Annotated in this window: 88 protein-coding genes and 1 pseudogene (1 of these 89 only partly in view); 45 read left to right on the forward strand and 44 right to left on the reverse strand. The window is 70.4% G+C overall.

Annotation, left to right across the window (positions count from 1 at the left end; genetic code table 11):
• Positions 1-506: 506 nt before the first annotated feature.
• The 4 genes from GT755_RS18960 to GT755_RS18975 are packed head-to-tail and all read left to right on the forward strand — an operon-like array spanning position 507 to position 3,955.
• Positions 507-761, forward strand: a complete 255-nt coding sequence (locus GT755_RS18960; protein WP_161481001.1) for a hypothetical protein — start codon at positions 507-509, stop codon at positions 759-761.
• A 59-nt stretch (positions 762-820) separates the two neighbouring features.
• Positions 821-1,888 (forward strand): glycosyltransferase, encoded by a 1,068-nt coding sequence (locus GT755_RS18965; protein WP_161481002.1) that lies wholly within the window; start codon positions 821-823, stop codon positions 1,886-1,888.
• Positions 1,885-3,024: a glycosyltransferase family 4 protein gene (locus GT755_RS18970; RefSeq protein WP_161481003.1), complete on the forward strand. Its 1,140-nt coding sequence runs from the start codon at positions 1,885-1,887 to the stop codon at positions 3,022-3,024. Before GT755_RS18965 ends, GT755_RS18970 begins: the two co-directional genes overlap by 4 nt.
• Entirely contained in the window at positions 3,011-3,955 is a 945-nt protein-coding gene (locus tag GT755_RS18975) for a DNA polymerase domain-containing protein (protein ID WP_161481004.1), read from the forward strand. The genes GT755_RS18970 and GT755_RS18975 overlap by 14 nt, the downstream gene beginning before the upstream one ends.
• A gap of 2 nt (positions 3,956-3,957) precedes the next feature.
• Here GT755_RS18975 and GT755_RS18980 read toward each other — a convergent pair whose 3' ends face one another.
• Positions 3,958-5,244, reverse strand: a complete 1,287-nt coding sequence (locus GT755_RS18980) for a carotenoid oxygenase family protein (RefSeq protein ID WP_202610199.1) — start codon at positions 5,242-5,244, stop codon at positions 3,958-3,960.
• Positions 5,245-5,333: 89 nt separating this feature from the next.
• Here GT755_RS18980 and GT755_RS18985 point away from each other — a divergent pair, with 89 nt between their 5' ends.
• Positions 5,334-5,888 (forward strand): PadR family transcriptional regulator, encoded by a 555-nt coding sequence (locus tag GT755_RS18985; protein WP_161481006.1) that lies wholly within the window; start codon positions 5,334-5,336, stop codon positions 5,886-5,888.
• On the opposite strand, the gene GT755_RS18990 is transcribed toward GT755_RS18985, so the two are convergent.
• Together GT755_RS18990 and GT755_RS18995 are read right to left on the reverse strand one after the other, a co-directional pair.
• Entirely contained in the window at positions 5,889-7,022 is a 1,134-nt protein-coding gene (locus tag GT755_RS18990; protein ID WP_161481007.1) for a hypothetical protein, read from the reverse strand. It lies immediately after the preceding gene.
• A 1-nt stretch (position 7,023) separates the two neighbouring features.
• Entirely contained in the window at positions 7,024-7,512 is a 489-nt protein-coding gene (locus GT755_RS18995; RefSeq protein ID WP_161481008.1) for an NUDIX domain-containing protein, read from the reverse strand.
• 37 nt (positions 7,513-7,549) lie between these two features.
• Here GT755_RS18995 and GT755_RS19000 point away from each other — a divergent pair, with 37 nt between their 5' ends.
• The gene (locus tag GT755_RS19000) at positions 7,550-8,092 is read left to right on the forward strand and encodes a cadmium resistance transporter (protein WP_161481009.1); all 543 of its coding nucleotides are present in this window, start codon (positions 7,550-7,552) and stop codon (positions 8,090-8,092) included.
• Here GT755_RS19000 and GT755_RS19005 read toward each other — a convergent pair.
• From GT755_RS19005 to GT755_RS19065, 13 genes are all read right to left on the reverse strand, one after another.
• Positions 8,070-8,402 carry a YnfA family protein gene (locus tag GT755_RS19005; protein WP_161481010.1) on the reverse strand — a complete coding sequence of 111 codons (333 nt, stop codon included), beginning with the start codon at positions 8,400-8,402 and terminating at the stop codon, positions 8,070-8,072. The two genes, GT755_RS19000 and GT755_RS19005, sit on opposite strands and share 23 nt — an antisense overlap.
• 14 nt (positions 8,403-8,416) lie before the next feature.
• Positions 8,417-9,577, reverse strand: a complete 1,161-nt coding sequence (locus GT755_RS19010) for an NAD-dependent formate dehydrogenase (RefSeq protein WP_161481011.1) — start codon at positions 9,575-9,577, stop codon at positions 8,417-8,419.
• A gap of 101 nt (positions 9,578-9,678) precedes the next feature.
• Complete coding sequence (locus GT755_RS19015; protein ID WP_161481012.1) at positions 9,679-10,599, reverse strand: LysR family transcriptional regulator; 921 nt, start codon at positions 10,597-10,599, stop codon at positions 9,679-9,681.
• Between the two features lie 137 nt (positions 10,600-10,736).
• On the reverse strand, positions 10,737-12,212 hold the full coding sequence (gene araA / locus GT755_RS19020) for an L-arabinose isomerase (RefSeq protein WP_161481013.1): 1,476 nt from the start codon (positions 12,210-12,212) through the stop codon (positions 10,737-10,739).
• Entirely contained in the window at positions 12,209-12,856 is a 648-nt protein-coding gene (locus GT755_RS19025; RefSeq protein ID WP_161481014.1) for an L-ribulose-5-phosphate 4-epimerase, read from the reverse strand. The genes araA and GT755_RS19025 overlap by 4 nt, the downstream gene beginning before the upstream one ends.
• Positions 12,853-14,454: a ribulokinase gene (gene araB / locus GT755_RS19030; RefSeq protein WP_161481209.1), complete on the reverse strand. Its 1,602-nt coding sequence runs from the start codon at positions 14,452-14,454 to the stop codon at positions 12,853-12,855. The genes GT755_RS19025 and araB overlap by 4 nt, the downstream gene beginning before the upstream one ends.
• Before the next feature lie 7 nt (positions 14,455-14,461).
• Positions 14,462-15,457 carry a galactofuranose ABC transporter, permease protein YjfF gene (gene yjfF, locus GT755_RS19035; RefSeq protein ID WP_328794412.1) on the reverse strand — a complete coding sequence of 332 codons (996 nt, stop codon included), beginning with the start codon at positions 15,455-15,457 and terminating at the stop codon, positions 14,462-14,464.
• On the reverse strand, positions 15,454-16,485 hold the full coding sequence (locus GT755_RS19040; protein ID WP_051760580.1) for an ABC transporter permease: 1,032 nt from the start codon (positions 16,483-16,485) through the stop codon (positions 15,454-15,456). The genes yjfF and GT755_RS19040 overlap by 4 nt, the downstream gene beginning before the upstream one ends.
• Positions 16,482-17,981: a sugar ABC transporter ATP-binding protein gene (locus GT755_RS19045; RefSeq protein WP_161481015.1), complete on the reverse strand. Its 1,500-nt coding sequence runs from the start codon at positions 17,979-17,981 to the stop codon at positions 16,482-16,484. The genes GT755_RS19040 and GT755_RS19045 overlap by 4 nt, the downstream gene beginning before the upstream one ends.
• 74 nt (positions 17,982-18,055) lie before the next feature.
• Positions 18,056-19,048, reverse strand: a complete 993-nt coding sequence (locus GT755_RS19050; protein WP_202610200.1) for an ABC transporter substrate-binding protein — start codon at positions 19,046-19,048, stop codon at positions 18,056-18,058.
• 134 nt (positions 19,049-19,182) lie between these two features.
• Complete coding sequence (locus tag GT755_RS19055) at positions 19,183-20,376, reverse strand: MFS transporter (RefSeq protein ID WP_161481016.1); 1,194 nt, start codon at positions 20,374-20,376, stop codon at positions 19,183-19,185.
• Positions 20,377-20,514: 138 nt separating this feature from the next.
• Positions 20,515-22,593 (reverse strand): collagen-like domain-containing protein, encoded by a 2,079-nt coding sequence (locus GT755_RS41190; protein ID WP_328794413.1) that lies wholly within the window; start codon positions 22,591-22,593, stop codon positions 20,515-20,517.
• A gap of 128 nt (positions 22,594-22,721) precedes the next feature.
• The gene (locus GT755_RS19065; RefSeq protein ID WP_161481017.1) at positions 22,722-23,090 is read right to left on the reverse strand and encodes a hypothetical protein; all 369 of its coding nucleotides are present in this window, start codon (positions 23,088-23,090) and stop codon (positions 22,722-22,724) included.
• A 189-nt stretch (positions 23,091-23,279) separates the two neighbouring features.
• On the opposite strand from GT755_RS19065, the gene GT755_RS19070 reads away from it, so the two are divergent.
• Together GT755_RS19070 and GT755_RS19075 are read left to right on the forward strand one after the other, a co-directional pair.
• On the forward strand, positions 23,280-24,266 hold the full coding sequence (locus tag GT755_RS19070) for an aldo/keto reductase (protein WP_161481018.1): 987 nt from the start codon (positions 23,280-23,282) through the stop codon (positions 24,264-24,266).
• 13 nt (positions 24,267-24,279) lie between these two features.
• Positions 24,280-24,849: a dihydrofolate reductase family protein gene (locus GT755_RS19075; RefSeq protein ID WP_161481019.1), complete on the forward strand. Its 570-nt coding sequence runs from the start codon at positions 24,280-24,282 to the stop codon at positions 24,847-24,849.
• Here GT755_RS19075 and GT755_RS19080 read toward each other — a convergent pair.
• Both GT755_RS19080 and GT755_RS19085 read right to left on the reverse strand, forming a co-directional pair.
• Positions 24,822-26,213: an MFS transporter gene (locus GT755_RS19080; RefSeq protein WP_161481020.1), complete on the reverse strand. Its 1,392-nt coding sequence runs from the start codon at positions 26,211-26,213 to the stop codon at positions 24,822-24,824. The two genes, GT755_RS19075 and GT755_RS19080, sit on opposite strands and share 28 nt — an antisense overlap.
• 28 nt (positions 26,214-26,241) lie before the next feature.
• A complete protein-coding gene (locus GT755_RS19085; RefSeq protein WP_161481021.1) occupies positions 26,242-28,926 on the reverse strand; it encodes an aminotransferase in 2,685 nt (894 codons plus the stop codon).
• A 154-nt stretch (positions 28,927-29,080) separates the two neighbouring features.
• Between GT755_RS19085 and GT755_RS19090 the strand changes: the two genes are divergently transcribed.
• From GT755_RS19090 to GT755_RS19105, 4 genes are read left to right on the forward strand one after another with little or no spacing between them, the layout of a single operon-like run.
• Positions 29,081-41,878 (forward strand): Tc toxin subunit A-related protein, encoded by a 12,798-nt coding sequence (locus tag GT755_RS19090; protein WP_161481022.1) that lies wholly within the window; start codon positions 29,081-29,083, stop codon positions 41,876-41,878.
• A 12-nt stretch (positions 41,879-41,890) separates the two neighbouring features.
• Positions 41,891-43,555 (forward strand): hypothetical protein, encoded by a 1,665-nt coding sequence (locus GT755_RS19095; RefSeq protein ID WP_161481023.1) that lies wholly within the window; start codon positions 41,891-41,893, stop codon positions 43,553-43,555.
• Positions 43,552-44,772: a hypothetical protein gene (locus tag GT755_RS19100; RefSeq protein ID WP_161481024.1), complete on the forward strand. Its 1,221-nt coding sequence runs from the start codon at positions 43,552-43,554 to the stop codon at positions 44,770-44,772. Before GT755_RS19095 ends, GT755_RS19100 begins: the two co-directional genes overlap by 4 nt.
• A gap of 17 nt (positions 44,773-44,789) precedes the next feature.
• On the forward strand, positions 44,790-46,058 hold the full coding sequence (locus tag GT755_RS19105) for a hypothetical protein (protein ID WP_161481025.1): 1,269 nt from the start codon (positions 44,790-44,792) through the stop codon (positions 46,056-46,058).
• Here GT755_RS19105 and GT755_RS19110 read toward each other — a convergent pair.
• The 4 genes from GT755_RS19110 to GT755_RS41195 all read right to left on the reverse strand — a co-directional run bounded on the left by GT755_RS19110 (position 46,055) and on the right by GT755_RS41195 (position 52,409).
• The gene (locus tag GT755_RS19110) at positions 46,055-47,020 is read right to left on the reverse strand and encodes a hypothetical protein (protein WP_161481026.1); all 966 of its coding nucleotides are present in this window, start codon (positions 47,018-47,020) and stop codon (positions 46,055-46,057) included. The two genes, GT755_RS19105 and GT755_RS19110, sit on opposite strands and share 4 nt — an antisense overlap.
• A 22-nt stretch (positions 47,021-47,042) precedes the next feature.
• Positions 47,043-48,536, reverse strand: a complete 1,494-nt coding sequence (locus GT755_RS19115; RefSeq protein ID WP_161481027.1) for a hypothetical protein — start codon at positions 48,534-48,536, stop codon at positions 47,043-47,045.
• 114 nt (positions 48,537-48,650) lie between these two features.
• The gene (locus GT755_RS19120; protein WP_235966855.1) at positions 48,651-49,571 is read right to left on the reverse strand and encodes a collagen-like domain-containing protein; all 921 of its coding nucleotides are present in this window, start codon (positions 49,569-49,571) and stop codon (positions 48,651-48,653) included.
• 111 nt (positions 49,572-49,682) lie between these two features.
• On the reverse strand, positions 49,683-52,409 hold the full coding sequence (locus tag GT755_RS41195; RefSeq protein WP_161481028.1) for a DUF7824 domain-containing protein: 2,727 nt from the start codon (positions 52,407-52,409) through the stop codon (positions 49,683-49,685).
• A gap of 228 nt (positions 52,410-52,637) precedes the next feature.
• Here GT755_RS41195 and GT755_RS19130 point away from each other — a divergent pair, with 228 nt between their 5' ends.
• The gene (locus tag GT755_RS19130) at positions 52,638-53,489 is read left to right on the forward strand and encodes a DUF1707 SHOCT-like domain-containing protein (RefSeq protein ID WP_202610202.1); all 852 of its coding nucleotides are present in this window, start codon (positions 52,638-52,640) and stop codon (positions 53,487-53,489) included.
• Here GT755_RS19130 and GT755_RS19135 read toward each other — a convergent pair.
• Positions 53,477-53,752, reverse strand: coding sequence for an ArsR/SmtB family transcription factor (locus GT755_RS19135; RefSeq protein WP_161481029.1), 276 nt, complete (start codon positions 53,750-53,752; stop codon positions 53,477-53,479). The two genes, GT755_RS19130 and GT755_RS19135, sit on opposite strands and share 13 nt — an antisense overlap.
• 17 nt (positions 53,753-53,769) lie before the next feature.
• On the opposite strand from GT755_RS19135, the gene GT755_RS19140 reads away from it, so the two are divergent.
• Positions 53,770-54,336 (forward strand): carboxymuconolactone decarboxylase family protein, encoded by a 567-nt coding sequence (locus GT755_RS19140; protein ID WP_161481030.1) that lies wholly within the window; start codon positions 53,770-53,772, stop codon positions 54,334-54,336.
• Here the strand turns inward: GT755_RS19140 and GT755_RS19145 are convergent.
• Together GT755_RS19145 and GT755_RS19150 are read right to left on the reverse strand one after the other, a co-directional pair.
• On the reverse strand, positions 54,299-54,541 hold the full coding sequence (locus GT755_RS19145; protein ID WP_062349263.1) for a LuxR C-terminal-related transcriptional regulator: 243 nt from the start codon (positions 54,539-54,541) through the stop codon (positions 54,299-54,301). The genes GT755_RS19140 and GT755_RS19145 overlap by 38 nt on opposite strands.
• Positions 54,542-54,591: 50 nt before the next feature.
• On the reverse strand, positions 54,592-56,364 hold the full coding sequence (locus GT755_RS19150; protein ID WP_161481031.1) for a BTAD domain-containing putative transcriptional regulator: 1,773 nt from the start codon (positions 56,362-56,364) through the stop codon (positions 54,592-54,594).
• Positions 56,365-56,477: 113 nt separating this feature from the next.
• Between GT755_RS19150 and GT755_RS19155 the strand changes: the two genes are divergently transcribed.
• The 7 genes from GT755_RS19155 (at position 56,478) to GT755_RS41200 (ending at position 63,507) form a co-directional block, all read left to right on the forward strand.
• Entirely contained in the window at positions 56,478-57,401 is a 924-nt protein-coding gene (locus GT755_RS19155; RefSeq protein ID WP_161481032.1) for an ABC transporter ATP-binding protein, read from the forward strand.
• The gene (locus tag GT755_RS19160) at positions 57,398-58,222 is read left to right on the forward strand and encodes an ABC transporter permease (protein WP_161481033.1); all 825 of its coding nucleotides are present in this window, start codon (positions 57,398-57,400) and stop codon (positions 58,220-58,222) included. The genes GT755_RS19155 and GT755_RS19160 overlap by 4 nt, the downstream gene beginning before the upstream one ends.
• 19 nt (positions 58,223-58,241) lie before the next feature.
• Positions 58,242-59,381: a YcaO-like family protein gene (locus GT755_RS19165; RefSeq protein ID WP_161481034.1), complete on the forward strand. Its 1,140-nt coding sequence runs from the start codon at positions 58,242-58,244 to the stop codon at positions 59,379-59,381.
• Positions 59,381-60,592: a TfuA-like protein gene (locus GT755_RS19170; RefSeq protein ID WP_161481035.1), complete on the forward strand. Its 1,212-nt coding sequence runs from the start codon at positions 59,381-59,383 to the stop codon at positions 60,590-60,592. The genes GT755_RS19165 and GT755_RS19170 overlap by 1 nt, the downstream gene beginning before the upstream one ends.
• Positions 60,592-61,704 carry a cytochrome P450 gene (locus GT755_RS19175; RefSeq protein ID WP_161481036.1) on the forward strand — a complete coding sequence of 371 codons (1,113 nt, stop codon included), beginning with the start codon at positions 60,592-60,594 and terminating at the stop codon, positions 61,702-61,704. The genes GT755_RS19170 and GT755_RS19175 overlap by 1 nt, the downstream gene beginning before the upstream one ends.
• Complete coding sequence (locus GT755_RS19180; RefSeq protein ID WP_161481037.1) at positions 61,701-62,690, forward strand: methyltransferase; 990 nt, start codon at positions 61,701-61,703, stop codon at positions 62,688-62,690. Before GT755_RS19175 ends, GT755_RS19180 begins: the two co-directional genes overlap by 4 nt.
• 121 nt (positions 62,691-62,811) lie before the next feature.
• Entirely contained in the window at positions 62,812-63,507 is a 696-nt protein-coding gene (locus GT755_RS41200) for a response regulator transcription factor (protein ID WP_161481038.1), read from the forward strand.
• Here the strand turns inward: GT755_RS41200 and GT755_RS19190 are convergent.
• The 4 genes from GT755_RS19190 to GT755_RS19205 all read right to left on the reverse strand — a co-directional run bounded on the left by GT755_RS19190 (position 63,482) and on the right by GT755_RS19205 (position 66,893).
• Positions 63,482-64,792, reverse strand: a complete 1,311-nt coding sequence (locus GT755_RS19190; RefSeq protein ID WP_161481039.1) for an NAD(P)/FAD-dependent oxidoreductase — start codon at positions 64,790-64,792, stop codon at positions 63,482-63,484. The two genes, GT755_RS41200 and GT755_RS19190, sit on opposite strands and share 26 nt — an antisense overlap.
• Complete coding sequence (locus tag GT755_RS19195; RefSeq protein WP_161481040.1) at positions 64,792-65,067, reverse strand: PqqD family protein; 276 nt, start codon at positions 65,065-65,067, stop codon at positions 64,792-64,794. Before GT755_RS19195 ends, GT755_RS19190 begins: the two co-directional genes overlap by 1 nt.
• Positions 65,068-65,080: 13 nt before the next feature.
• Complete coding sequence (gene stsB, locus GT755_RS19200; protein WP_161481041.1) at positions 65,081-66,523, reverse strand: StsB family radical SAM/SPASM domain sactipeptide maturase; 1,443 nt, start codon at positions 66,521-66,523, stop codon at positions 65,081-65,083.
• A gap of 79 nt (positions 66,524-66,602) precedes the next feature.
• The gene (locus tag GT755_RS19205; protein ID WP_030454943.1) at positions 66,603-66,893 is read right to left on the reverse strand and encodes a StsA-related sactipeptide RiPP; all 291 of its coding nucleotides are present in this window, start codon (positions 66,891-66,893) and stop codon (positions 66,603-66,605) included.
• Positions 66,894-67,085: 192 nt separating this feature from the next.
• On the opposite strand from GT755_RS19205, the gene GT755_RS19210 reads away from it, so the two are divergent.
• The 8 genes from GT755_RS19210 (at position 67,086) to GT755_RS19245 (ending at position 76,927) form a co-directional block, all read left to right on the forward strand.
• Positions 67,086-67,286: an aroma-sacti cluster domain-containing protein gene (locus tag GT755_RS19210; RefSeq protein WP_034385328.1), complete on the forward strand. Its 201-nt coding sequence runs from the start codon at positions 67,086-67,088 to the stop codon at positions 67,284-67,286.
• Between the two features lie 35 nt (positions 67,287-67,321).
• Positions 67,322-70,270, forward strand: coding sequence for an AAA family ATPase (locus tag GT755_RS19215; RefSeq protein WP_161481042.1), 2,949 nt, complete (start codon positions 67,322-67,324; stop codon positions 70,268-70,270).
• Positions 70,267-71,169: a S8 family serine peptidase gene (locus tag GT755_RS19220; RefSeq protein WP_202610203.1), complete on the forward strand. Its 903-nt coding sequence runs from the start codon at positions 70,267-70,269 to the stop codon at positions 71,167-71,169. The genes GT755_RS19215 and GT755_RS19220 overlap by 4 nt, the downstream gene beginning before the upstream one ends.
• Positions 71,159-71,755, forward strand: coding sequence for a GAF domain-containing protein (locus tag GT755_RS19225; RefSeq protein WP_030454946.1), 597 nt, complete (start codon positions 71,159-71,161; stop codon positions 71,753-71,755). The genes GT755_RS19220 and GT755_RS19225 overlap by 11 nt, the downstream gene beginning before the upstream one ends.
• Positions 71,756-71,880: 125 nt before the next feature.
• Entirely contained in the window at positions 71,881-74,487 is a 2,607-nt protein-coding gene (locus GT755_RS19230) for a helix-turn-helix transcriptional regulator (protein ID WP_161481043.1), read from the forward strand.
• A gap of 115 nt (positions 74,488-74,602) precedes the next feature.
• Positions 74,603-75,793, forward strand: a complete 1,191-nt coding sequence (locus tag GT755_RS19235) for an MFS transporter (protein ID WP_202610204.1) — start codon at positions 74,603-74,605, stop codon at positions 75,791-75,793.
• Positions 75,794-76,029: 236 nt separating this feature from the next.
• Complete coding sequence (locus tag GT755_RS19240) at positions 76,030-76,299, forward strand: hypothetical protein (protein ID WP_161481045.1); 270 nt, start codon at positions 76,030-76,032, stop codon at positions 76,297-76,299.
• Between the two features lie 337 nt (positions 76,300-76,636).
• Positions 76,637-76,927, forward strand: coding sequence for a hypothetical protein (locus GT755_RS19245; protein ID WP_161481046.1), 291 nt, complete (start codon positions 76,637-76,639; stop codon positions 76,925-76,927).
• 65 nt (positions 76,928-76,992) lie between these two features.
• Here GT755_RS19245 and GT755_RS19250 read toward each other — a convergent pair whose 3' ends face one another.
• Complete coding sequence (locus tag GT755_RS19250; protein WP_161481047.1) at positions 76,993-77,646, reverse strand: DUF305 domain-containing protein; 654 nt, start codon at positions 77,644-77,646, stop codon at positions 76,993-76,995.
• Between the two features lie 216 nt (positions 77,647-77,862).
• Here GT755_RS19250 and GT755_RS19255 point away from each other — a divergent pair, with 216 nt between their 5' ends.
• The 3 genes and pseudogenes from GT755_RS19255 to GT755_RS19265 all read left to right on the forward strand — a co-directional run bounded on the left by GT755_RS19255 (position 77,863) and on the right by GT755_RS19265 (position 82,007).
• Positions 77,863-79,587, forward strand: coding sequence for an LVIVD repeat-containing protein (locus GT755_RS19255; RefSeq protein ID WP_202610205.1), 1,725 nt, complete (start codon positions 77,863-77,865; stop codon positions 79,585-79,587).
• 123 nt (positions 79,588-79,710) lie between these two features.
• Entirely contained in the window at positions 79,711-81,051 is a 1,341-nt protein-coding gene (locus GT755_RS19260; RefSeq protein WP_161481048.1) for a cytochrome P450, read from the forward strand.
• A gap of 59 nt (positions 81,052-81,110) precedes the next feature.
• Positions 81,111-82,007: pseudogene (locus GT755_RS19265) on the forward strand (IS982 family transposase).
• A gap of 19 nt (positions 82,008-82,026) precedes the next feature.
• Here the strand turns inward: GT755_RS19265 and GT755_RS19270 are convergent.
• Together GT755_RS19270 and GT755_RS38625 are read right to left on the reverse strand one after the other, a co-directional pair.
• The gene (locus GT755_RS19270) at positions 82,027-83,178 is read right to left on the reverse strand and encodes an acyl-CoA dehydrogenase family protein (RefSeq protein WP_161481049.1); all 1,152 of its coding nucleotides are present in this window, start codon (positions 83,176-83,178) and stop codon (positions 82,027-82,029) included.
• A gap of 39 nt (positions 83,179-83,217) precedes the next feature.
• Positions 83,218-83,382: a DUF5999 family protein gene (locus tag GT755_RS38625; RefSeq protein ID WP_202610206.1), complete on the reverse strand. Its 165-nt coding sequence runs from the start codon at positions 83,380-83,382 to the stop codon at positions 83,218-83,220.
• 167 nt (positions 83,383-83,549) lie between these two features.
• On the opposite strand from GT755_RS38625, the gene GT755_RS19275 reads away from it, so the two are divergent.
• Positions 83,550-84,914 (forward strand): glycosyltransferase family 39 protein, encoded by a 1,365-nt coding sequence (locus GT755_RS19275; RefSeq protein WP_161481050.1) that lies wholly within the window; start codon positions 83,550-83,552, stop codon positions 84,912-84,914.
• On the opposite strand, the gene GT755_RS19280 is transcribed toward GT755_RS19275, so the two are convergent.
• Together GT755_RS19280 and GT755_RS41205 are read right to left on the reverse strand one after the other, a co-directional pair.
• Positions 84,867-85,586 (reverse strand): phytanoyl-CoA dioxygenase family protein, encoded by a 720-nt coding sequence (locus tag GT755_RS19280; RefSeq protein WP_161481051.1) that lies wholly within the window; start codon positions 85,584-85,586, stop codon positions 84,867-84,869. The genes GT755_RS19275 and GT755_RS19280 overlap by 48 nt on opposite strands.
• On the reverse strand, positions 85,583-87,634 hold the full coding sequence (locus GT755_RS41205) for a spermine/spermidine synthase domain-containing protein (RefSeq protein ID WP_328794414.1): 2,052 nt from the start codon (positions 87,632-87,634) through the stop codon (positions 85,583-85,585). Before GT755_RS41205 ends, GT755_RS19280 begins: the two co-directional genes overlap by 4 nt.
• A gap of 168 nt (positions 87,635-87,802) precedes the next feature.
• Here GT755_RS41205 and GT755_RS41210 point away from each other — a divergent pair, with 168 nt between their 5' ends.
• On the forward strand, positions 87,803-88,876 hold the full coding sequence (locus GT755_RS41210; protein WP_161481052.1) for a lytic polysaccharide monooxygenase auxiliary activity family 9 protein: 1,074 nt from the start codon (positions 87,803-87,805) through the stop codon (positions 88,874-88,876).
• A gap of 37 nt (positions 88,877-88,913) precedes the next feature.
• On the opposite strand, the gene GT755_RS19295 is transcribed toward GT755_RS41210, so the two are convergent.
• The 4 genes from GT755_RS19295 to GT755_RS19310 all read right to left on the reverse strand — a co-directional run bounded on the left by GT755_RS19295 (position 88,914) and on the right by GT755_RS19310 (position 93,762).
• Entirely contained in the window at positions 88,914-90,413 is a 1,500-nt protein-coding gene (locus GT755_RS19295) for a hypothetical protein (RefSeq protein WP_161481053.1), read from the reverse strand.
• Positions 90,414-90,528: 115 nt separating this feature from the next.
• Complete coding sequence (locus GT755_RS19300) at positions 90,529-91,491, reverse strand: quinone oxidoreductase family protein (protein ID WP_161481054.1); 963 nt, start codon at positions 91,489-91,491, stop codon at positions 90,529-90,531.
• A 34-nt stretch (positions 91,492-91,525) separates the two neighbouring features.
• Positions 91,526-92,344 carry a helix-turn-helix transcriptional regulator gene (locus tag GT755_RS19305; protein WP_161481055.1) on the reverse strand — a complete coding sequence of 273 codons (819 nt, stop codon included), beginning with the start codon at positions 92,342-92,344 and terminating at the stop codon, positions 91,526-91,528.
• Between the two features lie 62 nt (positions 92,345-92,406).
• Positions 92,407-93,762, reverse strand: a complete 1,356-nt coding sequence (locus GT755_RS19310; RefSeq protein WP_235966857.1) for an aldehyde dehydrogenase family protein — start codon at positions 93,760-93,762, stop codon at positions 92,407-92,409.
• A 96-nt stretch (positions 93,763-93,858) separates the two neighbouring features.
• On the opposite strand from GT755_RS19310, the gene GT755_RS19315 reads away from it, so the two are divergent.
• From GT755_RS19315 to GT755_RS19330, 4 genes are all read left to right on the forward strand, one after another.
• Positions 93,859-94,683, forward strand: a complete 825-nt coding sequence (locus GT755_RS19315; protein WP_161481057.1) for a helix-turn-helix transcriptional regulator — start codon at positions 93,859-93,861, stop codon at positions 94,681-94,683.
• 196 nt (positions 94,684-94,879) lie between these two features.
• Entirely contained in the window at positions 94,880-96,145 is a 1,266-nt protein-coding gene (locus GT755_RS19320; RefSeq protein ID WP_328794416.1) for an ROK family transcriptional regulator, read from the forward strand.
• 247 nt (positions 96,146-96,392) lie between these two features.
• A complete protein-coding gene (locus tag GT755_RS19325; RefSeq protein WP_161481058.1) occupies positions 96,393-102,056 on the forward strand; it encodes a ThuA domain-containing protein in 5,664 nt (1,887 codons plus the stop codon).
• A 98-nt stretch (positions 102,057-102,154) separates the two neighbouring features.
• Positions 102,155-102,712 (forward strand): hypothetical protein, encoded by a 558-nt coding sequence (locus GT755_RS19330; RefSeq protein WP_161481059.1) that lies wholly within the window; start codon positions 102,155-102,157, stop codon positions 102,710-102,712.
• 37 nt (positions 102,713-102,749) lie between these two features.
• Here GT755_RS19330 and GT755_RS39740 read toward each other — a convergent pair whose 3' ends face one another.
• From GT755_RS39740 to GT755_RS19355, 6 genes are all read right to left on the reverse strand, one after another.
• The gene (locus GT755_RS39740; protein ID WP_235966858.1) at positions 102,750-102,872 is read right to left on the reverse strand and encodes a pyridoxamine 5'-phosphate oxidase family protein; all 123 of its coding nucleotides are present in this window, start codon (positions 102,870-102,872) and stop codon (positions 102,750-102,752) included.
• Positions 102,872-104,239, reverse strand: a complete 1,368-nt coding sequence (locus GT755_RS19335; RefSeq protein WP_161481060.1) for a CATRA conflict system CASPASE/TPR repeat-associated protein — start codon at positions 104,237-104,239, stop codon at positions 102,872-102,874. Before GT755_RS19335 ends, GT755_RS39740 begins: the two co-directional genes overlap by 1 nt.
• A gap of 5 nt (positions 104,240-104,244) precedes the next feature.
• Complete coding sequence (locus tag GT755_RS41215; RefSeq protein WP_161481061.1) at positions 104,245-104,415, reverse strand: CATRA system-associated protein; 171 nt, start codon at positions 104,413-104,415, stop codon at positions 104,245-104,247.
• 21 nt (positions 104,416-104,436) lie between these two features.
• Positions 104,437-105,465 (reverse strand): COG1470 family protein, encoded by a 1,029-nt coding sequence (locus GT755_RS19345; RefSeq protein ID WP_161481062.1) that lies wholly within the window; start codon positions 105,463-105,465, stop codon positions 104,437-104,439.
• 58 nt (positions 105,466-105,523) lie between these two features.
• Entirely contained in the window at positions 105,524-107,467 is a 1,944-nt protein-coding gene (locus GT755_RS19350; RefSeq protein WP_161481063.1) for a purple acid phosphatase family protein, read from the reverse strand.
• 89 nt (positions 107,468-107,556) lie between these two features.
• Positions 107,557-108,738: a HupE/UreJ family protein gene (locus tag GT755_RS19355; protein WP_161481064.1), complete on the reverse strand. Its 1,182-nt coding sequence runs from the start codon at positions 108,736-108,738 to the stop codon at positions 107,557-107,559.
• Positions 108,739-108,900: 162 nt separating this feature from the next.
• Here GT755_RS19355 and GT755_RS19360 point away from each other — a divergent pair, with 162 nt between their 5' ends.
• The 7 genes from GT755_RS19360 to GT755_RS19390 form a co-directional block, all read left to right on the forward strand.
• Positions 108,901-109,539: a type 1 periplasmic-binding domain-containing protein gene (locus GT755_RS19360; RefSeq protein WP_202610207.1), complete on the forward strand. Its 639-nt coding sequence runs from the start codon at positions 108,901-108,903 to the stop codon at positions 109,537-109,539.
• Between the two features lie 182 nt (positions 109,540-109,721).
• Complete coding sequence (locus GT755_RS19365) at positions 109,722-110,885, forward strand: family 2 encapsulin nanocompartment cargo protein terpene cyclase (RefSeq protein WP_161481065.1); 1,164 nt, start codon at positions 109,722-109,724, stop codon at positions 110,883-110,885.
• A gap of 9 nt (positions 110,886-110,894) precedes the next feature.
• On the forward strand, positions 110,895-111,740 hold the full coding sequence (locus tag GT755_RS19370; protein WP_161481218.1) for a geranyl diphosphate 2-C-methyltransferase: 846 nt from the start codon (positions 110,895-110,897) through the stop codon (positions 111,738-111,740).
• 54 nt (positions 111,741-111,794) lie between these two features.
• Positions 111,795-112,877: a transcriptional regulator gene (locus GT755_RS19375; protein ID WP_161481066.1), complete on the forward strand. Its 1,083-nt coding sequence runs from the start codon at positions 111,795-111,797 to the stop codon at positions 112,875-112,877.
• 50 nt (positions 112,878-112,927) lie between these two features.
• A complete protein-coding gene (locus GT755_RS19380; protein ID WP_202610208.1) occupies positions 112,928-113,266 on the forward strand; it encodes a circadian clock KaiB family protein in 339 nt (112 codons plus the stop codon).
• Complete coding sequence (gene kaiC / locus GT755_RS19385; protein ID WP_161481067.1) at positions 113,263-114,735, forward strand: circadian clock protein KaiC; 1,473 nt, start codon at positions 113,263-113,265, stop codon at positions 114,733-114,735. The genes GT755_RS19380 and kaiC overlap by 4 nt, the downstream gene beginning before the upstream one ends.
• On the forward strand, positions 114,735-115,343 hold the 5' portion of the coding sequence (locus tag GT755_RS19390; protein ID WP_161481068.1) for a PAS domain-containing sensor histidine kinase. Its footprint extends 399 nt past the window's final position; only the first 609 of its 1,008 coding nucleotides appear in the window; the start codon lies at positions 114,735-114,737; its stop codon lies beyond the right edge, outside the window. Before kaiC ends, GT755_RS19390 begins: the two co-directional genes overlap by 1 nt.

Consider the following 115,343-nt stretch of genomic DNA (forward strand, 5'->3'; position numbering starts at 1 on the left):
GAGGCGTTCGGCAACGGCGTCTCCTCGCACTCCAGTCGGAACGTGGATTCGACTGCGACATCGGGGCCGAGGAAGCCGAACGTGAGGGTCACACCATGGCCCCGTCTTCCTCGGCGGAACCGGTGGCAACGACGTGGGGCCCCGGTCGTGGGCTCCCACGGCATGAGCACCGTCGTCAGTTATCCGTGATGCGGCGGCCGGTGCGGTCGGGCAAGACCGTGCCGGTCTTCACGGGAAGCGGGCGTGCGGAACCCGGGAGGCGGACTGGGCATGGGCCGCCTCCCGGGCGGTGCCGGAGTATTCAGAGGGCCTGTCTCCCGGGCGATGCGGTCGTTTGTAGGTCCGCCTCTGGGCGGGCCGAACGTCCGGCCTCCCCGGCGGTTCCGCACGTCCACAGCCCCGCCTGCCCCCCGCCAAAACGTCGGTCGTCCACGAGAAGATGACCGCGTCCCGGGTGGGAGGGCGTCGGGTGTTCGCCCCCGTCTCTCTCGGGCACAAATCGGATCATGGCCATGGTTGAGCCCCACGACATCCGGTCCCTGCTCGCCTCCGAGATTCCCGACGCCGCGATGGTCGTCGATGACGGGCGGGTGCGCATCGTCAGCGAAGAGCATGCCGATCACGGCGCTGTCGTGGTCACCAAGCAGACGCTCGTCGACAAGCTCGACGCCGGGGGCATGTCCCCCGACGAGCTCACCGACGACCACGTCAAGCACATGGCGAAGGCGCTCGATCAGATCGCTCATAAACCCGGCGTTTAGCCTCGCTGCCGTCATTCGGCCTTTTCGGGTGATTTACTCGCGGTTGCGACACTCCAGCCGTGAAGATCGTGCGGCTCGCCAACTTCGTCACGGCAACCTCTGGTGGGTTGCGTACCGCACTGGCCGAGCTCGGGGCGGGATACGCCGCCGCGGGGCATGAGCCGTTCCTCATCGTCCCCGGGTCGATCGCGTCGGTCCGGGAGTCGGAGGCGGGGCTCGTCATCACCCTTCCCGGGCGGATCGTGCCGGGGACGGGCGGCTATCAGGTCATCACCGCGCGCGGGGCGGTGCGGCGGGTGCTCGACCAGATCAAGCCCGACCGGATCGAGGTCTCCGACCGGTCGACGCTGCGGTGGACCGGGCGGTGGGCGCGGGAGCGCGGCGTCGGGTCGGTCATGGTGTCGCACGAGAGCCTGGCGGCGCTGCTGCCGCCGCTCGCCGATCCGCTGAACAGGGCGACCGCGCGGGCGTACGACACCGTCGTCTGCACGACCAATTGGGCGGCGGCGGAGTTCCGGCGGATCGGTGCGCCGAACGTCACGCATGTTCCCCTCGGGGTGGACCTCGACCGGTTCACCCCCGGCAACTTCGATCAGGCGGTCCGTGACCGGCTGGCACGCCCGGACGAGGTGCTGCTGGTGCTCTGCTCCCGGTTGTCGATCGAGAAGAGACCCCACCGGGCCGTCGACGCCCTCGCGGAACTGCGGCGGCGCGGGGTGAACGCGGTGCTCGCGGTGGCGGGCGAGGGGCCGCTGCGGGCCCGGCTGGAACGCCGGGCCGAAGGGCTGCCGGTCAGGTTCCTCGGGCATCTCACCGACCGGGCCGGTCTCGCCGCCCTGCTGGCGACCGCCGACATCGCCGTCGCCCCGGGGCCGGCCGAGACGTTCGGGCTGGCCGCGCTGGAGGCGCTGGCCTCCGGGACTCCGGTGGTGGCCGATCGGCGCAGCGCCCTCGGGGAGGTCATCGGCCGTGCGGGGAGATGCGTCTTCGGTCATCCCGGGGCGTACGCCGACGCCGTGCAGGATCTGCTCGGCCACGACGACCGCCGGGAGCCGGCGCGGCGACGCGCCGAACGCTTCAGCTGGGCCGCTTCGGTGGCCGGATTCCTGAAGGTGCACTCGACATGAGGGTCGTCGTCATCTCCGAATCGTTCCTGCCCCAGGTCAACGGGGTGACGAACTCCGTCTGCCGCCTGCTCGACCACCTCGCCGCCAACGGCCACGAGGCGCTCGTCATGGCTCCCGACCCTGGACCGGCCAGCTACGCGGGCTTTCCCGTCGTGGCCACGCCGGCCCTCGCCCTGCCCTTCTATCGCGACTTCCGCGCCGGGCTGCCGAGCCGGCTGGTGCTGCGCACGTTGCAGCGGTTCCGGCCGGACATCATCCATCTCGCCTCCCCGGCGGTGCTCGGCGCGTCGGGGATCCGGGCCGCGGCCCGTCTCGGCATTCCCGCCGTCGCGGTGTTCCAGACCGATCTGGCGGGCTTCGCCCGTCAGTACGGGTTGCGCGTCGCGGGGCCGTTCATCTGGCGGCGCCTGCGCGCCATCCACGGGGCGGCGGCCCGCACCCTCGCCCCGTCGAGCGCGACGCTGAACGAGTTGCGCGCCAACGGCATCCCGCGCCTGGCCCGCTGGGGGCGCGGCGTCGACCTGACCGGGTTCCATCCCGGGCGGCGTTCCGACCCGCTGCGCCGCAGGCTGGCGCCCGGCGGCGAGGTCGTCGTCGGGTACGTCGGCCGGGTGGCCGCCGACAAGCGGGTGCACCTGCTGGCCGGGGTCGCCGACATCCCGGGCGTGAAACTCGTGGTCGTGGGGGACGGGCCGGCCAGGGAGGCGCTCGGGAAGCTCATCCCGCGGGCCGTCTTCACCGGGCTCAAGACCGGGCCGGACCTGCACGAACTGGTCGCCTCGTTCGACGTGTTCGTGCATCCGGGCGGCAACGAGACCTTCTCCCAGGCGGTCCAGGAGGCGCTCGCCTCCGGGGTGCCGGTGGTGGCGGCGGCCGCGGGTGGACCGCTCGATCTGGTCCGCGACGGCCGTACCGGACTGCTCTACAAGGCCGACGAGCCCGCCGCGATGCGCGGCGCGGTCGAACGGCTGGTCGGCGACGCCGAATTGCGGCGGCGGATGGGGGAGGCGGCGCGGGCGTCGGTCGAAGACCGGACCTGGAACGCCGTCTGCGCGGAACTTCTCACGCACTACCGGGAGGTGCTGCTCGAATCGGGCAGGCGTGACGACCTAGTGTTGACGGATGGCCAAGGGTGAGGAACGTGACGGCGTCGAGCTGAGCAATCTCGACGCCGAGCTCTTCGACGGCGCGAACGCGACCAAGCGCGACCTGATCGACTACCTCGACGCCGTCTCGGCGCGCATGTTGCCGGGCCTGCGCGACCGGCCGCTGTCGGTCATGCGGGTCAGGCCCGGCCAGCCGCCCTTCATGCAGAAGAACCTGCCCAAGTACGCCCCCGCGTGGATCCGCACCGAGGAGATCTGGGCCGAGGCGTCCAAGCGCGAGGTGCGCTACCCGGTCTGCGACGACCGGCGCACCCTGCTCTGGTTCGGCAACCAGCGTGCCGTCGAGTACCACGCGCAGCTCTACCGGTCGTCCGGCGAGCCGCACCAGACCCACCTGGTCCTCGACCTCGACCCGCCCGAGGGCGCGGGCTTCGACGTGGTGGTGGAGGCGGCCTCGCTGGTACGTCAGGCGCTCGCCGACGACGGGCTCGAAGCGGCGGTGAAGACGAGCGGCTCGAAGGGCGTGCACATCCTGGTGCCGCTGGCCGGGGCCCCCTCGTTCGAGGACGTGGCCGCCGCCACCCGCGCCCTGGCGGTCCGGGCGGAGAAGCTGGGGCCCGAGATCGCGACGACCGCGTTCATCCGCGAAGACCGGGAGGGCAAGGTCTTCCTCGACTCGACCCGCGCCGGAGGCGCGACCATCGTCGCGGCCTACTCGCCCCGGATCCGGCCCGGTGCGCCGGTCTCCCACCCGGTGGCCTGGGACGACCTGGAGTCGGTCACCCCCGCCGACTTCACCATCAAGACCCCCCTTCCGGACGAGGACCTGTGGGCCGCCCTGATGCCCGAGCCGCAGACCCTGCCCGCTGACCTGATCGAGCACGGCCACACGATCCCGGTGGCCCGGGTGCAGGCCATGCACGAGGGCAAACGCCGGGCCAAGGCCCGCCGCGAGAGCTGACTTCAGTCGGCCAGCCAGTGGCCGTGGAAGCCGCGCGGCACCCGGCGGGGCAGGTGCACCGAGGCGACGTGGCCGAGGTCGTGGGCGTCGAGGACGAGCAGGTCGGAGCCGGCGTCGGTGTCGACGATGGAGACGAGCCAGCCGTCGTCCTCCGCGTCGCCCCGGGGTACGAAGACCGCCTCGCCCGGGCCGTCGGCCGCGCGGACGTCCACCGCCCCGGAGGTCAGGTCGTACTTGACGATCTCGCCGCCGGTCACCGCGTAGACGTAGCGGCTCGTGCGGCCCGTGTGGGCGTCGTTGATCGTCGGGAACTCGACGCGCCGGTCGTCGAGCTCCTCCTCCTTCGCGGTGGTGCCGGAGATCGTCCAGCGGTGCAGCCGTGAGCCGACCGTCTCGTGGGCGGGGTTGGCGGTGCCGCTGATGTGGCCCCACATGCCGGTGAAGGTCCCCGGCGAGTAGCGGACCGCGTCGACGACGATGTTGCCGGTGGCGTCCTCGCGGGCGTTGCCGACGTGGAAGACGTAGCAGGGGTCGACGTCGACCCAGGTCACCGGGCCGCCCGACTTGGGCATGTAGCCGATGCGGGCGCCGTAGCCGTCGTCCCAGCGGTAGGGCAGGCCCTGGCCCTTGAACGCCAGGTCGAGGTCGAACACGACCGGCAGGTCGAGCCAGACCACGTGGTTCTCGGTGATCGCGAAGTCGTGCATCATGGTCGGCCCGGGGACGGGGATCTCCCGGCTCTCGACCAGGACGCCGTCCTTCGACAGGCGGTGGTAGGTCAGGTAGGGCGCGAAGAAGCCGTAGCCGAAGAAGAACAGGTCGCCGGTGACCGGGTCCTCCTTCGGGTGGGCCGTCATCGCCGTGGTGAGCCGGCCGCCGAAGTCGACCGGGCCGAGGGTGTCGAGTTCGGGGCTCATCTCGTAGGGGAGCCCGGCCTCCACCAGCGCGAAGATCCGGTCGGCGTGCCGGATGACGTTGGTGTTGGCCGGGACGGCGGCCAGGTCGAGCACGCCCTGGTCGTCGACGAGCCGGGCGCCCTCGGTGAGGCGGGTGGTCTTGACCCAGCGGTTGCGGTACCACTCGGCCCGGCCGTTCCTGAGCCGGACGCCGTGGATCATGCCGTCGCCGGCGAACCAGTGGCCGGGGTCCTGGCCGGGCAGCGGGTTGGGGCCGTTGCGGAAGTAACGTCCGGTCAGCTCGGGCGGCAGGGCGCCGGTGACGGGAAGGTCGAACGCCTCGATCTCGTCGGGCACCGGTGCGAGCTGCCCTTCCAGGTACGTCTTGCCCATGTCGCGCTCCTCTGACATTCCAGTAGTGACATGTCGAAGGTAGACGTTCCATTCGTGACATGTCAACGCATACAGGTAGAGTGCCGGACATGAGCCTGCGCCACGCCCTGCTCGGTTTGTTGTCCGAAGGTCCCGCCAGCGGTTACGACCTGCTGAAGCTCTTCGAGAACTCACTGGCGAACGTGTGGCCCGCCACCCAGAGCCAGCTCTACGGGGAACTGGGCCGCCTCGCCGACGCCGGGCTGATCACGGTGCGGTCGGAGGGCGCTCGTGGGCGCAAGGAGTACGCCGTCACCGAGGCCGGCCGCGAGGAGCTGCGCCACTGGCTGCTCGACGTGAAGCCCGCGCCGATCCGGCGCTACGAGATGCTGCTGCGGGTCTTCTTCTTCGGTCAGATCTCCACCGACGACGCCATCGCCTACCTGCGCGAACAGCAGCAGGCGGCCGAGGCCGCGGCCGAGCACCTGGCCGAGGTCGGCAAGATGATCGCGCACCACCAGGACAACTTCACCGTCTACGGACGGCTGGCCCTCGAATGGGGCGTGCGCTCCAACCGTCTCCACCAGGAATGGGCCGAGTGGGCCATCGGGGAGGTCAAGGCCCACGATCCCACGGCGAACACCGAGCCGTGCGACCCGAGCTGATCAGCCCAGGATCCTGCGCAGACGTTCCCTGGCTGGGCCGCGCAGCCGCGACAACCAGCGGGTCAGCACCGTCGCGCCGAAGCCCTCGACCAGCACCTTCTCCTCGTGGGGCGTCAGGTCGCCCTCCAGGCGTTCCGCCACCGCGGGGAGCAGGTCGTCGGCGAACGGGGCCGCCCTGCGGAGCACCAGGTCGCGGCTGACGTTCTGCTCGACCCAGTCGGGCGGGGCGTTCACGTAGCCGCCCAGCGGGCCGGCGATCATCCGCCGCAGCGCCGGCACGCAGCGCGGGTCGCCCTGCTTCACCAGCACGCACATCGCGATCTCGCCCAGGTCGGGATCGTCGGCGAGTTCGGCCACCCGGTCGAGGTAGCCCGGTTCGTCGATCCAGGCCACGATGTTCCGCAGCGCCGCCTGCCGCACGCTGAAGTCGGGGTGGTCGGTCAGCGCGAGAACCAGCGGCCCGAGCGGGCGGCCGTGGTCGCTCTGCGCGGCCAGTCCGGCCGCCTCCCAGCAGCAGGCCGCCGGCGGGCGCTTGCGGCTGAGCAGGATGGTCAGCAGGTGGCCCAGCGCCTCGGGGCGGCAGCGCAGCCGCTCGCACACCACCCCGGTCACGGTGTCCCATTCGGGGTCCATCCACGGCAGCCGCTCGGCGCAGTTCGCCACGCCGTTCTCGGCACACAGGGCCATTTCGGCGATCGACGCGTCGTCGGTCTCGCCCGCGCGGATCAGCAGCCCGAACGCCGCGCCGAAGCGCAGTTCCGGATGCTCCGAGCGCAGGTGCGCGCGTACGAACGGAACCTGGGCGGGGTGCCGCGACAGCGCGACCAGGGTCGCCATCCCGGCGGCCATGTCGGGCTCGACCTCCATGTGGCCGCGCAGCACCGGGCCGAGGGCGGGGTCCGAGACGTACGAGAGCACGAAGGCCACCACCCGTCGCAGCCCGGGCGACGGGTGGTCGAGCAGGTCGAGCAGCCGTGGCACGTCGCACGTCACGGCGGCCAGCCGCGCCGGCCAGGGCCCGGAGGGCGAGGCGTCGACCTCGTCGGCGAGCCAGCGCAGGCCGGCCGCGCTCGCGGTGCCAGGTTCGTCGCCCGAGGTGCCGAAGTCACGGACGACGTCGTCGGCGGCGAACACGCTATGTCGCGGCGAAGTAGGCGGCCATGACCTGCGAGTGCAGGGGGAACGCCAGCTCTTGCGGCTCCTTCACGACCAGCCACTCGGAGGTCTCCGGAGTGGGGGCGAACACCGGGAGGTCCGTGCTCGACAGGGCGGGGCCCCGGCCGAAGACGAGGACCGTGCCGTCAGGGGCGCTGAGCACGTCGAACAGCGTCACGTCGGCGGCGGAGACCGTGATGCCGGTCTCCTCGAACAGCTCACGCGCGGCGGCCTGCTGCCACGACTCGCCGATGTCGATGAAGCCGCCCGGCAGGGCGAGCTGCCCGAGCCGGGGTTCGATCGCCCGCCGGATGACGAGCAGGCCCTCGTCGACCGGCAGCACCATGACGGCCACCGGCAGCGGGTTCTGGTAGGAGGTGTTGCCGCAGGCGGCGCAGAGGCGGGGCCAGGGCTGGTCGAGCGCGTAGGAGGCGCCGCAGAAGGTGCAGTGTGAGTTCCGGATCGCCACGTGCTGAGCGTATCCGGAAAAGGTGCAGGATAGCCGGGTGAACGCGGGCACCGTCGGTCAGGCCATCGGCCTTTTCGCCATTACCAATGTGGACGATCTGGTGCTGATCGCCCTCTTCTTCCCCCAGACCACGGCACTGCGCATCGTTCTGGGGCAATATCTCGGATTCGCGGCGATCCTCGCCGTCTCGGTGGTGGTCTCGATCGGCGCGGCGGCGCTGCCCGGCGACCTCGTCCGGTGGCTCGGGCTGATCCCGCTCGCACTGGGCCTCAAGGCGCTGTGGGGGCTCAGGAATGACGACGACTCCCCGGAGAAGGCCCCTACGGGCATCCTCGCCATCGCCGGCATCACCTTCGCCAACGGCGGCGACAACATCGGCGTGTACGTCCCCGTCTTCGCCACCCAGGGCGTCGTCGTCTACGTGGTGGTCTTCCTGGTCATGGTGGCCGTGCTCTGCCTGGCCGGCCGGTTCCTGGCCACCCGGCCCGTCGTCGCGAGGGCCCTGGCGAGATGGGGGCACGTCCTCTTCCCGGTCGTCCTCATCGGCATCGGGATCTTCATCCTCGTGGCGCATACATGATGACGAGGACCCCCAGCAGGCAGACGCCCGCGCCGATCAGGTCCCACCGGTCGGGCCGGAAGCCGTCGAAGACGATGCCCCACAGCAGCGACCCGGCCACGAACACCCCGCCGTACGCGGCCAGCACCCGCCCGAACTCGGCCGAGGGCTGGAGCGTCGCGACGAACCCGTAGATCCCGAGCACGATCACTCCGGCCCCGGCCCAGACGAGCCCGCGGTCTTCGCGGACCCCCTGCCAGACCAGCCACGCGCCGCCGATCTCGGCCACGGCGGCGAGGGCGAACAGCACCAGGGAACGGACGATCGTCACCCCGGCGACTGTAGCTACTTCCTGGTCGAGTACGAGTGGGCGCCCGCCCCGGCGAGATGCCCGCCCTCGACGATCAGGTACTCCTCACGGATCGGCCGGCCCTCGAAGAAGCACTCCAGGATCTCCCGCGTGCCCGCCGCGTAGCGGGTCTGGGCCGACAGCGAGGAGCCCGACATGTGCGGCGTCATCCCGTGGTGCGGCATGGTGCGCCACGGGTGGTCGGGCGGCGCCGGCTGCGGGTACCACACGTCGCCCGCGTAGCCGGCGAGCTGACCGCTCTGCAGGGCGCGCACGATCGCGTCGCGGTCGGCGATGCGGGCGCGGGCGGTGTTGATCAGGTACGCCCCGCGCTTCATGGTCGACAGCAGTTCCTCGCCGAACAGCCCCTCGGTCTCCGGGTGGAGCGGCGCGTTGATCGTGACGACGTCGCACACCGGGACCATGTCGGCGGTGCTCTCGTGCCAGGTCAGGTTGAGGCTCTCCTCGACCTCACGGGGCAGCCGGTAGCGGTCGGTGTAGTGGAGGTGGACGTCGAACGGCGCCAGCCGCTTCAGCACGGCCAGCCCGATGCGGCCCGCCGCGACCGTGCCGACGTGCATGCCCTCGAGGTCGTACGACCGCTTGACGACGTCGGCGATGTTCCAGCCGCCCTCCTTGACGACCTCCCAGGCGGGCAGGTAGTCCCGGACCAGCGACAGGATCATCATCACGACGTGCTCGGCGACGCTGATGCTGTTGGAGTAGGTGACCTCGGCGACCGTGACGCCCTTTTCCACGGCCGCGTCGAGGTCGGTGTGGTCGGACCCGATGCCGGCCGTGATGACCAGCTTGAGGTTGCGCGCCTTCTCGAACCGCTCCGGCGTCATGTACGCCGGCCAGAACGGCTGCGAGATCACGACGTCGGCGTCGGGCAGCTCGCGGTCGAACGTCGAGTCGACGCCGTCCTTGTCGGAGGTGACGACCAGCATGTGGCCGTTGTCCTCCAGGTACTTGCGGAGACCGAGCTCCCCCGAGACGCTGCCGAGCAGCACGCCGGGGGCGAAGTCGATCGCCGAGGGGGTCGGCAGGGTCTGCCCGCCGGGATAGCCGCTCAGTTCCGGCAATCCGTCGCGCGCGTATTCCTTCGGGTAGCCGTCGACCGGGTCGTCGTAGAGCACACACAGGACCTTGGCCATGGGTTATCGCCTCTCGTCCGTCAGGGGGGTGGTCTAAGACCAGCTAAGAGGCGGCTTTATACCAGGTCAAAGCGTATGTCCCTATCGTCGATAGGCCCTGCCTATCGGGCCAGGTGGTTGCGGAGCGTGGCGTCGAGGGTGACGCGGAGGTCCAGGCCGCGGGCGACGTCGAGCAGCGCCCGCACCACGACCGGCTGCGGTGACCGCTCGGCGGTGACCAGCCCGATCTGGGGCGACTTCGGCGGCGTCTCCATCGGGATGATCCGCATGCCGTCGGGGACGCCGATCATGTGCAGCCACGCGTGGGCGATCACGCTCGACCAGCGGTGGGTGGCGACGTGCGCGAACAGGGCCGACACGCTGTCGGTTTCGATCGCCGGGACCACCGCCGCCCCGGCGTCGTGGAACAGGTCGTCGAGGATGCGGCGGTTGCGCATCTCCTGGCCGAGCAGGCAGAGCGGGAGCGCCGCCACCTCCGTCCAGCGGGCCCTCGGGCGGTCGGCCAGTTCGCCGTCGTCGGGGGTGAGCAGCAGGTAGCGCTCCTCGTAGAGCGGGATGGCCCGCTCGCCGTCCTCGCCGTCGAGGTAGGTGAGGGCGGCGTCGATCTCGAAGTCGGTCAGCCGCCGGTGGATCTCCCGCGACGACAGGCTGCTCAGGGAGATGCGCGCGTGCGGGTGGCGTGCGCAGAAGGGGGTGGTGAGCAGTGACGCGGCCGCGAGAGCGGTGGGGATGGCGCCGAGCCGGAGTGTGCCGGAGACGCCGGCCCGCATCTGGTCGAGGTCGTCGCGCAGGCCGTCGAGGTCGGCGAGGATGCGGTGGGCCCACAGGAGCACCCGCTCGCCCTCCTCGGTCAGGCCGGTGAACCGGCGGCCCCTGCTGACCAGGGTGACGTCGAGGTCGGTTTCGAGGCGGCGGATGCCCGCCGACAGCGAGGGCTGGGAGACGTGGCAGGCCTCGGCGGCGCGCGCGAAGTGGCGTTCGCGGGCCAGCGCGACGAGATATTGCAGCTCACGGAGCAGCATGCCCCCAACCTAAGCTGCCAGGCCGACGCGCGATCGTCGGCTGTCCACAGACTCGCTCGTCGCCCGGTGGAAACGTCGGTCGCCGGGAGAACGATGGCCCCGTCCCGGGTGGGTGGGCCGGGGCCATCATTCGTCTGTCAGAAACCCTGGGACAGGCGGTAGTAGGCCTGGTTCCAGCGCAGTTCCTTGGTGAACTGGCGAATGGTGGTGTTCGCGTCGATCAGGAGGAGCTCCACGCCCAGCATGTCGGCGAAGTCGTGCAGTTCCTCCGTGCCCACCGCCGCCGACAACACCGTGTGGTGCGGCGCCCCGGCGGTCAGCCACGACTCCGAGGAGGTGCGCAGGTCGGGGCGGGGCTTCCAGACGGCGCGGGCGACCGGGAGGTTGGGGAGGGCCTCCAGCGGCTCGACCACGTCGATCTCGTTGGCGATCAGGCGGAAGCGCTCGCCCATGTCGGCCAGGCCGATGACGACCGCGGGGCCGGGGGCCGCGTCGAAGACCAGGCGGACCGGGTCCTCCCGGCCGCCGATGCCGAGCGGGTGGATCTCGCACGACGGCTTCCCGGCGGCGATGCTCGGGCAGACCTCCAGCATGTGGGCGCCGAGGATCAGCTCCTCGTTCGGCGTCAGGTGGTAGGTGTAGTCCTCCATGAACGAGGTGCCGCCCCCGGGCACCATCGCCTTCAGCGTCCTGAGCAGGACCGAGGTCTTCCAGTCGCCCTCGCCGCCGAAGCCGTAGCCGTCGGCCATCAGGCGCTGCACCGCCAGGCCGGGGAGCTGGCGCAGGCCGCCGAGGTCCTCGAAGTTGGTGGTGAACGCCTTGAAGCCGCCCTCGGTCAGGAAGGTCCGCAGGCCCAGCTCGATGCGGGCGGCGTACCGCAGCGAGTCGTGCCGGGCGCCCTCGCTGCGCAGTTCGGCGGCGACGTCGTAGAGCTCCTCGTACTCCTTCACCAGGGCGGTCACGTCGGCGTCGGACTGGGCGTCGACCACCGCGACCAGGTCGTTCACGCCGTAGGTGTTCACCGAGACGCCGAAGCGGAGCTGGGCCTCGACCTTGTCGCCCTCGGTCACCGCCACGTCGCGCATGTTGTCGCCGAACCGGGCCAGCTTCAGCGAGCCGACCTCGGCCCGCCCGGCCGCCGCGCGCGCCCACGCCGAGATCCGCTCGGCCACCGCCGGGTCGGAGACGTGACCGGTGACGGTCTTGCGGGCCACCCCCAGGCGCGACTGCACGTAGCCGAACTCGCGGTCGCCGTGGGCGGCCTGGTTCAGGTTCATGAAGTCCATGTCGATGGTCGCCCACGGCAACTCGCGGTTGGCCTGCGTGTGCAGGTGCAGCAGCGGCTTGCGCAGGGCGTCCAGGCCGGCGATCCACATCTTCGCGGGGGAGAAGGTGTGCATCCAGGCGATGACGCCGCCGCACTCGTCGTCGGCGTTGGCGGCGAGCATCACGTTGCGGATGGACGTCGCGTCGAGGAGGACCGGCTTCCACTCCAGGTCGAACGGCAGGGCGTGGCCCAACTCCGTCGCGATCGCCCGCGACTGGTCGGCGACCTGGGCAAGCGTCTCGTCTCCGTAGAGGGACTGGCTGCCGGTCAGGAACCACAGTTTCACTTGGAACTCCTCTGTCCGTAGACGTTCTGGTAGCGGTCGTACAGAGCGTCGATGTGTTTCGGCTCGATGGGGATGACGGAGCCGAGCTGGCGGGCGACGTGCACGGTCCGGGCGACGTCCTCGCACATCACGGCCGCCTTGACGGCGGCCTTGGGGGTGGCGCCGATGGTGAAGACCCCGTGGTTCTGCATCAGGACCGCCGGGGAGCGGTGGCCCTTCAGGGTGTCGACGAGACCGCGGCCGATGTCGTCGCCGCCGATCAGCGCGAACGGGCCGACGGGGATCTCGCCGCCGAACTCGTCGGCCATCGCCGTCAGGACGCAGGGGATCGCCTCGCCGCGGGCGGCCCAGGCGGAGGCGTAGGTGGAGTGGGTGTGGACCACGCCGCCGACCTCGGGCATGTGGCGGTAGACGTAGGCGTGCGCGGCGGTGTCGCTGGAGGGCGCGTAGTCGCCCTCGACCAGGTTGCCGTCGAGGTCGCAGACCACCATCGACTCGGGGGTCAGGTCGTCGTAGGAGACGCCGCTGGGCTTGATGACGAACAGGTCCTCGCCCGGGATCCGGCCGGAGACGTTCCCCGCCGTCCAGGCGACCAGGCCGTACCTGACCAGTTCCGCGTGCAGGGCGCAGACGGTCTTCCTCACTTGGACGCCTCGTTCCGGATCGCGCGCAGCCGGTGGAGCACGGCCCCGTCGGCGAAGTGGTCGTGCAGGACGCGGTATTCGGCGTAGAGCCGGTCGTAGGCCGCGGCCCGCTCGGGGTCGGGGGTGTAGGCGTCCGCGATCCGCTTGCCCATCGCCGCCGCCGCCGAGGGGATGTCGGGGTAGGCCCCGGCCGCCACCGCGGCGTGGATGGCCGAGCCCAGCGCCGGGCCCTGGTCGGAGTCGATCACCGACAGCGGCTTGCGCAGCACGTCGGCGTAGGTCTGCATCAGGAAGGCGTTCTTCAGCAGCCCGCCGGCGACCACGAGCTCGTCGACCGGCACGCCGGACGCCTCGAAGGTCTCCACGATGACGCGGCAGCCGAACGCGGTCGACTCCAGCAGCGCCCGGTAGACCTCCTCCGGCTTGGTGGACAACGTCTGACCCACGACCACTCCCGAAAGATCGTGGTCGACGAGGACCGACCGGTTGCCGCCGAACCAGTCGAGCGCGACCAGTCCGTGCGCGCCGACGGCCTGCCCGGCCGCCAGCGACGTCAGATGCTCGTGGACCGAGACGCCCGCCTCGGCGGCGTCGGCCACGTAGGAGGCGGGCACGTAGTTGTCGACGAACCAGGCGAAGATGTCGCCGACGGCCGACTGCCCGGCCTCGTAGCCCCACAGGCCTGGAACGATCCCGTCGCGCACCACGCCGCACATGCCGGGGACCTCGGCCAGGTTCTCCCCGTTCATGACCAGGCACGTCGAGGTGCCCATGATCGCGACCATCTGGCCGGGCCGCACGGCGTCGGCCGCGGCGGCCGTCACGTGGGCGTCGACGTTGCCGACCGCGACCGCGATGCCCTCGGGCAGCCCGGTCCACTCGGCGCCCTTGGCCGACAACGAGCCCGCCCGTCCGCCCAGCGGCGCCAGCTCCGAACCGAGCTTGGCGGTGAAGCCGGCGAACTCGGGGTTCAGCGCGGCCAGGAACTCCTCGGAGGGGTAGGCGCCGTCCTGGTGGATGGCCTTGTATCCGGCGGTGCAGACGTTGCGGGTCTCGACGCCGCTGAGCTCCCAGATGATCCAGTCGGCGGCCTCGATCCAGCGGTCGGCCAGCGCGTAGAGCTCCGGGTCCTCCTCAAGGAGCTGGAGGCCCTTGGCGAAGGCCCATTCCGAGGAGATCTTGCCGCCGTACCGGGGCAACCACGGCTCGCCGCGCTCGGCGGCCAGGGTGTTGATCCGGTCGGCGTGGGACTGGGCCGCGTGGTGCTTCCACAACTTGGGCCAGGCGTGCGGCCGGTCGGGGTAGCGGTCGCTGAGGGGCGTCCCGTCGGCCAGGGCGGGCAGGATCGTGCAGGCGGTGAAGTCGGTGGCGATGCCGATCACCTCCGACGGTGCCACCCCGGCCGTCTCCACCGCCTTGGGCACGGCGATGCGCAGCACGTCGCGCCAGTCGTCGGGCGATTGGAGCGCCCAGTCGGGGGTAGGGCCGGAGATCACCCCCTGGGCGTATTCATGGACGGCGGAGCCGAGCTCGGCCCCGTCCCGCACCCGGACCACCACGGCCCGGCCGGAAAGGGTGCCGTAGTCGACTCCCACCACGTACCTGTCATCGTTCACGCGAGACTCCTGTCGTCACAATGAGGCGCTGGAGAAGGATGAAGACCAGGAGCAGGAGACCGATAACGATCTTGGTCCACCACGAGCTGAGGGTGCCCTCGAAGCTGATGACCGTCTGGATCAGTCCGAGCACGAGCACACCGAGAACCGTCCCGAGCAGGTAGCCCGAGCCGCCGGTCAGCAGCGTGCCGCCGATGACGACCGCCGCGATGGCGTCGAGCTCCATGCCGACGGCGTGCAGGCCGTAGCCGGAGAGCATGTAGAACGAGAGCAGCAGGCCGCCGAGCGCGGAGCACAGGCCGCTGATGGTGTAGACGGCGATCTTGGTCCGGGCCACCGGAAGGCCCATGAGCAGCGCCGACTGCTCGTTGCCGCCGACCGCGTAGACGTTCCTCCCCAGGCGCGTGTAGTGCAGCGTGTACGTCGCCACGAGCACCACCGCCAGCGCGATCAGCACCGTGGGGGAGATCCAGAGCTCGGGGGCGAGGTCGATGCGCGTCTGCGCGATGGCCGTGAAGGTCGGGTCGTTGATCGGGATCGAGTCGGTGCCGATCGTGTAGCACAGGCCCCGGGCCAGGAACATCCCGGCGAGGGTCACGATGAACGGCTGGATCTCGAAGTAGTGGATGATCGCGCCCATCGCCGCGCCGAGCACCCCGCCGATCGCCAGGACCAGCAGGATCACCAGGAAGGACGGTGTCGACGGCAGCAGGGAGGCCGCGATCATCGTGGTCAGCGCCACCACCGAGCCGACCGACAGGTCGATGCCCCCGGTGAGGATGACGAAGGTCATGCCGACGGCCACGACCAGCAGGAACGCGTTGTCGATGAAGACGTTCAGGATGATCTGGCCGGTCGCGAAGCCCTCGTAGCGGATGCCGCCTGCGGTGAACATCGCGATGAACAGCGCCCCGGTGACCAGGACGGGCAGGTAGTTGCGCGGCAGCCGGCCGGGCAACTGGCGCGGGAGTGCCAGGGTTTTCACGTGCGGACCGTCACTTTCTCCCCGGCGGGCACCGTCGGCGGGGCCGGTTTTCTACGGGATCGGAAGACCTTGGCCCGGAACGCCGGCGACTGGAGCAGGCAGACGATCGTCACGACGAGCGCCTTGAACAGCAGCGTCGTCTCCGGCGGCACGCCGAGGGAGTAGATCGTCGTGGTCAGGGTCTGGATGATGAGAGCGCCCAGCACCGTGCCGCCGAGGGAGAACCGGCCCCCGGCCAGCGAGGTGCCGCCGATGACGACGGCCAGGATGGCGTCGAGCTCGATCCACAGGCCGGCGTTGTTGCCGTCGGCGCTGGACACGTTGGAGCTGATCATCAGGCCGGCGATGCCGGCGCAGAGGGCGCAGAAGGCGTACACGACGATCAGCAGGCCGTGGGACCGGATGCCCGACAGGCGGCTCGCCTCGGCGTTGCCGCCGACCGACTCGATCAGCAGGCCGAGCGCCAGCCGCCGGGTGACGAAGGCGATCAGCGCCAGCACGACGGCCACGATGATGATGCCGAACGGCAGCGTCAGCCAGTAGCCGCCACCGATGAGCTTGTAGGGGTCGCTGTTGATCGTGATGATCTGGCCGTCGGTGATGAGCTGGGCCAGGCCGCGTCCGGCGACCATCAGGATCAGCGTCGCGATGATCGGCTGGATGCCGACGATCGCGACCAGGAAGCCGTTGCCGACGCCCAGCGCGACGGCCAGCCCGAGGGCGATGCCGATCGCGCCGAGGACGCCGCCGATCGAGTCCTGCGACGGGAGGGTGCTGATCTGCAGGCACGCCATCGCGCCGGCGATGGCCACCACCGAGCCGACCGACAGGTCGATGCCCTTGGTCGCGATGACCAGCGTCATGCCCAGGGCCACCAGGATGAGCGGGGCGCCGAACCGGAAGATGTCGATCAGGCTGCCGTAGAGGTGGCCGTCCTTGATCTCGATCTGGAAGAAGTGGTCGGTGAAGATCAGGTTGACCAGGAGGAGGGCGACCAGGATGCCCGCCGGCCAGGCGAGGCGCTTCATTTCGCTCCCCCGCTCGCGATCGTCTCCATGAGCACGTCCGTCGTCAGGGTGTCGTCGTTGGGCAACTCGGCGACCAGCCGCCGGTCGCGGAGCACGGCGACCTTGTGGCTGAGCCGCAGCACCTCGTCGAGCTCGGCGGAGATGAACAACACGGCCATCCCGCCGTCGGAGAGCTCGACGACCAGCTTCTGGATCTCGGCCTTGGCGCCGACGTCGATGCCGCGGGTGGGTTCGTCGAGGATGAGCAGGCGCGGTTCGAGGATGAGCCAGCGGGCCAGCAGCACCTTCTGCTGGTTGCCGCCGGACAGGTTCCTGATGAGCATCTCCGGGTTGTCCGGCCGGATGTTCAGCGCCTTGATGTACTTGGCGACCAGTTCGTCCTGCTTCTTGCGGGGCACCGGGCGGCTCCAGCCGCGGCGGGCCTGCAGGGCCAGGATGAGGTTCTCCCGTACGGTCAGCTCCGGGATCAGGCCCTCTTCGCGCCGGTTCTCCGAGCAGAACGCCACGCCCCGGGCCATCGCGCCGCGCGGGGTGCGCAGGGTGACCTGGTCGCCGCCGATGCGCAGGGTGCCGGTCGCGGCGTGGTCGGCGCCGAACAGCAGCCGGGCGATCTCGGTGCGGCCCGAGCCGAGCAGTCCGGCCAGGCCGACGACCTCGCCCTCGCGGATGGTCAGCGAGAAGGGCGCCACCCGGCCGCCGAGCTCGGTGGCCTCCACGAGCGTGTCGGAGGTGCGGGCCGGCGGGCGTTCGTCGAGGCGCTCCAGCTCGGCCAGCTCGCGGCCGATCATCTTGCCGACCAGTTCGACCTGGGGGAGTTCGGCGGTGACGTACTCGCCGACGAGACGGCCGTTGCGCAGGATGGTCATGCGGTCGGCGATCTCGTAGATCTGGTCGAGGAAGTGCGACACGAACAGGATCGCGATGCCCTGTTCCTTCAGGCGGCGCATCACCCGGAAGAGCTGCGCGACCTCGCCGGCGTCGAGGGAGGACGTCGGCTCGTCGAGGATGAGCACCCGGGCGTCCACGTCGATGGCCCGCGCGATGGCGACCATCTGCTGGATCGCCAGCGAGTAGTGGCTCAGCGGCTTGGCGACGTCGATCGCCAGGTCGAGCCGGGTGAGCAGTTCGGCGGCCCGGCGGCGCATCTCGCGCCAGCGGATGCGGCCGAACCGGCGGGGCTCGCGCCCGATGAAGACGTTCTCGGCGACCGACAGGTTCGGGCAGAGGTTGACCTCTTGGTAGACCGTGCTGATGCCGGCCTTCTGGGCCTCCAGCGGGCCGGTGAAGGCCACCCGGTCACCGGCCAGCTCGATCTCTCCGCTGTCGATCGAGTAGACGCCGGTCAGCACCTTGATCAGGGTCGACTTCCCGGCCCCGTTCTCGCCCATGAGGGCGTGCACCTCACCGGGCAGCAGCCGGAAGTCCACGCCGTCCAGGGCCCGGACGCCCGGGAACTCCTTGCCGATCCCGGTCATCCGCAGGATCGCTTCAGCCATGCGCCATCCTCAATTTCTGGCCTTCGATTGGAAAAGGGGCCGTCCCGATCTCAGGGCGGGACGGCCCCCGGCTCCTAGTACTGGCGGGTCGGCAGGGCCTGCTTGGCCTGCTCCTGGGTGAAGGTGGTCTCCTCGGTGACGACCCGGTCGGGCACCGTCTCACCGGCGAGGACCTTCTTGGCCAGGTCCATCAGCTGCGGGCCGAGCAGCGGGGAGCACTCGACGATGTAGTTGATCTTTCCGTCGGCGAGCGCCTGCATGCCGTCCTTGACGGCGTCCACCGTGATGATCTTGATGTCCTTGCCGGGCACCTTGCCCGCGCCCTCGATCGCCTCGATGGCGCCCAGGCCCATGTCGTCGTTGTGCGCGTAGAGCACGTCGATGTCCGGGTGGGCCTTCAGGAAGGCGTCCATGACCTCCTTGCCCTTGGCGCGGGTGAAGTCGCCGCTCTGGGAGGCGATCACCTTGAACTTGGGGTCGGCGCCGATGACCTCGGCGAAGCCCGACTTGCGGTCGTTGGCGGGGGCCGAGCCGGTGGTGCCCTGGAGCTCGACGATGTTCACGTCGCCGGTCTCGGAGGCGTACTGCTCGACCAGCCACTGGCCGGCCTTCTTGCCTTCTTCGACGAAGTCGGACCCGAGGAAGGTCTTGTACAGCGTCTTGTCGGCCGAGTCGACCGCGCGGTCGGTCAGGATGACCGGGATGTTCGCGGCTTTGGCCTCCTGGAGGACGGTGTCCCAGCCGGACTCGACCACCGGAGAGAAGGCGATGACGTCGACCTTCTGCTGGATGTACGACCGGATCGCCTTGATCTGGTTCTCCTGCTTCTGCTGCGCGTCGGAGAACTTGAGGTCGATCCCGGCCGCCTTGGCCGACTCCTGCACCGACTTGGTGTTGGCGGTGCGCCAGCCACTCTCGGCGCCCACCTGAGCGAAGCCCATGGTGATCGTCGAGTCGCCGCCACCGCTGGCAGCGGGGGCGCCGCCGTCGGCCGTCGTCTCGCCGCCACCGCCGCACGCGGTCGCGAGCACGCCGACCGCCACCAGAGCCATGATCTTCTTGAACAAGGCCAAGTCCCTTCCGTATTTGTTAGCGCTCACACAATTTGCCCGGCCGGGAATCAGAGTGAAGCTTGGTCTGCCGTGTCGACTGTGAGCGTTAACATAGACGAGCGTCAAGAGTCCGCCTCGTCACGGTACGGTCACATGCGCTGAACCGACTTGTGAGTCATGGCGCCGTAGGCGAGAGACACCACGACGACCAGCACGGGAAAGGCGATTCCGGCCAGCAGGCCGGTGCTCAGCCCCCCGCCGGTCGCGTCCGCCACGGCGCCCGTGGTCCACGGTCCGACCGCCGCGCCGAGGTCGCCGAAGACGGCCAGCACGCCGAACATCGCCGCGCCGCCGAGCGGGAACCGCGCCGACGCCAGGCTGAAGGTGCCCGGCCAGAGCAGGCTCACCGCGAACCCGCAGAGCGCGCAGCCCACGAAGGCCAGCACGGGGTTGGACGACAGGCTCGCGAGCAGGTAGCAGAGCGTCGCCAGCGCGCCCGAGAAGACCATCGCCGGCACCAGGGGGATCTTCTCCCCGAACAACCCGTAGATGATGCGCCCGACGCCCATCAGCACCGCGAAGAGGCACGGCCCGGCCAGGTCGCCCCAGACCTTCGAGGCCCCGAGCCCTTCCTCGGCGAACAACGACGACCACTGCGACATCGTCAGCTCCGACGCGCCCGCCGCCAGCATCAGCACCATGGCGGCGATGAACGCGGGCGTCCGGAACAGCGACATGAGCGAGGTGCGGTGCGCGTCGGGCACGGTCTCGGGCATCGGCACCCGCAGGAACGCCACCAGGTTCGCCAGCGGCACCAGCGCCCAGATCAGCGGCAGCACGTACCAGGCCTCGCGGCCGATCCCGGCCAGCAGCAGGGTCGACCCAGCGACCACCGCCACCTGTCCCCAGCAGTAGAAGGAGTGCAGCAGGCTCATCGCCGCCGCCTTGCCCTCCTGGGGCGCGGGCAGCGCGTCCACGACCGGGCTGACCAGCACCTCCAGCAACCCGCCGCCGATGGCGTAGACGACCACCGCGACGCACAACCCGATGTACGGCGTCGGCGCGACGAACGGCGCCACCGCGAGCAGCACCAGCCCGGCCGCCGACATCACGTGGGCCAGCACGAGCGGCCCCCGGTAGCCGAGCCGGTCGACGTAGCGCACCGCGATGACGTCGGTCAGCAACTGGGCGCCGAAGTTGAGCAGCACCAGACGTCCGAGCATTTCGAGCGGCAGCCCGTAGGCGGTCTGGAACACGATGAACAGCAGAGGGGCCAGGTTGTTCACGATGGCCTGGGTGACGTAGCCGGTGTAGCAGGCCCAGCGCGTAGCCGTGTAGGACACCCGAAACCCTCCGAAGGCGACAGAAATCACCCGATGTTAGTGGAAGGTTCCGGGTACGCAGAAGGGCCGCGCACCCCCGAAGGGATACGCGGCCCCCTGGCCTTCAGCCGTCAGCTCTCATGAACCCAAGTCGGAGACTCAGGTGGCCATGCGGAGCGGAGGCGTCTGGTTGGTCCACGCGGTGCAGTTCGCCGGGTAGGCCGGCGGACCCAGCGGGTCACCAGGAGCGAAGTAGCCCCCGACGACCGGGACGGGCAGACCGACGGTGCAGATCGTCCGGTGAATGTCACCGGTGGTGGTCTGAACCGAGATGTGCAGGTACGGGATCAGAGCGTCGATGATGACCTCTGACGACACCGACTGCACGTTGGCCGGGTAGCCGGGCAGCCCGGACAGGTTGTGCCACATCGGCGTCGTCCGCGGGTCGCGGATCCACGTCTCGCCGTTGGGCCGGACCGACACCTGGAGGGTGTCCAGGAGCAGCGGCGACAGCGAAATCGCGGTCCCCGCCCCAGGTCCCGCCGGACCCTGCGGACCGGCCGGACCTGCCGGACCCTGCGGACCGGCGGGGCCGGTCGCGCCGGTCGCACCGGTGGCACCGGTCGCGCCGGTCGCACCCGCCGGACCAGCAGGACCAGCCGGGCCCGCGGGTCCAACCAGACCCTGGGGGCCCGCCGGACCGGCCGGGCCGGTCGGACCTTCCGGACCAACCGGGCCCACAGGTCCGGTCAGACCCTGGGGACCCGCCGGACCGGCCGGGCCGGTCTCACCGGGAGCACCCGCCGGGCCACCCGGGCCCGCGGGCCCGATCGGACCCTGGGGGCCCGCCGGACCGGCCGGGCCGGTCGCACCAGGCGTGCCGGGCGTACCCTGCGGTCCAGCGGGGCCCGCCGGACCGGTGGCACCCTCCGGACCCGCCGGACCCACAGGTCCGACCGGGCCGACCGGGCCGACCGGGCCGATCAGACCCGTCTCACCGATCGGACCCTGGGGACCGACCGGACCCTGCGGTCCAGCCGGGCCCGAGGGGCCCGCCGGGCCCTGGGCACCGTTCGTCCCCGCAGGACCCTGAGGTCCAGCCGGGCCCGCGGGGCCCTGAGGACCCTGCGGTCCAACCGGGCCGGCCGGGCCACCCGCCGGTCCCGCCGGACCCTGCGGACCGACCGGACCCGAAGGTCCGAACGGGCCACGGGGCCCCATCGGTCCCATCGGGCCACGCGGACCCATCGGGCCACGCGGGCCGCGGATGATGACGGGCTTCTTCCAGCGCGGGTCGTCGTGCCACCCCGCCACACTCTGTGCCCGCATCGGGGCCGTGGAGTTGACGGGCACGTTAGGGTTTTGGGCCCCCTGCTGAGTGCCGGGAACCAGCGCGCCCTGGTCGCCCTGCGGACCCTGCGGCGTGGCGACCTGCGGCTGCGGCTGCTGCGGCTGCTGGTTGTCGTCCCAGTCGCCCTGCCGGTTGTCGTCCCAGTCACCCTGCTGGTTGTTGTCCCAGCCGCCCTGCTGGTTGTTGTCCCAGCCGTTCGGCTCGTTGTCCCAGCCGCGGTCGTTGTTGTCGTCCCAGCCGCGGTCGTGGTGGCCGTGGTGGCCGTGCTCGTGGTGACCGTGCTCGTGGTGGCCGTGGTGGTGGCCGTGGTGGTCTTCCTCTTCGTGGTGGTGGCGGTGCTTCTTCTTGTGGTGCTTGTGGTGCTCTTCGAAGCGGTGGTGGTCCCGGCGGTGGTGGTGCCGCTCGTGCACGTGGTGGTGGTGGTTGCAGCGGTCGTGGAAGCCGTGGCCCCAGTCGCCGTCGCCGCCCCAGCCACCGGTCGCGCCCCAGCCGCCCTCGTCGTCGCTCCAGCCGCCGCCGTCGCCGTCCCAGCCGTGGTGGCCGTGGTGGCCGTGGTGGTGGCCGTCGTCACAGTGGTGGTGCGAACGGTGGACGAAGTGCTGGCGGTGGTGACGGTGGAAGAAGCGGTGGTGCCTGTGGTGGTGGTGGCGGAAGCGCTTGATCACCTTGATCTTGACGCGCTTCAGCGGCCGCTTCTCCTTGTACTTCCAGTCGACCCAGCCGATGTTGTCGCTGAGCATGCTCGCGCCGGTGCCGACGGAGCTGGTGGCGCTGACGCCGGTGGCGCCGGTGAGAACCAGGCCGCTCGCCGCCACGGCGACGGCGAGCGCCTTGGCGCCGCGGACGGCGCGGCGACCGAGCTCGCGCCCTTTATCCTGAAAAGTCATGTCAGTCCATGCTCTTTGGTACGTGCATCCGAATTACGGGACCTGAATTGATTCCGTAATGTTGAGTAGGGTGCCCGGCGTACCAAAAAGCGAAAAGCTGGACATAGCTAACTAACGTAAACGACTTTCTATTGCGCAGGAAAAGCGCCGACGTTCTGACATGAGAGGACGTTCGTCATCGTCTCGCGGACTTCGCTGGCCGGATCGCTCAAATCCTCGGCCGTGACCCCCCTGAGCGCCGTCCGCAGACGCGTCAGATCGGCGGTGAGCACGGGGTTCGCGCGATCGGACACGTCGCTGAGGCGACCGGCCACCAGGCCGTCGATGGTGTTGAGCGTGTCGACGAGATTCGGACTTTTCGGATCAATCTTCTGAATCTGGGCGACGATTTCGACGGCGGCTTCGCAGGGTGTCCGGCTATCTGTCCAAAACAGGACGTATAACCCCAGGCCCGACATGACTAATATGACGGAAATTGCGACGGCGACGCGGGGCATGGGCACTCCGAATGACGAGGGAACACGCCACAGGATGCCGTGAATAGGGGAAAGGTTGTCTTCCCATGACGAATACGTTGGAGTTCCTGGAATTGCCCCTGCCGACATTTCCGGATTTGTCGTGACGTAACGGCTTGACCTGGAGCGCGGTCCAGCACCCACACTCGGTCGCGACGACGGGAGGAACACATGAGATACCGCACGATCGGCACCACGCCCGCGACCCGGCGCGAGGTGAGCGTGTTGTCGCTGGGGGCGATGCTGTTCGGCTCGGTGACCGACGAGGCGACCAGTTTCGCGATCCTCGACCGGTTCGTGGAGGCGGGCGGCACCTTCATCGACACCTCGGGCAACTACGCCTTCTGGACCGACGGGAGCCAGGGCGGCCACAGCGAGGAACTGATCGGCCGCTGGCGCAGGTCGCGGGGGGTGGGCGACGAGATCGTGATCGCCACCAAGGTCGGCGCCCGGCCGCTGGCCCCCGGCACGAGCTACACCGACAACGCCGAGGGGCTGTCGGCGAAGGTGATCCGCGAGTCGGCCGAACGCAGCATGGAGCGGATGGGCCTCGACCGGATCGACGTCCTCTACTCGCACATCGAGGACCACCGCACCCCGGTCGAGGAGACCGTCGAGGGCTTCGCCGCCCTGGTCGCCGAGGGGCTGGTCGGCATGCTCGGCGTCAGCAACCACGCCGCCTGGCGGGTCGAGCGGGCCCGCGCCCTGGCCAGGCAGCGGGGGCTGCCCGGCTACGAGATCCTCCAGTACGCCCACAGTTACGTCCGCCCCCGGGTGGACATCCCCGACGCGCTGTTCCGCGACGGCAACCTCGGGGCGGCGGGGCCCGACCTGGTGACGTACATGAGGGAGGAGCGGGAGCTCGTGCTGGTGGCCTACTCGCCGCTGATGTCGGGCCGCTACACGCGGACCGACAAGGAGTTCCCGCCCGAGTTCCGGCACCCCGGCACGGAGGCCCGGCTCGCGAAGGTCCGCGAGATCGCCACCGAGACCGGGGCGACCGCGAACCAGGTCGTGCTGGCCTGGCAGATGGGGCACGAGGTGCCGATCATCCCGCTGGCGGGCGCCTCGTCGGTGGCCCAGCTGGAGGAGAACCTGGCGGCCGTCGACCTGGTGCTGACGGCAGAGCAGCGGGCGGCGCTCGACGCGACCCACTAGCTAGCCTGGGGGAATGCGCAAGATCATGATCACCTCGGCGGTGTCGCTCGACGGCTACATGGAAGGGCCGGGCCGGGACATCTCCTGGCACCGGGTGGACGCCGAGCTGCACCGCCACCTCAACGAACTGCTCGCTCCGCTGAGCGCCTTCATCGACGGGCGGGTCACCCACCAGCTGATGGCCGACTACTGGCCGACCGCCGCCGACGACCCGGCGGCCTCCCGGGAGGTCGCCGACTTCGCCGAGATCTGGCTCTCCAAGAAGAAGTACGTCTTCTCCCGCACCCTGGAGGAGAGCCGCTGGAACACCGAGGTGGTGCGGAAGTTCGACCCCGAGTGGGTCAGGGAGCTGAAGGCCACCTCGGGAGCCGGCATGGCGGTCGGCGGGGCGAACCTGATGGCGCAGTTCATGCGCCACGACTTGATCGACGAATACCGGCTCTACCTCAACCCGGTCGTCGTCGGGGGCGGCACCCCGCTGTTCCCGCCCGGCCTCACGATGGACCTGCGGCTGATCGAGACGCGGCCGTTCGGCCAGGGGGTGGTCGAGCTGACCTACCGGCCGGGCCCGAACAGGTCGTAGAGGGCGACGAGCAGCGCGGCCGCCACGAAGCCGGCCGAGGTGAGCATGGCGATCTGGAAGCTCTCCGCCCAGTCGCCGCGCGAGCTCGCCAGGTGGGCGAAGTAGACCGCGCCGACGCCCGCGATCCCGGCCGCCGACCCGATCCGCTGCCAGGTCTGCAGCACGCCCCCCGCGCTGCCCGCCCGCCTGACCGGCACGTGGCTGAGCGTGAGGGTCTGGTTGGGCGAGATGACGAGCCCGCTGCCGATGCCCGACAGCAGCAGCGGCCCGGCCGCCGCCCATCCGGCGTGCCGCCCGGGGACCTCGTGCACGGCCAGCATCGTGGCCACGAACCCGACGGCCACGATGAACAGCCCCCACGCGACCATGGCCCGGCCGTAGCGGTGCACCAGCCGCCCGCTGACCCCCGAGGCGATGCCCGAGCCGATCGCGAACGGGACCGAGGCGATGCCGGCCATCAGCGCCGAATACCCCAGGCCGTTCTGCAGGAACAGGGTGAACACGAAGAAGATCGCGGTGAACCCGGCGAAGTAGAGCACGCCGATCAGCCCGCCGAGGGTGAACGCCCGCGACCGGAACAGGTCCATGTGGACCAGCGGCTCGATCCGCCGGGCCGCCCGCAGCTCCCACCACCCGAACCCGGCCAGCACGGCCATCCCGGCCGGGACCAGCAGCCACTTCGCCCCGCCCGGCCACTGCTGGTTCTGCAGGAACGGCAGCAGGACCAGCAGCAGCCCGGTGGCCAGCAGCAGCACGCCGACCGGGTCGAAGCCGGGCTTCAGCGTGCGGCGCAGGTTCTCGGCGGGCAGCATGCGCAGCGCGAAGGGCAACGACAGCAGGCCGATCGGCAGGTTGACGTAGAAGACCCAGCGCCAGCCGTTCTCCTCGCCGAAGATCTGGATCAGCACACCGCCCAGCAGCGGGCCGACGGCGGTGGACAGGCCGATCACCGCGCCGAGGTAGCCGAAGGCCCGGCCGCGCTCCGACCCCTGGAACATCTCCTGGATGTAGCCGCTGACCTGCGGCATCATCAGGGCTCCCGCGGCCCCCTGCACCAGCCGGGCGATGATCAGCCACCACTCGTTCTGGGCCGCGCCGCAGGCCGCGCTCGCGGCGGTGAACAACACGACGCCCCACATGAACACCGCCCGGCGGCTGCGCGCGTCGCCCAGCCGCCCGCCGGGGATGAGGGCGAGGCCGAAGGTGAGGGCGTATCCGGAGACCACCCACTGGAGGCCGCTGTCGCTGGCGCCGATCCCCGCCTGGATGTCGGGGAGCGCGACGTTGACGATCGAGACGTCCAGCAGCGTCATGAACGCCGGGACGAGACAGACGGCCAGTGCGCGCCAGCGACGGGGATTCATACCCCGTCCAGTGCCCCTGCCAGGGGATTCACCAACCCTCCGCGAGGGTGCGGGCCAGGGCGGCGGCGAAGAACGCGGCGCTGTCCTCCGTCAGCACCATCGGCGGCTTGATCTTCAGGATGTTCAGGTGGTCGCCGGTCGGCTGCACGACCACGCCCAGCTCCAGCATGCGCTCGCAGATCGCCGAGGTCTCCTCGGTGGCCGGGGAGCCGTCGGGCCGGTTCAGCTCGACGCCCATGTAGAGGCCCAGGCCGTGCACCGCGCCGATGATCGGGTGTTCGGCGGCCAGCGCCTCCATGAGGTCGCGCAGGCGGTCGCCGACCCGGGCGGCGTTGGCCTGGAGGCCCTCCTCCTCGATGACGTCGAGCACGGTCATGCCGGTGACGCAGCTGACCGGGCTGCCGCCGGCGCTGGAGAAGAAGTAGCCGACCCTGCGGTAGGTCTCGGCGATCTCCCTGGTCGTGATGACCGCGCCCAGCGGATGGCCGTTGCCCATGGCCTTGGCGATCGTGATCACGTCGGGGACGACGCCCTGCTGCTCGAAGCCCCAGAAGTGGCGGCCGAGTCGGCCGTAGCCGACCTGGACCTCGTCGGCGACGCACAGACCGCCCTTCGCGCGCACCTCGGCGTAGAGGGCGGCGAGGTAGCCGTCGGGCAGCGGGATGCCGCCCGCGTTGCCGTAGAAGGCCTCGGCGATGAAGCCCGCCGGTTCGCCGACCATGGCCAGGGCCTTGGCGAGCGCGTCGGGGTCGCGGTGCGGGGCCGGGACCGGGCGCACCCAGGCCGGGCGGGTCGCCATCGCGTTGGGGTTGTCGGCCGTGGAGGTGCTGACGGCGTCGGAGGCCATCGTCCAGCCGTGGTAGGCCTCGGCGACGCAGAGCATCTCCTCGCGGCCGGTGGCGACCTGGACCAGCCGCAGCGCGAGGTCCACCGCCTCGGAACCGCTGTTGACCAGGAACACCGTGTCGAGCGGGTCGGGGGCCAGGTCGGCCAGCCGCCGGGAGAACTCGGCGATGGCGCGGTAGTTGAACCGCGAGTTGGTGTTCAGCAGGGCGAGCTGCCTCGACACCGCCTCGGTGAGGCGCGGGTGGGCGTGGCCGATCGCGGCGACGTTGTTCACCATGTCGAGGTAGGCGCGGCCGTTCACGTCGACGAGGTGCTGCCGCCAGCCGCGCTCGATCCGGGGCGGGTCGGCGTAGTAGTGCTCCTGGACGTCGGCGAGGGCGTCGCGGGAGAAGGCGGCCGGTTCGGGGGCCGGGCCGATGCCGAAGAGGGCGCCGGGGTCGGGGCAGACCGCCCTCCAGGCGGCCGACTCCTCGGGGGTGACGAAGGCCGGGGGTTCAAGGTCCCGTACTGAGCACAGGGTCGCGTAGACCGGACCGGAGACGGCGCCGATCTGGTCGCCGGCGCGGACCGGGCCCTCCCACATCTCGACCCCGCTCAGCCGCAGGTCGAGGGTGGCGCCCCGCAGCACCCCCAGATGCACGTCGCCGTCGAACGGCGCGTGCACCGGGGTGCCCGCCGGGAGCCGCGACTCGACGCCGAGCGGGACCGTCGCGGGCGCGTCGAAGGAGTGGACCCGGGTCTCGGTCAGCCGAGGTTCGCTGGCCCGGTGGGCGACGCCCTCTTCCGGCGTGTACGTCTCCAGCACCCCGCCCGGCAGATCGCTGGTCACCGACAGGTCCCGCACCGGCAGCACCGGCACGATCGGCGCTCCGGCGAACCGGGCCGGGGGAGTCTCCCGGAACGCCGCCTCGGCCACCTCGAACGGCAGGCTGAGCGCGGTCTCGAAGGCGCGGAACTCGGCGTCCTGCCGCTCGGTCGCGTAGTCGTTGTCGGGCTCCAGCAGCGCCTGGTGCACCCCGCTGACCACCAGCACCGCCGTGCGCGCCACGATCGCCGGCCAGAGCGCGGCCAGCTCGTCGCCGGTCAGCGGCACCACCCGCTGGAAGGCGCGCACCGTCGGGAGGATCGCGAGCGGCCGTTCCGGCGCGTGGTGCAGCAGCGACGCGCAGGTCACCGCCAGTTCGCCGACGATCCAGCCGTGCCCGAGGTCGCCGAAGTCGATCACCCCTTCGGGCACCGGACGCCCGTCGGGACCGATCGAGCAGACCACGTTGTCGTCGGTGAGGTCGCCGTGGATCGCCTGCGTCCGCAGGTTCCCGGCCAGGGCGTCGAGCCGGTCGCAGGCCTGGTCGGCGGCCCGGCGCACCAGGTCCCGGCCGGTCGACAACGAGCCGATCATCTGGTCGATCTCGGTCCGGGCCCGGCGCAGGTCCCATTGGGAGACGCGGTCGAACCCGGGATGGTCGAGGTCGGCCAGGTTCGCCACGAGCCGCCCGGCCAGGTCGCCGAGCCGGGCGACGACCACGGGCGCGAGATAGGCGTGGTCGATCAGGGGCGTGCCCGGCACGAACGTCAGCAGCCGCGCCCGCAACCCGTCGCCGAACCGGGCCACGTATCCGCCGCCGACGGCGGGCCGCGGTTCGGGCACGCTCATCCTGTCCCTGAGGTGGAGCAGGGCGGCGTCCTGGGCGTCGAGTTCGGCGTCGGTGAAGCCGGCGTTGGCGACCTTCAGCAGGAACCGGCCGTCGACGACGAAGTTGCGGTCCTGGTTGCTGCCGACCTCCCTGACCTCGCCTCGGACGCCGAAGAAGGTGTCCGCGATCTCTCGGGCCTGGTCGAGGGGGACAGCAGGACGGACGACGTTCATGTGCCGACATTTCCGGTCATGTCGCCCAGTCTCGCATCGCCCGACAAACCGAAGTGATTGAAGTTGTCACCGTTTCGGTAGATAGCTCTTCTTTGCCGGATCGGCGAGCATAAGGCGGCCGATTCGGGGGCCGTCGATGGAGGGGATTTCCCGCGTGCGTAGCGATGCTTCGATCCCGAGCTATGAACGACTCTTCGGAGAACTCGATCTGCGGACGGGAGACGAGGCGCGCTCGGTCTACTCGCCCGCGGCCTATCTGACCGATCTGCTCACCTTCCTGCAGGAGACCTTCCACGGTGACTCCGACGTGGGCTCGCTGCTGCGCCGCCGCCCCGGCATCGGGGAGATCCCGCTCGACGAGGAGAACACCACCACGACGGTGCCCTACCTCGACATCGTCAACGAGGTGCTGGAGGCGCTGGTCGGCGACGACCCCTACGAGAAGCTGGCCGACCGCGACTTCAAGCACCCGCTCGCGCTGCCGTTCTCGCTCGACGCGGCCCGGTTCACCACCTACCTGCGCCACCTGGGCGTCGACCCGGTCGAGTTCTACCGGCTGTTCGCCGCCACGGTCGACCGCGACCGGGTCACCCGCGACTACCTCGGGCTGACCGAGGCCGACGTCCACGTCATCACCACCCCGCGCACCGACGCGGCCGGACTGGCCGCCGCTTACGGGCTCGACGGCGAGCCGATCTCGGTGCTGCACGACGTCGAGCGTTTCCTGGAGGCCACCTCCCTCACCGGCGCGGAGCTGACCGAGCTCCTCTACGGCGACCCTGACCTGGAACGTTCCCTCTCGGGCACCTTCGTCCACCAGGGCGCCGTGGTCGAGGTCGGCGAAGACGGCCGGACGCTGGCGCTCCGCGACGGCGGCGCCGTGCCCGACATGTGGCTCGACCGGGCCCACCGTTTCATCCGGCTGGCGAAGAAGACCGGCCTGTCGTTCACCGACCTCGACCGGGTCGTCGGCGCCTTCACCTCGGTCCTGGAGGCCGAGACGTTACGCGCGGTGGCCGCCGCCGCCCATCTGCACCGCACCCACGACGTCCCGTTCGACCTGGTCGAGACGCTGACCACCCGCACCCTCCCGGCCGAGGTCGGCGACCTGCCGCGTCCGGCCGGTGACATCCTCGCCCCGCAGAACCGGACGTTCCGCCGCGAATTGGCACGTTCCATCGATATGGCCGAGTCGGAACTGGTCGAGACCGTCCGCCGGTTCCGCGACCGCTACGCCGGGCCGCTGGAGGAGAGCCCGTTCGACCGGGAGATCAGCCGGGCCTCGGTGGTCGTGCTCCACCGGGTGGCAAGGCTGACCGGGCACCTCGGGCTGTCGGTGGCCGAGCTGTTCGCCGTGCTGACCGCGCTGGAGAACGACCCCGCCATCGAGCGCCACTCGACCTTCCCGGTGCTGCCGGTGCTGAGGCCCGCGTCGGCCGACGTCCACCGGATGCTCGAACGCGACGACGACCCCGTCTCCTCGCTCTGGCTGGCCCAGACCCTCGTCGAGGTGGTGGCCTGGATGCGGTCGTGGGGGTTCGCGGGGGAGGACCTCACGGGCATCCTCGGCGAACCGGCCACGCCCGAGTCGGAGGCCGAGCAGGCCGAGGTCGTCGCCTCGATCGCCGACCAGTTCGCGGCCGTCGCGCTGACCCCGGAGGCGCTGGGCTCCGACCGGTTCGACGAGCGGGCCGGACGGGTGATCCACGAGGCCCTGGCGACCTATCGCGACGGCGTGGTCTCCCCGCACGACCCCCGCCTGCTGCGGCTCGACCCGGCGGCCGTCGCCACCGCCGCCTACCACGCGGTCGACCGGCTCGGCGTGCTGGCCGCGGGCGACTTCGAAGGGCTCGGGCTGGCCGACCGGCTGACGTCCAAGATCTTCGCCAACCTGGTGACCCGGGGCATCCTGCGGCCCGACGGCCTGCTCGCCACCGAAGACCTGCCCGACCGGCTCACGCTCGCCGGCGACTTCGCCGCCCACCGCGACGAGTTGTTCACCGTGATCGCCGGGCTGGAGAGCGCCTTCTACCCCTCCGACCTGGCGAGCGCGTTGCCGCAGCTGACCGAGGCCGAGCGGACCGAGCTCTACGACAACCTGGTCCACAACGGCCACCTCGGCGACGAGGGCGACCTCACCGACCCCGAGTTCTTCGCCGACCCGGCCAACGTGACCGAGTTCCGGGTCAACGCGCCGCTCGACGACGTGGCCCCCGCCGTGCTCGCGCTGCTGAAAGCCCGGGTGTCGGCCTACCGGGAGGCCAGGATCGCGCTCGACCCCGCCGCCTTCGCCGAGCTGAGGCTGACCGCCGAGCAGCTCGACTCGCTGGCCCAGAGCCTGCGCTTCAACGGCTTCGTCGACGCCGACCTGTGCTTCACCGACAAGGCGGCGCTCGCCGGGCTCGACGTCGCCGACTTCGGGATCGCGCTGGAGTTCTATCCCCTCCGCAGGGTCGTGCTCGACGCGATCAAGGCCCAGCTGGCCGCCGCCAAGGCCGAGATGCACCTGGTCACCCCCGAGGACTTCGCCGCCCTCGCCGACGAGGCCATGGCGGCCCGCGTCGTGCACCGGCTCGAAGGGCCGATCACCCGTGACGGGCGCATCCACGAGGAACTGCGCGGTGAGCTCGACGACGCCGAGGGCACCATCGACCTGGGCGAGGGCTTCACCGACGGAGACGGGGAACTGGTCTTCGAGCGGGTCGCGGCGCTGACACGGGCCCAGGCGCCCTACCGGATCGACCTGGACGCCCTGACCGAGCTGGGCTTCGACGACGACGAGCGGCCCCGGCTGGTCGAGATGCTGGTCGAGGCCGGGCACCTGACGCCGTCGCTGGCCGTCCCGGAGGCGCGGCTCGGCTACTTCCGGCAGGTCACCAGCGCGCTCGACTTCACCCTGCCGGGCGTCGACGACTACGCCAAAGACGTCTTCTTCGTGCTGCACGCCACCGCCAAGGAGCAGCTCGCCGCGATCGTCGAGATCGCCGCCACCCTCGGCGACCTCGCCGACCGTCAGCACCGCACGCTGCTCAACGTGCTCCAGGACGTCTTCGGGGTGTCCTCGCAGGTCGTCGAGGCCATCGGCGCGGCGGTCGCCCCCGGCGCGCTCGACGTGCTGGTCGCCCCGGCCGTCGCAGGACCCGCAGGGGGATCGGCAGGGCCCGACTTCCGCCGGGTCTACCGGCGGCTGCGCCGGTTCGCCCGGCTGGCGGCCAAGCTCGGCCTCGACGTCGACGAGGTCACCGTCGCCTTCCGCGACCAGGACCTGGCCGGGAAGTTCCCCGAGCCGCTGGCACTGCCGCGCGGCGTCGACCGCTTCGACGCCCTGCTGACCGGTCACGACGGCCTGATCCTGCTGTTCCGGGGCGGCTCCTACTGGACCTACTCCGCCGGTCACGAGCTCACCGACCAGCGGCCGAAGCCGCTCACCGAGTTGTCGCCCCGGTTCTCCGGGATGACCGCGATCGACGCCGCGTTCACCCGCGACGGCGCCGACTGGCTGATCGGCCGGGGCGACGACGGGAGGTCGCACGCCTTCACCCGCGCGAAGGGCGAGAAACGCTGGGCTCCCAAGGCTCAGACCTGGGGCGCGGTGCGCAACGGCTTCACGGCACCCAAGAAGATCGACGGCGCCTACGTCGACGCCGAGGGCCGCACCCACCTGTTCACCGGCGACCAGTACCTGCGCTACTCCGCCGACGGCCCGTTCACCGTGGCCGACGAGGGCTTCCCGAGGTCGATCGCCGAATGGTGGCAGGGCGACACCCCACTGCCCGAACGCTTCCGCGACGCCGTCGACGCCGTCTTCCACGGCCACGACGGCCGCACCCACGTCTTCTCCGGAGACCGGACCTTCGACGGCCGGCAGGAGCAGCCGATCACCGAACGCTGGGGCCTGATCCGCAACACCTTCGACGGCGCGACCCACGTCGACGCGGCCTACGCCGACGCGCAGGGCTACCTGCTGTTCGCCGGCAACCAGGTGATCCGCTACACCGACAACCCCGAGAACGACGAGGTCCGGGTCGCCGACGGCTATCCGCAGCGGATCGAGACCTGGTGGCCGGGCCTGCCGGTCAGGTTCGAGAGCGCCGTCGAGGCGGCGTTCGCGGTCGGCGACACCGTCCACCTGTTCAAAGACGGCCAGACCGTCTCGCTGCCCGGCGGCCAGACCCGCGCGACCGCCGACGTCTGGGGCGTGCCGAACGAGGCGCTGCCCGGTGGCCGGGTCGACGCCGCGTTCGTCGGACTCGACGGCAAGACCTACCTGTTCAGCGGTGACCGGTACATCCGCTACTCCTCGGCCGACTACTCGGTCGTCGACCCCGGCTACCCGAGGGCGATCGAGGGCGACTGGGGCGGGCTCGACCGGGTCGACGCCGCGTTCGTCATGGACGGCTCCGCCCACCTGTTCGGGCCGGTCGGCCTGATCCTCGACCTGCCCGCCGACTACGAGGCCGAGCTCGCCGACGGCAACTGCTCGCCCGCCCTGCGCCGCCGCCTCCAGGCCCACGGCGTCACCGTGGGCGCCACCGCGCCCGTGACCGGGGCGTCCCCGCAGTGGCAGGTCGTCGCCGAGGGGAACATCCGGCTGACCATCCGCCGGGTCGGCGACCGGATCAAGGTGTACGGCGACGACACCCCCTTCTACGTCCGCTACTCCACCCGCGACTACACCCGGCCCGACGAGGGCTATCCGAAGCCGCTGGCGGAGAACTGGCTGAACCTGCCCGACTCGTTCGGCTCGATCGACGCCGTCTTCACCGGCCGCGACAACGAGACCTGCCTGTTCAGCGGCGGTCACTTCGCCGTCTTCGACAACCGCCACCGCTGGTGGTCGGAGCCGAGGCCGCTGGGCGACCGGTGGGACAGCATCCCGTTCGAGACGGTCGACGCCGCCTTCGTCGGCAAGGACGGCAAGACCTACGTCTTCTCCGGCCCCGAGTACGTGCGCTACTCCACCGCCGACTACACCGAGATCGACGACCGCTATCCGGCGACGACGGCCAACTTCTGGGGCAACGTCGTCAACACGATCCAGCGCACCGGCCGGGTCGACGCCACGCTGGTCGTCGACGTGACCGAGAAGGCCGACGGGATCGAGTCGACGCACACCTACACCTATCTCTTCTCCGGCGCGCAGTACGTCCGCTACCGCGACCACGACTACGGCCACATCGAGTTCGGCTACCCGAAGGCGTTGTCGTCGCTGAGGTCGGAGCCGAGGCTGCAGGCGCTGACGGCCGACCTCGACGGCGTCGACGCGGCCTTCGCCGACGGGCGGACCGTCTACCTGTTCCGGGGCGACCGGTGGCACGCGGTGTCCGACTCGCTCACCCGCTCGTACCCGATTCCCGGCATCACGGCGGCCTACGTCGACCACGGCTCGGTCATGGTGCAGACCTCGGCCGGGTGGCGGCGGCAGCACGCCCTCGAAGGGCCCGCGTTCAGCGCCGAGACCCGGCCGCTCGCGCTGCGGGCCGTGCCGGCCGACTACCGGACCGGCCTCGACGCCGTGCTGACCGGGGCCGACGGCAACGTCTACCTGTTCAAGGGGCCGATGTGCTTCAACACGGCCATCGGCAAGGACTACCCGCTCGACGAGGAGTGGGGCCGCCCGCGCAACACCATCTACCAGGACAACGCGGTCGACGCCGCGTTCGTCGGCCGCGACGGGCGCACCTACCTCTTCTCCGGCGACCAGTTCGTCGTCTACGGCGACTCGCCCGACGTGATCGACGGCGAACCCCGGCTCATCGCCGACCACTGGGGCGGGCTGACCGGCGTGGCGCTGGCCTACTACCGCGACGGCAAGACCTACGTGTTCGAGCGGCCGGACGCGTCGGGCATGATGCGGCACCTCGTCTACTCCGGCGACGAGGGGGCGTACACCACCCCCGACCCCGGCTACCCGGCGCTGACCGACGAGACGTTCTGGAAGGCGCCCGACGGGTTCCCGATGCCCGACGCGGTGATCTTCGAGGGCGACACGATGGTGCTGCTCGCCGGGGAGCGCTGCGTGCAGTTCAGCGAGGCGACCGGGCTCTGGTCCTACCCCCGGCCGATCGAGCGGGTGTGGCGCGGCTTCTCCGTCGCGACCGGCGACCGGCTCCGGTCGGCGTTCACCGGCGCCGACGGCGCGACGTACTTCTTCTTCACCGAGACCTACACCCGCTACGCCGACCGCGCCTTCTCCGCGCCGGAGGAGATCCGGTCGCGGTGGGGCCGGTCGGTCAACCCGTTCGGCTCCCGCGTCGACGCGGCCGTGGTCTTCGGCGGGCACACCTACGTGTTCGGGGGAGCGCAGTACGTCCGCTACACCGGCGACGGATACCGCTACACCGACCCGGGTTACCCGAAGCCGATCTCCGTCGAACTGCGCCGGGAGGCGGCGTTCGCCGGGCTGCCGGAGGCGTTCGAGGACGCCGTGCTGGGCGGCCCCGTGACGGCGGCGGTGGCCCACGGCCGCACCGCGCATCTCGTCGTCGGCGACACCGTGTTCGCGGTGTCGACGGCGCTGACCGCGACCTACCCGCTCGGGCTGCTCGGCCGGGTCCGCAACACCGTGGCCGACCGGGGGAAGGTGGACGCCGCGCTGGTCCGGGACCGGCACACCTATCTGTTCTCCGGCGACCAGTACGTGCGCTACACCGGCGGCGACTACCTCTACATCGACGAGGGTTTCCCGCGCACGATCGCGGGCGACTGGGACCTGCCCGCCGACTTCCAGGACGGGGTGGACGCCGCGTTCCTGCGGGAGGGCGTCGTGCACTTCTTCAAGGGCGGCGAATTCGTCGCCGGGACCGTGCTCGGCGACGTCGCCGCGACGTTCGGGAAGATCCGCAACGACTTCGCCGACGGCTCGGTCGTCGACGCGGCGTTCGTCTCGGCGCGGGGCGAGCTGTACGTGTTCCGGGGCGCCCAGTACGTCCGCTACTCCACGGCCGAGCTGAAACACGCCGACGAGGGCTTCCCCCGCACGATCCGCGACGACTTCGGCGACCTGCCCCGCACGTTCGAAGAGGGCGTCACCGGCGCGTTCACGCTGGGCGAGGCCACCTACCTGGTCAAGCACGACGAATACGTGCGCTACTCCGGCCGTCTCGACGTGGTCGACCGCACCTTCCCGCAACTGTTCCGGCACCGCTGGTCGGACGCCGCCGACTACCGCCTCTCCGACGTCCACACGATCACCGAGTTCGCCGACCTGGCCCGCCGTCACAGCGGGCTGGCGGAACTGCTGGCCAAGGGCGCGGCGGAGCCGTACGAGAAGCTGGCCGAGATCTTCCCCTGGGACGTCGAGGAACTGCGCTGGGCCAAGCGCAACGCCGGCCTGATCACCGAGTTCCCGGCCGAGGACGAACGGTTCGAGATCGAGTTCCTGCTCAAGCTGGTGCGCCTCTTCGCGGTGGCCGCCAAGACCGGCGCCGGGCCCTCGAAGCTCCACGGCGCCACCGCCGACACCCTGGAGGCGCTGCTGCCCGAGGCCGTCGTGCCCCTCGCGCACGACGACCTCAACGTGCTGAAACGCGACGCGCTGGTCCCGGCGGTGCTGCACCTGCACCCCGAACTGGCCACCGCCGCCGAGATCTACGAGCACGCCCTCATCGACGTCGCGATGGGCAAGGAGGGCGTGACCTCGCGCATCCGCGAGGCCATCGCCGCCACCCAGCTCTACCTGCACCGCTACCTGCTCGACCTGGAGGAGCTGTCCTCCGAGGAGGACGTCAAGCCGAGGCTGCGCACCTGGTGGACGTGGCTGAAGAACTACCGGATCTGGGAGGCCAACCGGAAGGTCTTCCTCTACCCGGAGAACTACATCCGCCCCGAGCTGCGCGACACCAAGACCCCGGCGTTCAAGGAACTGGAGGACGACCTCCTCCAGGGCGAGATCACCGCCGAGTCGGTGCAGCGCGCCTACAAGCGCTACCTCGACGAGTACACCGAGGTCAGCCGCCTGGCCATCGCCGGCGCCTACGTCTACAGGGCCGACGACGACGCCGAGGGCACCCGCCAGCTCGTGCTGTTCGGCCGCACCCGCACCGAGCCGCGCCGGTGGTACTTCCGCGAGGCCGAGTTCCGCGACGGCGAGCGCCTGTCGGCGAGCTGGGAGCCGTGGTCGCGCGTCGACGTGCAGATCGAGGCCGAACAGGTGCACCCCGTGCACGCCTTCGGCCGGGTCTTCGTCTTCTGGACGATCGTCGAGTCGGTCGCCCCCGAAGACACCGGCAAGACCGTCATCACCACCACGACCAAGGGTGACGAGCAGAACGTCTCGGCCCCGCCGCCCAAGAAGCGGGTCAGGGTCTGCTACTCCTTCCAGAACCTCAACCGCGAGTGGGTCGCCCCGCAGACCCTCCCGGCGGGCGCCCTGCACGACGGCGTGATCGTCGTCGACGAACTGACGGTGCGGGCGTCGTCGACCGTGCCGGGCAAGGGCACCCACGACTCGATCGTGGTCTCCGCCGCCTACCGGGCCGCGGGCGTCGGTTTCACCACGTCACACGCGCTCACTCCCGAGTTGTACGCCCTCCCGATCGAGGCCCCGGCCGCCCTGCCCCGCCCGATCGAGCTCGGCAAGGTGTTCGCCGAGGCGGTCGGCGGCCTGATCCCGTTCAACATGCCGGCCGAGTCGACCGACGGTGCGTGGTTCAGCGTCGACCACAAGGGCGGCAGCTTCCTGGTCCGCCCGATCACCGCCGACCCCGGCGAGGACGCGCAGGTCCTGCCGCTGAAGGAGAACACCCACCGGCTGCCCGGCCAGGGCGGCGACCGGACCGGCGCGGCCCAGTGGACCAAGATCGACGCCGGGTTCCAGCGCGGGGACTCCCGTTACTACTTCAACGGCCCCGACTTCGTCGTCATCAAGCCCAGCGGCCCGATCCGCACCACCACGGAGAAGATCGCCGACCGGTGGGGCGACGTGGGCGACTCGGAACTGTCCCGGACCGGCCGGGTCGACGCGGTCCTGGTGCGCGACGGCCACTACTTCATCTTCACGGGCGCGGAGTACTACCGCTTCACCGGCCTCAACCGCATGGACCTCGGCTATCCGAAACTCATCAGGGACAACCCCGACGGCCTGCCCAAGTGGAACTCGATCAACGTCGCGTTCACGATGGGCGGCACCGAGTACTTCATCAACGGCTCCGATCTGATCACTCGCGACGTCGAGTCGGGCCTGTTCTCCACGCCCACCAAGGTGGCGAGCCAATGGGGCACCAAGTCGCGGGTGCAGGCCGCCCTCACGCGGGACACCACGCTCTTCCTGATCTTCGACTCCACGTACGCGAAGTACTCCGACGTCGGTCAGCACAGCCCCGACAAGGACTATCCGCGCGACCTCAAGGGCAACCCCGACCTGCTCCCCGGCGACCGCAAGATCAGGTCGGCGATCGACATGGCCGGCACCCCCTACTACTTCGGCGACGACACCTACACCACCGGCACCGACACCACGCCCCGGCCGACCCGGCCCCTCGGCCGTGTGTCGACCGGGCTCAACCTGGGCGCGTCGATCGACGTCGCCTACGTCGACGGCGACCACCTCTACCTGGTCAGCGGCCTGGAGCTGTTCCGCTACACGATGACCGGCAACGACATCCCGGCGGTCGCCGACGCGGGCTACCCGAAGACCCTGCCGCAGAAGATCGACGCGACCTTCAAACGCGGCGACCAGCGCTACGTCTTCGCCGGAGCCGACTACACGGCGATCCCGGCCGACAAGGAGCTCACCGCGATCAAGGACTTCGTCCCGATCGAGGGCAACTGGCGGTCGCTGCCGCCCGACTTCGTCGGCACCTACACCGGCGCCATGGACACCGACGCGGAGCTCATCCTGTTCCTCGGCGTCAACTTCGCCGTCAACCCGAAGGGCGGCGTGCTGGAGCGGCCCTACGAGTGGGCCTCGGTGCCGCACGAGATCGTCCGGCTCACCTCCAGCACCGCGTTCGAACTGAACCGCCGCCTGCTGGTCGGCGGCGTCCCGGCGCTGCTCGCGCCGGAGACCCAAGAGATCGACGAACTGCCCTCCTTCAGCACCTCCGACTCCGGCACCACCGTCATCAAGGTGCTCGACGACCTGGCGGGCGTGCCGGCCAGCAGCCACATCGACTTCCAGAGCGCCAACGGCCGCTACTACTGGGAGATCTTCTTCCACGCGCCGATGCTCATCGCCCAGGCGCTCAACGCGGCCCAGCGCTTCGAGGACGCCAAACGCTGGTACGAGTACGTCTTCGACCCCACCGAGCCGGAGCGTTACTGGCGCTTCCTGCCGTTCCTCGCGATCGACCTGCGGGCGCTCGTCGAGGGTTGCCGGATCGACCTGCGCAACCTGCCCGCGCAGGTGGGCGTGGACATGGCCCCGATCCTGGCCGACCTGGAGAGGCTGGCCCCGCTGTTCGACCACGCCCGCGCGTGCACCCCCGACGACCTGACCCTCCTCGACGGCCTGGCCGACCGGGTGCAGCCGTTCGCGACGCACGAGCGGCTCCGCGAGAAGGTCGGCATGATCGCCCGCCTGGACCGCCAGTACGACCTCATGGGCGACCGGGGCGCGCTGCTGAAGGCCTACCTCGACGACCCGTTCGACCCGCACGCCATCGCCGCGCTGCGGCCCACCGCCTACCGGCGGGCGGTCGTGATGGCCTACGTCGACAACCTGCTCGACTGGGGCGACCTGCTGTTCCGGCAGTACACGATGGAGTCGGTCGACGAGGCGCGGATGCTCTACATCCTCGCCTACGACCTGCTCGGCGACCGGCCGCAGGGCGTCGGGCGGCGGCGCCTGCCGGACGTGCGGTCCTACAAGCAGCTCGGTCAGGTCGAGGAGGACGACCCCTACGCCGAGCGGGTCACGGCGGGCGGCAGCCTGCTCGACGGCATGGGCGCCATCCACCGGGGCGTGGCCGACGGCTACTTCTTCATCCCCGGCAACGCCGTGCTCGGCGAGTACTGGGACCGCGTCGAAGACCGGCTGCGCAAGATCAGGGCCTCGCTCGACATCCTGGGCGTGAGCCGTCCGCTGCCGCTGTTCGAGCCGCCCGCCGACGTGATGGCGCTGGTCAGAGGGGCCGCCGCCGGGCTCACCCCCGACCAGGTCAGTGCCGGGCTGGCGGGGCCGGTGCCGCACTACCGGTTCGGCTTCCTGCACCGCAAGGCGCAGGACCTCGTCGACCGGCTGCGCGCCTTCGGCGGCGAACTGCTCAGCGTGCTCGAACGCCGCGACGCCGAGGAGCTGTCGATCCTGCAGAACCGGCAGGAGGCCGGCATCCGGCAGATGACCCGGGCCGTGCGCGAGGCGCAGGTCGAGGTGGCGACCGAGTACCTCGCCCAGATGGAGGCCTCCCGCGAGGCGGCCGAGGCGCGGCAGAAGTACTACGAGAAGCAGATCGCCGACGGGCTGACCTCGCTCCAGCGTTCGCAGCTCGACATCATGACGGCCGCCGCCGCCACCCACCTGACGGGCGCGGGCCTGAAGGTCGGCGCGGCCATCGCCTTCGCCGCCCCGCAGGTGCTGGCCGGTCCGTTCATCCTCGGCACGATGATCGGCGGCGAGCAGGTCGGCAAGGTCATGGAGACCGGCGCCGAGATCGCCGAGGCGCTCGGCGAGGGCCTCAGCGTGCTGGGTGAGCTCTACGGGGTGCGCGTCGAACAGGAACGCCAGGAAGACGAGTGGGCCTACCAGGTCATGCTCGCCAAGGCCGACCACCGCGAACTGGGCCACCAGGTCGCCTCGGCGCGGGCCCAGCTCGCGCAGGCCCAGCGCGACCTGGAGATCATCGACCAGGAGATCGCCGACCTGGAGGCGGTCGCCACCTTCCTCACGGGCAAGTTCACCAACGCCGAGCTCTACCAGTGGCAGGCCGGCCGCCTGGCCCAGATGTACTTCGCCGGCTACGGCCTCGCCCACGACATCGCGAAGGCGGCCGAACGCGCCTACCAGTACGAACAGGGCGTCAGCGACTCGTTCATCCAGCCCGTCTACTGGGAGAGCCGACGCTCGGGTCTGCTCGCCGGGGAGGCGCTCGGCGTCGCCCTCGAACGGCTCGGCCACGCCTATGTCTCCAACGACGAGCGGGGCTTCGAGATCACCAAGCGGATCTCGCTGCTCCAGCTCGACCCGCTGGCCGTGCTCAACCTGAAGAACGACGGCCGCTGCGAGTTCGCCCTCACCGAGGCGCTGTTCGACCGCGACTTCCCCGGCCACTACAAGCGCCGCATCAAGACCGTCTCGGTCGTCTTCGACGGTCCCGAGGGCCCGCTGGAGGTGAACGCCGTGCTCACCCAGACCGGGCACAAGACGGTGCTCACCCCCGACCCGAAGGCCGTGCGCTACCTGCTCGACGGCAAGGGCGACGCGCCCGCCTCGATCCGCTCCGACTGGCGGCCGAGCCAGCAGATCGCCCTGTCGGACACCGAGCAGCACCGCGACAACAACGGCCTGTTCGAGCTCCGTTTCGACGACGAGCGCTACCTCCCCTTCGAGGGCACCGGCGCGGTCTCGACGTGGAAGATGGAGGCCACCGGCCGCCGCCCGTGGGACCTGTTCGACGTGACGCTCCTGGTCAAGTACACCGCCGAACAGGGCGGCGACGTCTTCGCCAACGCGGTCAGGGGCATGCGCAAGCCGTACGCCGCGGCCCGCTACGTCGACGTCGCCGGGGAGTTCGCGAGCGAGTGGGAGGAGTTCACCGGCGGAGGTGACCTGGTGCTGCCGCTGACGCCGGAGATGTTCCCCGACATCGTCGGCGTCCAGCTCACCGGCCTGTACGCCCGCTACGAACTGGCCGACTGGGGTTCGGCCCGGCTCCTGCACGGCGGCCAGGTCGTCAACGACGGGACCATGCTCCGCATCCCCGGCCTGCGGGCCGAGGAGCTGACCTTCACCGCCGACGGCGACCGCGAGGCCCTGGTCAACGTGGGGCTCATCCTGACGTACCGCGCGATCTGATCGAGGCCGGACGTGAAGAAGAGGACGAACAAGAGGCAGAAGACGAGCTCGGCCCAGGATGTCCAGCCGAGCTCGTCGTTGCCGTCGGCATCCCAACCGCCGCAGCGGAAGTCCACCGCCACCAAGACCACACCCGCCCGCCTCTCCACCGGGACGGGCACGAAGGCGACTCCGCCCACGAAGCCGACCGCAGGTACGAAACGGAAGGAGTCCGACACCAGAAAGACGTCGTCCGAGGGCGCCCGCAAGAAACAGGCGACCGAAACCACCAGGGTCGCGCGTCCGGACCCGGTCATGGAAGACCTGACCTTCACTTATCCCGGCCTGAGCACGGTCAAGAAGGGTGGCGAAGGCGCCTTCATCGATGCGCGGCTCAAGCTGCTGAGTGGCAGCGATACCGACGACGGCACCGCCTTCGTGGCCGCACACGGCAAGGACGATCCCGGTGCCGTCGAATGGCTCATGCGCGCGGTGTGCGTCTTCTCGGAGAACGCCGAGGTCATGATCGAAGCGGGTATGACGTTCGGCCCGGTCATCCCCCGCCTCCTCAAGCAGGCCACGCATCCGGGCCGGAAGCCCTTCGACGCTCTGAGCAGGGACCTCGAGAAGCAGGCGCTCCAGGTCAGCGGATGGACCAAGGGGATCCTCCTCTGGAATCTGAAGCCCCCGTCGCCGGAATCACTGGAGAAGCTGCAGAGCATCTACTACTCGAAATCTCGTGCCACGACCACGACCACGACCATGGCTCTCGACGTGCCCCAGATCGGCCCTCTCGACAAGGCAGTGCTCCGCACGCAGTTGTGGACCAGCCTCGAAGAACTCCTCGACAACCACAACAAGGGCTGGGCGCAGACCGAAGAACGCTCCATCCGGGAGATCAGGCTGGTCGCGAACGTCATCCAGGACGTTGTGGAACTCGCCTTCGGCAAGTTCGTCCTGGCGAGACCCGACAGCCCCTACCACTCCGGGTTCAAATACTCCGACAAGATCGTCAGCACCACGAGCCGAGACGTGAGCCCGAAGGCGCTGAAGAACTTCCTGAAGAACCGTTCGGACGTCGTCGGCAACGACAAGAACTCGGCCGTGTACGAAAAGGCGAACTATGACCCCGGACGCCGCGAAGACGTCGAGGCCCGGGACGCGATCTTGGACGAAATGGTCAAATCCAGTGCGTTACGGAAGAAGGTGGTCAGGGCGGTCCAGACGAACGGGGCGCACAGTCCCGGCACGGGCACCATCTACGTCCAGCCCTTCATCTCGACGCAGGGCAAGAAAACCGACGAGCTCTGGCAGCAGTCCCGCACCATGATGCACGAGTTCCTGCACTTCCTCACGCACCCGCAGTTCAGGAAGGTGGCGGGGAGCATCGACCAGCGGCAGGTCATGATCGAGGGCGTCACCGACCTGCTCACCGCCCTGATGTTCCGCAGGTTCGTCGACATCGTGCGCCAGGCTCCGGCCCTCACCCGAATAGTCCTGGGCGGCCTGCCCTTCGCGGCGCCGCCCGAGCGTCTGTTCCAGGTGGGCTACCGCAGTGCGGGAACCAAAGCGGGGCAGATCTTCGACGAGGTCGGGTTCGAGAACATCGAGGCGGCCTACTTCCTCGGGGCCACGACGTACATCGGCGTGGAAAAGAAGAAGAAGGAGAAGAAGACCGAGGAGATGGAGGTCCTGTGAGCCTCAGGAAGACCAAACGCGACGCGCTCGCGGAGGGCCCCACGCTCGACGACCGGCTCGCCGCCGAGGACGTCGAGCAGCTGTTCCGCGACCTGGAGTCGCAGGTACGCGGGGACGACACCGGCTACCCGTCCCGCTGGGGCGACGTGGCGGACGCCGACCCGGCCGAACGGCGATGGGTCGTGCACGGTCTCGACCTGCTGGCCCGCAACGCCGACGGCGCCGGTCCCGGTTTCTCCGGACCCCGGGCGGCCTCCCTGATCGTCGACCGGGCCCGATGGCGGCGCTTCGAACCGGGCGCGCCGCGCTTCGAGGAGGAGGTCATGTCGGTCAGCGGCTGGCTGGAGGCGGCCCTCACGTCCTCCCTCGCCCTGCCCGGCGCCGCCGCGCTGACCCGGCTGGCGGAGATCCACGGCCGCGCCCCGTCCGGTGGGGTGTTCGACGCGGCGGCGCTGACCACATCGGTGCTGCCGGGGCTGAAGGCCGAACTCGCCGGGGAGTCGCTCTGGTGGGAGGCCTCGTCCGAACCGGAGGACCTGTCGTGGATGGAGTCGGTCGCCGCGTCCATCCAGCGGTTCGTCCGTGATCAGGGGCCGTCGTTCCCCACGGCCAACGTCGCGGGCCCGCTGTACGACGGCTTCGACTACGCCGCGAGCGTCATCGACGCCCGCGCGGCCGACGACGACGAGGACGCCCGGCTGGCCTTCCTGCGGCGGCGCGCCCACCTGACCGGCGCCCTCTATTCGGCCGGATACGACCACGCCCGGCCCGATCACCGGGAAAGCCTCGACGACCTGCTCGACGGATGGCTCGCCGACGACCCTGAACTCGACGACCTGGCCGGCCTCCTGCTCGGGAACTCGCCGTCCCACGAGGCGGGGGAGCGCACCTACGTCCACCTGCCGGCCCACGTGCCCACCGGGGCGTGGGGGCCGAGGGAGTCGTGGCGGCCCCACCTCCACGCGCTGATGGTGCACGAGTTCGTCCACGTCCTGGCCCACCCCGACTTCACCGAGGCGACAGAGGCCGCCGCCCGCGGCCCGCTCCTGGCGGAGGGGATCGCCGACCTGCTCACCGCCGACCTCCTCGACGCCCTGACGCCCGGTCAGGTGTGGACCATCCACGGGTCGGCAGCGGAGATCCGCGACCTGGCCGGGGCCGACCAGGTGAAAGCGGCCTACTACCTCGGCCGCGTCGACTTCATCGGTCTCGACTAGGAGAGAGCTGGACCTGCGTGTTCAACAAGAAGAAGTCGAAGAAGAAGCAGAAGGCCCCGGCGCGCCCCACCCAGGGCCCGCCGGTCCAGGCCCCGGCCAACCAGGTCGCGTGGAACCGCACCGTTCCGGCTCCCGCCTTCGACGGCCCCGCCCATGACTTCATCCAGCGCCGCCCGACGCCCAGGATCCCCGTGGAGATCCCCGCGGACATCGAGTTCGACGTCGACTTCGACCTCGAAAGGGATCTCTCCTCCGACGCCGACGGCGGCCCGATCGACGAGTTCACCCTCGGCCTCGACGCCGATTTCGACACCGGCTTCGACACCGACGTCGCCCCCGTCGAGACCGTCCCCCAGATCACGACGACCACGACCCGGCCCACCCTGACCTCGGCACGGGCGCGCTCCCCTCGCGGCTCGCTCGACGACGAGACGCGGGTGAAACTCGACTACCTGCGTGACCTCGACTTCTTCCACACCCTGTGGGAGTACTTCTACGACCCGCGGACCGGAGAGATCCGGCCGGACCGCAACCCCAAGCGGGTCTACGGCCTGATGAGCGCCGACCTGACCGACCAGACCTATCTGGCCACGCCCATCGATCCCGCCGAGGTCCAGGAGTTCGTCGACCTCGGCGTCCAGAGCACCGTCTACTTCTGCGCGCCCCAGGAGTACGAAGGCGACCTGGAGACCGCGCTCATTCTGGGCGACTACCTCCATGTGATGAACACCGTCGTCTTCTTCAAGGAGGCCGACCTCCACCGGCGGATGCGGCGTCTGGTCGTCAACGTGCGGTCACAACAGACCGCCCTGCTCCTGGCCAAGAAGTTGTCCCTGGTCTTCGCCGACGGGGAGATCGGCGCCAACTTCGTCAAGTTCAAGGTGCTCCTCCAGTCCACCAAGACCGACGACCCGCCCAAATACGACAAGCTGGTGCTCTACTACCTCGTCGGCGACGACCCCGGCGACCGCTCCGACGTCGTCGGGAGCAGGCTCCTGGCCAAGGTCAGGGACGGCGTCCCGCCCGGTGAGGGCGAGATGAACATGAGTCCCTTCTACTCCCGGGTGGCCTATTTCGTGGGGTGGGCGGAGGAGCCCAAGCACAACATGCCAGGCGGCCCGACGGACGACAGCTTCACCCAGAGCCGCGCCAGGATCGTCCAGTCGGTGATCGAGAACACTCCTGTGGTGGGCACCCCGAAGGAGCTGGCGGTAAAGGTGTACCAGGCCATCGAGAACGCCGGGCTCCCGTGGAAGTCCCCGCACCGCCACGAGGATCCCAGCTAGAGGCCGAGGTACTCGGTCCGGCCGAAGAAGAACGCCACCTTCAGCCGGTCGGACCCGAGCTCCTCCAGCAGCGCCGCCGCCGGGCCGTCGCCGGGCGGGGCGCCCTCGCCGTATTCGGCGGTGAACAGGGCGACCAGGTCCTCCTCCAGCCGTCCGGCCCGCTCGCGGAACCCCGGATGGGCCAGCACGTGGAGGAAGGCGTGGGTCAGCAGGGCCCGGTCCGCCGCCGGGACGAAGACCTCCCGCCCCGGGCCGTGGGAGGCGTCCCGGGTGATCAGCCGCCCGACCCGGCCGGCCAGGCCGGGGTCGGAGTCGAGCACGGCCGGGTCGCCGCCGAGCATGGTCACATAGGCGGCCCGCGCCGCCGCGCCGCCGGGCAGCTCGACGGAGTCGCGGACGCGGGAGCCCAGGTCGTAACCGTCGTAGAGCGGGCCCTCGTAGCGGTTGCCGGGGAACTCGGCCCGGAGCGCGGCCTGCACGACGGCGCCCAGGTCGGCGGCGGCCAGCGGGTCGAGCCGGCCTTCGGGGGCGGCGGCGAGGCGGCGGTCGACCTCCTCGGAGATCCACTCATGGCCGGCCGGTACGACGGACAGATCGGCGGGCTCCGGCACGGTGAGCGTGGCGGGGAAGACCGCCTCGGTCCAGCCGCTCACCGCCAGCACCTCGCGCTCGAAGGCGGCCTCGCCCGGTTCGGCGGTGTGGCGGCGGGCGTGGCCGACCAGCCGGGCCACGGCGGGTGTGCGCTGGTAGTCGCCCGGGTTGCGGGTCAGCAGGTGGAGGGCGTGGATCAGCCAGGCCTGCTGGGGCAGGGACATGGCGGCGACGTCGATCCAGTGGGAGCCGAACGGGCCCTGGCCCAGCAGTTCGGCCTCCAGCGACCGGAACGCCGCCTCGGCGCCGTCGCGCAGTCGCTCGGCCAGGCTCGGGGGCTCGGTGCCGCGCTTGGTCTTGGTCAGCGCCATCTGCGGTCCTCGGGGGGTGGGATCACTGCGGGTCCATGATCGCCAGGCGTCTGACGTCGCCGAGGAAGTAGCCGATCGCCACGTTGCCCCGGCCGAGCACCTTGGTGATCTGCTGTGCGTCGGCGCCGTCCTGGCCGTAGCCGACCTTGAGGTAGGCGTCGGGGGCGGGCGTCCACGGCGTGCCGGGGCCGAGGATCAGGTCCCGCACCTCCTGGTCGGCGGCGGCGCGGTCGGACAGCCGCTGCAGCACCAACGCGGTGAACACCTCGACGAAGCCCTCCTTGAGGATCTGCGGCTGGTGGACGTGCTGGGCGGCGTCGACCACATTGGGGTGGGTGATCCGGTGCATGAACTCGTGGATCATGGTGCGCGTCATCCGCCACCGCCACTCCGCCCGTGACTGCACGGCCGGGTTCGGATAGCAGGGCAGCAGGTAGGTCATGCCGTCGGCCGCCGCGTGTTGCGGCGTGTGGTTGATCAGCCGGCCCACCTTCCGGGCGAAGTCGGCGTCGCTCAGCAGGTCGGCGTAGATCTGCCGGAGCGCCTCCTGGTCGGCCGTCCGGCCCGGGTGGTAGTTCGCCGCCGTCATGGGCGCCTCGTAGGCGGGGTCGCGCCCGACGCGGGTGCCCCGGTTCTCCATCCAGCCGAGCAGTCCGTCGTGGTCGACGGTCACCTCCTCGGAACTGGTCAGACAACCCGAGTAGGGGACGCCGTAGAGGGGACCGTCGGCGTATGCCAGCGGGAAGGGGGCCAGCACTTCGCAGACGAATCTCTCCAGGAAGTCGGCGATGCGCCGTATCTCGGTGAAGTCGACCCGTTCGAGCCGCTCGCCGGGTGGTGGGTCCCACGGCCTGAGCTGCTGGTCGAGCACCCTGGTCAGGGCCTTTCGCAGCCCGGCGCGCAGCAGCTCCGGGTCCAGGGGCCCGATGACCTGCGGCCGGCCCGGCAGCCCGCCCGGGAAGTAGAGCCTGTTGAGCGCCGTGAGAATCTGCGGCCTCACCGCCATCGGGACGGCGCACAACGAGGCCTGCATCCAGCCGCCGCACAACACGACCTCGTTGACGAACCCGTCGCCGGGCGTGCCCGGCGGAGTGAGCACACCGCGCCGGACCACCTTGATCAGCCGCCGCACGACCGTGGGCAGGTCGACGCCCAGCTCGGTCAGCTTCCCGGCGTTCGCGCCGTAGATCGTCAACGCCCGCACCAGCCATGCCAGCTGGCTCGGGGTGAACGTCTCCGCCAGCCGCTGGCCGAGGTCGGCGTTGGTCTGGCCGAGCGCCGCGCAGAGCTGCTGGAGAGAGCCGGCCATCCCGACGCGGTTCAGCAGCGCCGAGGTGTTCCGGTAGTCGATCCGGACGACGATCGAGGTGCCGGGGTAGGCGTGGTCACGCGTCGCCTGCTCCAGCACGGGCAGCGGGTCGATCTCCTGGATCTCGATCGTCTCGGCGGGCGCCTCGAAGTAGACCGGCTGCGGTTCGCTCCTGCCGACCGGCGAGCGGCTGCGGGACTTCCTCATGCAGGACCGTTCCAAACCCATGGGGAGACGGCTGTGATCTTGGTGGGGGCACGGCTTCATGCTCCACCACTGATCACGGCCGTCAAACTAACCCATAGGCGATAAGTCCGTCCCTTACGCCTGCCCGCAGAGCGCTGTGACGGTGACGGTGACGGTGCCGTTGGTGTTGTTCACCGGGAACAGGACGCTCACGGCGTCGTCGAGCGGCCCGCCGGTCTGGGAGAAGAGACGCGCCCAGGCGACCGAATGGGGGTTGAGCAGGGCGACGTACTGGGCCGAGACCTGGTAGTCGGAGTCGAGCAGCACCTTGCCGGAAGGGCACTTGGCGATGGTCGTGCCGGCCGTGTTGGCGGGGAACCTGTTGGTCGCGACGACCTTCTGCAACCCGGCGACGCCATCGGCTCCCCGCTCACCCCGCGGCCCCTGATCGCCCTTCGCCCCCTGAGCGCCGGGGAGCCCTTGCTCTCCTCGCGGTCCCGTCGCGCCCTGCGGTCCCGCCTCTCCTCGCGGCCCCGTCGCGCCCTGCGGTCCCGCCTCTCCTCGCGGCCCCGTTTCTCCTCGCGATCCCGCCTCTCCTTGCGGTCCCGTCGCGCCCTGTGGCCCCGGCGCTCCTTGTGGTCCGCTTTCTCCTTGTGGTCCGGTCTCTCCTTGCGGTCCGGTCTCTCCTTGCGGTCCGGCGTCTCCTTGCGGTCCCGGGTCTCCCTTCGGACCAGTGGGGCCCTGTGGTCCGGCCGGACCCTGCGCGCCTGCCGGACCCTGCGCGCCGGTGCGGCCCATCGGGCCGGTGGGGCCGGTCTGGTTCCAGGTGATCTGCTGGTAGCCCATCGGGCACGTGTCGCCGGGCGGCTCGGTCGGCAGCGGCCGCAACATCGTCTGCTCGATCGGCCCCGGCACGCGGAGCACCCCGTCGGCCCCGACACAGGCCGTGATCCGCATGTCGTCGGCCACCGCGACCGCCACCCCGGCCCCGCCCGCGACCAGCCCGGCGGTGATGCCCACGGCCAGCCACATCGCCCGTTCCCTACCGCGACGCATGTCGTCTCCCCTGTCGAAGGTGGTGTTCCACGCTAGGGAGGGGCAGGGCGGGAGGACGTCCCCCTGGCGGATCGGGAAGGTCATCCGGCAGGGGGATCTCGTCGCTCTCGTTCAGCTCTGGGCGGGGGCCAGCCGGTCGCGCAGGCGGCGGCACTCGCGGGTGAAGCGGCTCCGGCCCGTGCGCGCCGCGAGGGCGGTGATCTCGGGGATCTCGCCGGTCGCCCCGATCCACGACGCGACCTCGGTCGCGAAGGCGACCGCCTCCGACTGGGGGGTGGTGGCGCGCTCACCCGCGCGGGGCAGCAGGTGGGGCAGCAGCCCGCGCAGGACGGCCCACACCTGGTGGGGTGCGCCCTCCTGGGCCAGCTCGGACAGGGCGGCGACCAGCGGGCGGATGCCCGATCGCGCCCGCCTGACCAGTTCGCCGAGTTGACGGCCGAGGGCCTCGACGGGGAGCGCGCCCTGCGCGGCGAGGTCGAGCAGCAGCCCGACCATCGGGTCGTCCCGGTCGCGGTCGACCAGGAGGAGGCCGAGGACGACGGCGGACGCGTCGCCCAGCGGGCCGTCGGCGGCGGCGCAGCGGCGGAAGGCGGCGACGGTGAGGCGCTGGTAGTGCCACGGCCCGGTGACCTGCGCCAGGCAGTTGGCCGAGGCCACCTCGCGGTGCGAGGGCACCATCGGGGCGTACCAGTCCGGGTGGCGGGCGAACTCGTCGGAGACGTGCCGGCCGGGCTGCGCCAGCATGACCTCGTCGATCAGCCGGTCGCCCGTGGGAGCCGCGAGCCGCAGCAGAGGCCGCACGCGGACGTGGTCGCCCTCCCCGGTCCATTCGACGCCGGTGACCGGGTCGGGCAGTCCGTCGCCGGCCAGCCACCCGGCCGCCGCCCGCGCCGCCGCCGAGCCGACCTTGGCGGCCCGTTCCGCCGCCGCCGGGTGGGCGCCCCTCGGCAGGCGCATCAGCGCCTGGGCCAGGTCGGCCGGGAGCGGTTCACGCCCGGCTTCGGCGCAGGTCTCCAGCCGGTCGACCAGGACCTCCGGGTCGAGGTGGCCGTTGTCGAGAGTCGGGGTCGCCAGCAGGACGGGCGGGAGCACGTCGTCGCGCAGGGCGTCGTACAACTCACTGAAGCGGTGCAACAAGAACAGGTGCAGCGGCGTCACCCGCCGAAGTTCTGGCAAGCGCTCGGTGCCGCGGGTCTTCACCGAAGGGTCGTCGGCCAGGCCGAGCACCGCCTCCGGCAGGTAACCCGTGAACCCGTAGGTCAGCCCGCGTCCGCGCCCAACCCTCTCTTCAAGGACCATCTCGTCTTCGTCGGGTGCGGCGTACACCCGCAGCTGCATGACCTGGTGGTCCCACGGCCAGGATTCGGCGGGAGGTTCCTCCGGCGCCCACCCAGGGGTGATCAGCTCGGCCGACAGGGCCTCCATCCAGTCGCGGGGATCGGCCCATACCCAGGACCGGTGCCACCAGTGGTCGCGGCGTCTCAGTGAGCTGCGGAGCGCGGCGCGGTCGCGGGTGGCGTCGCGGGTGAAGGCGGCGAGCCAGCGTTCGGTGCCGATCCACGTCGAGACCGGCTCGCGGACGGCCGACGACGACGGTTCCGGGAACGGCTTCGGCGCGGGGACCGCGGGCAGCGGCGGGAACGTCACGGCGGGCGCGGGCTCCTCGAACGAGGGTTCGCCGGAGAAGCGGGTCGTCAGGAGGGCGGCCAGATCGGCGGGCAGGGCCGCGATCCCGTCGGCGACCAGCGAGCCGTCGGTCACGTGTTTGAGCGTCAGGTCGACCGCTCTCGACTGGACGTCGAACGACGTGTGCCCGTAGGCGGTCACCAGCGCCGGGCCGAACTCGGCCGCCGCCGACGGGGTGCGCTTCAGTTCGGCGTCGAGCCAGCGCAGGCCGATCGTGGCCAGTTTGGCCTCGGCGCGGAACGTCAGCGACTCGACCGCCTCGACCAGGTCGGCGCGGTCGATCGGGAACACGGCCTTGACCTGCCTGGCGGCGAGTTCGGCCACCGGACCGGGCGAGGAGGGCAGCAGCCGCAGGTAGTCGCGCAGCCGGCCCGCGGTCTCCTCGGGGGTCGGGGCGAGCAGGTCGTGGAGGCGGACGAAGAAGCGCAGGTCCTGCGCCTCGCCGCCGCGCAGGAAGCGGCTGACGCAGCCGTCGATGGCCTGGTCGCGGGGGACGTCTCTGCGCACCCGGGCCAGCCAGCGGGTGGGGGCGGGGGTCAGGCGTTCGTCGCGCAGTTCGCGGCCGGCGCCCTCGGCGTCGAAGACCCGCAGGAGGAGGGCCGACGTCAGGGGGTCGTTGGGATGGGTCATCATCCGCAACCACGCCACCACCAGCGGGTCGTGGTCGGGAGGCTCGGCGCCGGAGGCGCGCAGCAGAGCCACCGCCAGGGGCGCGATGCGGTCGTCCGGACGGCGGATGCGGCGCGCGAGCCGTACGGCGACGTCCTGCTGCCACTCGACCGGGCGGGACGCGGCGACCCTGACGGCGTCGGCGACGTTGAGACCGAGGGCCCGGCGGCGGTTGACGTCGCGGCCCGTGACGAACGAGACGGCGGCGGCCGGGCCGGTGATGGTGCCGAGCCCGGCCAGCAGCAGCGCGGTGGCCAGGCCGTCGAGCATCTCGTCGATCTCGAAGCCCTCGTCCCACGCGCGCTCCCAGTCGGCGGCGTAGTCGCGCCGCGCGAGCTCGGCCGTCTTCTCGGCGCGCAGGTCTTTCACCAGGCCGGGTAACGCGCGGCCGATCTCGCCGCGTTCGGCCTCGGTCAGGGTGAGCAGGCGCCTGCCGAGCTCGTGGACCTGGTTGCGCCGGATCAGGTCGAGGATCTGCCTCACGGCGTGACCTCCACGTCGCCGCTGCAGAACCTGAGGGCGGAAAGGGTCCGTTCGCGGGACGTCGGAAGCCCGGGAGTCGCTGAGGTCATGTCCCCGGACCTTAGGCACACCGACCGACAAACTCGGAGAACGCCAAGGCCGATTCACCGGAGCCGATTCTCTCGGAAAATCCCCCGAATCCCGTCATGGCGGTTGGCTAGTTTGGAGGGCACACAGGGGAGGTCGGAAATGCAGCACATGCGTGTGTCCGACGCGGAGCGCGACCGCGCCTGCGCCGTTCTGCGTGAGCACTACGCCGTCGGGCGGCTCGACGACCAGGAACTCTCGACCCGGCTCGCGGCCGCGCAGACCGCGGTGACGTGGGGAGACCTCAACGAGCTGATACGCGACCTGCCACCGATCCCGGGCATGCCCCTGATGCCCTCGGCCCATTCCTACACGCCGCCCCCGCCTCCTCCCCAAGTGACCTACGCGCCTCCCGTCCACTATCCGCCGCAGCAGGTCCGCGACGTGGGCAGGGCCTACCGGACCGCGGCCTGGGTCAGCTTCGCCCTCGGGTTCGCGAGTTTCGGGCTCATGTGGATCCCGGCGCTGGTCTTCGCCGTGCTCGGCAGCCGGGCCAGGGAACGGGGCCGCGAAGACCGCAACACGGGCAAGATCATCGCCGTCGTGACCGGCGCCGCGCTGCTGTTCACCCTGGTGGCGCTGCCCGCCGCGTTCGACGATGACGACGACGGCGACGACTGGTCGTCGGAGTCGATCGAGGCGCCGCCGCCGGTGGAGTTCGACGACGAATCCGACGTCCACGAGGTCGTGATGAAGGTGGTCGCCGACCGGCCCGACGCGACCGCCGCCGACTTACTGATGAACGCCGAGGGCAGCGAGGTGGCCTCCGGCAAGGGCGTGGTGCTGCCCTTCGTGAAGGAGCTCGACCTCGCCGGCCTCGACGACCTGAACGTGGAGGCCGAGGCGGTCGACGGTGTGAGGCTGACCTGCCAGATCACCGTCGACGGCGTGGTCGTGGCCGAGGGCAGGCCCGATTCCGGCGACGGCGGCTGCACCGCCGCCTACAGCGGTTGACCCTTCCGGTACCGGGTCAGCCAGCGGTCGATCTCGGCGAGCGGCGCGGGGTCGACCGCGTAGAGCCGCCGTGCCCCGTCGACCCGCACGGTCGCGAACTTGTTCTCGCGCAGCACCCGGAGGTGCTGCGACACGGCCGGCTGACTGATGCCGAACTCGGCCTGGACGACCGCGCCCACCTCCCCGGCGGGTTGTTCCCCACCGGCGAGCAGTTCGAGGATCCGCCGCCTGACGGGATCTCCCAGGACGTCGAAGGCGTGCATCCGACTACCTTATATAAGTGACCACTGATACGGACCGCCTGCCCTTCCCCGCCGACCCGACCCCGGAGCAGCGGGCCGCGATCGACCGCATCACGGCGGGCCCGCGCGGCGGCGTCTCCGGCCCGTTCGTGCCGTTGTTGCGCAGCCCCGAGCTGATGACGCGGCTGCAGCTCGTCGGGGAGACGATCCGGTTCGGCGGCGTGCTCGACGAGGACCTCGTCGAGGTGGTCGTGCTCACCGTGGCCCGGCACTGGGACCAGCCCTACGAGTGGGCCTTCCACCACCCGATCGCCCTGGCCAAGGGCGTGCCGCCCGCCGACGTCGAGGCCGTCGGCAGAGCCGAGCGCCCGTCGGACGGCCGCCTGGCCGTGATGTGGGACGTGGTCGACGAACTGCAGCGTACGAAGGACGTCTCCGACGCCACGTACGCCGAGGCGGTGGCGGTCTTCGGCGAGGAGCGGGTGGTCGCGGCGGTCGCCACGGCCGGCTACTACACGACGCTGGCCATGGTGATGAACACCGCGCGCACGCCGCCGCCCGAGGGTCTCAGCGCCGCACTCCCGGAGGCCACACCCCCACGTTGAGGAAGCGGTGGGCGTACGAATAGGCCACGAGCTGACTTCGGTTGGAGCAGGCGAACTGGTCGAGGAGTTTGCTGATGCGTTCGGCCACGGTGTGCCGGCTGAGGTGCATCTCGCGGGCGATCCGGGTGGTGGTGTAACCCCGGGCCAGCATGACGATCAGCCATCGGTCGCGATCATTGATCAGGTCGTCGTACGCAAGATCCATTAATGAACTCCTCGCGTGATCGCTTGCGTTTCGAGCGTAGGTTCGCGCGCTTAACCGTCGGTATTGCCAGGCCTTGCGGCCGGTTTGCCCGTCAGGATCGACGTGTAGAGCCGCTTGAGTACGGGGCTGGGGTCGATGCCCAGCTCTCCGGCCAGGCGGCGGCGGACCGCCTCGAACTGGGCGAGCGCCTCGGGCGCCCGGCCGCAGCCCGCCAGGGCGGTCATCCGGGCGGCGATCAGGCGTTCGCGGGCGGGGAAGAAGGCGGCCAGGTCGTCGAGCCGGCTCAGCACCTCGACGAAGGCGCCGCGTTCGATCTGGAGCTCGGCCCAGTCCTCGTTCACCGCCAGGTGGAGGTCGGTGCAGCGGGCCACCGTCTCGTCGATCAGGGGCACCCCGGCGAACTCGGCCAGCGGGCGGCCCCGCCACAGGTCGAGGGCCCGGTCGAGCAGGTGGAGGGCCGCGTCGCCCGCACCGCGGCGGCGCATCTCGCGTCCGGCCGCCGCGAGGTCGCGGAAGTGGAGCAGGTCGAGCTCGTCGCGGCGGGCGTCCAGGCGGTAGCCCCAGCCCTCGAAGGCGATGCGGTCGCCGAGGCGTTTGCGCAGCTCCGAGACGTACACCTGGAGGTTCTTGCGGGCCGTGGCCGGGGGGCGGCCCTCCCACAGGGCGTCGATGAGGTGGTCGGTCGGGATCACCTCGTTCGGGTTCGACAGCAGGATCGCCGCCAGCAGGCGCGACTTCCTGGCGCTGATCTGCACGGGCACGCCGCCGACGCGGAGGTCGAGCGGCCCGAGCACGCGGGCGTCGAGAGCCGTGGCCCGGCCGCCCAGCAGGAGGAAGCCCGACAGGTCGACGCGGGTGTTCTCGCGGTGCAGCCGCCGGACCATCGCGAGCGTGGCCATCGAGACGTCGTCGACGCCGGCCTTCGACTCGAACCAGCGCCAGTCGCCGTCGGGGTTGACCTCCAGGAACACCGGCCCGTCGCCGGTGAGCAGGAAGTCGAAGGCGCCGTAGCGCAGCCCCCACAACTCGGCCAGGCGGTGCACGGCCTCGGCCACCTCCGGGGGCGCCGCGACGGGCGTGACCGTCACGGAGTCCTCGTCGCGCCAGATCGCCGCGGGTGACGGCTTGTCGACCCGGAAGGCCCGGATCTCGCCGTCCACGTGGTAGACCCGCAGTTCGGCGGTGTGCTCGACGTACTCCTGGACGATCATCGGCACGTCCCGGGCGCGGAAGGCGGTGCGCTCGCCGATCTCGGGGAAGACGCCTTCCAGCAGGTTCGGCTCGGCCTCCACGAAGTGCCTGCTCAGCGCCTTGACGACGATCTTGCGGCTGGGGAGGGCGGCGCTGCCCGGGTCGGTGGTGACGATCGTGCGCGGCACCCGGACGCCGGCCTTGGCCGCGCCGTCGAGCTGGGCCAGCCTGCCGGGGTCGAGGCCGTCGGGGATGCGTACCGAGGAGAGGGCCGTCACCTGGTCGACCAGGGCGACCCATGACTCGGCGCGGAACAGGGCGTGGGCCTCCTTCTCGCCGCACAGCCCGAAGTGCCGCACCCACACGACCGTCGGCAGGATGCGGCGGCCGTCGATGGTCAGGGAGCCGTCCTCGTGGCGGGTCAGGTCGGCGACCGAACCGGCGTCGATGCGCACGCTCGGCACGCCCAGGGTGCGCAGGCCGCGTTGCAGCCCGGCGAACTCGCCCATGCCCGCGCGGTCGGCCAGCACCACGCACGGCAGCACGGTCCGGGGATCGTCGTCGTCGGGCAGCCGCCAGCTCACGCCGCGCGCCGCCACCGGCATCCGCAGGGTGTAGGAGCCCGTGTCCATGGGCCGATGGTCTGCGTACGCGGCCGGGAGACACAATCAGGCCTCTGCCGTTCGGCATAAGCCCACTTTCGTGGGGTTGTCCGGCCCACTGATCACCGGCCCATACTCAAGCCATGAGTGACGTGGTGACGGCCACGGGGCTTACCAAGCAGTACAAGGGCATGAACCGGCCCGCGGTCGACGACGTGTCGTTCGACATCGCGCCAGGCGAGACCTGCGGACTGCTCGGCCCCAACGGCGCCGGTAAGACGAGTCTCATCAAATTGATCTGCGGTGTCACCGCCCCTACCTCCGGGGACGTCCGCGTGTTCGGCGTGGACCCGATTCGCCAGCCGGTGGAGGCCAAGAGCGGCATCGGCGCGATGCACCAGACCGCGCCGTTCGACATGATGTTGCCCGCCCTCGACAACCTGCACATCGCCGCCAGGTTCCGCGGCCTGAAATGGCGTGCGGTCGAGCCGTGGGCGATGGAGGTGGCCGGGTTCCTGGGCCTCACCGAGGCCCTCGACCGCATGTGCTTCCAGCTCTCCGGCGGCCAGCGCCAGCGCCTCCAGCTGGTCAGGGCGCTGCTCAGCATCCCCCGGCTGCTGATCCTCGACGAGCCGTCGGCCGGTCTCGACGTCGCCGGCCGCCGCCAGGTCGAGAAGTTCGTCACCTGGCTGCGCGAGGAGCACGGCGTCACCATCCTGTGGACCACCCACCACATCGAGGAGCTGGAGCGCAACTGCCAGCGGGTCCTGGTCATCAACAAGGGCCAGGTGGTCAGGTTCGCCAAGCCGCGCGAGATCGTCGAGGAGTTCGGCAGCACCCACGTGCAGGTCAGCGTGGAGGACGAGCCGGCCCGGCTGCTGGTGGAGGACTGGGCGCGGGGCGCGGGCCACGAGATCTCGACGGGCGAGAACGAGGTGCGCATCCACGGGGCCAAGGCCCAGGAGGTGCTGCCCGCGCTGGCCGGTCTCGCGGTGACGGGCGTGTCGACCGTGTCCGACTCCCTCGAAGAGGCGTTCCTGCGGATGACGGAGAAGGTGACCGCGTGAGCACCCCGGCCGACCTGCTGACGTTCGAGCACAAGCCGCCGCCGCCCGGGACCGCGCGGCAGGCCGACCTGGGGGCCGTGGTCTACCGCGAGTGGGCGCTGCTGGCCCGCAACCGGGTCTACCTGATCCTCGGCCTGGCCCCGATGCTCATCTACCTGCTGCTGGTCAACACCTCGCTGAGCAACCTGGTGCAGACGGTGGAGTACAAGGGGCTGGCCGTCGGGTTCGCGGTGTTCCTGCTGCCGATGACGCTGGGCATGTCGGTGGTCAGCGCGGCCGGCACCTCGGCCATGGCGATCTTCCAGGAGGAGATGAGCGGGGTGGCGACGCAACTCTGGTCGTACCCGCTGAGAAGGTCGCGGTTCCTGATGGGCAAGATGATCGCCGGTGTGTCGCTGGTGCTCGGGCAGAGCCTGCTGGGCCTCATCGCGGCGGTGCTGATCTTCGAGTTCCCGTTCGACCTGGAGGGCTGGCTGGCCCTGCTGGTGACGCTGGCGCTGGCGTCGCTGGCCATCAACGGGCTCTACCTGGCGGCGGCCATCACGGTCACCGACTACCAGGCCTTCATGGTCGGGTCGAACCTGTCGCTGCCGGTGCTCGTGTTCAGCGCGCCGTCGATGTACACCTACGACAGCATGCCGACGGTCCTGCAGTGGTTCTCCCACGTCAACCCGCTCACCTACGCCATCAACGGCATGCGCGACGCCAGTCTGTTCGGCTTCGCGGAGGCCGGGCGCGACATGGCGATCCTGGCCGTGATGGCGATCGTCGGCTACACGATCGGCGGCCGGGCGCTGCTGAACCGGGCCCGCAACATCTGATTCCCGAGGGGGCGAGACGATGTCCAGAACGACGTGGCTGCAGTCGGCCGCCGACGCCTCGAAGGTGCTGTTACCCGGCACCGACCGGGCGGTCGGACCGGCCCGGACGCTGGAGATGGCCGGGCGGGCCGCCCCGCTGGTCGGGATCACCCGGGTGGCCGACATCACCCGGCTCGACCACATCGGCATCCCGACGTTCCAGGCGATCCGGCCGGCGTCCCGCACGCTGGCGGTCTCGCAGGGCAAGGGGGTCACCCCCGACCTGGCGAGACTGTCGGCGATGATGGAGTCGATCGAGCTCTGGCACGCCGAGCAGCCCATGCCCGCCCACACCGTCTCGCCCCCGAGGGAACTCGACCTCGGCTACGACGTGGCGGCGCTGCCGCTGTCGTCCCCGACCGTCCTGCACGAGGGCCTGCCCATCGCCTGGGTGCCCGGCCGGTCGCTCGTCGACGGAAGTGAGACCCTGGTTCCCCGCGACACGGTCGCGTTCCGGCTGACCCGGAAGACGGGCTGGAACGCCCCGGTGTTCTTCGAGTCGACCAACGGCCTGGCCAGCGGCAACACCCTCGTCGAGGCGACCCTGCACGCGCTCTACGAGGTGGTCGAACGCGACGCCGTCACCGCCTGGCTGACGGGCCGCGACAAGGGCGAGCTCGTCGACGCCCTGTCGATCGGCTCACCGGTGATCGACGTGCTCTGCGAGCTGATGGCCCGCGCCCGCGTCACGATGGAGTGCCGCTCGGTGCCCTCGCCCACCGGGCTGTCGGTCTTCGTCGTCAGGATCACCTGCGACGACTACCCGCCGCCCTTCATGGGGTACGGCTGCCACCTCAGCGCCGAGATCGCCCTGTCCCGGGCCATCACCGAGGCGGCGCAGTCGCGGCTGGCCTACATCTCGGGCGCCCGCGACGACCTCAAGGCGGGCGCGCAGCGGCAACTGGCGAGCGAATATCCGGCGCTGGTCGAAGGCGGGGCCGGCATCCAGGAGGCGCCCGCGCGCGGCAGCCTCGTCGACGACCTGGACGACGTCGTGAAACGCGCCGCCGTCGCCTTCGGGCACGCGCCCATGGTGGCCGACCTGACCCGCGCGGACATCGGCGTGCCGGTGGCCCGCGTGCTGGCCCCCGGCAGCCGCGTCATCCCGGAGGTGTTCTGATGAAGGTGGTCGTCTACACGGGGCCGACCCTGTCGGCCGACGACGTGCACGCCGTGCTGCCCGAGGCCCGGGTCGTGCCGCCCGCCGCACGCGGTGACCTGCTCAAGGAGGAGTGGAGCCCCGACGACACCGCCGTCATCATCGACGGCTACTACCGCGAGCGGCTCTCCGTCGGGCACAAGGAGATCCTCTGGCTGCTCAACGAGGGGGTGCACGTCATCGGCGCGGCCTCGATGGGCGCGCTGCGGGCGGCCGAGCTGGCCCCGTTCGGGATGACCGGCGTGGGCGAGGTCTACGAGATGTTCTCCTCCGGCGTGGTCGACGGCGACGACGAGGTCGCCGTGCTGCACGGCCCGGCCGAGCACGGCTATCCGGCGGGCACGGTCGCCCTGGTCAACCTCCGTCACGGGGTGGCCCGGGGGACCGTCGACGCCGGGGCGGGCGAACGCATCGTCGCCGCCGCCAAGGCCCGGCCGTTCACGCACCGGTCGTGGGAGGAGCTGGAAGAGGCGGTCGATCCGGCCGACCGGGGGGCGCTGGCCGTACTGAGAGAAGAGAAGTGGGACGTCAAGCGGCTCGACGCCCTGGCGGCCCTCGACGCGGTCGCCGGGCCCAGAACCGATGTCGCCGGTGCCTGGTCGGCCGACATCGCGCTGACCGGGATCACCCACTACGAGGCGCTGAAGTGGCGCTCGGCTCGCGACCTCGACGTCATGAACGCCGCGAGGCTGTTCGCGCCGGAGTATCCGGAGGTGCACGCGTCGGTGCTCGCCGAGCTGCTGGCCGGGTTCGGCGGCGAGGCCCACGCGCGGGAGAAGCTCGGCGTCTACGGCGACGAGATGCCCCCCGAGCTGGGGAGATGGCTCTCGCCCGAGGAGCACGCGCTCGACCTGCCCGAGCGGCTGCGCCTCGTGATGATCCGGGTCTGGCCGGTCTGGCAGTCGGAGGACTGGCGGCGGGTGGTGCTCGACCGGCTGCGGCGGCACCCGAAGTGGCCCGAGTGGAGCGAGCTCGTCGACGCCGCCGAGACGGCGCGGGCCACGGCCAGAGCGGCCACGCCGCCGCCGGAGTTCTGCGCGCGGTTGTTCCTGCGGCACTGGAAGACCGCGCCGCCGCACGTCGAGATGGCCCGGCGCGGCTTCTACGGCATGGACGACCTCGGCCGCACCGTCACGCCGTTCTTCCCCCTGGACGCCCAGCGGAGACGCTGATGCGCATCCCGCGCGCGGATCCCCACCCGGCCCTCCGCCGGATGCGCGAGGAGACGCCGGTCGTCAAGATCGACGGGGCCTGGTACCTCACCCGGTACGCCGACGTGCAGCGGGCCCTGCTCGACCCGGCGATCGGGCGGCAGGTGGTGGTGCACGAGGGCGTGGACGACCCGCTCGCCATGGTGCGCCGGAACATGTTCAACCTCGACCCGCCCGACCACACCCGGCTGCGGCGGCTGATGGCCCCCGCGTTCGGGCCGCGCACGGTCGCCCGGCTCGACCGGCGCATCGGCGAGATCACCGCCGAGCTGGTCGCGGGCCTCGACGGCGAGGTCGACGTGATCGAACAGCTCGCGCTGCCGCTGCCGATCCTGGTGATGGCCGACCTCATCGGCTTCCCCGCGGCGGACGCGGCCCGGCTCCGGGTCTGGAGCGACGCGATGTTGCGCAGCTACCACGCGCCGAGGATCAGGGTGGCCGGGCTGGCCTTCGTGCGCTACATCGAGAAGCGCGTCGCCGAACGGCGCGAGCAGCCGCGCGGCGACCTGCTCACCCACCTGGCGCTGAGCCCCGAACTCGACCACGAGGAGCTCGTGTCGAGCGTGTTCCAGCTGGTCATGGCGGGCGACGAGACGACGGTCAACCTGATCGGCAACGGCGTGCTGGAACTGCTGCGGCATCCCGGGCAACTGCGCAGGCTGCGTGCGGACCCCGGGCTGATCGGCTCGGCCGTCGAGGAGGTCATGCGGTTCAACGGGCCGGTCGGGCACTCCCGCCCGCTCTACGCGCTCACCGACGTGACCTTCGGCGACGTGGTCGTCCCCAAGGGCGACATGATCGTCCCGGTGCTGCTGGCCGCCAACCGCGACCCGGCGGTCTTCCCCGACCCCGACGTGTTCGACGTCGCCCGCACCCCCAACCGGCATCTCGGCCTCGGCCACGGCATCCACTTCTGCCTGGGCGCGGCGCTGGCCCGGCTCCAGGCGCGGGCCGCGATCGGCGCGCTGGTCCGCCGCCCGCTACAGCTGGCCGCCGACCCCGCCGATCTGGAGTGGACCCCCGACCTGTTCATCCACGGCGTGCGCCGCCTTCCCCTGCGAGTGGGCCCATGAAGAATCTCTCGGCCATGGCCTTCGGCTTCGCCGGTTCCCAGATCCTGTACGCCGCCACGAAGCTCGGCCTGCCTGACGTGCTGGCCCGAGGACCGATCGACCCCGGGACCCTGGCCGGTCAGGTGGGGGCCGACCCCGGAACGCTGCGCCGCCTGCTGCGTGCGCTGGTCGTGCTCGACGTGGCCGTCGAGATCCCGCCGGACCGCTACGCCCTGTCGGCCTTCGGCCAGCCGCTGCGCACGGGCCACCCGCGGTCGATCAGGTCGAGTGTGCTGCTCCTCGGCGACCCGGCCACCTGGCGGGCGTGGGGCGCGCTGACGGAGTCGGTGCGGACCGGCGAGACGGCCTGGGAACACGTCCACGGAAAGCCGCTCTTCGAGTACCTCGCCGGCTCGCCGAACCTCTCGGCCGTCTTCAACACCGCCATGCGCGAGGGCACCGGCCAGGTCGCCGACCTCATCACGTTCGACTTCGCGGGGCGGACCGTCGTGGACGTGGGCGGCGGGAACGGCACCCTCCTGGCGTCGATCCTGGCGCGCACCCCCGACGCGCGGGGTGTGCTCTTCGACTCGGCCGAGGGGGCCGCCGACGCCCCGCGGGTGCTGGCGGAGGTCGCCGGCCGGTGCCGGATCGAGCACGGCGACTTCTTCGACGCGGTGCCCGAGGGCGACGTCATCGTCCTCAAGGGCATCCTGCACGACTGGGACGACGACACCTGCGTCCGGCTGCTCCAGGGGTGCCGCAAAGCGTTGCGGCCGGGCGGGCGGTTGCTGGTCGTCGAGCCGGTCATGCCCGAGCGCCTCACCGCGGAGGAGGCGCCGGGAGTGGTGATGAGCGACGTCGCGATGCTCGTCTACACAGGGGGCCGCGAACGCACCCGGGCGGAGTTCGCCGCCGTGCTGGCCGCCGCCGGTTTCACGTTGACGCGGGTCGGCGAGCGTCTGGGCGGGTCGCCGATCAGGGTCGTGGAGGCGGCCGGAGACTGAGCCGCATGAGTATGCCGCCCCTGAGGGCGGCTCTCATGAGTAAGTGCGCTGCTCTGGTGAGCATTTTCATATGCGCGCATTCTGTGCCTGTGTTGCAGAAACGGGCAATCCAGGTGGTCAGGTGACACATCAGGCCGAATTGGCCCTCTCGGTCGAGGCGATGCCCGTCAGGGTGGTCGTCGGCGATCCGGACCGGGGGGTTCGGGCCAGACTCAGAGGATCGCTGCACATGGGCAACGGCGTCCACGTCGTCGGCGAGGCCGGCGCCGGGACCCGGCTGAGCGACCTGGTCGCCCGCCAGCGGCCCCGGGTGGTGGTGGTCAGCGCCGCGCTGATCGACTCCGGGGTCGACTTCGCCCTCGCGGTCGAGGCGCTGACGCGGTGCCGCAGCCACGTCGTGCTGGTCGCCGACGACCTCGACGAGGAGCTGCTCGGCCGGGCGCTGCGGGAGGGGGTCGGCGGGTTCGTGCACCGCCCGTCGCTCTTCGCCGAGATCGTGCCGGCGATCCGGCTGGTCGCGGCCGGGCACACGTTCATCTCCACGGCGATGATCACCAGGCTCAGAGACCGCATCGCGGGCGCGATGACCGGGGTCGACCACCACCTGGCCGCGCTCACCCGCCGGGAGGCCGAGGTGCTCGCCCTGGTCGCCACCGGCCTGTCGAACGCCCAGATCGCCGACCGGCTGGGCATCGGGGCCGGGACCGTGCGGTCACACCTGGCCAGGATCCTCGACAAGCTCCAGGCGGCCAACCGCGCCCACGCGGTCGGCATCGCCTACGAGCTGGGCTTCATCGCGCCCAGGCGAACTGGCTGATCGCCTGCTCGGCGGTCAGCGGCTCCACCGGGTCGTCGACCATGGCCCGGAAGACGGCGTGGTGGTCGCGGACGGCCGGGATGAGCGCCTGGCCGTGAAAGAGCTCGGCGGCCAGGCCGGGACTGCTCAGCATCGCCCGGCCCACCTTGGCGTCGCCGCCCTTGCGCGGCGCGGCCACCGCCATCCGCCACGACCGGTCGGCCACCTCGGCGACGGCCCGCTGACTCGGGCCCTCCTCGGCGATCCGCACCGCGGTCATGGCGGCGACGGACATGCCGTGCGAGTAGACCGGGTTGACGGTGACGACGCTGTCGCCGACGGCCAGGAAGCCCTCCGGGAGCGTGACGTCCTCGAAGCGGCGACGGCGGTTGGCGGTGTCGTGGCAGGGGCGGATCGGGCCGACGGGCTTCGCCTTCGCGATCAGGTCGGCGATGACGGGATCCCTGAGCTCTCGCGCGTACGCGAGGAAGCCCGCCTCGTCGAGAGGGGGGTCGCCGGTCATCGTGACGATCCACCGGCCGCCCTCGATGGGGAACAGGGTGCCGCCCCTGGCCGGGGTGTACTTCGGATGGACCATAACGGCGGGGATGTCGCCGGGCCCCTCGTAGAGGCGGGTGGCGTAGGAGACGCCGGAGGGCACGCTGACCTCTTCCACGGGGGAGACCCCCAGCGCGGCCAGCCAGCCGGGAGCCTGGGATCGGCGCCCGGTCGCGTCGACGACGAGATCAGCCCTGACCGATCCCGTTCGGGCGATCTGCGGCAGGTCGCTGAGGGGCGTGCCGGTTGTGGTGCGGAGTTCCGCGAGCCTGCCCGCGTGGCCCCTTCCCGGTCTTCTGATCTCGGCGCTGATGTGGACGCCGGTGACCTTCCCCGCGTCGCCGGTCAGCCCGGTCGCGGTCACCCCTTGGACGACCTCGATGCCGGCGTGTCTTCTGACCACCTCGTCCAGGAGGGGTCTGCTGCAGGCGATCAGGTCGGCCTCGGTGCGGACGCGGTGGAACCAGCCCTCGCCGGAGAAGATCAGGCAGTCGCCGGGCATGTTGCGGCGGTGGGCGCCCGCGTCCAGGAGGTCGTCCACGACCCCGGGCAGGAGCCGGTCCAGGGCGCGGATGCCGCCCGTCACCAGCACGTGGTTGTGGTGGGACTGCGGCAGCCCCCGCCTCGGGCGGGGGCTCGCCGGGTAGTGGTCGGTCTCCAGGACCACGACCTCGTCCGCGTGCCGGGTCAGCGCGACGGCGGCCAGCACCCCGGCCAGCCCGCCGCCCAGGACCACCACACGGGTCATCACGCCTCTTCGAGGAGCATGCCGTTCTCGACCATCGAGCCGATGAACTGGTTGACCTCGGTCACGATGCGGCGGCTCACCGCGTCGTTGCCGCGCGCGTAGGCGCGGGACATGGACAGGGCGATGGGCTCACGCTCGCCGGCCTGCTCGACCATCATCCAGATCTTGGAACCGGTCTCGTTCAGGGTCGAGAACGCGCCGGTCTCGGTGTGGTAGAGCGACACGCCGTCGGCGGTCTCCTGCCAGATCACGGCGTCGCTGATCGTCAGAGCCATGGTCATACCTCGCTTAAACAGGCGTGATGGGGAGCAGCTTGCCGACCTTGACGGGCTCGCGCATCGGCGGGACGTAACGCGTCCAGTCGTCGAAGACGGGGTGGATCGTGTCGTCGGCCACCAGGCGCGGGGTCGTCATGACGTCGTTGTTCCTGGCCAGTTCCGCGCCGGTGGCGCCCGACTCCAGCCAGAGCTGGGTGGCGATGCCGTGGCGCAGGATCCGGCACTGGTGGCGGCTGTTGCGCTTGATGTCGAGCGACTCGGCCATGTGGGAGGCCCGGCAGCCGCCGCCGCACGACGCCTTGATGTAGCAGCGGGCGCAGTCGGCGTGGTACTCGCCGCCGAGCACCGAGCTGGTGCGCATCTCCTTGAGCACCGGCGCGCCGAAGATCTCGGCCAGCGACTGCTCGCGCACGTTGCCCGCGTAGTGCTCGTGGCCGGTGACCAGCTTGCACGGGTAGACGTCGCCGAGCGAGTTGATGTAGATCTCGTTGCCGCCCATGCCGCAGTTGGCCTTCACGGCACACGGGCCGAGCGGCCGGGGGCCGTCGGGGCTGAGCTTGCCGGCCGCCGGGGAGGTCCACGCGATCTCCTGGATCCGCATGTGGTCCTGCCACCCGAAGTCGGCCTTGTCGGTCACGCCCCGGCCGAGCTTGTTGTGGTACATCAGCCGGATGCTGTGGACCTCCAGCCCCTCGATGAACTGGGCGAAGTCCTCAAGCTCGTCGATGTTCTCCGACGTCACGATGTGGTTGATCTTCGGAATGACGCCGACCTGGTTCAGCAGCCGAAGCGCCTTGTGGGTCTTGGCGAACGAGCCCGCGCCGCGGGTGCGGTCGTGGGTCTCGGCGGTGCCGCCGTCGACGCTCACGGTGACCGAGTTGAACAGGTCGGCGAACCGCTGCGCCGTCTCCAGCTTCCTGATCATCGTCGCGTTGGTGACGATGTTGCACTTCAGGCCCAGCGACCTGGCGTGCTCGACGATCTGGAAGAGGTCCTTGCGGAGCATCGGCTCGCCGCCGGTGAAGATGACGTACTCGGCGCCGAACTCGGCGATCTCCTCGATCAGGCGCAGCGACTCGTCGGTCTTCAGCTCGTTCGGCAGGCACTTCTCCGACGAGGCGTAGCAGTAGGGGCAGCGCAGGTTGCAGCCGTCGGTGATCGCGTAGTAGGCCTGCTTGAGCTTCGGCTCCTGGAAGGCCACGTTCGGGCGGTGGCCGTCGTAGTAGACGACGTAGTTCAGGATCAGCTTGGCGAGGGCCTTCTCGTTCTCCAGCGTCTCGTCGAGGGGAAGGGCACGGGCCAGCGCCGTCAGCACGCCGAACTCCCGCGACGTCAGCACCACCCGGCCGCCCGAGTGCGGGTTGACCACGAGACGTCTGTCGTCGTGGACGAAATAGGTGAGGCCCTCGGGGACCTCGAACAGGGCGCGGTTCTTGACCAGCTTCCCCGGCATGTCGCTCTCCCTCCCTCGTCACCGCGTGGACGCGGCCCCGCTTTCGGCGTCCGGGGCCGCGTCCGCGAACTGGTGGTGCCTAGTTGGCCGCGCCGGAGCCGGAGCCCGACCAGGCGCCGCAGAGGCAGTCGGCCGCGGCGGCCATGGTGTGGGCGACGACCTCGGGCTCGGACCACTCGCCGTCGGCGCTCGCACCGGCGGAGACGCCGGCCAGCACGCCCGGGAGGGCGTTCGGCAGCTTGTCCTTGAGGGAGATGAGCAGGTCGACCTCTTCACGGGTCAGGGTGGCGAACGCCTCCTCGACCTCGGCGGCGAGCTGGGAGTTGAGAATGCCGGCCTGACGCAGTTCCTCAGTGGGATCGAAGGACATGCCTTCACCTCTCTAGCGATCGGGTTGCGTTGCGAGTCGAGTATGTGCCGGTGACGCGCGGGCCGGACAACCCCACAAATGTGGGCTGACGTGCGGAAAAGAACCCACGAATGTGGGGTGGCCGATCGTCTGGTGCGCTTTCAGACTTACGCGAAAGCGGACTTTTCAGACGCGACGCGGTGAGGACGAGTGATGAACAGAACCGGTTCGGGGGCGTACGACGCACTGGCCGACCTACGTGCCGCAGGGCACCCGATCGACCTACTCGACGAGCGGCAGCGCGACGTGTTCGCCTCGCTCAACCAGACCGAGGTCACCCTGCTCAACTCGATCAAACGACGTCTCGACGACGTCGCGCCCGAAGTTGAGGGCCAGGAATTGAAGCTGGTCTGAGCATGCAGGGGTCGAGGCCGGCTCGTCGTCACATCGTGGTCCTGTTCATCGACCTGTCCGGGTCGACCGAACTCGCGGAGCGTCTCGACCCCGAGCTGCTCATGCAGATCCTGGAGCGCTACTACGCGGGATGCAGAGAGGCGATCTTCGCCAACGGCGGCGTGATCGAGAAGTACATCGGCGACGCCATCATGGCCGTCTTCGGCATCCCCCTCAGCCGCGAGGACGACGCGCTGCGCGCCGTGCTCGCCGCCCACGGCGCGATGCGATCGGTGTACGAGCTGGCCGACCAGCTGGAGCGGACCGTCGGCGTCCGCATCGGGGCGCACGTCGGGGTGGCGTTCGGCGAGGTCATGGTAGTCGGCAACACCGGCACCGACGTCCGCGTGATCGGCGACACGGTCAACACGGCCGCTCGCATCCAGTCGGCCGCCAAGGAGGGCGAGATCCTCCTCGGCGACGACGTCGCCCGGCTGGTGCGCCAGCACGCCGTCATGGAGGAGGTCCCGCCGCTCACGCTGAAGGGCAAGAAGGACCCGGTCCGCGCCTGGCGGTTGATCGACGTCGAGCCCGACCGCGCGGGCGACGCGGGCGCCGACACCGTCCCCCTGATCGGCCGCGACGAGGAGCTCGCCCAGCTCACCCGCCTGCACGAACGCGTGATCAGGGAACGGTTGTGCGGGATGGCGACCCTGCTGGGCGTGCCGGGCATCGGCAAGTCACGGCTGGTGCGCGAGTTCCTGCACCGGCTGCCGCCGGGCGTGCGGGTGCTGACCGGGCGCTGCCCCTCCTACGGCATCGGCGCCACCTACCGCCCGATCGCCGAGATGCTCGAAGACGTCAACGGCGACTGGCCCGCCGTCGCGGCGGCGGTCGGCCCCGACGGGGAGCGCACGCTGCGCGCGCTGGCGGGCAACGGCCAGACCCCCGGCGTCGCCGAGATCGCCCGCGCGGTCCGCAGCTTCCTGGAGGTGATGGCCGACAACCGCCCGCTCGTGGTGGTGCTCGACAACCTCCAGTGGGCCGAGCCGACGTTGCTGGAACTGGTCGACGACTGCGTGGCGTGGCTGACCGACGTGCCGGTGCTGTTCGTCTGCGTGGCCCGGCCGGAGATCTACGAGCTGCGTCCCGGCTGGGGCGGCGGCATGGCCTGCGGGATGTCGCTGGAGCTCGGGCCGCTGAGCGGCGCGGACGTCGCGCGGCTCGTCCAGGAGCTCTGCGCCGAACGCGTCGAGGTCATGGCGCACGCCGACGAGGCCCTGCACTGGCGGGTCGCCGCCAGCAGCGACGGCAACCCGCTGTTCGCCGAGCTGATGCTGGAGACCCTGACCGAGGGCGACGGTTCGCTGCCGCCCACCATCACCGCGCTGCTGGGCGCCCGGCTCGACCGGCTCGGCGGCGACGAACGCGAGGTGCTGGAGCGGGCCGCGACCATCGGCCAGATGTTCACCCTCGGCCAGGTCGAGATGCTCGGCCCGGACCTCTCCTCGGGGACCCCGTCGGGGCCGGTCCGCAGCCTCCAGCGCGACCGCCTGGTCAGACGGGGCTCCCAGCCGGGCGCCTTCGAGTTCACCCAGACCCTCACCCGCGAGACCGTCTACTCGCTGACCAGCAAGGAACAGCGCGCCGACTGGCACCGTCGCCTCGCCGACTGGCTCGGCGAGCAGGAGGCCGCCGACGACACCCCGTTCCGCAGCTGGACCTCCGGCGACATCAGCCGCCACCTGCTCGCCGCCTGCCGCTTCACCCGCGAGGTGCGCCCGTTCGACCCGCTGCTCGACGAGCTCACCGACCGCGCCGCCACCGCGCTGATCCGCGACGGCGGCGAGGCCCTGCACCGCAGGGACCTTCCGGCCGCCATCGCCCTGCTCGAACGCGGCCGCGAGATCCTGCCCAAGGGCCGGGAGGAGCACCGCCGCCTGGCGATCCTGATCAGCGACGCCGAACTGGCGAGGGGAGAGGCCGGGAAGGCCGCCGCCGCCCTCGACGCCGCCGAGGAGATGCTCCCCGGCGACCCGCGCACCGCGCTGACCTGCACGATCCAGCGTGAGATGCTGGGCCTGCGCACCGGCCGGGGCACCGACCCCGAGGCGCTGCGCGACCGGCTCGAACAGGACGACGATCTCAGCTGGTGCCGCTTCCACCAGCTGGAAGCGTGGACGCACATCGACGCCGGCCGTTTCGGCGCCGCCGACCAGGCGCTGCGCGATGGGGTGGCCCGCGCCCGCGCGATGGGGGACCGATACGAGGAGGACCGCCTCCTGGGCGGCCTGTGCGAGCTGGTCCAGTGGTCGCCGACGCCGGTCGGCGAAGGGCTCGTGTTGTGCGCCGACCTGCTGGAGCGGTTCGTCGGCGACCGCGCGCTGCTCGTCCCGGTCCTGCTCACCAAGGCCCGGCTGCTCGGTCTCTCCGGCGGCCTGGCCGAAGCCCGCGAGACCCTCGACACCGCCGCCCACTATGTCGACGAACTCGACCTGGGCCTGCCCGCCATCGCGGTCACCCAGGTCCGCGGCCTGGTCGAGTCGCTGGCCGGCGACCACGAGAAGGCGCGCGCGCTGTTCCGCGACGCCGCGGCGGCCCTGCACGCGGCCGGGCACGGCGGCGCCGCCGCCACCCTGGAGATCTACGCCGCCCGCGAGACCCTTCGCATGGGCGACTCCGGCCTGGCCGCGCGGGAACTCGATCGCCGCGAGGGCCCCCGCCAGCTCCGGGGCGAGGTCACCGCCCTCGCCCTGCGGGCCGCCGTCGCCGCCCGATCGGCCGATCATCCGGAAGCCCTGCGCCTCGCCGACCGTGCCGCCGAGCTGGTCGCGGCCACGGACGATCTCTGCCTGCGTGGCGACGTCCTCGTCGAGGTCGCCCAGGTCCGGCGGGCCGCCGGGCGGGACCCGTCCGGCGCGCTCCGCGACGCGCTCGACGCCTACGACGACAAAGGGGCGAGCCTGCTCGCCCACCGGACCCGCGACCTGCTGGGGGACCTGTGACCCTGACGCCGACCAACTCCCCGCTGCCGCCCTGGCGGCGGGGCCAGCGCGACCACTTCCCCGGAGTGCCGGCCTGGGGGCTGGCGACCCGCCGGGCCGCGCCGGAACCCTTCGAGATCAGCCGCCTGGAGTCGGTCGACAAGGAGTGGGCCTACGGCGGCGCCGACGGCACCGGCGTGCGGGTCTGCGTGCTGGACACCGGCGTCCAGGCCGATCATCCGCACGTCGGCGGACTGGAGGCGTCCTACCAGGTGGTCGCCGACGACAACGGGAAGTCATCGGTCGCCGAATGTGAGCCGCACGACCCGGCCGGGCACGGCACCGCCTGCGCCTCGGTGATCCGCCAGGTCGCGCCGGGCGCCTCGATCAGCTCGCTGCGGGTGCTCACCGACGGCAAGAACGGCAGCGGCGACGCGCTGCTGACCGGCCTGCGGTGGGCGATCGAGGCCGGCTTCGACGTGATCAACATGAGCCTGTCGACGACGAAGTCGGACTTCCGGCACACCCTCCAGGAGCTCGCCGACCAGGCCTACTTCCGGCGCTGCCTGCTGGTGGCCGCCGCGCACAACATGCCGGTGCTCAGCTTCCCGTGGACGTTCTCCTCGGTGGTCAGCGTGGCCAGCCACGACCAGGCCGACCCGATGACCTACTTCTACAACCCGTCGCCACCCGCCGAGTTCCACGCCCGGGGCGTCAGGGTCCCGGTGGCCTGGGCGGGCGGGAAGGTGGTGCGCAGCACCGGCAACAGCTTCGCCGCCCCGCACATCGCCGGGATCTGCGCGCTCATCCTGAGCAAACACCCCTGGCTGACGCCGTTCCAGCTCAAGACCGTGCTCTATCTCGCCGCGGACAACACTGCGGACACCATCGCGCAGAACGGAGAGCCTGATGTCCTCTGAGGACTTCGACAGCACCGAACGCAAGTTGCTGCAGTCGATCGTGGAGGTGGCCCGCCACATGTTCGGCGCGGCCGCCGCGTCGATCTTCCTGGTCGACCCCGAGACCGGTGAGCTGGTCTTCGAGGCCGTCTCCGGCGAGGGGGAGAAGGAACTGGTCGGCAGCCGCTTCCCGGCCGGGACGGGCATCGCCGGCTGGGTCGCCACCAGCGGCCAGCCCATGGTCGCCGACGACCTCAAGACGACCACCTTCGACCAGGACGCCGCCGAGTCCACCGGCTACGTGCCCGCCACGATCATGGCGGCCCCGCTGATCCGGTTCGAGGAGTGCGTGGGCGTGCTGGAGGTGCTCGACCGGGCCGAGTCGCGCAGCGACCTCGACGACATCGAGCTGCTGGGCATGTTCGCCACCCAGGCCGCCTGTGGCCTGGAGTTCCTGCTCCGGGTCAGGCACAGCGAGCCGCGCGCCCAGATCGACCCGCAGGTGGTGCTGCGGCGGCTGAGCGACCGCCCGCCCACCGGCGACGGCCCCCGCGACGTCGCGGCGCTGAAGCTGCTGGCCCTCGCCGACGAACTGCTCGCCCTCTAAATACCTTCGCCGATGCCTTCCGGCAATGACCGAATTGCGCCAGATTTCTGACATTTCTTGACATGGCGGCAGTCAGTCAAGCTCTCGTCTACTCGAATCGTCAACGCGGCATTCGAAGGGACGAAATGGGACCTGACGCGCGCCCCAGAAGTTCATGGCCGCTCGTCGGACGCGCCGCCGCCCTGCGTGTCGTCACCGAATCGGCGGCGCAGCCGGACGTCGAAGGCGTCGTGGTCGTCGGCCCGCCGGGGGTGGGCCGCACCCGCCTGGTCAAGGAGGCGGCGACGCGGCTGACGGCCGCGGGTCACCCCGTCTCCTCGGCGACCGGCACCCGCGCGGCCGGCACGATCCCCCTCGGGGCTCTGCTCCACCTGGCCCCGCCGGGGGACGCGCTCGGCACCTTCTCCCGGATCGTGGCCCGGTTCGGCGCCCCCGGCGGAAGGCGGCCGGTGCTGGTGGTCGACGACGCCCACCTGCTCGACTCGGCCTCCGCCGCGCTGGTGTACCAACTCGCCGTGCACACCCGCACGTTCGTGGTGCTGACCGTCCGCCAGGGCCAGGCCGTGCCCGACGTGGTCACCGCGTTGTGGAAGGAACGGGTCGCCCGCCGGGTCGAGCTCGGCCCCCTCGGCGACGACGAGATCGACACCCTGCTCGAACGCGGCCTCGGCGGCCCCCTCGACGCGGTCACCCGCCGCAGCCTGCGCCGCCTGTCGGCGGGCAACCCCCTGGTCCTGTACGAACTGGTGCAGTCGGCCCTGGAGGGAGGGTCTCTCCGCACGGTCGACGGCCTGTGGCACCTGGAGGGGCAGCTGCGGGTCACCGGCCGGCTCGGCGACCTCATCGAGGCCCAGATGGACGTCGACGACGCCGCCGTGCTGAGCGTCTTGGAGGTGCTGGCCTGCAAGGAGCCGCTCAGCCAGCCCGTGGTGGAGTCGATCACCGGCCACACGGCCGTCGTCGAGGCCGAACGCCGCGGGCTCGTCATGCTCGAACGCTCCGGCCAGCGCATCCAGGCCCGGCTCACCATCCCGGCGTACGCGGGGGTGATCAGGGCGCGGATGCCCCGGGCGCGGCACCGGGCGATCTGGGAGAGCCTGGCCGAGTCGCTGGCCAAGACCCCGCGCCGCCGCGCCGACGACGCCCTCGAACTGGCCGTCTCCCGGCAACGCGCCGGCCTCGGCTCCTCGGTCGGGGAACTGCTCGCGGGGGCCCGCCAGGCGGCCGAGCACCTGGAGTTCGACATGGCCGAACGGCTCGCCATGGCCACCCGGGAGGCCGGCGGAGGCGTCGACGCCGACCTGACGCTGGCCGAGGTGCTGGCCTGGCAGGGCCGCTACGAGGCGGCGGCCGGGATCCTGCCCGAACCGGAGGAGTGCGCCGACGAGGAGAGCGCCGACCGCCGGGCGATGCTGCAGGAACGTATCGACTACTGGCACCGCGAGGCCGCCCCGGCCGGGGGCCACCCGCCCGGAGAACGCGCCGCCGAGGCGGTGTCGACCTGGATCGTGCTGCTGGAGGGCAACGTAGCCCGCTCGATCGCGGTCGGCACCGCGTTGCTGGCCCTGCCCGACCCGCAGCTCCCGCCCCGCGCCGTCACCTGGGCCGCGACGGCCGTCATGGTGGCCGCGGGCCTCACGGGCGATCGGCGGCTCGTCGACCAGGCCGCCGCCACCGGGCTCGGCGTCGCGGTCGAGCACCGCAACACCCTGCCGAGGGCCGAGGCGCAGGTGCGCAGCGTGCGGTGCGTGGCGCTGGTGCTCTCGGGCGCGCTCGTCGACGCCGCCGCCGCCGTCGAGGCCGGCTACCAGGAGGCGGTCCAGACCCAGCTCCCGCAGACGGTCGGCATCTGGACGGGCCTGCGCGGCATCGTCGCCAAGGCCCAGGGCCGGATGACCCTGGCCCAGCAGGCGCTCCGCGAGTCGATCGTGCTGCTCGAAGGCCACGACCCGCTCCGGCTCCAACGCCTCTACCTGTCGGAGCTGGTCGGCGCCCACGCCATGGCGGGCGACACCGCCGGGGCCGACCAGTGGCTGACCCGCATGGAGGAGACCCCGGCCCCGCCCGGCGCCCTGGTCGACCCGTGGATCAACCGCAACCGCGCCTGGGCCGCCGTCGCCGCCTCCGACCTGCCGCTCGCCGCCGAACGTGCCCTCACCGCCGCGAAGGAGGCCCGCAGGGCCGGCGCGCCCCTGCTGGAGGCGCACGCCCTGGCCGACGCCTGCCGGATGGGCGCCGCCGGCGCGGCCCGCGACCGCCTGGCCGAACTCGCCGTCACCACCCCGACCCCGGTGACCAGGGCGTTCGCCGCCATGGCCGCCGCCCACGCGGCCGAGGACCCCGACCTGCTGCTGGAATCGGCCGCGACGCTGGCCCGCCTCGGACACACGCTGGCCGGGGCCGAGTGCGCCGCGACCTCCTACCGGTTACTCGTGGCGGCCGGACGCCGGACGGCCGCCACCAGCGCGCAGACGCTGGCAAGAGAACTGCTGACCGACTGCGGCGGGGCGAGGACGCCACAGTCGGACCTGTCAGGGGGCGACTCCACGCTGACGCCCCGGGAGCTCCAGATCGCCAAGCTGGTGGCGTCGGGCCTGTCGGGCCGCGCCGTCGCCGACCGGCTCGACCTGTCCCTGCGGACGGTCAACAACCACCTGGGCCGGGTCTACACGAAACTCGGGGTGTCGGGACGGCAGGCACTGGCGCAGGTGCTCGGCTCGACCGAGGCGTGAGGCCGGTCGGCCGGCCCGGTCTGGCAGACGTCCACAACCGGGTTGTTCGGGCGTTTTGCCCACGTATCACCCCCCGCTCCGGGGCGGTGCCCCGGCGCATGCGAGCATGTCCGGGGTGAAAGCGCGACCGCAGGTCATGACCCCGGGTCTGACGTTCCTCTTCGCCGTCGCCGGAGGCGCGGCGGTCGGCAACCTCTACTGGGCCCAGCCCCTTCTCGACTTCATCGCCGCCGATCTGCACGCCGCCACGGCGAGCGCCGGGCTGCTGGTGACGGCCACGCAGGTCGGTTACGCCGTGGGCATCCTGCTCTTCGTCCCGCTGGGCGACGTGCTCAACCGGCGCAGGCTGATCCCGGTGATGCTGGTGGTGTCGGCGGTGATGCTGGTGCTCTGCGCGCTGGCCCCGACGTTCGGTCTGCTGCTGGGCGCGATCACGCTGATGGGGATCACGACCGTGGCCGGGCAGCTGCTCACCCCGCTGGCCGGCGACCTGGCCGACCCGGCCCGGCGCGGCCACGTGGTCGGGGCCGTGACGTCGGGCATCCTGACGGGCATCCTGCTCAGCCGGACGATCAGCGGCCTGGTCGCGGAGTTCGCCGGTTGGCGCACCATCTTCCTCGCGGCGTCGGTCCTGGCCCTGGTTCTGGCGCTGCTGCTCTACCGGGCGCTCCCCGACCTGGAGCCCAAGACCCGGCTGCCCTATCACCGCCTGATCGTGTCGGTGTTCTCGTCGATCCGCCACGAGCGTGTGGTCCGGTGGACCCTCGCCCTGTCCTGCACGGGCTTCGCGATCTTCACCATGTTCTGGACGTCCCTGACCTTCCTGCTGAGCGCCCCGCCCTTCGACTATCCGGTCTCGGTGATCGGCCTGTTCGGCCTGGCGGGCCTGACCGGCGCCCTCGCGGCCCAGCGGGCGGGCCGCCTGCACGACCGGGGCTGGTCGCTGCCCGCGACCGGGATCGGCTGGGTGGTGATTTTGCTGTCGTTCGGCCTCGCCTGGTTCGCGGGGCGGTCGGTGGTGCTCGTCCTGCTGGTCGTGGTGCTGGTCGACGCGGGCATGCAGGGCCTCAACATCCTGAACCAGACGCGGATCTTCGCGGTGTCGCACGAGGCCCGCAGCCGGCTGAACACCGCCTTCGTGACGGGCAACTTCGTGGGCGGCGCGATCGGCTCGGCGGCGGCCTCGGTGTTGTGGTCGGCAGGGGAGTGGCGGGCGGTGTGCCTGGCGGGGATGGTCGCGTCGGCCGTCGCCCTGGCGATCTGGGCCGTCGGCAGGCGCGGCGCCCTGGTCGTTACCCCCTCGTGACGGGCGAACTTCCTACGCCGTAGCGTATGTCGCCGTTTCCCCGGTTTTCCCTCTCGTACGCCTTTGTCGACTGTCATTGAACGGCATCGTGCGACGTCCCCAGGGAAATCAAACCCAACATCGCACACAACCTCCGCAAACCACCGTCAAATCGGCACATATCGCTCGCAATCCCGTCCCGACAAGAAAAAAGTAGAACTATAAACCAACGTCGGGACAATCCAGAGGAGAAGCCCATGGACGGAAAGCGGCGAGTCGCGATGACGGGGGCGGGGTTCCTCGGAGCGACGGCCCTGATCCTTGGCCCGGTGTCGGCGGCGTCGACCGCCGAGGCCGCGACCCCGGCGACCACGACGGCGGTCAGCACGTCGGCGAGCGTGTTCCCGTCCCATGACCGCTGGGACGGCTACGGTCACCACAAGCACCACAAGCATCACAAGCACTACAACAACTACAGCAACTACTACAAGCACCACCACAACCACTACTACGGCTGGTGGTACTGAGGGGAGTCTCCGCCGCCCGGGTGATCGCCCGGGCGGCGGATCTCGTCCGGCGAGGGCCGGTGGCATAAGGGCCGCGTAAGCGCTTTACCAACTCGTGATGGGCTGCACCCGCGCCCGCCAGGGGCTTCCCGAACATTCTCCTCATTCGCCCCCAATAACCCCCCATGTAGGCCGCACTTGGACGTAGCCCAATAAGCCGTACATAAAAGCACCCCCTCAACCGGCTCCCAGAACCTCGCCCCTCTCCCGTCAAATGAACGCCACGCCCTCTCGCGCCGCTTGCCGGTCGTCGGAAAGCCTGGAGGGGCAAGCCAGGCGAATCCTAGGAGGAGAAGCCATGAACGGTAAGCGAGTCGCGACGGTGGGGGCGGGAGTCCTCGGTGCGGCGGCCCTGGTCCTGGGGCCCATCTCAGCGGCGGATGCCGAGACGGCCACCACCGCGACTACTACCGCGGTGAGCACGGTCGCCCAGCCCGCGTCCACGACCTACGACGACTGGGACTACTGGGACGACGATTACTACTACGACGACTACTACTACGACGACTACTACTACGACGACTACTACTACGACGACTGGGACGACTGGGACGGCTACGTCGTCGAGGAGTACTACTACTGGGACTAGCCACTAGTGGCTCCCGCCTCCACCGCCCGGGTCATCACCCGGGCGGTGCAGGTTTCTCCGGGACCCTATTCGAGCGGGCCGCCCATCGAGGCCAGCAACTGCTGCATCCGGTCGATCTCGATGCGCTGGTCGGAGTCGACGTGGGTGGCGAAGACGTAGGTCTCGGTCTCCTGGCCGCCGTCGGCGGCGAACAACTTCTCCACCATCTCCAGCGCGCCCATGTGGTGGGCGATCATGAACTGGGTGAAGAGGCGGTCGAACTCGCCGTCCTTCGCCTTCTCCAGCCGGTCGAACTGGGCCTCGGTCAGCATCCCGGGCATCAGCTCGCCGGCCCCGTGGCCGTGGTCGGTCGACGGCACCTCCTGCCCCCGGGACGTCAGCCACTTCCGCATCTGCGTCATCTCGTCCTCCTGCGTGGACGAGATGCGCTCCGCGATCAGGGTCACGTCGCGGTTCTTGGTGCGCGAGGGCACGAGCGAGGTCATCCGGAGCGCCTGCCCGTGGTGGGGGATCATCCCCTGGAAGAAGATCACGTCGGCGGCGGTGAACGGGACCTCGCTGACAGAGGGCACGGCAGTGCCCGGGAGCGTCTTGGCGTCCTGGCCGGGGGCGCCGGGCTGGACGACGATCGGTGCGTTCGGGGCCGGAGGCGGGGCGTCCTCGCTGCAACCGGCGAGGACCAGGCCGGAGAACAGCAGTAACACGCTCAGTCGACGCAATTGGCTCATGGTGTGGGGCTGCTTCCGCTGTACCGTCGGCATCTGTCCGGAGAAGTAGATATGTCTACGTATAGAACATCAAGACCCTTTCGGTTACGGTACGCGGTGAAATACCACATAGGACCGCCGCCCTGAAACCCAGAGCGCGGTACCCCCTGAAGGGACGGCCCCTTGCGACTACGCACTCTCGGGGTCATCGCCGCTGCCGGAGCGTTAGTGGCGGGCTTCCTGCCCACCGCCGCTCAGGCCGCCGATGATCCGCGTGTCGGGCTCGGAGCCGGCTGGCTGGACGCACAGTCCGCCGCCAGCGGCCTCGAACTGACCAAGCACAACGACAAGCCCGCCGGGTTCGTCAACCCCGACAGCCCGGGCAGCTCCTCGTTCGCCAACTCCGACCTGGCGTTCAGCGGGAACTACGCCTTCGCGGGCAACTACCACGGGTTCAACATCTACGACATCAGCACCGGCGCCGATCCGGTGCTGAAGACGTCGGTGGTGTGCCCGGGTGGTCAGGGTGACCTGTCCGTCTACGAGAACCTGCTGTTCATGTCGGTCGAGGAGACCCGCGGCCGCCTCGACTGCGGCACGCAGGGCGCTCCCGGCACCGTGAACGCCGAGCGCTTCCGCGGCGTCCGCGTCTTCGACATCAGCGACATCAACGCCCCCAAGCAGGTGGCGGCCGTGCAGACCTGCCGTGGTTCGCACACCCACACGGTCGTGACCAGCCCCAAGGACAAGAAGAACGTCTACGTCTACGTCCAGGGCACCTCCAGTGTCCGGTCCGGTGACGAGCTGGCCGGCTGCGCCAACACCGCCGCGACCGACCCGAACACCTCCCTGTGGCGGATCGAGGTCATCAAGGTCCCGCTGAAGAACCCGGAGACCGCCGCCGTCGTGGCCCAGCCGCGCCTGTTCGCCAACCCGGAGACCGGCGCGATCGACGGCCTGCAGAACACCCCGCCGACGGCGCAGCACCCGTCGGGCACGAACTGGTCGCCCCGCCCCGTGACCAACCAGTGCCACGACATCACCGCGTACCCGGAGATCGGGCTGGCCGCCGGCGCCTGCGCGGGCAACGGCATCCTGCTCGACATCAAGGACCCGGAGAACCCCAAGCGCCTGGACGCGGTCGCCGACCCGAACTACGCCTACTGGCACTCGGCGACCTTCAACAACGACGGCACCAAGGTCGTCTTCACCGACGAGTGGGGCGGTGGCTCCGGCGCCCGCTGCCGTGTCACCGACCAGCCGTCGTGGGGTGCCAACTCCATCTACAACATCGTGGACGGCAAGCTGGTGTTCCAGAGCTACTACAAGCTCCCGGCGCCCCAGACGACCGCCGAGAACTGCGTGGCCCACAACGGCTCGCTGGTCCCGATCCCCGGTCGCGACATCATGGTGCAGGCGTGGTACCAGGGCGGCATCTCGCTCTGGGACTTCACCGACTCGGCCAACCCGAAGGAGCTCGGCTACTTCGACCGCGGCCCGGTGAACGCCTCGGCGCTCGTCCTCGGCGGCTTCTGGTCGGCGTACTGGTACAACGGCCAGATCTACGGCACCGAGATCGCGCGTGGTTTCGACGCCTTCAAGCTGGTCCCGACCACCGCCGTCGCGGCGGAGGAGATCGAGGCCGCCAAGGCGGTCAAGCTGAACCTGTTCAACGCGCAGGGTCAGCCGCGTCTGTCGTGGGAGTCGAGCTTCGAGCTCGTCCGCGCCTACCAGGTGCAGGCCGAGCGCGCCGGTCTGGACAAGCTCCAGGCCAAGGCCGTCGACGCCCTGATCGACGAGGCCCAGCGTCTGAAGGACCGTCACAAGAAGCTCCTGGCTTCGGTGGCCCTGAAGACCGCCGCCGCGCTGCTGAAGAAGTCCGACCCGGCGCAGGCCCGGCTCCAGTCGGCCCTGAACGACCTGGCGAAGACCGTCCTCAAGGGTGGCAGGTAGTCCCTGAGTAAGTGATCGACGTGGGCGGGTCCTCCTCGGGGGCCCGCCCGTTCACATGAAGTTTTCTTGATCGGGCCTGCTGCCGCGCATACGCTCCGGACGAGCGAACGGAAAGTGTGCGGCATGGCCAAGATGTTCGACACCTCGCTGCGGATCGACGCGGCCGGGCCACCTGGGATCCCGATCGTCAACAACCTCCGGTTCCTCCGGCACAACGCCTGGTACGCCCTCGACCGCGTCGCCACTCGGTTCCCGGGCCCCGTCGTCCCGCTCACCGGTGGAAACGGGTCGGTCGTGCTGCTCCGTGGCGAGGAGGGCGCGCGTGCCTACTTCACCGAGAACGACGTGTTCGAGCGGCTCAGCGACGGCATCTTCGCCCTGCCGAAGGGCCGCCCCTGGTCGAAGATGTTCGACGCGGTCATCACCTTCAACGGCGACCGGCACCGCCGCTCCCGCCGCCTGCTCATGCCCATCACGCACAAGAACGCGATGGACCACTACGCGACGGTCTTCGCCGAGACGCTGCGACGGTCCCGCTTCGCGGGGGACGACGGCGAGCCGTTCGACATGGCGGCCGAGTTCCTCGACATCACCCGCGCCAACATGCTGGTCTGCCTGCTCGGCATCGAGGTGAACGACGCCAACGTCCGGCTGGCCGGCGACGTGGCGCGGTTGCTCCGGGCGTTCCAGAACCCGCTGGTGCTGCTGTTCCCCAGCGAGGCCGCGTGGACCCCGCACGGCCGCTGGTTACGCGACCTCGCCTCGGTCTACGACCGGCTGGAACTGCTCATCGAGCGCAAACGAGCCGACGACCCCCGGCGCGACGCCCTGTCGATCCTCTGCCACACCGTCGACGAGAACGGCGACCGGCTCAGCACCCCGGAGATCGCCGGCGAACTGCACGGCCTCTTCGCGGCCGGCTTCGAGACCACCGCCATGTCGATGACCTGGGCCCTGCTGACGATCCTCGGCACCCCCGGCCCGGTGCCCGGCACCGAGCACGACCTCGACGCGGCCGTCCGCGAGTCGCAGCGGCTGCTCCCGACCGTCCCGTTCAGCCTGCCGCGCCGGGTGGCCCGTGACATCCGGGTCGGGCCCACCGTGGTCCCGAAGGGCGCGCTCGCGTTCGCCGCGCCGGTGCTGGAGCACCACGACCCGGCGTCCTTCCCCGACCCCGGGGTGTACCGCCCCGACCGCTGGACCGGCGCGAAGTTCTCCCCCTACGCCTTCCTGCCCTACGGCGTCGGCCAGCGCCGCTGCCTGGGCGCGTCGTTCGCCGACCTCCAGATCCGCACCACCCTGGGCCTGATGCGGTGGCCGTCGCTGCTCACCACCGAGGTCGACTACGTCATCAGGTCGGGCGCGACGGCGTTCCCGGGGAAACCCGTGTACGTACGGACCGGGCCGCACACCCCCGCTCCCGGTCCGGTGACCGGGAGCGTGCGACGCCTCTGGGCGGCCTAGACGAGTAGTTCCAAAATTGCACAGTTCTCAGACGTGGGGAGGGTGTCCAACATCGGGTTGTGACGACCGAATTAGACACCCTCTTAACGGCACTGTACGTGCACATCGATGACCGGCTGAAGACCCGGCGGCGCCGTGGACGGCCGCCGTGGCTGACCGATGCCGAACTGCTCACCCTGGCCGTGGCCCAGGCCATCCTGGGATTCCATGGCGAAGCCCGATGGCTGCGCTTTGCTCACGCCCACCTGCGCGGCATGTTCCCCTACCTGCCCCAGCGGCCGGGCTACAACAAGCGCCTTCGCGCGGCGTTACCGCTGGCCAAACAGATGATCCGGTCACTGGCCGCCGACACCGACCTGTGGGCCGACCGGTGCTGGATCGTGGACTCCACCCCGGTGGAGTGCGTCCGCTCCCGGCCTGCCGTGCTGCGCTCGGACCTGGCCGGCTGGGCGGGCTACGGCTACTGCCACTCCCACTCGCGCTTCTACTGGGGGCTCAAGCTTCATCTGATCTGCACCCCGGCCGGTCTGCCGATCGCCTGGGCACTGGCTGACCCGAAGGTCGATGAACGCCAGGTGCTGATGGCGATCTGCGATCTGGAACCGCATCTGATCGCCGCCCGGCCCGGACTGCTGATCCTGGCCGACAAGGGCTAAATCGCCGCCGAACTCGACAGGTTCCTGGCCGCCCGGGGTGTCAGCCTGCTGCGGCCTTCCTACCGCAACCGCGGCGCGCCTCGTCCGGGAGAGCCGCTGCTCAAGACGGTCCGGCAGCTGATCGAGTCCGTCAACGACACCTTGAAAGGCCAGCTGGGTCTCGAACAGCACGGCGGCCGGAGCATTGAGGGCGTGGGTGTCCGGGTGGCTCAGCGGATTCTGGCGCTGACCTGCGCGATCTGGCACAACCGCAGCACAGGAGCGCCAATTGCTAGATCCTTGATCGCGTACGACCACTGAGCCATTCGGAACTACTCGTCTAGACGAACGCGCTCTCGCCGGTGACGGCCCGTCCGACGATCAAAGTGTTGATCTCGCGGGTGCCCTCGTAGCTGTAGATGGCCTCGGAGTCGGCGACGAAGCGGCCCATGCCGTAGTCGAGCACGATCCCGTTCCCGGCCATGATCTCCCGGCCCCACCCGACGGCCTCGCGCATCCGGGCCGTGCAGAACGCCTTGGCCAGCGCCGAGTGCTCGTCGCGGTAGACCCCGTCGTCCTGGAGTTGCGCCAGGCGTACCACCATGCCGAGAGAGCTGGTCACGTTGCCGAGCATGCGCACGAGCAGATCCTGCACGAGCTGGAACGACGCGATGGGCCGCCCGAACTGCTCGCGCTCCTTCGAGTACGCCAGCGCCCGCTCGTAGGGGCCGATCATGCACCCGACGGCCTGCCAGGCGACGCCGCCCCGCGTCTGCCGCAGGATCGTCGCGGTGTCCTTGAACGAGGAGGCCCCGGCCAGCCGGTTCTCCTCCGGCACGAGCACGTTCTCCAGCGTGATGTCGGCGTTCTGGACGGTCCGCAGGGCGATCTTGTTCTCGATCTTCGTGGCGGTGAACCCGGGGGAGCCCCGGTCGACCACGAATCCCTTGACCTGCCCGTCGCCCTCGTCCTTGGCCCACACGATGACGTAGTCGGCGAACGTCGCGTTGCCGATCCAGCGTTTGGCCCCGTTGAGCACCCAGGTGTCGCCCTCACGCCGGGCGGTGGTGCGGAGCCCCGCGGCGACGTCGGATCCGCCGGTCGGCTCGGTCAGCGCGAAGGCGCCGATCTTCTCCATCGCGGCCATACGCGGCAACCAGCGCTCCCGCTGCTCCTCGGAGCCCAGCCGGGCGACGCTGCCCATGGCCAGGCCCGCGTGCACCCCGAAGAAGGTGCCCCACGACGGGTCGACCCGGTTCATCTCCAAGACGACGAAACCGGTCAGCAGGCTGCGCGCGCCCCGGAAAGCGAGGCCCGCGACGTCGAGTTTGGCGAACTCGGGCACGAGCTGGTGTGGGAACTCGGCCCTGGTCCACTGGTCGTCGGCGATCGGCGCGACCCGATCGGCCATGAACTCGCGTACCCGCTCGATCGTCTGCTTCTCATCCCCGTCGAGCAGGTCGGCGTACGCATAGAGATCCCCGTTCGTCATGCCTCACCCTTGCCCGGGGGGCATGCGGCGTAACGAGGGTCAGCGCGCGGCGCTGCCGTCGGGGAGCAGCAGGCCGAGGTCCTCGAACAACACGACGCCGTTGCACAGCAGGCTCCAGCCCTGTTCCGGGTGGGCCGCCACGACGTGGGCGGAAACGCGGTCGGAGGCGTCGGGGGACGGACACTTGGGCTGATGCTGACACATCATCGCGACCTCTCAGGTGGGCTCCTGGATCACCAAACGAATGAATCCGCGGATTTGCGCCCGCTCTTCCTACTTTGGACACCTAAAGAGTGACCTAAGCCACTATCACTTCGCTTTCCGTCCGCTGTACGCGGATTGCAGGCCCCGCCCGGGGCAGTTGCGCGCACATGACGCGCGTCGTGGTGTTCGTCATGGCCGTCGCCATGGGCCTGTGGGGCCTCGACCGGGGCTCGATGTGGCAGGACGAGGCGACCACCTACGCCATCGCGAGCCGCTCCCTCGGCGACCTCTTCACCACCCTGGGCAACGTGGACGCCGTCCACGGCCTCTACTACCTGATCGTGCACGCCGTGCTGCTCCTCCCGGGCGACCCGGAGGTGCTGATCCGCCTTCCGTCGGTGCTCGCCACCGGCCTGGCCGCGCTCGCCGTCGCGGGTGCCGCCCGGCGGATGCGCGGCAGCGGCCTCGCGGCGGGCGCGGCCTACGCGCTGCTGCCCGTCGTGTCCCATTACGCCCAAGAGGGCCGCTCACCCGCTCTGGTGTGCGCCGCGGTGGCGTGGGCGATGTACGCGCTCGTACGGCGATCCTGGGTCGGGTACGCCGTCGCGGTGACCGTGGCGGCCTACCTGAACCTGACGTCGCTGCTCGTGCTGGCGGCGTTCGCGGTGCCCGGCCTGCTCGTCGACCGGCGCCGGTGGCTGATCGCCTCGGCGGCGGCCCTCGCGGCGAGTGTGCCGCTGATCCTGGTCGCCTATCCGCAGAGCGCGCAGGTGGCCCGGCTGACCCCGCCGACCTGGACCGACGCCGCCGACCTGGTGACCGGCTTCGCCGGCTGGACCGTCGTGCTCGCGCTGCTCGCACTGTTCCGCGGCGGCCCGCTGCGGGTGGTGGCGCTGCCGCTGGCGGTCGTCCCGCCCGCGTCGCTGTTGCTGTTGTCGCAGGTCAAGCCCTACTACGAAGAACGCTATGTGCTGTACGCCGTCATCGGCCTCGCCCTGCTGATCGGCTCGGCCGTCGACGGGATCGCGAGGCTGGCCCGCCCGGCCGTGGCCGTCCCGGCCGCCGCCGCGACGCTGGCGGTCGTGCTGCTCCCGGCGCTGCCCGCCCAGGCGGCGACCCGCCGGCTCGACTCCCGTCCCGACGACCCGGCCGCCGTCGCGAAACTCATGGGCCAGCTGGCGCTGCCGGGCGACACGGTCGTCTACCTGCCGTCGATCCGGCGGCTGGTCGCCGAGGCCTACCCGGCGCAGTTCGGCGCGGTGCGCGACGTCGCGCTGAAGGAGAGCGGGGCCGAGTCGGGGACGCTGGCCGGACGGGAACGGCCCGCCCACGAGATCAGACTCGGCGACCGGGTCTGGACGGTCAGCCGCAACTACCCCAAACCCGCCGACCTCGACTCGGAGCAGGACCGGGCCAAGCAGCTCATGCTGCACTACAACTACAAGAAGGGACCGGTCTACCGGGTGCTCGGCTACGCGATCCGGCTATACGTCCGGCGCGAACCCGCGCAGCATCATGCCCTGGCCCCGTGACCGGTGCACGTTGTCGGCCGGTTCGTCCTCCGGGTCGCGGAACTGCACCAGGAACGTGGTGCGGTCTTCGCCGGAGGTGTTCACCCCCGACCCGTGCACCAGCAGGTAGCTGAGGAACAACACGTCACCGGCCTCGGCCTCGACCGGGACCGCCGACGACAGCGGCCACTCGTCGAGCGGCAGGTGCCAGCCGCCCTCCTCGACGTGGGGGAGCGGGCCGCGCCTGTGGCTGCCGGGCACCACCCGTACACAGCCCTTCTCCTCGGGGGCGTCGTCGAAGTGGAAGATGGCGGCGGCCATCGTGTGGCGGGTGTGCGGGAAGTGCGCGGCGTCCTGGTGCATCGGGAACGGCGAGCCGCGCTCGGCCGGCTTGACGAAGATCTTCGTGTGGTGGAGCTGGACGTTGGGCGAGCCCACGACCTCGGCGGCCACGTCGGTGAACCGGGGGTCGACGATGAGCCGGGAGAACACGGCGGCGTGGAACTGGGCGTCGTGACAGTGCCGCAGCTCGGTGTGCCGTTCGGTCAGCTTCCGGGCCACCGCCCACGTGGGGTCGACCGCCCGGAGCCGGGAGATCAGCTCGTGCGTCTCCCGGCGGCAGGCCGCCGCCTCTTCTGGGGTGATCAGCCCCTTGACCAGCACGTATCCGTTCTCGCGGTAGAAGTCGATCACGTGAGGGCCCGTGCGGTGCGCGGCAGCAGCACGAACGCGCCCAGGTAGAGCAGACCGGCCACGATCAGCAGCGAGTTGTAGCCGAGCATCAGGGCGGCGTATTCGAGACAACCGCCGACCATCGCGCCGAGCAGGTTGGCGCCGAAGGCGGTGGTCGAGTCGTCGGTCTCGGTGAAGCGCTTGGCGAACACCACGTTGGCCGCGAAGATCGGCAGGAACGCGATGGCCACCGCCACCGGGATGCGCAGCGCCAGCGGCAACGACAACAACCACGAGTTCGGCACGAGCCAGCCGACGACCAGGCCGACCGCGATCACGCCGTACATGACCGGAAGGGACGGGGTGCGGAAGCGGCGCGTCACCTCGACCGCGGCGAGCACCGCGACCAGGACGCCCGCGAAGACGATCGCGTTCACCACCCAGGTGGTGCCGAACAGCAGCGCGAAGCCGGTGATGCTCTTGGTCTCCAGCAGCATGAAGCCGACACCGAGCAGGAACAGGTCGGCGTAGGGCCGCATCTGCCGGAACGGCCCCGCCACGACCCGCACCGCCAACACGCTGACCAGCAGGATCAGGCCCAGGGCGAAGATGTAGAGCGACGGGATCGACGTGGTGCTCAGGTAGAGGAACGGCCGGTCGTCGCTGGTCGGCGCGGGGGTGCCGGCCGCGGCGCCGCCCCACTCGCCGGCGCACGCCTGGTCGGCGGGGGTGAGCCCCGCGGTGATGACGGCCTGGCCGCCCCAGCCGGTGAAGTCGACGCACGGCTTGTGCCCGAACGCCGCCTGCGCGGTCGACGCGAGCCGGTCGATCAGCCAGGTCTCGCGGTAGTAGTTGTACATCGAGAACGCGCCACCCGGCTTCAGGTGCTCCTTCGCCGCCTCCATGGCCTGCTCGGTGAACAGGTAGCTCTCCAGCCGCAGGGAGCTCGCGCCCGACACCAGGGTCAGCGAGTCGGGCAGGGCGAAGAGGATGAGGTCGTACTTCTTGTCGGTGCGCTCCAGGAAGGCGCGGCCGTCGTTGATGTGGGTGGTCACGCGCGGGTCGGAGTAGGGCTTGTCGGGGTGGAACTCACCGCCGAGCTGGCGCAGCTTCGGGTCGATCTCGACCGCGTCGACGTGCTTGGCGCCCTTCAGCAACGAGATCGCGACGTCGGTGCCGCTGCCCGCGCCGACGATCAGCACGTCGTCGAGCCGCTGGCCCGCGGCGGCGACGGAGCGCTGGTAGGGCATGCCGTACTGCTGCTCCCACTCCAGCCGCTTGGCCGCCGGGATCGCCTGCTGGTGGGGGATGCCGTTGACCTGGATGTCCAGGACGTCGACGCCCTGCTGCTGGAACGCCTTGGTGGTGACCTTGTAGTAGGGCGACCAGAGGGCCCCGGCGGAGAAGGTCTCGATGGCCAGCGCCGTGATGACGAGCAGCGCGGGAACGGCCAGCAGGGCTCCGGTGAGCAGGCCCTGCGGGCGCATCACCACGAAGTAGCCGATCGCGACCACGAGCCCCCACGCCAGCGGCGGCGCGCTCAGGAACGACAGCAGCGTGAACAGCCCGATGCCGCAGAGCGACCCGACGAGGTCCCACCGGTAGGCCTCAAGCCGGTCGAGCTTCGGGAAACACTGGCCGACCAACTCGGCCGGCCCCATCAGCACCAGCGCGACCACCACGAAGATGACCGGCAGGATCAGCCAGGCCGGCGGCCCGCTCGTCTCCAGGCTGGTGAAGTAGAGGATGCCGGTCGCCTCCCGGTTGACGTGCACCGGGAAGAAGCTGATGACCAGCACCAGCACGGCCAGCAGGACCGGCGAGTAGTAGGGCTGCCGTTTCGTGCGCCCCACCCGCAGGAACCCGAGCCCGATCCCGAGGAACGACCCGAGCAGCACGAAGTTGGTGAAATAACTCAGATGGACGACGTTGGACCCGGTCCATCGGATGAGCGACAACTCCAGGAAGAGCATCAACCCACTCGCCACGACGAGGCGCGGTCGCACCGCGAGCCAGTGGCGGGGTTCGTTGTCGTCCTGACGGGCGGGGGCTTCCTGCTGGACTGTCACCTGGGGCACGTTAGCGAACCGGTCAAAGTGTGACCAGTCTCTCTGAATCGTTCAGTTGCTTTCTGGAGATTTCCCAGTTCGGGCGGCAGGGCCGAAGCATCACCGTTGTCCTTGACAACGAGTTAGGAGACGTTGGGCGCTCCCCCACACCTCTCCTAGGAGGAGCACGTGCACACGCTCTCCCGGACCCTACTCGCGGCCCTGGCAGCCCTGGCACTCCTCGCCACAGCACTCGTCGCGACCGCGAACGCCCACGGCTCCGTCACCGACCCGCCGAGCCGCAACTACGGCTGCTGGCAGCGCTGGGGCACTGACCACCAGAACCCGGCGATGGCCCAGCAGGACCCGATGTGCTATCAGGCCTGGCAGTACGACGTCCAGGCCATGTGGAACTGGAACGGCCTCTACCGCGAACAGGTGGCGGGCAACCACCAGGCCGCCGTCCCCGACGGCCAGCTCTGCAGCGGCGGCCGCACCTTCAACGGCCGCTACAACGCCATGGACACCCTCGGCGCGTGGAAGACCGTCGACAAGCCCACCCGCTTCACCCTGAACATGTACGACCAGGCCGTCCACGGCGCCGACTACATCCGCGTGTACGCCACCAAGCAGGGCTTCAACGCGTTGACGACGCCACTGAAGTGGAGCGACCTCGAACTGGTCGGTCAGGTGGGCCGCGTGCCGACCGGCGCGACCACCCCCGTCGAGGTGAACGCCCCTGGCCGCTCGGGCCGCCACATCGTGTTCACGGTCTGGCAGGCCAGCCACATGGACCAGTCGTACTACTTCTGCAGCGACGTGAACTTCGTCGGCGGCAACCCCAGCCCGACCCCGACCCCCACGCCGACCCCGACCCCCACGCCGACCCCGACCCCCACCCCGACGCCCACCCCCACCCCGACGCCGACTCCCACCCCGACGCCCACGCCCACCCCGAACCCGGGCCAGGGCTGCTCGGCGGCCTACAAGGTGGCCTCGACGTGGGGCGGCGGCTTCCAGGCCGACGTGACGGTGACGGCCGGTTCGTCGCCCATCTCCGGCTGGCAGGTGAACTGGACGTGGCCGAGCGGCCAGTCCATCAGCCAGTCGTGGAGCGCGACGGTCACGAGTAGCGGTTCCAGCGTGACGGCGCGGAACGTGGCGTACAACGGCTCGCTGGGCGCGGGCGCGTCGGCGACCTTTGGCTTCCTCGCCTCGGGCAACTCCAGCAGCGCACCCACGGTGACCTGCCGGACCGTCTGACTTTGAGCCCGCCCGCCCGCCGGTCTGGCGGGCGGGCTCACCTGTCGCCGTCGACCACCAGCAGATCGTTCAGCGCCGCGATGACGAGCGCGGAGGTGTCCGGCCGTGAGAGGGCGTCAGGCAGGAGAGACGGCCTTCTGGCGAAATTCGCCGCTGCCAGATCCGCTCTCATGGTCGACCACTTCGGGAGAGATTCAAGGCTTTCGGCCAGCTTCATCAGCCGATCAGGCGATGCTCCTCTGTTGCGCATCCATTCGAAATTCACTGAGAGGACGGACCTGGTCTGCCCGGTGTAGACGCTCCACACGGCCGCTTCGTCGAAACCGAGGCTGAACCATGCCGTGACCGACGGGTAGGCGCCTTCCCCGAAGTAGTAGCCGCGGAAAGACGGATGGCTTTCGGCGTGACGGTAGACGTCGAGCAAGGTGCCCGCCACGTCGGGAGGGCAATAATCCTCCAGCGCATTCAGAAAGCTGCTCTCATCCCACTTACTCGTCCCTCGAACTTTGGGGCCCTGGGTCGGCTGCGCCGGTACGGTGCCGAGTGAACCGACGTCGGCCGGGGCGGTGTCGTAGTCGACGGCGGGTAGCGGGTCGCCCAAAGCCAGCAAGATGGCGATGGCGACGGACTCGAGAGAGTCGATGGTCTCTTCGGCGTCGGAGGCCGTGATGTGTTTCCGCTTCCCGGGCCGTTCCGGATCATGGTCGGCCGTGTGTGCGATGTTGTTCCGGCGCCAGGCGATCTCCCTGAGGAGACCCCGCACCCCGTCGGCGTTGACGGGCGAACGGGGATCCTGGTCGGTGAGGACCTTCGCGACCGTGGGCCACAAGTTGACCGTGCTGACGTAGCCGAACCCTTCCTTGATCTTGTCTGGGTTCTGGAAGGTCATGAACGCGAACACCTGGTCGAGGTGGGCGCGGAAGGTCTCGGCCAGGGGCGCTTCATGGTGGTGAACCCGTTCGAACAACTCCACGGGCATGGACAGGTTGCTGAACTTGGGCGGACGGGGTGTTCCAGGTCGAAGCGCGAGGGCCACGCCCCGGTCGACGATCTCTCGGGTGACCCAGTGGTCCAGCGCCGCGACCGCCTGTGTCCACGCCGCACGGTAGAGATCCGATACATCGAAGGCGCCCACTCCGAGTCGTTCCAGGTTGCGGCCACCGTGCACCAGTTCCCGGGCATATCCGAGGTTCTGCTGGAACTGCCGGAAGGGGCCGGGGGGAACGTCCGGATCCGAGTGAAGACGGCGGAGCCGAAACTGCCGGGTCAATTCGCCGAAAAGGTTATGGGCGTCCGGAATTTCGTCCAGTTTCTGGACGCCCACGTCGGTGATGGACCAGCCGTTTCTCGTCACCGTCCACCCCAGCGCCGCGGCTTCGCCGAAATGGAAACCCAGTTCCGTCCACGAGCGCGTCCGGCCGTCCACATCTCGCCGGGCCAGCGCCTCACGCACGTCATTCGGCCGCATCGGCTGACCGGCGTCGCGAAGGATCTCCAAGGCGATGCGAAACGGAGCGGAATACGCGGAGAAAGACATGAGAGCTCCGTACTGGTTCAACAAGCGGTTACCAGTAGAAGTCCTATAACGCGTTAATAGGTTCTGTCTCGGGTTTCCATACGAGCCCGCAGCCGTTGCGGCGGTGTGGCAGGCCCTATCTCATGGCGAGGATGAGTCGCCCCGAGACGCCGCCGGCCTCCATGCGCGCATGGGTGTCGGCGGCGCGGTCGAGCGGATAGGTCTCGACGGCGAGCTTGATCGAGCCGTCGGCGACGGCCGCCATCGCCTCGGCGGCGGCCGGGGCGGCCGAAGCCGGGGTTCGCTGCAGGAACATGCCGACGGCGAAGCCGACGATGCCCCTGTTGCCGAACCACAACGTGTTGCTGTCGATCGTGTGGCCGGAGCGGTCGGCGCTGCCCACGGCCACCAGCCTTCCCATGTCGGCGAGCAGGCCCAGCGCTCGCCCGCGCAGTTCCCCGCCCACCGGGTCGATCACGACGTCGAACTCCGGAGCGTCCAGGGAGTCGAACAGGACCGCCCGGTCGAAGCCCAGCCGTTCCGCCTCGGCGATCCGGGCCGCCGACCGGACCGTGCCGACCACCTCGCGAGCGCCGAGGCGTTTGGCGATGGCGGGGAAGACGGAGGCGAGGGCGCCGGTCGCGCCGGTGACCAGCACCTTCGCGTCAGGAGGCAGCGTGATCGCCCTGGTCAGGGCCAGTACGGCGGTGGTCGCGTTGGGCAGGGCGGCGACGGCCTGCGCCGGGTCCAGGCCGTCCGGGAGGCGGAAGGTGGCCGCGGCCGGGGCGATCATCACCTCGGCGTAGCCGCCGCCCGTGGCGATCGAGAGGGTCGCGACGCGGTCGCCGGGGCGCAGCGTGGTCACGCCCGCGCCGACGGCGCGGACCGTGCCCGCGGCCTCGATCCCGGGGGTGTACGGCGGCTGCATCGGCAGGCCGTGACCGGCGAAGTCGCCGCGCCGGATCAGCACGTCGATCAGGCCGACGGCGGCGTGGGTCACGTCGATGGCGACCTCGCCCTCGCCCGGCACGGGGACCGGCAGTTCGGCCGGTTCGAGGACGTCGGGGGCGCCGTAGCGGGTCACGCGGACAGCCTTCATGGCGATCTCTCCAGGTGGCGTGGCGGATGAGGAGTCAGACGGAGGCGTGCCAGGCGCCGAGCAGGCGCAGCGCGCCCGCCGACGGTGAGCCGGGGTCGGCGTGGAACATGACGAGGGTCTGCTCCGGGTCGCCGGCGGCGGTGAACGTCTCGTAGTTCAGGGTCAGCTCGCCCACGACGGGATGGCGGAAACGTTTCCTGCCGTCGGCGTGGCGGACGACCGCGTGCTCGTTCCACACCTGGCGGAACAGGGCGCTGGCGTGGGTGAGCTCGTCGACGAGCGGGGTGAGCTCCGGGTCGTCGGGGTGGGCTCCGGCGTACAGGCGCAGGACGGCCACCACGCTGCGGGCGACCTCGGGCCACTCAGGGTAGAGGTCCTTCGCCGCCGGGTCGAGCAGGATGAAGCGGGCCAGGTTGCGGCCGGTGAATCCGGCGTACAGGGCCGTGAAGAGGGTGTTGGACGCCAGGACGTCGGTCCGGCGGCCCTGGATCATCGCGGGCACGTGGTCGAGCGTGGCCAGCAGGTTGCGCAGGCCGGGGCTGACGCGCTGGCGCGGCAGCGGCTCCCGGCGCATGATCACGCCGGTCTCGGCGGCGACGAGGTCCCAGAGGTGGGCGCGTTCGGTCTCGTCGAGCCGGAGCGCCCTGGCCAGCGCCTCCCACACCGAGCGGGAGACGCCGCGGGCGAGCCCGCGCTCCAGCTTGACGTAGTAGTCGACGCTGACGCCCGCGAGGCTCGCGACCTCCTCGCGGCGCAGGCCGGGCACACGGCGGGGGCGGACGTCGGCCGGAAGGCCCGCCGCTTCCGGGGTGATCCGGTCGCGGCGGGCTCGAAGGAACTCACCGACTGCCATGTGTTCAGGCTAGGCACGCCGGTCCGGGAAGGGACCGGTGAGAGGGGTACCGCTGGACCCCCTCAGAGCTGGATCGACTTGACCTCCAGGAACTCCTCCAGCCCGAAGCGGCCGAACTCGCGGCCGTTGCCCGACTGGCGGTAGCCGCCGAAGGGGGCGAGCGCGTTCCAGTGACCGCCGTTGACGTCGACCTGGCCGGCCCGGATGCGCCGCGCGAGCGCGCGGGCCTCCTCGTCGGGGCCGAAGACGCCGCTGGTCAGGCCATAGGTGGTGCCGTTGGCGATGGCCACGGCCTCCTCGGCGTCCCGGTAGGGGATGATCGTCAGCACCGGGCCGAAGATCTCCTCCTGGGCGACGGCCGAGGCGGGGTCGACGTCGGCGAAGATCGTGGGGCGGACGTAGGCGCCCTTCTCCAGCGGCCGTCCGGTGCCGCCGAAGACCAGGCGGGCGCCGTCGGCGATGCCGCGCTCGATGTAGCCGTGCACCTTGTCGCGGTGCTGCTCCGACGCCATCGGGCCGATCATCGTGGTCTCCAGGAGAGGATCCCCGACGGTGTAGGTCTCCGCGACCGCCACCACACGCTCGACGATCTCCTCCTGAAGGTGGACGGGCACCAGCAGCCGGGGCCACGAGCCGCAGACCTGGCCGCCGTTGGTGAAGGACATGGCCACGCCGTGGGGGACGGCCACGTCGAGGTCGGCGCCGTCGAGGATCACGTTGGCGCCCTTGCCGCCCAGTTCCAGGGCGACCCGCTTGACCGTCTCGGCGGCCACCGAGCCGATGCGGCGGCCGGCCCTGGTCGAGCCGGTGAAGGAGATCATGTCGATGCCGGGGTGGGCGGAGATCGCCTCGCCGACGACGTCGCCGGTGCCGTACACGACGTTGAAGACGCCGGCCGGGAGGCCGGCCTCGGCGGCGATCTCGGCCAGGACCCGCGCGGTGAGCGGCGCGATCTCCGACGGCTTCCAGACGACCGTGTCGCCCGCGACCAGCGCCGGGGCGAGTTTGGAGACGATCTGCTGGAGCGGGAAGTTCCACGGCGTGATCGCGCCGACGACGCCGATCGGCTCGCGCACGACCAGCGAGGTGCCGATCTCCTCGGTCCAGGCGAAGCTCTCCGCCAGGGCGGCGAACGACTGGGCGACGGCCACCGGGAACTGGATCTGCGCCGTGCGGGCCAGGCTGACCGGAGCGCCCATCTCGGCGGTGATGAGGGCGGCGAGTTCGTCGGTACGGGCGGCGATGCCCGCCCCGATGCGGCCCACGACCGCCGCCCGGTCGAGGGGGTCGGTCGCGGCCCAGGCGGGGAGGGCGGCACGGGCGGCGGCCACCGCCCGGTCGACGTCGGCGGCGGTACCCGCGGGCACCTCGGCGACCATGTCGCCGGTGGCGGGGTTGAACACGGGGATGGTTGTCATGCCATCGAACCTGCCGGGTGCGGGAGGCCGCATCCAGGGACGAAGTGTCCGTGGCTGCGCGGAATCACCCCAGGTCCGGAGGTTGTTGAGCAGAACATGCAACGGGCCCGACTCGCCGACTTCCTGCGCACCCGGCGCGAGGCGCTCCAGCCCGAGGACGTGGGCCTGCCGCGCGGCTCGCGGCGCCGGACGGGCGGGCTGCGCCGCGAGGAGGTCGCCGCCCTGTCGGCCATGTCGACCGACTACTACAGCCGGATCGAGCAGCAGCGCGGCCCGCAGCCGTCGGAGCAGATGCTGGCCGCCATCGCCCGCGCCCTGCGCCTCACCGACCAGGAACGCGACCACCTGCTCCGCCTGGGCGGATACGCCGTCCGGCCGCGCGTGAAGGCCGTGCGGAGCGTCAACCCCGGCATGCAGCGCATCTTCGAAAACCTCCCGGCCGACGCCGCCGCGCTCGTCGTGAGCGACCTGGGCGAGACCCTCCGCCAGACCCCGCTGGCCCGCGAACTCCTCGGCGACGGCCTCGCGTACGAGGGCCTGTCGGCCAGCCTCCACTACCGGTGGTTCGACGATCCGGCCGTACGAAGGATTCATCCGGCCGACGACCACGCCACCGTGGGCCGGGAACTGGTCGCCGATCTTCTCCGGATCCACACGCGGGACGGCGAGAACTCCCGCGCGGGCGATATCGTACGGACCCTGCTGGCCCGCAGCCCCGAGTTCGCCGCGCTCTGGCGTGAGCATCCGGTGCCCGGTCCGGCCTGCGCCAGGAAGCGGTTCACGCACCCTGAGACGGGTGCGCTCGACCTCGACTGCCAGACGCTGGTCGATCCCGACCAGAGCCAGTCGCTGCTCGTCTACACCGCCCCAGCCGGCTCAGTGGCCGCCCAGAAGCTCAGGCGGATTGGTTTGCACGGGTAGCCAAACTAAAGGGTTGCGCTCCCGACGGTGCTGAACGCCTCATTTTGTAACGGTCCAGTTACGCGGTGCACAACGCTGTGACCTGCGCATTTTCGTCGATGTCAACTCGTTACCCGTTCACACGGTGCGCTCCAGACACGTGCGTGTTACAAACCTCATTAATTGATTGCCGAGACAAATGAAAGGCGGTGACCGCGTGACGCATCCACACCGCAGCGCCCGCGCGGCCGGCACCGCCCTGCCGAGCAGCGCACCGATGCTCCGGCAGACCAACCTTTCTCTCGTCTTACGCCACCTGCGTGATCACCCGGCGCAATCCCGGGCCGACGTCGCGGACGCCACCGGCCTGCACCGGGCCACGGTCTCCAACCTGGTGGCCGAGCTCCTCGACCGGCGACTCGTCCGGGAGACCGGCACCGAGCACGCCGGCGCGATCGGCCGCCCGCGGCGGCCCGTCACACTGGACGGCGCCCACGTCGGCGCGCTGGGTTTGGAGATCAATGTCGACTACATCTCCGCGCACGGGTCCGACCTCAGCGGCCGGGTCCTCGTCGAACGGCGGATCGCCTTCGACGCGATGGCCGGCGGCCCCGATCTCTCCCTGCGCCAGCTCGGCCGAGTGGCTCTGGAGGCCGTCGAGGCGATGAAGACGGCCGGGGCCACGCCCGCCGGGCTGAGCGTGGCGGTCCCCGGTCTGGTCGACGTGGCGAATGGCGTCGTCACCCTCGCCCCGAACCTGGGCTGGCACGATCTACCCCTGGCCGCGCGGCTCTCCGCGGCCCTCGGACCGTGGCGTGTCCCCGTCACGGTCGACAACGACGCGAACCTCGCGGCGCTGGCCGAACACACCTCCGGTGTCGCCGCGGGCACGTCCCACCTCGTTTACCTGACGGGCGAGGTCGGCGTGGGCGGCGGCATCGTGCTCGACGGGAAGCTGCTCCGCGGCGCGGACGGCTTCTCCGGCGAGATCGGCCACCTGCCGGTCGATCCGGGCGGTTCCCGCTGTGGTTGCGGGAGGCACGGCTGCCTGGAGACCAAGGTGGGGCTCGCTGCCCTCATGAAGGCAGCACACCCGGAGACCTCGCTCCCGGCCTCCGACCCGGAGGAGCGGGCGATCGAGATCGCCAGAGGACTGACCGCGGGTGACAGCCGGATGGCTGAGGCGGTCGCCCAGGTGGGCAAGTGGCTCGGGCTCGGCGGCTCGATCCTCGCCAACCTGTTCAACCCGCGTGTCATCGTCGTCGGCGGTTACTTCGCCACGCTCGCCGAATGGCTGCTTCCCCCCGCACAGGCCGAACTGGAACGGCTGGTCGTGGCGCGATCAGCCAGCCAGTGCCGGTTCGTCGCCTCCGACCTCGGTTTCGGCGCCGCCGCACGCGGCGCCGCGAGCGTGGTCGTCAATCGGCTCATCGACCATCCGACCATGATCCCTGAACCGATCCCCCGGCTGGCGCCTCACTGACGGCGCCGGCCCCCACAAGCCTGGAGGTGGCACCCTCCAGCCCGTGCAGTACCGCAACACCCCCCATGTAACACAAGTGGCACCAGCGAGGCGGCGCTCGCTTGCCTGACATCCCCAGTCAGGAAAGGGATTCCCCATGTCACCACGTTCTCGAACGTGGGCCAGGCTCTCCGAGATCCTGCCTTTCAAGAGAAAAATCTCCCTGCGCCGGACCGTGGCGGTCGCGTCGGCAGCCCTCATGCTGCCCATGCCCGTCCTGGCCTTCTCCGCTGCTCCGGCCAGCGCAGCCGCTGAACCCGAGTTCAAGGTCCTCGTCTTCTCCAAGACGACCGGTTTCCGGCACGACGCGATCCCGGACGCGATCGCGGCGATCCAGAAGCTCGGCACCGAGAACAACTTCGCGGTCGACGTGACGGAGGACAGCGCCCAGTTCACTGACGCCAACCTGGCGCAGTACAAGGCCGTCATCTTCAACTCGACCACCGGCGACCCGGTGAGCACGGCGGACCAGAAGGCCGCTTTCGAGCGTTACATCAAGGCCGGCGGCGGCTTCGTGGGCATCCACGCCGCCTCCGACGGCGGTTACAGCTGGGACTGGTACCGGCAGCTGGTCGGCGCGTACTTCAAGTCGCACCCCGCCATCCAGCAGGCCACGGTCGTCAACGAGGACAAGGCGCACCCGTCGACCTCGCACCTGCCGACCTCGTGGACCCGGACCGACGAGTGGTACGACTTCCAGGCGAACCCGCGTAACGCGGTGCACGTCCTGCAGTCGCTGAACCAGAAGTCGTACACCGGCTCCACCCAGGGCATCGACCACCCGATCTCCTGGTGTCAGGACTTCGACGGCGGCCGTTCCTGGTACACCGGCCTTGGTCACACCAAGGAAAGCTACGTCGAGGCCAACTTCACCAAGATGCTGCTCGGTGGTATCCGTACCGCCGCCGGCGTGGAGAAGGCCGACTGCTCCGCCTCCCTGACCGGGAGCTACGAGAAGGTCGCCCTCGACACCAACACGTCGAACCCGATGATGACCGACATCGCCAAGGACGGGCGGGTCTTCTACATCGACCGTCTCGGTGACGTCAAGATCATCAAGCCCTCCGGTGGCACTGTCACCGCCGGCAAGATGAACGTCTTCACCGCGAACGAGTCGGGCCTCCTCGGCCTGGCGCTCGACCGGAACTTCGACACCACCAACTGGGTGTACCTGTTCTACTCCCCGGCCACCGGCGGCAACGTCGACCGGCTGAGCCGCTTCACCGTCGTGGGCGACGCGATCGACTTCTCCTCGGAGAAGGTCATCCTCAACGTCCCCGTCCAGCGGGCCGAGTGCTGCCACCACGGCGGCGGCATGCTCATGGACCACAAGACGGGTGACCTGTGGCTGGGCACCGGTGACAACACCAACCCGTTCGCCTCCAACGGCTACACGCCGATCGACGAGGGCAGCGGCCGTTCCGCCTGGGACGCCCAGCGTTCCTCGGGCAACACGAACGACCTGAGCGGCAAGGTGCTGCGCATCACCCCGCAGCCCGACGGCACCTACACCATCCCCGCGGGCAACCTGTTCCCGCCGGGCACCGAGAAGACCAAGCCCGAGATCTACGGCATGGGCTTCCGTAACCCGTTCCGCATCGGCATCGACCCGAAGACCGGCAACGTCATGGTCGCCGACTACGGACCCGACGCCGGCTCCGCGAGTGCCACCCGCGGACCGCGCGGCACGGTCGAGTGGAACGCGCTCTCCGCGCCCGGCAACTACGGCTGGCCGTACTGCGTGGGCAACAACACGCCCTACATCGACTACAACTTCCAGACCTCGACGTCGGGCTCGGCGTTCAACTGCGCCGCGCCGGTCAACGAGTCGCCGAACAACACCGGTCTGACCAACCTCCCGGCCGCCAAGGCCGCGAGCATCTGGTACACCAGCGCGGTCGACCAGAACAACTTCCCCGAGCTCAACGGCGGCGCGCCGATGGCCGGTCCGGTCTACCGCTACGACGAGGCGCTCGCCTCGCCGGTGAAGTGGCCGGCTTACTGGGATGGCAAGGCCATCTTCGGTGAGTGGAACAACAACACGCTGTTCTCGTTCCAGATGAACGACGCCGGCACCCAGCAGATCAAGATCAACCGGATCCTGCGCGACATGGGCTTCATCCGGCCCATGGACATCAAGTTCGGTTACGACGGCGCGCTGTACCTGGTCGAGTGGGGTTCGGGCTTCGGCGGCGACAACGCCGACTCCGGCATCTACCGCATCGAGTACGTCAAGGGCGTCCGCCCGCCGATCGCGAAGATCACCGCTGACAAGACCGACGGCCCGGCTCCGCTGACCGTCAACTTCTCCAGCGAGGGTTCGCGCGACCCCGACGGCAACCCCATCACCATCGAGTGGGACTTCAACGACGACGGCACGGTCGACTCGACCGCCGCCAACCCCTCGTACACCTACACCACGGCCGGCAACTACAGCGCCGTCCTGACGGTGAAGAACGCCGAGGGCGTCGCCGCGCACGCCAACGTCCCGATCGTGGTCGGCAACACCCGCCCGGTCGTGAACATCACCGTGCCCCCGCAGGGTGGTTTCTTCGAGTTCGGCGACCAGGTGAAGTACACGATCACGGTCTCCGACGCCGAGGACGGCACGATCGACTGCACCAAGGTGCAGCTGCAGGCCTACCTGGGCCACGACAGCCACGGTCACCCGCTCGACCAGAAGGCCGGTTGTGAGGGCACCATCCAGACGCTGTCGGACAGCGGCCACGGCATCGACGACAACCTGTACTACATCCTCGAGGCGACCTACGCCGACAAGGGTGGCCAGGGTGGCGCCGGTTCGCTGACCGGCCGTTCGGAGATCATCCTCCAGCCGAAGCGCAAGCAGGCCGAGCACTTCACCGAGACCGGCCGGGTTGAGGGCGGCACCGGCACGGACACCCCCGGTGTCCAGTCGGAGACCACCACCGACCCGCTGGGCGGCAACCAGAACATCGGCTTCACCAACGACGGTGACTTCTGGGCCTACAACCCGGTGAACCTGTCGGGCATCGACTCGGTCAGCCTCCGCGTCTCGTCCGCCGGCCCCGGCGGCACGGTGCAGATCAAGACCGGCAACCCCAACACGGGCACCCTGGTCGGTTCGGTCGACATCACCCCCACGGGTGGCTGGCAGACCTTCAAGGACGTCTCGGTCCCGCTGACCAACGTCCCGACGACCACCGCTCCGCTGTACTTCATCGTCCGCAAGCCGGCCTCCGCCGGTAACGGCGACTACCTGCTCAACTTCAACTGGGTCGACTTCGTCGGCAAGGGCGTCACCGACAACCAGCGTCCGACGGTCACCGCGACCGGCACCCCGCTGACCGGCACCGCGCCGCTGCAGGTGGCCTTCACCTCCACCGCGACCGACCCCGACGGCAACACCCCGCTCACGTACAAGTGGAACTTCGGCGTCACCGGCGCCCCCCAGCCCACCACCGCGAACGCGAGCTACACCTACAACGCGCCCGGCACCTACGTCGCCACCGTCACGGTGACCGACGCCAAGGGCTCGTCGAACACCGCCTCGGTCAACGTCAAGGTCGAAGCGCCGAACGTCACCTGCTTCTCGGGCCGCTCGGACGACTTCCTCGGCAGCGACCTCAACCGCAACCGCTGGTCGGTTCTCCGTGAGAACCAGGACCTCAAGGTCGTGGACGGCTCGCTGGTCATCCCGACCTCGCTGACCGACATCTACGGCACCAACAACGACACGCCGGTCACCAACATCGTGCTCCAGCCGCTCCCCTCGGGTGCCTGGACCGCGACCGCCAAGGTCACCATGCGCGCCGACCAGCAGTACCAGCAGGCCGGTCTGGTCGTGTACGGCGACGACGACAACTACGCAAAGATGGTCATCCAGGGTCGTGCCGCGAACGCCACGCCTGACCACGCGCAGCGTATCTTCCAGTTCATCCGCGAAGAGGCGGGCGTTCCCAACGAGGTCACGGCGAGCAACACCGCCAACCTCGGAGACGCCTTCCCGGACACGTTCTACGTCCGGTTCTCCAGCAACGGCAGCAACCTGAACGCCTCCTACTCGGCCGACGGCACCACCTTCACGGCGATGTCGGAGACCAAGCAGCTGGCCGGCATCACCAACCCGCGCATCGGCCTCGCGTCCTTCGCGAACACCGGTCAGCGCGCGGTCGTGGACGCCAAGTTCGACTGGTTCAGCATCACGCCGGACGACACCGCCGGTAACATCGACCCGAACGACGACTTCAACGGCACCACGATCGACCCCTGCCGCTGGAACGCCATCGTCCGTCCGGACTCCACCACCGCCAAGGTCACCGGCGGCAACCTGGAGCTCACCACCGTCACCGGCGACATCTACGGCACCGGCAACTCCGGTACGAAGAACTTCATCCTCCAGACCGCGCCCACGGGCGACTGGACCCTGGAGACGAAGGTCGACGCCTCGGCGCTGAGCGAGCAGTACCAGCAGGGCGGCCTGATGGTGTACACCGACGACGACAACTACGTGAAGTTCGACCTGCTCACCACCAACGCGCCCGGCGCGACCGTGGTGCGTGGCGTCGAGCTGCGTAGCGAGGTCGCCGGCACCGTCCAGAACCCGCAGCCCAACGCCAACCCGGGCACCGGTGTGGTCTGGCTGCGCCTGAAGAAGACCGGCACGGTCTTCCAGGGTTCGTACTCGACCAACGGCACCACCTGGACCGACATGTCGGCGACCGTCAGCAACACCGCGGTCGGCACTCCGAAGATCGGTGTCTACACCATCGGCACCAACCAGCAGGCTGCGAAGACGGTCAAGTTCGACTACTTCACGCTGACCAAGCCGACTGTGGCCGACACCACCGCTCCCACCACCACCGCCACCACCACCCCGACGGCGCCCAACGCCGCCGGCTGGTACACCTCCGCGGTTCTGGTCAACCTCGCCGCCACCGACAACTCGGGTGGCAGCGGCGTCGACAAGACCGAGTACCAGATCGACGGCGGCGCCTGGACCACGTACACCACCGCGTTCTCGGTCGCCGGCGACGGCAACCACACCGTGAACTACCGGTCGGTGGACAAGGCCGGCAACACCGAGACCGCCAAGTCGCTCGCGCTGAAGCTCGACGTGACCGCTCCCGTCACCACCGCGGACTTCCTCCCGGTGAGCCAGGACACGGTCCCGGTGACCCTCGCGGCGACCGACGCCACCTCGGGTGTCGAGAAGATCGAGTACGCCCTCGACGGGGGCGCCTGGACCGCCTACACCGCTGCGGTCAACGTCAGCGGCGTCGGCGAGCACCAGCTCCAGTACCGCGCCACCGACAAGGCCGGCAACGTCGAGGAGACCAAGGCCGCCACCATCAAGATCGAGGAGACCGAGCCGACCATCCTCATCTCCGGTGTGTCCGAGGGCGCCTCGTACGGTGACAGCACCAACGTCACCATCGCGTGGGAGGTGGCGGGCACCGGCATCAAGACGGTGACCGGCACGCTCGACGGCCAGCCCGTCACGTCCGGCTCGGTCCAGGAGCTCTACCGCCTGGCCCTCGGTGAGCACACGCTCACCGTGGACGTCACCACCAACGCGGGTGGCACCTACTCGCAGTCCGTCAAGTTCAAGACCACCACCTCGACCGATGACATCTCGGCCCTGATCTCGCGCTTCAAGGACGCCGGTCAGCTGACCGCGACCGCGGCCGCGAAGCTTCAGGACGACATCAACAAGGTCATGGTGTCGGAGGACAAGGAGCGCGAGCGCGACCAGGTCAAGATCGTCAAGAAGCTCACCCGCTTCATCGAGGCGGTCAACGACCCGAAGGTCGTGAACAACGCCGTCGTGAAGGCCACGTTCATCCGTGACGCCAACGCGCTGATCGTTGCGAACGGCGGCAACCCGGTCTAACCGGTAGTCGCAGTACAACCTTGATAGAGGGTGCCCCGCGCGCCGTTGTGCGCGCGGGGCACCCGTGTTTTGTAAGGCAGATGAAGGGACCCCCACGAATGAACAAGGCACTGAGGTACGCCCTGGCCGTCGTGCTGGCCGGTCTCGGCCTGCTGCTCGGCGCGCAGCAGGCCATGGCCGCGGCGGACGGCCCGATCAAGCTCGAGGTCGCCGGCGACGGCGGCCGCAACGTGAACGTTTTGGTGACCTGGAAGAAGGACGGCACCCCCGTCACCGACGTGGTCGCCGCGACCCTGTTCGCGGAGAGCGCCGACGGCAGCCGTACCTTCGGCCCCGTGCCGCTGATGTCGGCCCCCGAGGGCCAGAACCTCTACAACCCGTCCGAGCCCCTGCCGGACGGCGAGTGGAAGGTCACCGTGAAGGCCACGAAGCCGAGCAAGGCCCAGGCCTCCATCAAGGTGACCTCGGGCGAGGTCGCCAACGTGCCCACGACCGAACCGCTGACGACGGCCAAGATGGCCGAGCGCGCGGCGGCGGCCGACGAGAGCGCCTCGGAACTCCCGCTGCTCCAGATCGGCATCATCGGCGGCGCGGTCGTGGCCGCGGTCGTGGTGTTCTTCGTGCTGGTCCGAAGCCGGCGCGCGCCGGTGCGTTAGACGCAGGCGCGATCTCCGGAGGGTGACGCCTCGTGCGTCAGGCACGAGGCGTCACGCCGGAGGGCACGTCGTCGGGCGAGACGTCACACCTGCCGTCGGCGTCGGCGGTCGCGAGCAGGACGAAGGGGGAGTGCGCGCGCTCTGGGCGGTGGTCACGCATCACGGCAGGTGAGGGCCGATGCCCCGCTCGTAGGACTCCTGGTCGCCGAAGTCGCCGGCCGTCAGCCAGTCGCCGCCCGACAGGTCGACGGGACAACCCGCCAGCTTCAGCCGGTGGGCCAGCCGGGTCCGGAACAGCACGTCGTCGGAGACGGTCACGAAGTTGCGCGCGTCGATGTCGCTGATCGGCCGCATCGCGCCGAACGTCAGCACGACCAGGTGCCTCGGCCGCAGCGCGTACGCCATGCCGAGTTCGATCAGCACGTTCGGGCGGGCCTGGGAGACCGGGCGCTCCGGCCCGAAGTCGGGGTGCAGGTGGACCACGTCGTCGGGCGTCATCAGCACCACGATCGCCTGGACGTACGGCATGGTCTGGAGCAGCACGTCGCCGATGTACGGCCACGGCTGCCCGCCCGTCCGCGCGACCAGCGTCTCCCAGTCCAGCGGACGCAGGTCGAGCGCCCGGAGCAGCGTGAAGACGGCGTCGCGGGCCTGGAGGTCGCGCCCGTGCACGACGAACACGTCCCGGCCGCCCACCTCGGGCACGACGACGGCCGGGTCGATCGAGTCGTGCAGGTACCGTGCGTCGTCGTCGAGCCGTTCGACCAGAGACCTCGCCAGTTCGGCGTCGTCGGCGAACGGGCCGCCCTGGAGCAGCAGCGGGGACACGTCGAACGACCGGAGCATGTTGTCGGCCGCGATGTCCACGCTGCGCCGCATCCGGCGGATGTCGCCCACCCGCCGCCCGACGTCGAAGGTGCCGGGCACCGGCCGCCCGCCGCCCTCGCGGAGCCAGACGCCCAGCTCGTAGCGCATCGTGGCGGCGTGCAGGAGATACCTGGCCAGCGGCGGGATCTGGGGGGTGCCCCGGCTCCAGACGAAGGAGCCGGCGATCGGGTCGTCGTCGAAGGCGATGAGGAAGCGGCGGGTCCGGCGGTAGTCGACGTCTCCGCCGCGCTCCCAGATCGCCAGGCCCTCCGACGTCGTCACCGGGCCGATCCAGTGGGGCTCCGACCGGACCCCGCCGCCGTGGGCGAGGAAGAGCCGGGCCTCGCCGAGAAAGTCGCGGTGGCCGACCACCTCCGACCATTCGGCGTCCCAGGTCTGCCAGTCACCCCCGGTCAGCCCCACCGACAGGACGAACACGCCGTGGTGGACCCGCACGATCGCCTGGCAGTCACCCCGCCCCGCCGCGGCGAGCGCCGCCTCGGCCCCCGCCGGATAGCCGCTCGCCACGGGCACCTCAAGGGGCAGGTCGAGGATCTTCTCGGTCAGCCCGAACGCCTTCCGGCACGCCGCCCACAGCTGGCGGAAGGCGGGGGCCGATTCGAGGGTGGCGTACAGATGGACGACGAACTGCTGCTCCACGGCGCTCACTTCTTCGGGCCGGACAACGCGTGGACCAGCTGGTTCAATCGTTCCCGCACGGGTGGAGGCGGCGGCACGACCGGCGTTGAGCCGATCGTGTCCCGGCGCCCGGGGGTCACCCGCCACTGGGCGATGTCGGTGACGAGGTCGAGTAAGTCGTCGTGTGCGTCGGTCACAGTCTTTCGATCGGCGCGGGGCTACCCGGCGTTTCGCAGGGCCGCCTCGACCGCCTCGCGCACGCGGGCGTCCTCGCGCTCCTTGCGCCGCGACCGTCGCCCCCGCATCACCACGAACCAGCCCGCCACGACCGCGGCGAGCACCACCAGCAGGGCGAGCTGGGTCCACGGCAGCGCCCACGCGCCGGTGGTGGCCAGCACCGGGTCGAGCGAGGTCGTCGCGCCCGACGCGTCGGTCAGCAATGGCATGACGACCGTCGTCGCGGCCAGCCGGAACGCCGGGACCACGCTCTTCACCGGGACCGACATCCGCCAGGTCTCACCGGGCAGCAGTTCCGGGGAGCCCGCGATGTCGCCGGCGTCGGACGACAACCAGCCGAACGGGCCGGCCACCGACATGGTCTGCTTGGCCGACAGCACCGCGTTGCCGGTGTTGTGGAGCGTGTAGCTGATGGTGGCGTCGCCCGGCGCGAAGGGGTTGAAGGTCCCTGAGTAGTGCATCTTCACGTCTTCGACGGTCAGGCCGGGCTTGAGCTCGCCGCTGACGCGGAGCTTGATGCGGATGCCGAGCCGCCGGTCGACGTTGATGCCCTCGGCGGTCGCCTCCTGGGTCAGGGAGGTCAGGACGCCGCCCACGTAGTCGCCGGGCGGGGCGTTGCTGGGCACGTTCACCGAGAACGGGATCCGGGCCGACCTGCCCGGCTCGATCGTCACGGACGCGCGGCCGGCGTGCACCCAGGCGCCGACGCCGATCGACTTCTTGTCCTTGGCCAGCAGGTCGAGCCGGCCGGTGTCGGTGGTGTAGCCGTCGGCGGCGTACACCGACAACGTCAGGGGGGTCTTGCCCCGGTTGGCGACGAGCAGGCCGTCGTCCAGGCGGGCGCCGGGGTTGATCGAGTACGTGTAGCTGGAGCGGTCGGCCCCGAAGCCGTTGGCGTCGGTCCGGACCGTCCAGGCGACGTCGCCGTCGGCGGCGAGCACGGGGGCGGCCGGAAGCACGATGATCGCGCAGGCGGAGAACAGGGCCAGGGCGGTACGGAACAGGCGCATCTCGGATCCTTCGCAAGGTGAGCGCCCGATCCGGGACGCCCACCCCGCACTCAAGGGACTAGCTGGACAACGCGGTGATGGTCAGGGTGGCGCGGTAGCCACCGGTCTCCACGTCGCCGGGGATCTTCAGGGTCAGGTCGGCGCCGAGCTTGGCGACGCCCTTCGGGTGACCCTGGTCGGCCGAGCCGAGGCCGCGCGACTTCGCGAGACCCTGGCCCTGGTCGTCGAACCCGGACACGACCGGGTTGCCGGCGCGGGCGCCGGCGCCCGCCTCGACGACCTTCGGGGTCCAGCCCAGGTACGAGCCGGCGAAGGTCTTGGCGCCGTCGCTGAAGTCGCTGACGCTGGCCGAGATCGACCAGGGGGCCTGCGAACGACGGTTGTCGGACACGACGATCGGGTTGATCGAACCGGCGGCCTCGAAGTGGTCGCCGTTCTTCTCCTCGGCGGTGCCGAGGTCGACCAGGCCGTTGTAGCCGTCGATGGTCCAGCCGAACTCACCCGGGGCGGCGTTCGGCACGTCGACCGAGAGGGCCTGGCCCTCGCCGTTGTAGGGGTGCACGGTGACCTTGTCGACGGTGGAGCCGACCGGCTTGGCCGCCGGGTCGTTGTCGCAGGACACGCCCTTCTCGACCGCCGCGTTCGGGGCCGCGCAGGTGCCGCTGCGGAGGTTCTCCACCACGAGCTTGTCCTTGCGGACGCCGACCTTGACGTAGGTCCGCACGTGCTCCTGGTTCTGCACTGAGTTGTACCAGTACGTCGAGGGGTTCAGCGGGTCGGGGCCGTTGCCGGCGCCGGAGCTGGGCTGGTCGGTCTTCGGGGCGGAGATGTCGTAGTACTTCGAACCCGAGGCCGAGTTCGAGGTGATGTACAGGACGCCGCCGGGACCGGCCGTGACCTCGGCCGCGCCGGGCTGCTCGTCGGGGTTGGCCTTCTCGCTGTTCTTGATCAGGTACGACCGCGAGTAGCTGTGGTCGTGACCCTGCAGCACCAGGTCCACACCGAGGCTGGAGAACGCGGTCGGGAAATCGACCCGCCGCAGCTTGGCGTCTCCGTCCTGGGCGTGCGCCGCCGGCGAGTAGATGGCGTGGTGGAAGACGAGCACCTTCCACTTTGCCTCGTTGCCGTGCTGGTTGATGACGTCGGTCACGTACTTCACGTGGGCCGCGTCACCGCCGCCGCCCTGGGAGGTGGCGTAACTGTTGCTGTTGATGTCGATGAACAGGACGTCCTTGTAGATGAACCAGTAGTTCCCGCCGGACGTGTTCGACGCGGGGTTGCCGTTGCCGTAGAGCGGGCCCGACCGGTCCGTGTTGGGCACGGTGAAGTGCTGCTCGTACGCCTTGCTGCCGACGTCGTGGTTGCCGATGGTGGCCACCCACGGGTACCGGCGCAGGCCGTCGGGCGCGAGGAAGGCGTCCCACTGCGTCTCGGTGCCGGCGGTCTCGACCTGGTCGCCGCCCGAGACGAGCAGCTCGGCGTCGGGGTTGGCGGCGGTCGCGACGTTCACGGTGTCGACCCAGCCGGCCTGGTCCTTGGCGAGGTCGCCGGAGGAGCCGATCTGCGGGTCGCCGAAGAACAGGAAGTCGTAGTCGCCCTCGAAGCTCTGCGTCTTGAACGCGTAGACGGGCGACCAGTTGTCGTCGGCGCCCACCCGGTAGGAGTAGGCGGTCGACTCCTTGAGGTTCGTGATGGTGGCGTGCCGGTTGAACCTGCCACCCGAAACGTTCGCCCCGCCGACGGCGTCGAAGGTGGCGGGGTTGGCCGGGAACTCGCCGTTGACGACCTGCTCGGTCGGCGCGACCTGCACCTTCTGCGCAGTGTCGGCCGAGGAGTACCAGGTCACGGTCCGCTGGGCCTGGTCGGCGCCGACGCCTAGCACGATGCCGGTGAGCGTGGCGGCGTCCGCGGCGGCCGCGGGCACCGTGGCGCTGCTCAGGGCCACAGCCAGGCCCAGGAGCGCCGCGGTGGCGCCGGTGGCCACTCGTGTCACTAATGTCATTGCTTGTTCCTTATGTCGCAAAATGTTGCACAAGCGGCAGAAATGGTGTCGCTGTCCGGTTAACCGATCATTACGACCGGTTTACTGGGTTATGGACTGTTCCAGAAGGTCCGCTCGAAGAACCAGATCAGGCCCATGACGGCCACCCCCGCCGCGACCAGGCCGGTCGCCCAGCGCCCGGCGACGGGGGACCGCCGCCGCAGCAGGCTCAGCAGAGGGAAGATCAGCACGATGAGGCCCAGCTGAACGGCCTCGATGCCGACGTTGAAGACGAGCAGCGACCACAGCAGCGTCCACGACCAGGCTTCCTGGATGCCGAGCGCGCCGGCGAACCCGAGCCCGTGCACGAGCCCGAACAGGAAGACCACGCCGAGACGGACCGCGCCGGAACGATCCAGGTGGTCGCCGAGCGCGACCGGACGCCGGAGCTGCCACAGGTGCCAGGCGGCCACGACGGCGATCGACACCGCGATGACCGGCTCGACCAGGCTCGCGGGCACGCTCACGACGCCGAGGGCGGCCAGCAGGAACGTGACCGAGTGGGCCAGCGTGAAGCTGGTCGCGACCAGCACCACCTCGCGCAGCCTGCGTGACCCGGCGATCAGGGCCAGCAGGAACAACACGTGGTCGAGGCCGAACAGCAGATGCTCGGCGCCCAGTAGGAAGAACTCGGCGAACCGCGCGTACCAGGGCAGCGCCGTCGAGAACGACGGGTTGGCCGCGTCGAGTGCGGCGCTGCCGGAGATCCCGCCCAGCTCGTAGGTGACGATCGTCTTGGTGTCCCTGACGAACGTCTCGGCGTCGGGGAAGAGCGTGCTGCGCACCTCGTGCTCGCCGGCCTCCGGGCAGGTCCAGTCGAGGAGCAGGGTCGCGTACGGCACGCCCTCGCGCCCGCCGATCGTGAAGCCGCCCGACCTCGCCGGTGCACAGGCGGCGCCCTCGGCGGTGACCGCGAACCGCTTGGTGACGTAGGCGACGGCGGTGTCGGCGTACCGGTCGAGCGCGGCGGCCTGGGCTTCGCCGTTGTGGGCCTCGAAGGCGGCGGTGCCGTCCTGGAACAGGGCGTCGTTCTTCTCGGCGTCGGCCGCGGAGACGACGTAGAGGTCGTACTCGAGCTCCAGCTTCGTGCGGATGTGGCCCCCCTCGCCGGCGGTGACGTCGACGTACACGGTCGAGGTGAAGCCGTGGGCGGCGGCCGGGGCGACGCAGGCCAGCAGGGTGACGGCCGCCGCGACGAGCCCGAGGGCGACCCGGCGGACTGGATGGGACATGTGACTCCTTATGTGACGAAGGAGCACGTTCCTCGCCATATGTGAACAGGAGTCGAACGGATCGCTAAATAACCGCAGAACCACCCTGACAACTACAAAACGGAAAAAACGGGATAGCAGGATGTACGCGCACCACCCGTTCCACCCCGGAGGACGATCGTCTTGCTCCGCATCGCCGCCCTGGCGGCCGTACTACTGCTGCTGACCGGTTGCGGCGCGGACTGGTCCGAACCCCACCCCGCGCCCAGCGCGGTCGGCGCGCTGGGCCCGGGGTTCTTCGCCGCGCCCCCCCACCCCGAGGCGACCATCACGCCCGCGCCCGGCTCGTGGGACGCGGTCCGCCCGTCGGGCGGCTACCGCGTCGTCCTGGTCACCTCCGGCGCCGACGCCCCCACGAAGAACCTGGTCGCGGCGGTCGAGGAGTGGGCCGGCGAGGTGGACGCCGACCTGCGGACCGTCGCGATCACCCATCCGCACGACCTGGTCCCCGGCATCACCAGGGCGCTGGACCTCAAGCCCGACCTCATCGTCAGCGCGGGCAACGACCTGATCGACCCGCTGGCCCTGGTGACCGCCAGCCACCTGTCGCAGCGGTTCCTCGTCGTGGGGGCCGAACTGGCCGAGCCGACCCACAACGTGACGTCGGTCGACTGGGCGGGGGCGTCGTTCCGGGGGGAGGGGCTGGGGGCGTCGTCGACGTACGACCCGGCGTCGTTCACGCCGGAAAGGTGCGCCTCCGCGATCAGGGCGGGTGTGGCGGCTGTGCTGAACGGTTTGACGGGAATAGTCGTGTGGTTGTGAATTGGCCGTATATTTCGGTATAAGATAGGCGTGATGAATGACCGTTGCGTGACCGTGAGGTGGCCTTTAGTATTGGCGGCGGACAGGGGATCGCTTTTATTTTCGGGGGCCTCATTGTGCATTCTCATGCCTATGGAAGACGTACCGAATAGTGAATTCGGCGAATTCCAGGAGGGGGCTTGATGTCCGAGTCGAGCGAAACTCCGTCAGGGCGGTTGCCGGGCCCGACCGGCCTGGGCACCTCCGCACTCCGGGTCCCCGCCGCCGAGCCGCCTGAGATCCCGGCGCTCGTCGACGGGCACCAGCCGCCCACGCCCTCACTCGATCCGACTCTGGTCGTCCGCCGCTACGGCCTCACCCCGCTGCCCTACCGCGAGAGGGAATGGGGCGACGGCAGCCATCCGCCGCTCTACGTGCCGGAGACGGTGCGGGTCGACGACGCCCTGGGTGAGGAGGTCAACCGCCGCCTGGTCGCGTGGGCCGAGAGCGTCGGCCTCCACGAGGGCCGCATCGACACCTTCCGCGACACCGGGTTCGGCCGCCTGGCCACCCTCGCCCACGCCGACACCGACGAACCCGACCTGATCCTGATCGCCGCCCAGATGAACGCCGCCTGGTGGGCCGCCGACGACTACTACGCCGACGAGACCGACCTGGGCGCCACCCCGACCGAGCTGCCGCCCCGATTGGCGCTGGTCACGTCGGCGATGGACCCGCCGCCCCCGGCCGGCGCCTACACCGAGCAGCTCGAAGAGGCGATCAACGCCGACCCGGTGCTGCGCGCCCTCCGGTCGGCCACCGCCCACCTGAGCCGCCACGCCACCCCGTCGCAGGTGATGCGGGCCTGCAACATCACCTCGCAGATGTTCGTGAGCTGGACCGCCTACGCCGCCTGGCGCTACTTCGAGGCGCCGCCTCCGGTGTGGCGTTACCTGGCCGCCCGGCAGCACGACAGCTTCTACACGTCGATGGTGCTCATCGACGTCGTGGGCGAATACGCCCTCCCCGCCGACCTCTTCGCCGACCGGCGGTTCCACACGGCGCTCATGCAGGCCGGGACCGCCAGCGTCCTCGTCAACGACCTCTACTCGGCGGAGAAGGAGGCCGCCGACGAACTGCCCGACTCCAACGTGGTGCTGCTCATCGCCGCGGAGGAGAAATGCTCGATACGCGAGGCGACCGAACGGACCGTTGCCCTCCACAACGACTTCGTCCGGGGTTTCGAAGCCAGCCAGAAATCACTGGCCGCCGTCCCTTCCACGGAACTCCAGCGTTTCCTGCGCGGCGCCCAGGCATGGATGGCCGGCTGTCTCGAATGGCACGGATCCAGCGACAGGTACAGATAGCGAAAGGAAATTCGTTCGGTGACCATCACCCAAAGCGATTACCAGCGCTCCGTGGCTGATTATTGGAACACCGAGAAAAACCCAGTGAATCTCCGCCTGGGCGAGGTCGACGGCATCTACCACCATCACTACGGCATCGGCGACGTCGACTGGTCGGTCTTGGAGGGACCGAAGGAGACCCGCGACGAGCGCATGACCAGGGAGCTCCACCGTCTGGAGTCGGCCCAGTCCGACTTCCTGCTGAGCCACCTGGGTGAGATCAAACCGCACCACCGCCTCCTCGACGCCGGCTCGGGCCGCGGCGGCTCGTCGCTGGTCGCCAATCTCCGGTACGGCTGCCACGTCGACGGCATCTCCATCTCGGAATCGCAGGTCGACTTCGCCAACGAACAGGCGAAGCTGCGCGGCGTCGACGACCGGGTGCGCTTCCACCTGCGCAACATGCTCGACACCGGCTTCGAGTCCGGCTCCTACCAGGCGATCTGGAACAACGAGAGCACCATGTACGTCGAGCTCGCCCTCCTGTTCCGGGAGCACTCGCGCCTGCTGGCGCGCGGCGGGCGCTACGTCACCATCACCGGCTGCTACAACGACGCCTACGGCCTGCCGTCGAAGGCGATCAGCCAGATCAACGCCCACTACATCTGCGACATCCATCCGCGCAGCCAGTACTTCCGCGAGATGGCCAACAACCGGCTGGTGCCCGTCAGCGTCGTCGACCTGACGGCGGCCACCATCCCCTACTGGGAGCTGCGGGCCAAGTCCCACCTGGTGACCGGGATCGAGGAGGCGTTCCTGAACGCCTACAAGAACGGCAGCTTCCAGTACCTGCTGATCGCCGCCGACCGCGTCTGACCTGAGCAACCGAGGGCTCCGGATCCCCCTGCCGGAGCCCTTAGTGTTGCCCGGATGAACTCCTGGCGCGAGGTCCGCCGTCACCTCAACACCAACCGCCACGCTCTGGCCCGGCGGGCCGACCTGCTCTACCCCGACCTGCCCCGGGTGGGCTCCACCCACCTGCTGACCCGCCCGGCCTGGGCGCTGCCCGAACCCCTCGACCTGCACGAGGTCGTGCTGCGCTGGACGGAGGAGACCCCGCCGGTGCCGGTGCCGGACGGGATGACCTACGCCGAGGCGATGACCACCTTCGACAAGCCGAAGCTCTTCGAGAACCGCACCTGCTACCGGCTGCTCGACGTGAGCTGGCCGGAGCTGACCTTCACCCGGGGCATGTACTTCGACGCGGTCAACGTCGGCGAGGCCATCGCCCACGAGTTCGCCGCCGCGGACCTCGCCGGGGGTCCTGATATCGCCGTCGACTTGTCCTCCCGGCGGCTGGTGCCCGATCCGACCGACTTGCGGGACCGGCCCGCGCATCCGGCGATCTCGATGCTGACCCTGCGGCACGACCGCGAGACCGGCGAGACCACCTTCGTGCTCCACTGGCGTGACCCCGCGCTGGTCGCCCACGGCGGGGGACTGTTCCAGGTCATGCCGGTCGGGGTGTTCCAGCCGTCGGCGGAGAGCCCGCAGGCGGAAAGGGCCGACTTCGACCTGTGGAAGTGCGTGGTCCGCGAGTACGCCGAGGAGTTCCTCGGGCGTCCGGAGCACTACGGCCCGGAGTTCGACTACGAGACCTGGCCGCTCTACCGGCGGCTGACCGACGCCCGCGAGAGCGGCGACCTGCGGTCAATGGTCCTAGGGATCGGCGTCGACCCGCTGACCTTCGCCACCGACATCCTCGCCGTCACCGTCATCGAGGCACGCACCTTCGACGCCGTATTCGGCGCGATGACCGGCGCGAACGCCGAGGGGCACGCGACGATGGGGGTCCCGTTCGACGAGGAGTCGGCCGGCCGGTACGTCACCCGCGAGCCCATGCAGGCCGCCGGTGCCGCCGTGCTCGAACTCGCCTGGGGGCACCTTCGGGGCAGTCGGTCGATCTTCGCCAGACAGATATTGCGAGGTCAACAGGGGTATACCCGGGGCTGACGGGGTGGTCGGCGACACGGTGAGCGGGCCGGGGCCACGAGAGGGGATCCATGGAAGACCAACCTCCGGCGGCCTTGACGCCGATGGCGACCTACGCGTTCAGGATGTACGTGGCGGGGCGAAGCCGGCGGTCGCAGGCAGCCGAAGAGAACCTGCGCGCCCTGTGTGACTTCTATCTGCCCGGCTGCCACGAGATCGAGATCGTCGACGCCACCGAACAACCGGCTCTCGCCGAAGAGGAGCGGATCCTGGCCACCCCGATCGTGATCAGGAAGAGTCCGCTGCCCGGCTATCGGGTGATCGGAGACTTGTCCGACCGCTCCCGGGCCGCCTTCCTGCTCGGTCTCCCCGACAGCGGCCGGCCGTCACCGGAAGGGCAGCGGCTATGACGGACAGGCCCACGATCCAGCGGATCCTGACCGGGATCAGCGGCTTCGACGACATCGCCGTCGGAGGGCTGCCGGCCAGCCGGTCCACGCTGGTCTCCGGCACGACCGGCAGTGGGAAGACGCTGTTCGCCCTGGAGTTCCTCGCCCGGGGGATCTCCGGGTTCGACCAGCCCGGCGTGTTCATCACCTTCGACGAGCGTCCCGGCGATCTTCGTGTCAACGCCCGCTCCCTCGGCTTCGACATCGCGCGCTGGGAGGCCGAGGGCAGGTGGATGTTCGTCGACGCCTCGCTGGAGGCCGGTGAGCAGACGCCCACCGTCGGGACCTACGACCTGGGCGCGCTGACCGCCCGCATCGCGCACGCCGTGCGTCAGATCGGCGCCCGGCGGGTCTCCCTCGACTCACTCGGCTCGGTCTTCACCCGGTTCGCCGACCAAGATCTCGTCCGCCGGGAGCTCTACCGGCTCGCCGGGATGCTGGACTCGCTCGAGATCACCTCGGTCATCACCACCGAACGCGACGCCGACTACAACGGCGTCACCCGGCAGGGCGTCGAGGAGTTCGTGTTCGACAACGTCGTGATCCTGCGGCACGTGATCCGGGGCGAACGGCGCCACCGGACGGTGGAGATCGTCAAGTTCCGCGGCGCCACCCACCGGACCGGAGAGTGGCTGTTCACCATCGACCCGGAAGACGGCCTGGTCGTCATTCCGGTGGCGTTCCTCGCACCGCGCGACCGGGCCTCCAGCGAGCGTGTCTCCACCGGCAACACCGAACTCGACGCGATGGTCGGCGGCGGGGTCTTCCGGGACGCGGTCGTCCTGCTCATCGGGTCGCACGGCGGCGGGAAGACCCTGGCGGCCCTGCAGTTCGCCGACGCGGCCTACCGGGCGGGGGAGCGCTGCCTGTTCCACGCCTTCGACGAGACACGCGGTCAGCTGGGCCGAAACGCCGCAGGCTGGGGGCTCGACCTGGACGTCATGGAGGCGTCGGGGCTGCTCCGGGTGGCCGCCACCTATTCGGAAGTCGCCTCGGTGGAAGACCACTTCCTGCGTATCCGCAGGGACATCGCGGATTTCGCGCCCGCCCGGCTCGTCATCGACGGCATCTCCGCGCTCGAACGGCGGGCGACGCCCCGCACGCTTCTGGACTTCGTCATCGCGCTGGGCGGGGTGGTGCGCGAGCGCGAGATCACGACCCTGTTCACCTCCGCCCCGACCGCCCGGGGAACCTCGCCGATCATGGAGATCGCCGGCATCACCGACGTGACGCTGGTGCTCCGGCACATCGAGGGGCCGGGCACGGTCCGGCGTGCCATCGCCGTCATGCAGACGCGGGGCTCGGCCCACGACCGCGCCATCCGTGAGGTCGCCATCGACGACACCGGCATGCACGTCGGCGATCCCTATCCCGGCATCCTCCGTCTGCTGCCGGACGCCCCCGTACCGCCAAGCGACCGGGAGGAATGATGAGTGAGCCACCGCCCGAGTCCGGGCGGGCCGCCAGGGTCATGGCCGCGCTGGCCGACGGGATCATCGCCGTCGACGAGGCGGGGACGATCCGCATCTGCAACCCCGCCGCCGAGGAACTCCTCGGCCGTTCGGCGAACGAGCTCATCGGCACCCCCTTCGGCTACCCCGTCGTCAACGGCGAATCGACCGAGATCGACCTGGTGCTGCCCGGTGGCCGGACCCGGGTGGTCGAGATGCGCGCCACCACCGCGACGCTCGTGGGAGAGCCGCTGCACGTCGCCGCCTTGCGCGACGTCACCATCAGGCATGAGGCCGAGCAGGAGATGGAGGCCGAACTCGAACGCAACAGCATGGTGATCGCCGTGGTCGCCCACGAGGTCCGCAACCCGCTGACGGGGATCGGCATGCTGGTCGACATGTTGCGGGAGCCCGAGGAGACGTTCACCGACCAGGAGCGCACCGACGTCCTCGACCAGATCGCCGACCGCACGTCCCGGCTCCAGTCCCTGGTCAAGAAGCTCCTCACGGTCGCGAAGATCGACGCGCAGGCGGTGCGGGCCATGGTGGAGCCGGTCCCGGTCCTGGAGCTGATCCTGGAACGCCTG

The organism is Herbidospora solisilvae (genome assembly GCF_009901565.1).
GTDB lineage: Bacteria > Actinomycetota > Actinomycetes > Streptosporangiales > Streptosporangiaceae > Herbidospora > Herbidospora solisilvae.

Coding starts and splice junctions, on each gene's coding strand:
- GT755_RS18960 (WP_161481001.1), top strand. CDS start 507: ATGGCCATGGTTGAGCCCCACGACATCCGGTCCCTGCTCGCCTCCGAG.
- GT755_RS18970 (WP_161481003.1), top strand. CDS start 1,885: ATGAGGGTCGTCGTCATCTCCGAATCGTTCCTGCCCCAGGTCAACGGG.
- GT755_RS18975 (WP_161481004.1), top strand. CDS start 3,011: ATGGCCAAGGGTGAGGAACGTGACGGCGTCGAGCTGAGCAATCTCGAC.
- GT755_RS18980 (WP_202610199.1), bottom strand. CDS start 5,244: ATGGGCAAGACGTACCTGGAAGGGCAGCTCGCACCGGTGCCCGACGAG.
- GT755_RS18985 (WP_161481006.1), top strand. CDS start 5,334: ATGAGCCTGCGCCACGCCCTGCTCGGTTTGTTGTCCGAAGGTCCCGCC.
- GT755_RS19010 (WP_161481011.1), bottom strand. CDS start 9,577: ATGGCCAAGGTCCTGTGTGTGCTCTACGACGACCCGGTCGACGGCTAC.
- GT755_RS19015 (WP_161481012.1), bottom strand. CDS start 10,599: ATGCTGCTCCGTGAGCTGCAATATCTCGTCGCGCTGGCCCGCGAACGC.
- GT755_RS19040 (WP_051760580.1), bottom strand. CDS start 16,485: ATGAAGCGCCTCGCCTGGCCGGCGGGCATCCTGGTCGCCCTCCTCCTG.
- GT755_RS19045 (WP_161481015.1), bottom strand. CDS start 17,981: ATGGCTGAAGCGATCCTGCGGATGACCGGGATCGGCAAGGAGTTCCCG.
- GT755_RS41190 (WP_328794413.1), bottom strand. CDS start 22,593: ATGACTTTTCAGGATAAAGGGCGCGAGCTCGGTCGCCGCGCCGTCCGC.
- GT755_RS19065 (WP_161481017.1), bottom strand. CDS start 23,090: ATGCCCCGCGTCGCCGTCGCAATTTCCGTCATATTAGTCATGTCGGGC.
- GT755_RS19070 (WP_161481018.1), top strand. CDS start 23,280: ATGAGATACCGCACGATCGGCACCACGCCCGCGACCCGGCGCGAGGTG.
- GT755_RS19075 (WP_161481019.1), top strand. CDS start 24,280: ATGCGCAAGATCATGATCACCTCGGCGGTGTCGCTCGACGGCTACATG.
- GT755_RS19080 (WP_161481020.1), bottom strand. CDS start 26,213: ATGAATCCCCGTCGCTGGCGCGCACTGGCCGTCTGTCTCGTCCCGGCG.
- GT755_RS19085 (WP_161481021.1), bottom strand. CDS start 28,926: ATGAACGTCGTCCGTCCTGCTGTCCCCCTCGACCAGGCCCGAGAGATC.
- GT755_RS19110 (WP_161481026.1), bottom strand. CDS start 47,020: ATGGCGCTGACCAAGACCAAGCGCGGCACCGAGCCCCCGAGCCTGGCC.
- GT755_RS19115 (WP_161481027.1), bottom strand. CDS start 48,536: ATGAGGAAGTCCCGCAGCCGCTCGCCGGTCGGCAGGAGCGAACCGCAG.
- GT755_RS19120 (WP_235966855.1), bottom strand. CDS start 49,571: ATGCGTCGCGGTAGGGAACGGGCGATGTGGCTGGCCGTGGGCATCACC.
- GT755_RS19130 (WP_202610202.1), top strand. CDS start 52,638: ATGCAGCACATGCGTGTGTCCGACGCGGAGCGCGACCGCGCCTGCGCC.
- GT755_RS19135 (WP_161481029.1), bottom strand. CDS start 53,752: ATGCACGCCTTCGACGTCCTGGGAGATCCCGTCAGGCGGCGGATCCTC.
- GT755_RS19145 (WP_062349263.1), bottom strand. CDS start 54,541: ATGGATCTTGCGTACGACGACCTGATCAATGATCGCGACCGATGGCTG.
- GT755_RS19150 (WP_161481031.1), bottom strand. CDS start 56,364: ATGGACACGGGCTCCTACACCCTGCGGATGCCGGTGGCGGCGCGCGGC.
- GT755_RS19155 (WP_161481032.1), top strand. CDS start 56,478: ATGAGTGACGTGGTGACGGCCACGGGGCTTACCAAGCAGTACAAGGGC.
- GT755_RS19165 (WP_161481034.1), top strand. CDS start 58,242: ATGTCCAGAACGACGTGGCTGCAGTCGGCCGCCGACGCCTCGAAGGTG.
- GT755_RS19170 (WP_161481035.1), top strand. CDS start 59,381: ATGAAGGTGGTCGTCTACACGGGGCCGACCCTGTCGGCCGACGACGTG.
- GT755_RS19175 (WP_161481036.1), top strand. CDS start 60,592: ATGCGCATCCCGCGCGCGGATCCCCACCCGGCCCTCCGCCGGATGCGC.
- GT755_RS19180 (WP_161481037.1), top strand. CDS start 61,701: ATGAAGAATCTCTCGGCCATGGCCTTCGGCTTCGCCGGTTCCCAGATC.
- GT755_RS19190 (WP_161481039.1), bottom strand. CDS start 64,792: ATGACCCGTGTGGTGGTCCTGGGCGGCGGGCTGGCCGGGGTGCTGGCC.
- GT755_RS19195 (WP_161481040.1), bottom strand. CDS start 65,067: ATGGCTCTGACGATCAGCGACGCCGTGATCTGGCAGGAGACCGCCGAC.
- stsB (WP_161481041.1), bottom strand. CDS start 66,523: ATGCCGGGGAAGCTGGTCAAGAACCGCGCCCTGTTCGAGGTCCCCGAG.
- GT755_RS19205 (WP_030454943.1), bottom strand. CDS start 66,893: ATGTCCTTCGATCCCACTGAGGAACTGCGTCAGGCCGGCATTCTCAAC.
- GT755_RS19210 (WP_034385328.1), top strand. CDS start 67,086: ATGAACAGAACCGGTTCGGGGGCGTACGACGCACTGGCCGACCTACGT.
- GT755_RS19225 (WP_030454946.1), top strand. CDS start 71,159: ATGTCCTCTGAGGACTTCGACAGCACCGAACGCAAGTTGCTGCAGTCG.
- GT755_RS19230 (WP_161481043.1), top strand. CDS start 71,881: ATGGGACCTGACGCGCGCCCCAGAAGTTCATGGCCGCTCGTCGGACGC.
- GT755_RS19240 (WP_161481045.1), top strand. CDS start 76,030: ATGGACGGAAAGCGGCGAGTCGCGATGACGGGGGCGGGGTTCCTCGGA.
- GT755_RS19245 (WP_161481046.1), top strand. CDS start 76,637: ATGAACGGTAAGCGAGTCGCGACGGTGGGGGCGGGAGTCCTCGGTGCG.
- GT755_RS19260 (WP_161481048.1), top strand. CDS start 79,711: ATGGCCAAGATGTTCGACACCTCGCTGCGGATCGACGCGGCCGGGCCA.
- GT755_RS19270 (WP_161481049.1), bottom strand. CDS start 83,178: ATGACGAACGGGGATCTCTATGCGTACGCCGACCTGCTCGACGGGGAT.
- GT755_RS38625 (WP_202610206.1), bottom strand. CDS start 83,382: ATGTGTCAGCATCAGCCCAAGTGTCCGTCCCCCGACGCCTCCGACCGC.
- GT755_RS19275 (WP_161481050.1), top strand. CDS start 83,550: ATGACGCGCGTCGTGGTGTTCGTCATGGCCGTCGCCATGGGCCTGTGG.
- GT755_RS19295 (WP_161481053.1), bottom strand. CDS start 90,413: ATGTCTTTCTCCGCGTATTCCGCTCCGTTTCGCATCGCCTTGGAGATC.
- GT755_RS19300 (WP_161481054.1), bottom strand. CDS start 91,491: ATGAAGGCTGTCCGCGTGACCCGCTACGGCGCCCCCGACGTCCTCGAA.
- GT755_RS19305 (WP_161481055.1), bottom strand. CDS start 92,344: ATGGCAGTCGGTGAGTTCCTTCGAGCCCGCCGCGACCGGATCACCCCG.
- GT755_RS19310 (WP_235966857.1), bottom strand. CDS start 93,762: ATGACAACCATCCCCGTGTTCAACCCCGCCACCGGCGACATGGTCGCC.
- GT755_RS19315 (WP_161481057.1), top strand. CDS start 93,859: ATGCAACGGGCCCGACTCGCCGACTTCCTGCGCACCCGGCGCGAGGCG.
- GT755_RS19325 (WP_161481058.1), top strand. CDS start 96,393: ATGCCCGTCCTGGCCTTCTCCGCTGCTCCGGCCAGCGCAGCCGCTGAA.
- GT755_RS19330 (WP_161481059.1), top strand. CDS start 102,155: ATGAACAAGGCACTGAGGTACGCCCTGGCCGTCGTGCTGGCCGGTCTC.
- GT755_RS39740 (WP_235966858.1), bottom strand. CDS start 102,872: ATGCGTGACCACCGCCCAGAGCGCGCGCACTCCCCCTTCGTCCTGCTC.
- GT755_RS19345 (WP_161481062.1), bottom strand. CDS start 105,465: ATGCGCCTGTTCCGTACCGCCCTGGCCCTGTTCTCCGCCTGCGCGATC.
- GT755_RS19350 (WP_161481063.1), bottom strand. CDS start 107,467: ATGACATTAGTGACACGAGTGGCCACCGGCGCCACCGCGGCGCTCCTG.
- GT755_RS19355 (WP_161481064.1), bottom strand. CDS start 108,738: ATGTCCCATCCAGTCCGCCGGGTCGCCCTCGGGCTCGTCGCGGCGGCC.
- GT755_RS19365 (WP_161481065.1), top strand. CDS start 109,722: ATGTCCGAGTCGAGCGAAACTCCGTCAGGGCGGTTGCCGGGCCCGACC.
- GT755_RS19375 (WP_161481066.1), top strand. CDS start 111,795: ATGAACTCCTGGCGCGAGGTCCGCCGTCACCTCAACACCAACCGCCAC.
- GT755_RS19380 (WP_202610208.1), top strand. CDS start 112,928: ATGGAAGACCAACCTCCGGCGGCCTTGACGCCGATGGCGACCTACGCG.
- kaiC (WP_161481067.1), top strand. CDS start 113,263: ATGACGGACAGGCCCACGATCCAGCGGATCCTGACCGGGATCAGCGGC.